This window comes from Tropicimonas omnivorans, from assembly GCF_031846565.1.
In the GTDB taxonomy this organism is placed as follows: Bacteria; Pseudomonadota; Alphaproteobacteria; order Rhodobacterales; family Rhodobacteraceae; genus Tropicimonas_B; species Tropicimonas_B omnivorans.
The window spans coordinates 618,058-730,457 of record NZ_JAVRHL010000003.1; the positions used below are offsets into that span (position 1 = coordinate 618,058).

Annotated in this window: 105 protein-coding genes and 1 tRNA gene (2 of these 106 only partly in view); 64 read left to right on the forward strand and 42 right to left on the reverse strand. The window is 67.9% G+C overall.

All coding sequences use genetic code 11. The features are described from left to right. Positions 1-748: the beginning of a catalase gene (locus RM543_RS13540; RefSeq protein ID WP_311692506.1), read on the reverse strand. 755 nt of this gene lie to the left of the window's left edge; only the first 748 of its 1,503 coding nucleotides appear in the window; its start codon is at positions 746-748; the stop codon falls past the left edge of the window. Positions 749-852: 104 nt separating this feature from the next. Here RM543_RS13540 and RM543_RS13545 point away from each other — a divergent pair, with 104 nt between their 5' ends. Then, positions 853-1,809, forward strand: a complete 957-nt coding sequence (locus RM543_RS13545) for a hydrogen peroxide-inducible genes activator (RefSeq protein WP_311692508.1) — start codon at positions 853-855, stop codon at positions 1,807-1,809. A gap of 29 nt (positions 1,810-1,838) precedes the next feature. On the opposite strand, the gene miaA is transcribed toward RM543_RS13545, so the two are convergent. Beyond that, complete coding sequence (miaA, locus tag RM543_RS13550) at positions 1,839-2,729, reverse strand: tRNA (adenosine(37)-N6)-dimethylallyltransferase MiaA (protein ID WP_311692510.1); 891 nt, start codon at positions 2,727-2,729, stop codon at positions 1,839-1,841. A gap of 66 nt (positions 2,730-2,795) precedes the next feature. Here miaA and pyrH point away from each other — a divergent pair, with 66 nt between their 5' ends. From pyrH to prmC, 16 genes are all read left to right on the forward strand, one after another. After that, positions 2,796-3,533 (forward strand): UMP kinase, encoded by a 738-nt coding sequence (pyrH, locus tag RM543_RS13555; protein ID WP_311692512.1) that lies wholly within the window; start codon positions 2,796-2,798, stop codon positions 3,531-3,533. 131 nt (positions 3,534-3,664) lie between these two features. Next, complete coding sequence (gene frr, locus RM543_RS13560) at positions 3,665-4,231, forward strand: ribosome recycling factor (protein ID WP_116083978.1); 567 nt, start codon at positions 3,665-3,667, stop codon at positions 4,229-4,231. Between the two features lie 53 nt (positions 4,232-4,284). Then, a complete protein-coding gene (uppS, locus tag RM543_RS13565) occupies positions 4,285-5,010 on the forward strand; it encodes a polyprenyl diphosphate synthase (protein ID WP_311692515.1) in 726 nt (241 codons plus the stop codon). Beyond that, on the forward strand, positions 5,003-5,809 hold the full coding sequence (locus RM543_RS13570) for a phosphatidate cytidylyltransferase (RefSeq protein ID WP_311692517.1): 807 nt from the start codon (positions 5,003-5,005) through the stop codon (positions 5,807-5,809). Before uppS ends, RM543_RS13570 begins: the two co-directional genes overlap by 8 nt. Continuing rightward, positions 5,806-6,984: a 1-deoxy-D-xylulose-5-phosphate reductoisomerase gene (gene dxr / locus RM543_RS13575; protein WP_311692519.1), complete on the forward strand. Its 1,179-nt coding sequence runs from the start codon at positions 5,806-5,808 to the stop codon at positions 6,982-6,984. The genes RM543_RS13570 and dxr overlap by 4 nt, the downstream gene beginning before the upstream one ends. A gap of 10 nt (positions 6,985-6,994) precedes the next feature. Beyond that, the gene (gene rseP, locus RM543_RS13580; RefSeq protein WP_311692521.1) at positions 6,995-8,353 is read left to right on the forward strand and encodes an RIP metalloprotease RseP; all 1,359 of its coding nucleotides are present in this window, start codon (positions 6,995-6,997) and stop codon (positions 8,351-8,353) included. A 124-nt stretch (positions 8,354-8,477) separates the two neighbouring features. Then, on the forward strand, positions 8,478-9,293 hold the full coding sequence (locus tag RM543_RS13585) for a glutamate racemase (protein WP_311692523.1): 816 nt from the start codon (positions 8,478-8,480) through the stop codon (positions 9,291-9,293). A gap of 65 nt (positions 9,294-9,358) precedes the next feature. Next, complete coding sequence (gene argC / locus RM543_RS13590; protein WP_311692525.1) at positions 9,359-10,387, forward strand: N-acetyl-gamma-glutamyl-phosphate reductase; 1,029 nt, start codon at positions 9,359-9,361, stop codon at positions 10,385-10,387. Between the two features lie 27 nt (positions 10,388-10,414). After that, positions 10,415-10,858 (forward strand): cytochrome c maturation protein CcmE, encoded by a 444-nt coding sequence (gene ccmE, locus RM543_RS13595; RefSeq protein WP_311692527.1) that lies wholly within the window; start codon positions 10,415-10,417, stop codon positions 10,856-10,858. A 120-nt stretch (positions 10,859-10,978) separates the two neighbouring features. After that, on the forward strand, positions 10,979-11,590 hold the full coding sequence (locus RM543_RS13600) for a holin-associated N-acetylmuramidase (RefSeq protein WP_311692529.1): 612 nt from the start codon (positions 10,979-10,981) through the stop codon (positions 11,588-11,590). Then, positions 11,581-12,132, forward strand: coding sequence for a holin family protein (locus RM543_RS13605; protein ID WP_311692531.1), 552 nt, complete (start codon positions 11,581-11,583; stop codon positions 12,130-12,132). Before RM543_RS13600 ends, RM543_RS13605 begins: the two co-directional genes overlap by 10 nt. Then, complete coding sequence (locus tag RM543_RS13610) at positions 12,129-12,338, forward strand: hemolysin XhlA family protein (RefSeq protein ID WP_311692533.1); 210 nt, start codon at positions 12,129-12,131, stop codon at positions 12,336-12,338. The genes RM543_RS13605 and RM543_RS13610 overlap by 4 nt, the downstream gene beginning before the upstream one ends. A 113-nt stretch (positions 12,339-12,451) precedes the next feature. Beyond that, positions 12,452-13,417: an agmatinase gene (gene speB / locus RM543_RS13615; RefSeq protein ID WP_311692535.1), complete on the forward strand. Its 966-nt coding sequence runs from the start codon at positions 12,452-12,454 to the stop codon at positions 13,415-13,417. 61 nt (positions 13,418-13,478) lie between these two features. After that, positions 13,479-13,931, forward strand: a complete 453-nt coding sequence (locus RM543_RS13620) for a DUF1499 domain-containing protein (RefSeq protein WP_311692537.1) — start codon at positions 13,479-13,481, stop codon at positions 13,929-13,931. A gap of 58 nt (positions 13,932-13,989) precedes the next feature. Further along, positions 13,990-15,045, forward strand: coding sequence for a peptide chain release factor 1 (gene prfA / locus RM543_RS13625; protein ID WP_311692539.1), 1,056 nt, complete (start codon positions 13,990-13,992; stop codon positions 15,043-15,045). Then, positions 15,042-15,866, forward strand: a complete 825-nt coding sequence (gene prmC / locus RM543_RS13630) for a peptide chain release factor N(5)-glutamine methyltransferase (protein WP_311692541.1) — start codon at positions 15,042-15,044, stop codon at positions 15,864-15,866. The genes prfA and prmC overlap by 4 nt, the downstream gene beginning before the upstream one ends. 135 nt (positions 15,867-16,001) lie before the next feature. On the opposite strand, the gene RM543_RS13635 is transcribed toward prmC, so the two are convergent. After that, positions 16,002-16,766 carry an invasion associated locus B family protein gene (locus tag RM543_RS13635; protein ID WP_311692543.1) on the reverse strand — a complete coding sequence of 255 codons (765 nt, stop codon included), beginning with the start codon at positions 16,764-16,766 and terminating at the stop codon, positions 16,002-16,004. Between the two features lie 544 nt (positions 16,767-17,310). Between RM543_RS13635 and RM543_RS13640 the strand changes: the two genes are divergently transcribed. Continuing rightward, a complete protein-coding gene (locus tag RM543_RS13640) occupies positions 17,311-18,846 on the forward strand; it encodes a helicase HerA-like domain-containing protein (protein ID WP_311692545.1) in 1,536 nt (511 codons plus the stop codon). 114 nt (positions 18,847-18,960) lie between these two features. On the opposite strand, the gene RM543_RS13645 is transcribed toward RM543_RS13640, so the two are convergent. Continuing rightward, entirely contained in the window at positions 18,961-19,527 is a 567-nt protein-coding gene (locus RM543_RS13645) for a lipid-binding SYLF domain-containing protein (protein WP_311692547.1), read from the reverse strand. 137 nt (positions 19,528-19,664) lie between these two features. Then, positions 19,665-20,666 carry a porphobilinogen synthase gene (hemB, locus tag RM543_RS13650; RefSeq protein WP_311693364.1) on the reverse strand — a complete coding sequence of 334 codons (1,002 nt, stop codon included), beginning with the start codon at positions 20,664-20,666 and terminating at the stop codon, positions 19,665-19,667. Between the two features lie 155 nt (positions 20,667-20,821). Here hemB and RM543_RS13655 point away from each other — a divergent pair, with 155 nt between their 5' ends. Further along, on the forward strand, positions 20,822-21,340 hold the full coding sequence (locus RM543_RS13655; protein ID WP_311692549.1) for a component of SufBCD complex: 519 nt from the start codon (positions 20,822-20,824) through the stop codon (positions 21,338-21,340). 61 nt (positions 21,341-21,401) lie between these two features. Beyond that, complete coding sequence (gene mfd, locus RM543_RS13660; protein ID WP_311692551.1) at positions 21,402-24,905, forward strand: transcription-repair coupling factor; 3,504 nt, start codon at positions 21,402-21,404, stop codon at positions 24,903-24,905. A gap of 138 nt (positions 24,906-25,043) precedes the next feature. Here the strand turns inward: mfd and mnmA are convergent, their stop codons facing one another. After that, positions 25,044-26,189 carry a tRNA 2-thiouridine(34) synthase MnmA gene (gene mnmA, locus RM543_RS13665; RefSeq protein WP_311692553.1) on the reverse strand — a complete coding sequence of 382 codons (1,146 nt, stop codon included), beginning with the start codon at positions 26,187-26,189 and terminating at the stop codon, positions 25,044-25,046. A gap of 144 nt (positions 26,190-26,333) precedes the next feature. Here mnmA and sciP point away from each other — a divergent pair, with 144 nt between their 5' ends. The 4 genes from sciP (at position 26,334) to trpE (ending at position 30,976) form a co-directional block, all read left to right on the forward strand. After that, positions 26,334-26,648: a CtrA inhibitor SciP gene (gene sciP / locus RM543_RS13670; protein ID WP_311692555.1), complete on the forward strand. Its 315-nt coding sequence runs from the start codon at positions 26,334-26,336 to the stop codon at positions 26,646-26,648. Between the two features lie 106 nt (positions 26,649-26,754). Then, on the forward strand, positions 26,755-27,471 hold the full coding sequence (gene ctrA, locus RM543_RS13675) for a response regulator transcription factor CtrA (RefSeq protein WP_311692557.1): 717 nt from the start codon (positions 26,755-26,757) through the stop codon (positions 27,469-27,471). A 146-nt stretch (positions 27,472-27,617) separates the two neighbouring features. After that, complete coding sequence (locus RM543_RS13680) at positions 27,618-29,459, forward strand: peptidylprolyl isomerase (RefSeq protein ID WP_311692559.1); 1,842 nt, start codon at positions 27,618-27,620, stop codon at positions 29,457-29,459. Beyond that, on the forward strand, positions 29,459-30,976 hold the full coding sequence (gene trpE / locus RM543_RS13685) for an anthranilate synthase component I (RefSeq protein WP_311692561.1): 1,518 nt from the start codon (positions 29,459-29,461) through the stop codon (positions 30,974-30,976). The genes RM543_RS13680 and trpE overlap by 1 nt, the downstream gene beginning before the upstream one ends. Positions 30,977-31,009: 33 nt before the next feature. On the opposite strand, the gene RM543_RS13690 is transcribed toward trpE, so the two are convergent. Beyond that, positions 31,010-31,333, reverse strand: a complete 324-nt coding sequence (locus RM543_RS13690; RefSeq protein ID WP_116083939.1) for a HesB/IscA family protein — start codon at positions 31,331-31,333, stop codon at positions 31,010-31,012. 73 nt (positions 31,334-31,406) lie between these two features. Between RM543_RS13690 and RM543_RS13695 the strand changes: the two genes are divergently transcribed. Both RM543_RS13695 and RM543_RS13700 read left to right on the forward strand, forming a co-directional pair. Beyond that, positions 31,407-32,546, forward strand: a complete 1,140-nt coding sequence (locus RM543_RS13695; protein ID WP_311692564.1) for a deoxyguanosinetriphosphate triphosphohydrolase — start codon at positions 31,407-31,409, stop codon at positions 32,544-32,546. 109 nt (positions 32,547-32,655) lie between these two features. Next, on the forward strand, positions 32,656-34,506 hold the full coding sequence (locus RM543_RS13700) for a cation:proton antiporter (RefSeq protein ID WP_311692566.1): 1,851 nt from the start codon (positions 32,656-32,658) through the stop codon (positions 34,504-34,506). A 136-nt stretch (positions 34,507-34,642) separates the two neighbouring features. Here RM543_RS13700 and mepK read toward each other — a convergent pair whose 3' ends face one another. Next, entirely contained in the window at positions 34,643-35,215 is a 573-nt protein-coding gene (mepK, locus tag RM543_RS13705) for a peptidoglycan L,D-endopeptidase MepK (RefSeq protein ID WP_311692568.1), read from the reverse strand. Between the two features lie 414 nt (positions 35,216-35,629). On the opposite strand from mepK, the gene RM543_RS13710 reads away from it, so the two are divergent. From RM543_RS13710 to RM543_RS13725, 4 genes are read left to right on the forward strand one after another with little or no spacing between them, the layout of a single operon-like run. Then, on the forward strand, positions 35,630-37,219 hold the full coding sequence (locus RM543_RS13710; protein WP_311692570.1) for a L,D-transpeptidase family protein: 1,590 nt from the start codon (positions 35,630-35,632) through the stop codon (positions 37,217-37,219). A gap of 31 nt (positions 37,220-37,250) precedes the next feature. Beyond that, on the forward strand, positions 37,251-38,339 hold the full coding sequence (gene lpxD / locus RM543_RS13715; RefSeq protein ID WP_311692572.1) for a UDP-3-O-(3-hydroxymyristoyl)glucosamine N-acyltransferase: 1,089 nt from the start codon (positions 37,251-37,253) through the stop codon (positions 38,337-38,339). A gap of 26 nt (positions 38,340-38,365) precedes the next feature. Further along, positions 38,366-38,635 (forward strand): acyl carrier protein, encoded by a 270-nt coding sequence (locus RM543_RS13720; RefSeq protein ID WP_311692574.1) that lies wholly within the window; start codon positions 38,366-38,368, stop codon positions 38,633-38,635. Between the two features lie 13 nt (positions 38,636-38,648). After that, complete coding sequence (locus RM543_RS13725; RefSeq protein ID WP_311692576.1) at positions 38,649-39,857, forward strand: beta-ketoacyl-[acyl-carrier-protein] synthase family protein; 1,209 nt, start codon at positions 38,649-38,651, stop codon at positions 39,855-39,857. A gap of 166 nt (positions 39,858-40,023) precedes the next feature. On the opposite strand, the gene RM543_RS13730 is transcribed toward RM543_RS13725, so the two are convergent. Further along, positions 40,024-41,391 (reverse strand): aminotransferase, encoded by a 1,368-nt coding sequence (locus RM543_RS13730; protein WP_311692578.1) that lies wholly within the window; start codon positions 41,389-41,391, stop codon positions 40,024-40,026. Positions 41,392-41,538: 147 nt separating this feature from the next. Here RM543_RS13730 and RM543_RS13735 point away from each other — a divergent pair, with 147 nt between their 5' ends. Beyond that, positions 41,539-42,597: a LysR family transcriptional regulator gene (locus RM543_RS13735; RefSeq protein WP_311692580.1), complete on the forward strand. Its 1,059-nt coding sequence runs from the start codon at positions 41,539-41,541 to the stop codon at positions 42,595-42,597. Here RM543_RS13735 and RM543_RS13740 read toward each other — a convergent pair. From RM543_RS13740 to RM543_RS13760, 5 genes are all read right to left on the reverse strand, one after another. Beyond that, positions 42,546-43,736, reverse strand: coding sequence for a DegT/DnrJ/EryC1/StrS family aminotransferase (locus RM543_RS13740; protein WP_311692582.1), 1,191 nt, complete (start codon positions 43,734-43,736; stop codon positions 42,546-42,548). The genes RM543_RS13735 and RM543_RS13740 overlap by 52 nt on opposite strands. Positions 43,737-43,984: 248 nt before the next feature. Then, positions 43,985-44,830, reverse strand: a complete 846-nt coding sequence (locus RM543_RS13745) for an arginyltransferase (protein ID WP_311692584.1) — start codon at positions 44,828-44,830, stop codon at positions 43,985-43,987. A 169-nt stretch (positions 44,831-44,999) separates the two neighbouring features. After that, positions 45,000-45,452 (reverse strand): RDD family protein, encoded by a 453-nt coding sequence (locus tag RM543_RS13750; RefSeq protein WP_311692586.1) that lies wholly within the window; start codon positions 45,450-45,452, stop codon positions 45,000-45,002. 82 nt (positions 45,453-45,534) lie between these two features. After that, entirely contained in the window at positions 45,535-45,981 is a 447-nt protein-coding gene (locus tag RM543_RS13755) for a DUF2852 domain-containing protein (protein ID WP_311692588.1), read from the reverse strand. 196 nt (positions 45,982-46,177) lie between these two features. Next, entirely contained in the window at positions 46,178-46,834 is a 657-nt protein-coding gene (locus RM543_RS13760) for a DUF1236 domain-containing protein (RefSeq protein WP_311692590.1), read from the reverse strand. A 272-nt stretch (positions 46,835-47,106) separates the two neighbouring features. Between RM543_RS13760 and RM543_RS13765 the strand changes: the two genes are divergently transcribed. Further along, entirely contained in the window at positions 47,107-49,911 is a 2,805-nt protein-coding gene (locus tag RM543_RS13765; RefSeq protein ID WP_311692592.1) for a bifunctional [glutamine synthetase] adenylyltransferase/[glutamine synthetase]-adenylyl-L-tyrosine phosphorylase, read from the forward strand. Next, on the forward strand, positions 49,904-50,173 hold the full coding sequence (locus RM543_RS13770) for a hypothetical protein (protein ID WP_311692594.1): 270 nt from the start codon (positions 49,904-49,906) through the stop codon (positions 50,171-50,173). The genes RM543_RS13765 and RM543_RS13770 overlap by 8 nt, the downstream gene beginning before the upstream one ends. Before the next feature lie 79 nt (positions 50,174-50,252). Here RM543_RS13770 and eda read toward each other — a convergent pair whose 3' ends face one another. Continuing rightward, positions 50,253-50,888: a bifunctional 4-hydroxy-2-oxoglutarate aldolase/2-dehydro-3-deoxy-phosphogluconate aldolase gene (gene eda / locus RM543_RS13775; protein WP_311692596.1), complete on the reverse strand. Its 636-nt coding sequence runs from the start codon at positions 50,886-50,888 to the stop codon at positions 50,253-50,255. Positions 50,889-51,141: 253 nt separating this feature from the next. Further along, positions 51,142-52,947 (reverse strand): phosphogluconate dehydratase, encoded by a 1,806-nt coding sequence (edd, locus tag RM543_RS13780; protein WP_311692598.1) that lies wholly within the window; start codon positions 52,945-52,947, stop codon positions 51,142-51,144. 500 nt (positions 52,948-53,447) lie between these two features. Here edd and RM543_RS13785 point away from each other — a divergent pair, with 500 nt between their 5' ends. Both RM543_RS13785 and RM543_RS13790 read left to right on the forward strand, forming a co-directional pair. Then, positions 53,448-54,689 (forward strand): RSP_2647 family RNA methyltransferase, encoded by a 1,242-nt coding sequence (locus RM543_RS13785; RefSeq protein WP_311692600.1) that lies wholly within the window; start codon positions 53,448-53,450, stop codon positions 54,687-54,689. After that, positions 54,686-55,228, forward strand: coding sequence for an RSP_2648 family PIN domain-containing protein (locus tag RM543_RS13790; RefSeq protein ID WP_311692602.1), 543 nt, complete (start codon positions 54,686-54,688; stop codon positions 55,226-55,228). Before RM543_RS13785 ends, RM543_RS13790 begins: the two co-directional genes overlap by 4 nt. Here the strand turns inward: RM543_RS13790 and RM543_RS13795 are convergent. Together RM543_RS13795 and RM543_RS13800 are read right to left on the reverse strand one after the other, a co-directional pair. Next, positions 55,225-55,914, reverse strand: a complete 690-nt coding sequence (locus RM543_RS13795; RefSeq protein WP_311692604.1) for a M48 family metallopeptidase — start codon at positions 55,912-55,914, stop codon at positions 55,225-55,227. The genes RM543_RS13790 and RM543_RS13795 overlap by 4 nt on opposite strands. Before the next feature lie 92 nt (positions 55,915-56,006). Further along, positions 56,007-56,777 (reverse strand): YdcF family protein, encoded by a 771-nt coding sequence (locus tag RM543_RS13800; protein ID WP_311692606.1) that lies wholly within the window; start codon positions 56,775-56,777, stop codon positions 56,007-56,009. A 154-nt stretch (positions 56,778-56,931) separates the two neighbouring features. Here RM543_RS13800 and RM543_RS13805 point away from each other — a divergent pair, with 154 nt between their 5' ends. After that, positions 56,932-57,687: a DsbA family protein gene (locus RM543_RS13805; protein WP_311692608.1), complete on the forward strand. Its 756-nt coding sequence runs from the start codon at positions 56,932-56,934 to the stop codon at positions 57,685-57,687. Between the two features lie 62 nt (positions 57,688-57,749). Next, positions 57,750-58,508: a MauE/DoxX family redox-associated membrane protein gene (locus tag RM543_RS13810; protein ID WP_311692610.1), complete on the forward strand. Its 759-nt coding sequence runs from the start codon at positions 57,750-57,752 to the stop codon at positions 58,506-58,508. On the opposite strand, the gene RM543_RS13815 is transcribed toward RM543_RS13810, so the two are convergent. Further along, positions 58,505-60,256 carry a GumC family protein gene (locus tag RM543_RS13815; protein WP_311692613.1) on the reverse strand — a complete coding sequence of 584 codons (1,752 nt, stop codon included), beginning with the start codon at positions 60,254-60,256 and terminating at the stop codon, positions 58,505-58,507. The genes RM543_RS13810 and RM543_RS13815 overlap by 4 nt on opposite strands. A 259-nt stretch (positions 60,257-60,515) precedes the next feature. On the opposite strand from RM543_RS13815, the gene RM543_RS13820 reads away from it, so the two are divergent. Genes RM543_RS13820 through RM543_RS13830 form a run of 3 tightly spaced genes read left to right on the forward strand, consistent with a single transcriptional unit; the run spans position 60,516 to position 64,602 of the window. After that, positions 60,516-62,531: an HAD-IIB family hydrolase gene (locus tag RM543_RS13820; protein WP_311692615.1), complete on the forward strand. Its 2,016-nt coding sequence runs from the start codon at positions 60,516-60,518 to the stop codon at positions 62,529-62,531. Then, entirely contained in the window at positions 62,528-63,661 is a 1,134-nt protein-coding gene (locus RM543_RS13825; RefSeq protein ID WP_311692617.1) for a glycosyltransferase, read from the forward strand. The genes RM543_RS13820 and RM543_RS13825 overlap by 4 nt, the downstream gene beginning before the upstream one ends. An 11-nt stretch (positions 63,662-63,672) precedes the next feature. Next, positions 63,673-64,602 (forward strand): glycosyltransferase family 2 protein, encoded by a 930-nt coding sequence (locus tag RM543_RS13830; RefSeq protein ID WP_311692619.1) that lies wholly within the window; start codon positions 63,673-63,675, stop codon positions 64,600-64,602. 4 nt (positions 64,603-64,606) lie between these two features. Here RM543_RS13830 and RM543_RS13835 read toward each other — a convergent pair whose 3' ends face one another. Together RM543_RS13835 and ihfA are read right to left on the reverse strand one after the other, a co-directional pair. Beyond that, positions 64,607-65,443: a MerR family transcriptional regulator gene (locus RM543_RS13835; RefSeq protein WP_311692621.1), complete on the reverse strand. Its 837-nt coding sequence runs from the start codon at positions 65,441-65,443 to the stop codon at positions 64,607-64,609. 10 nt (positions 65,444-65,453) lie between these two features. After that, positions 65,454-65,753 carry an integration host factor subunit alpha gene (gene ihfA / locus RM543_RS13840; RefSeq protein WP_311692624.1) on the reverse strand — a complete coding sequence of 100 codons (300 nt, stop codon included), beginning with the start codon at positions 65,751-65,753 and terminating at the stop codon, positions 65,454-65,456. A gap of 191 nt (positions 65,754-65,944) precedes the next feature. Here ihfA and RM543_RS13845 point away from each other — a divergent pair, with 191 nt between their 5' ends. The 3 genes from RM543_RS13845 to uvrA all read left to right on the forward strand — a co-directional run bounded on the left by RM543_RS13845 (position 65,945) and on the right by uvrA (position 70,963). Further along, the gene (locus RM543_RS13845) at positions 65,945-67,150 is read left to right on the forward strand and encodes an MFS transporter (protein WP_311692626.1); all 1,206 of its coding nucleotides are present in this window, start codon (positions 65,945-65,947) and stop codon (positions 67,148-67,150) included. Positions 67,151-67,244: 94 nt separating this feature from the next. Beyond that, positions 67,245-67,943, forward strand: coding sequence for an outer membrane protein (locus tag RM543_RS13850; RefSeq protein WP_311692628.1), 699 nt, complete (start codon positions 67,245-67,247; stop codon positions 67,941-67,943). A gap of 155 nt (positions 67,944-68,098) precedes the next feature. Then, on the forward strand, positions 68,099-70,963 hold the full coding sequence (uvrA, locus tag RM543_RS13855) for an excinuclease ABC subunit UvrA (protein WP_311692630.1): 2,865 nt from the start codon (positions 68,099-68,101) through the stop codon (positions 70,961-70,963). Between the two features lie 18 nt (positions 70,964-70,981). Here uvrA and RM543_RS13860 read toward each other — a convergent pair whose 3' ends face one another. The 4 genes from RM543_RS13860 to RM543_RS13875 form a co-directional block, all read right to left on the reverse strand. Next, the gene (locus RM543_RS13860; protein WP_311692632.1) at positions 70,982-71,341 is read right to left on the reverse strand and encodes a hypothetical protein; all 360 of its coding nucleotides are present in this window, start codon (positions 71,339-71,341) and stop codon (positions 70,982-70,984) included. Next, positions 71,338-71,871, reverse strand: a complete 534-nt coding sequence (locus tag RM543_RS13865; RefSeq protein ID WP_311692634.1) for a hypothetical protein — start codon at positions 71,869-71,871, stop codon at positions 71,338-71,340. The genes RM543_RS13860 and RM543_RS13865 overlap by 4 nt, the downstream gene beginning before the upstream one ends. Before the next feature lie 64 nt (positions 71,872-71,935). Further along, positions 71,936-72,514 (reverse strand): L,D-transpeptidase, encoded by a 579-nt coding sequence (locus RM543_RS13870; protein ID WP_311692636.1) that lies wholly within the window; start codon positions 72,512-72,514, stop codon positions 71,936-71,938. A 129-nt stretch (positions 72,515-72,643) separates the two neighbouring features. Beyond that, complete coding sequence (locus tag RM543_RS13875; protein ID WP_311692638.1) at positions 72,644-73,774, reverse strand: carboxylate-amine ligase; 1,131 nt, start codon at positions 73,772-73,774, stop codon at positions 72,644-72,646. Between the two features lie 101 nt (positions 73,775-73,875). Here RM543_RS13875 and RM543_RS13880 point away from each other — a divergent pair, with 101 nt between their 5' ends. Next, positions 73,876-74,790, forward strand: a complete 915-nt coding sequence (locus tag RM543_RS13880) for a glycosyltransferase family 2 protein (RefSeq protein WP_311692640.1) — start codon at positions 73,876-73,878, stop codon at positions 74,788-74,790. Between the two features lie 64 nt (positions 74,791-74,854). Here the strand turns inward: RM543_RS13880 and RM543_RS13885 are convergent, their stop codons facing one another. Both RM543_RS13885 and RM543_RS13890 read right to left on the reverse strand, forming a co-directional pair. Further along, positions 74,855-75,418: a peptidylprolyl isomerase gene (locus tag RM543_RS13885; protein ID WP_311692642.1), complete on the reverse strand. Its 564-nt coding sequence runs from the start codon at positions 75,416-75,418 to the stop codon at positions 74,855-74,857. After that, complete coding sequence (locus tag RM543_RS13890; protein ID WP_311692644.1) at positions 75,411-75,911, reverse strand: peptidylprolyl isomerase; 501 nt, start codon at positions 75,909-75,911, stop codon at positions 75,411-75,413. Before RM543_RS13890 ends, RM543_RS13885 begins: the two co-directional genes overlap by 8 nt. A gap of 156 nt (positions 75,912-76,067) precedes the next feature. Between RM543_RS13890 and RM543_RS13895 the strand changes: the two genes are divergently transcribed. Together RM543_RS13895 and RM543_RS13900 are read left to right on the forward strand one after the other, a co-directional pair. Further along, positions 76,068-77,246 carry a phosphoglycerate kinase gene (locus RM543_RS13895; RefSeq protein WP_311692646.1) on the forward strand — a complete coding sequence of 393 codons (1,179 nt, stop codon included), beginning with the start codon at positions 76,068-76,070 and terminating at the stop codon, positions 77,244-77,246. A 108-nt stretch (positions 77,247-77,354) separates the two neighbouring features. Then, positions 77,355-78,284 carry a class I fructose-bisphosphate aldolase gene (locus RM543_RS13900; protein WP_311692648.1) on the forward strand — a complete coding sequence of 310 codons (930 nt, stop codon included), beginning with the start codon at positions 77,355-77,357 and terminating at the stop codon, positions 78,282-78,284. Positions 78,285-78,386: 102 nt separating this feature from the next. Here the strand turns inward: RM543_RS13900 and xth are convergent, their stop codons facing one another. Then, positions 78,387-79,166, reverse strand: coding sequence for an exodeoxyribonuclease III (gene xth / locus RM543_RS13905; protein WP_311692650.1), 780 nt, complete (start codon positions 79,164-79,166; stop codon positions 78,387-78,389). A gap of 9 nt (positions 79,167-79,175) precedes the next feature. On the opposite strand from xth, the gene RM543_RS13910 reads away from it, so the two are divergent. After that, positions 79,176-79,487, forward strand: a complete 312-nt coding sequence (locus tag RM543_RS13910) for a hypothetical protein (protein ID WP_311692651.1) — start codon at positions 79,176-79,178, stop codon at positions 79,485-79,487. 84 nt (positions 79,488-79,571) lie between these two features. On the opposite strand, the gene gpt is transcribed toward RM543_RS13910, so the two are convergent. Together gpt and fabI are read right to left on the reverse strand one after the other, a co-directional pair. Next, positions 79,572-80,072 (reverse strand): xanthine phosphoribosyltransferase, encoded by a 501-nt coding sequence (gpt, locus tag RM543_RS13915; protein WP_311692653.1) that lies wholly within the window; start codon positions 80,070-80,072, stop codon positions 79,572-79,574. Between the two features lie 12 nt (positions 80,073-80,084). Next, positions 80,085-80,918: an enoyl-ACP reductase FabI gene (fabI, locus tag RM543_RS13920; RefSeq protein ID WP_311692655.1), complete on the reverse strand. Its 834-nt coding sequence runs from the start codon at positions 80,916-80,918 to the stop codon at positions 80,085-80,087. 194 nt (positions 80,919-81,112) lie between these two features. Between fabI and pdxH the strand changes: the two genes are divergently transcribed. The 8 genes from pdxH to coaD all read left to right on the forward strand — a co-directional run bounded on the left by pdxH (position 81,113) and on the right by coaD (position 90,036). Further along, positions 81,113-81,736, forward strand: coding sequence for a pyridoxamine 5'-phosphate oxidase (gene pdxH / locus RM543_RS13925; RefSeq protein WP_311692657.1), 624 nt, complete (start codon positions 81,113-81,115; stop codon positions 81,734-81,736). Between the two features lie 195 nt (positions 81,737-81,931). Beyond that, a complete protein-coding gene (locus RM543_RS13930; RefSeq protein WP_311692659.1) occupies positions 81,932-82,504 on the forward strand; it encodes a cold-shock protein in 573 nt (190 codons plus the stop codon). Next, positions 82,504-82,980, forward strand: coding sequence for a DUF192 domain-containing protein (locus RM543_RS13935; protein WP_311692661.1), 477 nt, complete (start codon positions 82,504-82,506; stop codon positions 82,978-82,980). The genes RM543_RS13930 and RM543_RS13935 overlap by 1 nt, the downstream gene beginning before the upstream one ends. 56 nt (positions 82,981-83,036) lie before the next feature. Then, positions 83,037-83,113 (forward strand) — tRNA-Pro (locus RM543_RS13940). Positions 83,114-83,759: 646 nt separating this feature from the next. Then, positions 83,760-87,407, forward strand: a complete 3,648-nt coding sequence (locus RM543_RS13945; protein ID WP_311692663.1) for a vitamin B12-dependent ribonucleotide reductase — start codon at positions 83,760-83,762, stop codon at positions 87,405-87,407. Positions 87,408-87,601: 194 nt separating this feature from the next. Beyond that, entirely contained in the window at positions 87,602-87,994 is a 393-nt protein-coding gene (locus tag RM543_RS13950; RefSeq protein ID WP_311692665.1) for a hypothetical protein, read from the forward strand. A gap of 102 nt (positions 87,995-88,096) precedes the next feature. Next, the gene (chrA, locus tag RM543_RS13955; protein ID WP_311692667.1) at positions 88,097-89,470 is read left to right on the forward strand and encodes a chromate efflux transporter; all 1,374 of its coding nucleotides are present in this window, start codon (positions 88,097-88,099) and stop codon (positions 89,468-89,470) included. Between the two features lie 71 nt (positions 89,471-89,541). Continuing rightward, a complete protein-coding gene (gene coaD, locus RM543_RS13960) occupies positions 89,542-90,036 on the forward strand; it encodes a pantetheine-phosphate adenylyltransferase (RefSeq protein ID WP_311692669.1) in 495 nt (164 codons plus the stop codon). Positions 90,037-90,326: 290 nt separating this feature from the next. On the opposite strand, the gene RM543_RS13965 is transcribed toward coaD, so the two are convergent. The 3 genes from RM543_RS13965 to RM543_RS13975 form a co-directional block, all read right to left on the reverse strand. Further along, complete coding sequence (locus RM543_RS13965) at positions 90,327-91,892, reverse strand: PRC-barrel domain-containing protein (protein WP_311692671.1); 1,566 nt, start codon at positions 91,890-91,892, stop codon at positions 90,327-90,329. A gap of 365 nt (positions 91,893-92,257) precedes the next feature. Beyond that, positions 92,258-93,259 carry a type I glyceraldehyde-3-phosphate dehydrogenase gene (gap, locus tag RM543_RS13970; RefSeq protein ID WP_311692674.1) on the reverse strand — a complete coding sequence of 334 codons (1,002 nt, stop codon included), beginning with the start codon at positions 93,257-93,259 and terminating at the stop codon, positions 92,258-92,260. A gap of 102 nt (positions 93,260-93,361) precedes the next feature. Continuing rightward, a complete protein-coding gene (locus RM543_RS13975; protein ID WP_311692676.1) occupies positions 93,362-93,502 on the reverse strand; it encodes a hypothetical protein in 141 nt (46 codons plus the stop codon). Positions 93,503-93,597: 95 nt separating this feature from the next. Between RM543_RS13975 and RM543_RS13980 the strand changes: the two genes are divergently transcribed. Further along, on the forward strand, positions 93,598-93,993 hold the full coding sequence (locus RM543_RS13980) for a DoxX family protein (RefSeq protein WP_311692678.1): 396 nt from the start codon (positions 93,598-93,600) through the stop codon (positions 93,991-93,993). 67 nt (positions 93,994-94,060) lie between these two features. Here the strand turns inward: RM543_RS13980 and tkt are convergent, their stop codons facing one another. Further along, positions 94,061-96,076 carry a transketolase gene (tkt, locus tag RM543_RS13985; protein WP_311692680.1) on the reverse strand — a complete coding sequence of 672 codons (2,016 nt, stop codon included), beginning with the start codon at positions 96,074-96,076 and terminating at the stop codon, positions 94,061-94,063. A gap of 244 nt (positions 96,077-96,320) precedes the next feature. Here tkt and RM543_RS13990 point away from each other — a divergent pair, with 244 nt between their 5' ends. Genes RM543_RS13990 through RM543_RS14000 form a run of 3 tightly spaced genes read left to right on the forward strand, consistent with a single transcriptional unit; the run spans position 96,321 to position 97,454 of the window. Beyond that, positions 96,321-96,767, forward strand: coding sequence for a hypothetical protein (locus tag RM543_RS13990; protein WP_311692682.1), 447 nt, complete (start codon positions 96,321-96,323; stop codon positions 96,765-96,767). Then, entirely contained in the window at positions 96,760-97,152 is a 393-nt protein-coding gene (locus RM543_RS13995) for a cell division protein ZapA (RefSeq protein ID WP_311692684.1), read from the forward strand. The genes RM543_RS13990 and RM543_RS13995 overlap by 8 nt, the downstream gene beginning before the upstream one ends. Then, positions 97,149-97,454 (forward strand): hypothetical protein, encoded by a 306-nt coding sequence (locus RM543_RS14000; protein ID WP_311692686.1) that lies wholly within the window; start codon positions 97,149-97,151, stop codon positions 97,452-97,454. The genes RM543_RS13995 and RM543_RS14000 overlap by 4 nt, the downstream gene beginning before the upstream one ends. 164 nt (positions 97,455-97,618) lie before the next feature. Here the strand turns inward: RM543_RS14000 and grxD are convergent, their stop codons facing one another. From grxD to RM543_RS14025, 5 genes are all read right to left on the reverse strand, one after another. Then, positions 97,619-97,993 (reverse strand): Grx4 family monothiol glutaredoxin, encoded by a 375-nt coding sequence (grxD, locus tag RM543_RS14005; protein ID WP_311692688.1) that lies wholly within the window; start codon positions 97,991-97,993, stop codon positions 97,619-97,621. 50 nt (positions 97,994-98,043) lie between these two features. Then, positions 98,044-98,286, reverse strand: a complete 243-nt coding sequence (locus RM543_RS14010; protein WP_116083830.1) for a BolA/IbaG family iron-sulfur metabolism protein — start codon at positions 98,284-98,286, stop codon at positions 98,044-98,046. An 89-nt stretch (positions 98,287-98,375) separates the two neighbouring features. Further along, complete coding sequence (locus RM543_RS14015) at positions 98,376-99,287, reverse strand: hypothetical protein (protein WP_311692691.1); 912 nt, start codon at positions 99,285-99,287, stop codon at positions 98,376-98,378. Next, a complete protein-coding gene (purL, locus tag RM543_RS14020) occupies positions 99,287-101,446 on the reverse strand; it encodes a phosphoribosylformylglycinamidine synthase subunit PurL (RefSeq protein ID WP_311692692.1) in 2,160 nt (719 codons plus the stop codon). Before purL ends, RM543_RS14015 begins: the two co-directional genes overlap by 1 nt. Positions 101,447-101,857: 411 nt before the next feature. Next, positions 101,858-102,757, reverse strand: a complete 900-nt coding sequence (locus RM543_RS14025) for a LysR family transcriptional regulator (protein ID WP_116083824.1) — start codon at positions 102,755-102,757, stop codon at positions 101,858-101,860. Positions 102,758-103,320: 563 nt separating this feature from the next. Between RM543_RS14025 and RM543_RS14030 the strand changes: the two genes are divergently transcribed. Genes RM543_RS14030 through tolA form a run of 4 tightly spaced genes read left to right on the forward strand, consistent with a single transcriptional unit; the run spans position 103,321 to position 106,118 of the window. After that, entirely contained in the window at positions 103,321-104,010 is a 690-nt protein-coding gene (locus RM543_RS14030; RefSeq protein WP_311692693.1) for a MotA/TolQ/ExbB proton channel family protein, read from the forward strand. Then, entirely contained in the window at positions 104,007-104,489 is a 483-nt protein-coding gene (locus tag RM543_RS14035; RefSeq protein WP_311692694.1) for an ExbD/TolR family protein, read from the forward strand. The genes RM543_RS14030 and RM543_RS14035 overlap by 4 nt, the downstream gene beginning before the upstream one ends. Next, positions 104,489-104,944 (forward strand): ExbD/TolR family protein, encoded by a 456-nt coding sequence (locus tag RM543_RS14040; protein WP_311692696.1) that lies wholly within the window; start codon positions 104,489-104,491, stop codon positions 104,942-104,944. Before RM543_RS14035 ends, RM543_RS14040 begins: the two co-directional genes overlap by 1 nt. Before the next feature lie 10 nt (positions 104,945-104,954). Then, positions 104,955-106,118 carry a cell envelope integrity protein TolA gene (gene tolA, locus RM543_RS14045; protein WP_311692698.1) on the forward strand — a complete coding sequence of 388 codons (1,164 nt, stop codon included), beginning with the start codon at positions 104,955-104,957 and terminating at the stop codon, positions 106,116-106,118. Between the two features lie 115 nt (positions 106,119-106,233). Here tolA and RM543_RS14050 read toward each other — a convergent pair whose 3' ends face one another. Then, positions 106,234-109,674, reverse strand: a complete 3,441-nt coding sequence (locus RM543_RS14050) for an indolepyruvate ferredoxin oxidoreductase family protein (RefSeq protein WP_311692700.1) — start codon at positions 109,672-109,674, stop codon at positions 106,234-106,236. Positions 109,675-109,819: 145 nt separating this feature from the next. On the opposite strand from RM543_RS14050, the gene RM543_RS14055 reads away from it, so the two are divergent. Next, positions 109,820-110,302 (forward strand): Lrp/AsnC family transcriptional regulator, encoded by a 483-nt coding sequence (locus RM543_RS14055; RefSeq protein ID WP_311692702.1) that lies wholly within the window; start codon positions 109,820-109,822, stop codon positions 110,300-110,302. A 43-nt stretch (positions 110,303-110,345) separates the two neighbouring features. On the opposite strand, the gene RM543_RS14060 is transcribed toward RM543_RS14055, so the two are convergent. Both RM543_RS14060 and RM543_RS14065 read right to left on the reverse strand, forming a co-directional pair. Then, positions 110,346-111,311: an amidohydrolase family protein gene (locus RM543_RS14060; RefSeq protein ID WP_311692704.1), complete on the reverse strand. Its 966-nt coding sequence runs from the start codon at positions 111,309-111,311 to the stop codon at positions 110,346-110,348. A 15-nt stretch (positions 111,312-111,326) separates the two neighbouring features. Further along, positions 111,327-112,400: the 3' portion of a M24 family metallopeptidase gene (locus RM543_RS14065; RefSeq protein ID WP_311692706.1), read on the reverse strand. The gene runs 96 nt beyond the window's last position; 1,074 of the gene's 1,170 nt are visible here — the last part of the coding sequence; the start codon falls outside the window, past its right edge — the gene reads right to left on this strand; its stop codon occupies positions 111,327-111,329.

Genomic DNA, 112,400 nt, shown 5'->3' on the forward strand with positions numbered 1-112,400 from the left:
CGTCGATCGCGTTGAAGAGATCTTCCTGGTAGCTCTCCCGGGTCTTGCCGATGAGCGCTTCCGCCTCCTCGTTGGTGTGGTGCTTGTGGCCCTGCTGGGTCTTGAAGTGGAACTTGACCCAAGTGCGCTCCCCCGCCTCGTTCCAGAGCGAGAAGGTGTGGGAGCCGTAGCCGTTCATGCGCATCGGGTTCACCGGGATGCCGCGGTCGGACATCAGGATCGTCACCTGGTGCACGCTCTCGGGCTGGCCGGCCCAGAAGTCGAACATCGCCTCCGGCGAGCGCAGGTTGGTCTTGGGATGGCGCTTCTGCGTGCGAATGAAGTCCGGGAACTTGTAGGAATCGCGGACGAAGAAGACGGGGGTGTTGTTCCCCACCATGTCCCAGTTGCCGTCCTCGGTATAGAACTTCAGCGAGAAGCCGCGGACGTCCCGCTCCGCATCGGCGGCGCCGCTTTCGCCGGCCACGGTAGACCAGCGGGACAGGACCTCGGTCTCGGTGCCCGGGCGGAACACCTTGGCGCAGGTGTACTTCGTGATGTCGTGGGTCACGCGGAACGTGCCCTGGGCGCCCCAGCCCTTGGCATGGACGACCCGCTCCGGGATGCGCTCGCGGTTCTGGTGGGCCAGCTTCTCGATCAGCTGGTAATCCTGAAGGAGGACCGGGCCGCGGGCGCCGGCGGTCTGGGTGGTGTCGTTCGAGACATACGGAGCGCCCGCAGTCGTTGTCAGGCGGGGTTTGTCGGCCATGCCGGATCTCCTGGCTGGATGGGAATGCGTCTTGCCTGAACGATGTGTGGTGTCGCTCCATAAAGGAAAATCGGAAATGCTATGCAGATACATAAGTGCGGCTTATGTTCGGGATCATGCGGATCACGGCCAGACATCTTCTCTACTTCGCCGCCCTCGCCGATGAGGGCAGCTTCGGCGCGGCGGCGCGCGCCGTCAGCATCAGCCAGCCCGCGCTCTCGATGCAGATCAGGGATCTCGAGGCGGCGCTCGGCGGCAAGCTGGTGGAGCGCATGCCGAGCGGCCTGAAGCTCACGCGGCTGGGGCGGGAGGTCCTGCCCAGGGCGCGCCGGGTCCTGGCGGAGATGGCGGAGATCGAGGCGCTGCCGCGGCGGGGGCAGGGGCTGTCGGGCCAGCTCAACATCGGCGTCATTCCGACGGTCGCGCCCTATATCCTGCCCGTCGCGCTGACGCGGCTGCGCGCGTCGGACCTGACGCTCGACATCCGCGTGCGCGAGGCCCAGACGAATGTGCTTCTGGACATTCTGGACAAGGGGCGGCTGGATGCGGCGCTCGTGGCCCTGCCTGTCTCCGGGGCCGATCTGGACGTGCGCCCGCTCTTCGAGGATCGCTTCCTGCTGGCCGGCAGCCGCGCCCGGATCGAGCGGCTCGCCGGGGAGGGGGGAGCGGTGGCGCCAAAGCCCGCCGAGCTCGATCCCGAGCAGCTTCTCCTTCTCGACGAGGGGCATTGCCTTGCCGACCAGGCGATCGCCGCCTGCGGCCTCGATCCGGGGCGGAGGCGTGTGGATCTCGGGGCGTCCTCCCTCGCGACGCTCTGCGGCCTCGTCGCTCAGGGGTTCGGCCTGACGCTGCTTCCCGAGATCGCGGTGATGTCCGAGACCGCGTCCGCCCCCGACATGGCCCTCCATCGCTTCGCCGCGCCGGAGCCCGGGCGCACGCTCGCGCTGGTGCGGCGGGCCGGGCAGGAGGGGGAGACGGACTGGTTCGAGGCGCTGGCCTCTCTCTTCGCCAATGCCGGCGAGACGTTGCTTGCCCGTGCGAGGACCGCCGTTCCGGCCTGATCGGTCCGGGGTTTTCCCGGCGCCGCAGCTCAAGGCAGATCGGCGCCCCGCACGGCCAGCCAGTCGCCCATGCGGCGGCGAAACCACGTCCGCTGGCGCTTGGCATATTGCCGGGTGGCGATGACGGCGCGGTCCCGCGCGGCCTCGAGCGTGATCTCGCCGCGCAGGTGGGAGACGAGCTCCGGCGCGCCGATGGCGCGGTCGCCGGGGCGGGCCGGGTCATAGCCGCCGAGATTGGCCCGCGCCTCCTCCAGCGCCCCGCCGTCCAGCATCGCATCGAAGCGCCGCGCGAGGCGCGGGTTCAGCCAGTCGGTCGGAGCGTCGACCACGATCCTCAGCGCCTCGCCGGACGGCAGGGGCGGGGCCGGCTGCTCCGCCTGCCATGCCGCAAGGCCGCGCCCCGTGGCGCGGAGCACCTCCCAGGCCCGTTGTACCCGAGCGCGGTTGGCCATGTCGGTCCTCGAACGGGTCTGCGCGTCGAGCCCCTCCGACAGCTCGGCGAGCGAGAGGCCGTCCGCTTCCGCCCGGACCTCCGCCGGCACCTCCGGCACAGGCGCCAGCCCCTCCGTGAGCGCCATGAAGTAAAGCCCCGTCCCTCCGGTGAAGATCGGCCGCATGCCGCCGCGGAGAAGCTCCTCCGCCTCCCGCAGCCAGTGTCCCGCCGAATAGGGCGCCTCCCGCGCCACATGTCCGTAGAGCGCATGGGGTACGCGGGCGAGGTCGCGAGGGCCCGGCCGCGCCGTCAGGACGCTCCAGTGGGCATAGACCTGCAGCGCGTCTGCATTGACGATGACGCCGCCTGCCTCTTCCGCGATCCGCAGCGCGAGGGCGGACTTGCCGCTCGCCGTCGGCCCAGCGATGAGGACGGGACGATCCGGAGGGAGGGCGGCAAGCGCACGGGTTAGGGCAGGGTCAGTCATCTGAGCGGTTGAAGCGGCGGAGCTTTCGGTGTTCAAGGGCCATCGCGGCAGAGCGAGGGATATTTCATGCAGGTCAGTGGCGAAACTCCGGCGAAACCCTCCTACTCACGCGTTCTGCTGAAGATCTCGGGCGAGGCGCTGATGGGCGACCAGGGCTACGGCCTGCATCCGCCGACAGTGCAGCGCATCGCCGCCGAGGTGAAGTCCGTCCACGACATGGGCGTCGAGATCTGCATGGTGATCGGCGGCGGCAACATCTTCCGCGGCCTCCAGGGCTCCGCCCAGGGGATGGAACGCACCACCGCCGACTACATGGGCATGCTCGCGACGGTGATGAACGCGCTGGCGATGCAATCCGCGCTCGAGGAGCTCGGCGTTTTCACCCGCGTCATCTCGGCGATCCCGATGGACCAGGTCTGCGAGCCGTACCTCCGCCGCCGCGCCGTGCGTCACCTCGAGAAGAAGCGGGTCTGCATCTTCGCCGCCGGCACCGGTAACCCCTACTTCACGACCGACACGGCGGCCACGCTGCGCGCCAACGAGATGGCCTGCGAGGCGATCTTCAAGGGCACCAAGGTCGACGGCGTCTATGACAGCGATCCGATGCTGAACCCCGATGCCAAGCGCTACGAGACGGTGAGCTACGACGATTGCCTCGCCAAGCACCTCAAGGTGATGGACGCCTCCGCCATCGCGCTGGCGCGCGACAACGATCTGCCAATCATCGTCTTCAGCCTCGACGAGCCAGGCGGTTTCCGCGGGATCCTCGCAGGGCAGGGCACCTATACCACCGTGAAGGACTGAGGCGGCGCACCGGGGGGGGGAGATCCGCCTTCGGTTAATCCTCCCTTAAGGCTTGCGGACCTATACATCCGTGCGTGCTCCCGGTAGAACCTCCGCGCACAAGACAGCATGTTTGCGAGGACGACGGTCATATGGCAGCGGAGTACGAAGAACCCGACATGGGCGACATCCAGCGCCGGATGGAGGGCGCGCTGACAGCGCTGAAGCACGAATTTCTTTCGCTCAGGACCGGACGCGCCTCCGCCTCGATGGTGGAGCCGGTGATGGTGGACGCTTACGGCACGTCCACCCCGATCAACCAGATCGGCACGGTGAACGTGCCCGAGTCGCGGATGATCGCGATCAACATCTGGGACAAGTCGCTGGTGTCCAAGGCGGAGAAGGCGATCCGCGAGAGCGGTCTCGGGATCAACCCGGTGGTCGATGGAACGATCATCCGCCTGCCCATCCCGGAGCTGAACGAGGAGCGCCGGAGGGAACTCACGAAGGTCGCCTCGCAATATGCCGAGCATGCCCGCGTCGCGGTGCGCAACGTGCGCCGGGACGGGATGGACGCCCTGAAAAAGGCAAAGTCCAACGGTATGCCCGAGGACGACCAGAAGATCTGGACGGACGAGATTCAGGCGGCCACCGACAAGGGCATCGCCGCAGTCGACGCCGCGCTCGAGCACAAGCAGGCGGAGATCATGCAGGTCTGAGGCTGTAGCTGGCCGCGCTGACGAGCAGGCGTGCGCAGGGGAGGAGACCGGTCATGTCCGGCAAGGAGAGATTCCAGATCGTACCCGAGCATGTCGCCATCATCATGGACGGCAACGGCCGCTGGGCGACGTCCCGCGGCCGTCCGCGCATCTTCGGCCATCAGGCCGGCGCGCGCCGCGTCAGCGAGATCGTCGAGGCCTGCCCGGATCTCGGCGTCCGCTATCTGACGATCTTCGCCTTCTCCACCGAGAACTGGAAGCGCACCCAGGCCGAAGTCACCGGCCTCATGACGCTGTTCCGCCGGTACATCACCAAGGAGGCGACGCGGCTCCTGACCAAGGGCGTCCGCGTGCGGTTCATCGGCGACCGGGTGCAACTCGATGCCAAGCTGGTCAAGCTGATGGACGATCTGGAAACCCTCACCAAGTCGAACGACCGGGTGCACCTCACCATCGCGCTGAACTACGGCGGACGGGACGAGGTCACGCGGGCGACGCAGCGCCTCGCCCACGAGGTCGCGGCGGGGCGGCTGAAGCCGGAGGATGTCGGCGCCGAGACGCTGGCGCGCTTCCTCGATACGTGGCTTCTGCCGGATCCTGACCTGGTGATCCGAACGAGCGGAGAGGCCCGCATTTCCAATTTCCTTCTCTGGCAGAGCGCCTACGCCGAATACGAGTTCGTCGATACGCTCTGGCCCGATTTCACGGCCGACTGCTTCGGCTCAGTGCTCGCAGGATACGGCTCGCGCGAACGCCGCTACGGAGCCGTTCGTGCCTGATCCGAGTGCTGCAGCGACGTCGCGCTGGAACGATCTGCGGGACCGGGCCGCCTCCTCCGCGGCGATGGTGGTGATCGGCATCTTCGCCGTGCATTTCGGCGGCGTATGGTTCCAGATGCTCACCGTCTTCGTCACGGCGATCCTGATGTGGGAACTGGCGCGGATGATCCGCCCCGAGTCGATCGTCTTCTCGATGATGCTCGCCGCCGGCACCGCCAGCATCCTGTCGGGCCTTCTGGGGACGCACGAGCAGTGGTTCCTCCTTCTGATCTTCCTGCCTGCGATCCTCGGCACGTTTGCCATGTCCCGCGAGCGGCTGACGTTCTTCTGCTTCGCGGTGATGATCGTCGCGGCGGGATGGGGCCTCGTCAGCTTTCGCGACGAGTACGGGGGAATCTGGCTCTACTGGCTGATCCTCGTGGTGATCGCGACCGACGTGCTCGGCTACTTTGCCGGGAAGTCCATCGGCGGGCCGAAATTCTGGCCGCGTGTCAGTCCCAAGAAGACATGGTCCGGCACCGCCGCTGGCTGGATCGGAGCGGGCCTCGTCGGTGCGCTCTTCCTGGTCTTCACCGATGCCGGGTGGGGCCTCGTCTGGGTGTCCATGCTGCTGTCGCTGGCCAGCCAGATGGGAGACATCGCCGAAAGCGCGCTCAAGCGGCGCATGGGGGTGAAGGACAGCTCGGCCCTGATTCCCGGTCATGGCGGCCTCTTCGACCGCTTCGACGGGCTCCTGGGCGCCGCCCTGTTCCTGCTCGTGATCGCCCTTTTCGTGGACATTCCCCGGGTCGATCTGTGAAGCGCGTCAGCATTCTGGGCTCCACCGGTTCGATCGGCCAATCGACGCTCTCGCTCATCGCGGGGCGGCCGGGAGAGTATGACGTCGTCGCGCTGACGGGCGGGCGGAACGTCGAGCTTCTGGCCCGCCAGGCGGCCGAGACGGGCGCGGCCATCGCGGTCACCTCGGAGCCTGACCTCCTCGACCAGCTCAGGGATGCACTCCCGGCGGGGATCGAGGCCGCGGCAGGGGCGGAGGCCATCGCGGAGGCGGCGGCCCGCCGGGCCGATTGGGTCATGTCCGCCATCGTCGGCGCCGCCGGTCTTGCGCCGGGCCTCGCCGCGATCGAGACGGGAACCACGCTGGCGCTTGCCAACAAGGAAACCCTCGTCGCCGCCGGTCCACTGGTCCTGTCCCGTGCCGCGGCATCGGGTGCTACCATCCTGCCCGTCGACAGCGAGCATTCGGCGATCTTCCAAGCTCTCCGGGGCGAGGATCCCGCCGCCGTCGAGCGGGTCATCATCACGGCATCCGGCGGTGCGCTCAGGGACTGGCCGATGGAGCGTCTGGCGGAGGCGACGCCGGAAGAGGCAGGGCGGCATCCGAACTGGGCGATGGGAAACCGGATCACGGTGGACAGCGCGTCCATGTTCAACAAGGCCCTGGAAGTCATAGAAGCGAAAGAGTTTTTCGGATTTTCACCGGATCGGATCGAGGTTCTGATCCATCACGAGAGTATCGTTCACGCCCTCGTCGGGTTCGTCGACGGCGGGGTGATGGCACATCTCGGGCCGCCGGACATGCGCCACGCCATCGGCCATGCGCTCGACTGGCCGGACCGCCGGGCGCTCCCCGTGGAGCGGCTCGATCTTGCGAAGATCGGCCAGCTGTCGTTCCGCCCTCCGGACGAGGCACGTTGGCCCGCGCTGCGTCTCGCCCGCGACGTCATGGCGCGCGGCGGGCTGACGGGGGCGGCGTTCAACGCGGCCAAGGAAGCCGCGCTCGATGCGTTTCTCGCGCGGCAGATGCGGTTCACCGACATGGCTCACATTGTCGAGACGGTGCTGGACGAGATGGACGCCAGCGGCGAAACCAGCGGCCGGGGAGACATCTCCCTCGGCGACGTCCTCGAAACCGACGCCGCCGCCCGTGCCAGAGCCCGGGGCGCTGCAACGCGCCTGAGCCAGACCGTCTGAGGAAAGTTTCATGGACCTGACCGCCCTCCTGCCGTCATTCGGTGGCATCGCCTGGACGGCCATCGCCTTCGTGCTGGCGCTGTCGATCATCGTCTTCGTCCACGAGTTCGGTCACTACATCGTCGGCCGCTGGAGCGGGATTCACGCGGACGTCTTCTCCATCGGGTTCGGACCAGTGCTCTTCGGCCGGACGGACAGGCGCGGCACGTATTGGCAGATCGCCGCGCTGCCCTTCGGCGGCTACGTCAAGTTCAAGGGCGACGCGGATCCGGCCTCCGTGACGCGAGCGCCGGAGCCCGCCCCCGGAGGCACGAACGAGCAACTGCTGCGGCAGGAGATGCGCAGCACGATGCACGGCGCGCCGCTCTGGGCCCGCGCCGCGACCGTCGCTGCCGGGCCGATCTTCAACTTCATCCTGTCGATCCTCGTCTTCGCCGCGGTGATCCTCTACCAGGGTACGCCGCGCGAACCGGCGACGATCCGTTCGCTGGTGCCGCTTCCCGCTGAGGTGCAGGGTCTGGAGGCTGGCGACGAGATCCTGTCCGTCGGCGGGCGGGACGTGTCCACCCTCGGAGGGATCTACGAGGTTGCGGCCGAGCTGGACACCGAAGGCGCGACAACGCCCTACACCGTGCGTAGGGACGGCGGGGAGACCGCGGTCGAGGGTCCGTTCCCGTTCCCGCCAGTCGTCTCCACCGTGCAGCCGCAATCGGCGGCCTGGGATGCGGGGCTGAAGCCGGGAGACGTGATCGTCTCCGCGGACGGCACGCCGATTTCCTCCTTCCGCGATCTGCAGGAGATCGTGACGGTGAGCGAAGGCGCCGAGCTGGAGCTCGGGATCTGGCGTGCCGGAGAGACCTTCACGGCGGCCCTTGCGCCGCGCTCCGTTGACATGCCCGTGGCCGGCGGCGCATTCGAGACGCGCTGGCTTCTGGGGCTGACCGGAAGCCTCGCCTTCGAGCCCGTGACCGTGACGCCGAGCCCGTTCACAGCCGTCGGGCAGGGCGCGGAGCAGACGCTCTTCATCGTCCGGTCCTCCCTGTCCGGTCTGTGGCACATGGTCACCGGCGCGATTTCCTCGTGCAACCTGCGCGGGCCGCTCGGGATCGCGGAGACGAGCGGCGCCGCGGCGAGCCAGGGGCCAAGCACGTTCATCTGGTTCATCGCGGTCCTCTCCACCGCCGTGGGTCTGCTGAACCTCTTCCCGATTCCCGTTCTCGATGGCGGCCACCTGGTGTTCTACGCCTACGAGGCCGTGGCGCGCCGCCCCCCCAGCGACCGGGCGCTTCGGGTCCTGATGGCGGGCGGTATGGCGCTGATGCTGGCGCTCATGATCTTCGCCCTGACCAACGACCTCTTCTGCCCCTGAGACCCTGAGACCCTGAGAGCCTGTGGCGGTGCCGGATGGACTTTCCGGCGCGCCGGGCCTATGCGCGGAGGCGCAGCGCCCGGCGCCATTCGGGAGCGCCCGGCAGGGACGAGGAGAGCGAAACATGGCCGTCGGTATCTTCGATAGCGGCCTTGGCGGGCTGACGGTTCTGGGCTCCGTGACGCGGGCGATGCCGGATCTGCCGGTGGTCTATCTCGGGGACAATGCGAATGCGCCCTACGGCACGCGCGACGCGGACGATATCTTTGCGCTCACCTGCCGGGGTGTGGAGCGCCTGTTCGAAGCCGGGTGCGACCTTGTCATCCTTGCCTGCAACACCGCTTCCGCCGCGGGCCTGCGGCGAATGCAGGAAAGCTGGGTTCCGGAGGGCAAGCGCGTCCTCGGCGTCTTCGTGCCCCTGATCGAGGCCCTGACCGAGCGACAATGGGGGGACAATTCGCCACCGCGCGAGGTCGGCGTGAACCATGTCGCGCTCTTCGCCACGCCCGCCACCGTCGCGTCCCGGGCCTTCCAGCGGGAGCTTGCCTTCCGCGCCATCGGCGTCGATGTCGAGGCGCAGGCTTGCGGCGGCGTGGTGGACGCGATTGAGGAGGGGGACATGATCCTGGCCGAGGCGCTCGTGCGCTCCCATGTCGACGCCCTGAAGCGCAAGATGCCGAAGCCCGGCGCCGCGGTTCTCGGCTGCACGCATTACCCGCTGGTGGAGCAGACCTTTGCCGAGGCGCTGGGGCCGGACGTCGCGGTCTATTCCCAGCCCGACCTCGTGGCGGCGAGCCTCAAGGACTACCTCGCGCGTCGGCCCGAGATGATCGGGCCGGGGCAGGAAAGCGCGTTCCTGACGACGGGCGATCCGTCCCGCGTCTCCTCCCGCGCGACCCAGTTCCTGCGCCGCCCGATCGCGTTCGACGCGGCGTTCTGACCGATTGCGGGGGTGCGCCCCCGCTTCCTACATATCCTTTCAAGATCACGCGGGAGCCTTGCCCCATGACCAAGTCCGTCGCCATCCTCGGAGCGTCCGGCTATACCGGCGCCGAACTCGTGCGCCTGCTCGCCGGCCACCCGGAGATCGAGATCGCCGCGCTCTCGGCGGAGCGCAAGGCGGGGCTCGAGATGGCGGCCGTCTTCCCGCATCTGCGCCACATGCAGCTGCCGAGGCTGGCGCGGATCGAGGAGATCGATTTCACGGGGATCGACCTTTGCTTCTGTGCGCTGCCCCATGCGACGAGCCAGGAGGTCATTTCGGGGCTGCCGCGGGATCTGAAGATCGTGGATCTCTCCGCCGATTTCCGCCTGCGCGATCCGGCAGCCTACGAGCGCTGGTACGGGCGGCCGCATAGCGCGCCGGAGATGCAGAAGGAGGCCGTCTACGGGCTGACCGAGTTCTACCGCGAGGAGATCCGGGCCGCACGGCTGGTGGCGGGAACGGGCTGCAACGCGGCGACGGGGCTCTACTCGCTGCTGCCGCCCCTGATGGCCCAGGCGATCGATCCGGACGAGATCATCCTCGATCTGAAATGCGGCGTGTCTGGCGCCGGCCGCGCGCTGAAGGAGAACCTCCTGCACGCGGAGCTGTCCGAGGGCTGGCAGCCTTACGCGGTGGGCGGCGCGCACCGGCACCTGGGGGAGTTCGACCAGGAATTGTCCAAGGCGGCGGGGCAGGAGGTCTCAGTCCAGTTCACACCGCACCTGATCCCCGGCAACCGCGGCATCCTCGCCAGCGTCTATGTCCGGGGCGAGGCGCGGGACATCCACGCGGCGATGACGGCCACCTACCGGGACGAGCCGTTCCTGACGGTCCTGCCGATGGGCGAGGTTCCCTCGACGCATCATGTCCGCGGCTCCAATCACGTTCATGTCGGTGTCGTGCAGGAGCGCCGCGGCGGGCGGGCGACGATCTACACCGTGCTCGACAACCTCGCGAAGGGCTCCTCGGGCCAAGCGCTTCAGAACGCCAACCTGATGCTCGGTCTCGAAGAAACGACCGGCCTCACCCTGGCGCCCGTTTTCCCCTAGACTGATCTCACGCCTGAAGAGGGCCCGATGCGCAGCCTGAAAAAGAAACGCCGGATCCAGATCATCCTCGTCGCTGTCCTCGCGCTGGTCAGTGCGACGGTGCTCATCGGTGTTGCGATGAAGGACGGCATCAACTTCTTCCGCCCGCCCTCGGAGGTTCTGGCCGCAGAGCCGGGTCCGGACGAGACGTTCCGAATCGGCGGGCTGGTGGAGGAGGGGACGCTCGTTTCGCTCCCCGACGGCTCCATAATGTTCAACGTGACGGACGGGGCAGGCTCCGTTCCGGTCACCTTCACCGGCGTTCCGCCCGACCTCTTCGCCGAGGGGCAGGGCATGATCGGCACCGGGCGTCTCGTCGCCGGCACGTTCGAGGCGAGCGAGATACTGGCTCGCCACGACGAGACCTACATGCCGGCCGAGGTCGTGGATGCTCTGAAGGATCAGGGCGTCTACCGCGAGCCCGAAAGCTGACCGCAGTCGGCGCTCCCGCCTCCTCCTCCGCGCCCGGACCGCACGCCCTGACCGCCGGGCGTTAACCCTTTTCTCCCCACCCTGTGACCGATCAGCAGGCCTGGTGAGGGAGAGACGGGCATGAGACGGATAGAGCAGATCGCCGAGGAGATCGTACGCCGGGAGGGCGGCTACGTGAACGATCCCGACGATCCGGGTGGGCCGACCAAGTACGGCGTCACGCTCGGCACGATGCAGCGTCTGAAGGACGACGTGACAGGGGACGGACGCGTGGATGCACAGGACGTGCAGCGCCTCGGCAAGGACCGGGCCGTCGAGATCTTCATCGAGCATTATTTCGCGCGTCCGCGGATCGCCGCGCTGCCGGAGCCGCTGCAGGCGACGGTCTTCGACATGTACGTCAATTCCGGGGCCAATGCGGTGCGGATCCTCCAGCGGCTCCTGTGCGACATGGGGCAGGCGGTTGCGGTGGACGGCGTGATCGGCCCCAAGACCATCGCCGCTGCCAAGGCCGCAGCCGCGGCGGCGCCTGATCACGTCGCGGATGCCTACGGGATCGCCCGGCGCAATTACTACTACGCGCTCGCGGATCGCCGCGCCTCCTCCCGCAAATACGCGCGCCGCAAGGATGGCGGGAAGGGCGGGTGGATCCGCCGTGCGGAGGAGTTCATCTCCCCGCGGTTCCATCTCTCCGAGGACGCGCATCGCGAGCGGGTGGCGTCATGGGGCTGATCGACGGACTTTTCTCGCTGCTCTTCTCGGGCGGCCGGAACGCCGTGAAGGAGACGGTCGAGGTCTTCCGGGAAAATGCCGAAGCGGGCGCTGCCCGCGATGCAGACCGGGCGGAGGCGGCGCTGGCGCAGTTCGCCGCCGAGTTCTCGGCTCCCCGGCAGAGCGTCTTCGATCGTGTCATCGACGGGCTGAACCGGCTGCCGCGGCCGGCCCTCGCCCTGGGCACGCTCGGCCTCTTCGTCTCGGCGATGGTGGACCCGGTCTGGTTCGCCGAACGAATGCAGGGAATCGCGCTCGTGCCGGAGCCGCTCTGGTGGCTGATGGGGGCCATCGTGTCGTTCTATTTCGGCGCCCGTCACCAGGCGAAGAGCCAGTCCTTCCAGCGCTCCATCGCGCAGACCGTGGCCCTCGCGCCGTCCGTTGTGCGCAACACCGCCGCGCTCAGGGCGCTCGGGGCCGGAGCGGGCGAGGAGGAGGTGGTGGACGGCGCCGGGGATGTGCCGTCCGCAAATCCCGCACTTGCCGAATGGAGGTCCAGATGACGGACTGCACCGGGTTTGGCGATGTGACGAGCCGTCTCGGACGGCTGGAGATGCATCGCGCGGTGGACGAAGTGCACCGCAAGAACGTGGAGCTGCGACTGGCGGCGATCGAAGACGTGCTCAAGTGGCTCGTCCGGCTCGTAATCGGTGCGCTGGTCCTCGGCATGATGGCCTTCGCCCTGAACGGCGGGCTCGTCGTCGCCTGAGGCTTGCCGCAAGCCCGCCCTTCCGAGCGGTTGTGCAAAGGCGGGCTTGCGGTGGGCGGCGGTTTGATGTCCCTGTGTGGCGCAAGGGCAAGGCCAGGACAGGAGGTATCGGGATGGCGCTCGAGGATGCGAAGACGCAGGTCGATCTGGCCTTTACCGCCGAGAACAGGCGCGGCCTTGCATTCGAGAATGCGTTCGGCGGCGCGCTGTCCTTTCTCCGGCGGCGATATTCCAAGGATCTGGACGGCGTCGACATCGCCGTGACGGGCGTTCCCTTCGACCAGGCGGTGACGAACCGGCCCGGCGCGCGCCTCGGGCCGAGGGCGATCCGCGAGGCCTCGACGCTCCAGCCGTTCGATCCGCCCTATGGCTGGGGCATCGATCCGCTATCGGACCTCGCCGTGGTGGATTACGGCGATCTGGCTTTCGACTACGCCCGCGTCTCCGACTTTCCGGACGCGCTGCAGGTCCATGCCGCCGGCATCGTCGGGGCGGGAGCGTCCATGATCACGCTCGGGGGGGACCATTCGATCTCCCTTCCGATCCTGAGGGCGCACGCGGAGGTTCACGGGCCACTGTCCCTCGTTCAGTTCGATGCGCATTCGGATACCTGGGCCGATGACGAGAGCGCCCGGATCGACCACGGCACGATGTTCTACAAGGGCATCAAGGAGGGCGTGATCGACGCGGGCTCCTCGGTCCAGGTCGGTATCCGGACGGTCAACACGGACACGATGGGCGTCGAGACGATCGATGCGCGCCGTGTTCACGAAGAGGGTGCGGCGCGCGTCGCGGAACGCATCCGTGACCGGGTCGGCGCACGGCCCGTCTATCTCTCCTTCGATATCGACGCGCTCGACCCGGCCTTCGCCCCTGGCACCGGCACACCGGTCTGGGGCGGGCTGGCCAGCTGGCAGGCCGCCGCGATCCTGCGGGATATCGCCGGCATCCATGTGATCGGAGGCGATATCGTCGAGGTCGCGCCGCCCTACGATCCCTCTGGGGCGACCGCCATTGCGGGCGCGCATGTCGCCATGGAGATCCTCTGCCTGATCGCCTGGAACAAACTCGGGCGCTGATGGATCGGAACGCCCACCGCGGCGTTGACCAGTTCACAACAACGTCAGGTCCCCTCCCGCCATGTCCTTACTGCGCCCCATCTCCACCGCATTCGCTGTCTTCGCGACATTCGGCTTCGCCTGGATCCGTCTCGCGCCGTCTTGCGAGAAGGATTGGCACGTCGATCCGAAGGACGCCGTGGCGGCTTCGGGGCGCTACGTCGTCGGGTCGCAAGGCCACGTGCCGCCGCTGCGCCTGTCCGGGACGCCGACGGAGATCCTGACCGATCTGGACCGGATCGCCATGTCCAGCCCGGACACGGAGCGCCTCGCCGGGAGCCCCGACGAAGGGCGGATCACCTATATCTCCCGCTCCAAGGTCTTCGGTTTCCCCGATTACACCACGGTCGCCGCCGAGAGCGGCGGTGACGGAACGTTGCTCTACGTCTTCGCGCGACTGCGGTTCGGGCGGGACGACATGGGCGTCAATCGCAGGCGGGTGCGGGCCTGGCTCGCCGAGCTGCAGAGAGACTGATCGGGCGCCGCGACGCCCCGGCTTGACGGGCGCCTCCCGATCCGTCAGCAGACCCGGCATGGTCCCTGAAGCACGACTGGAAGAAATCGAAGCGCGGTTCCAATTCGTGGAAGCGCGGCTCAACGCCGGAGCGGAGGCGGGCGACATTGCGCGCCTGTCTCGTGAATATGCCGACCTCAAGTGGATCACCGGGACCATCTCCGCGTGGCGGGACTTGCGGGACGGTATCGCCGAAGCCGAGGCGATGCTGAAGGACCCCGAGATGCGGGACCTCGCCGAGGAGGAGCTCGAGACGCTGCGCGCTGCGCTGCCCGAGGCGGAGCAGGCCCTGCGGGTGGCGCTCCTTCCAAGGGATGCGGCAGATGCGCGGCCGGCGATGATGGAGATCCGCCCCGGAACCGGAGGGGAGGAGGCGGCGCTCTTCGCCGGGACGCTTCTTCGGATGTACCGTCTTCATGCCGAGCGGCACGGCTGGACCTTCGAGATGATCGAGCACGCCGAGACCGAGCTCGGCGGCGTGAAGGAGGCCATCGTCAGGGTCGCGGGGGAGGGCGTCTTCGCGAGGCTCAAGTTCGAAAGCGGCGTCCACCGCGTGCAGCGCGTTCCGGAAACCGAAAGCGGCGGCCGGATCCATACTTCCGCGGCCACCGTGGCAGTGCTGCCGGAGGCGGAGGAGGTCGAGATAGACATCCCCGTCGGCGACATCCGCATCGACACGATGCGCGCAAGCGGCGCCGGCGGGCAGCACGTGAACACCACGGACAGCGCCGTCCGGATCACCCACCTGCCGACCGGCCTCGTCGTGACGTCGTCCGAGAAATCGCAGCACCAAAACCGTGCCGTCGCCATGGCTGTCCTGCGCGCCCGCCTTCTCGACCGGCAGCGCAGCGAAAGCGAAGGCGCCCGCGCGGCGGATCGCAAGGCGCAGGTCGGCTCAGGCGACCGATCCGAGCGCATCCGGACCTACAATTTCCCGCAAGGTCGCATGACGGATCACCGCATCAACCTGACGCTCTACCGGCTGGAGAGTGTGCTGAACGGGGATCTCGACGAGGTGACCGACGCGCTCGTGGCCGACGATCAGGCGCGCAAGCTGGCAGAGCTCGACACGTGACCTTCGCCGATGCCCAGATCAAGGCGGCCCGCGCGCTCCGCGAGGCCGGGATCGACGCCGCCGCCGGCGACGCCCGTCGCCTCGTCGCCTTCGCCGCGGGCGTCCGTCCCGAGGCGCTGATCGTCATGGGGCCGGACCCGTTCGACGCGTGGGACGGGCTTCAGGACCTCATCGCCGCGCGCATCGCCCGTCAGCCCGTGGCGCAGATCGTCGGCGAGCGCCTGTTCTGGGGCCGGTCCTTCCGCGTGACGCCGGACACCCTCGACCCGCGGCCCGAGACGGAAGAGATCGTCGCCGAGGCCCTCAAGGCGCCGTTTACCCGCATCCTCGATCTCGGCACCGGGACCGGCTGCCTCCTCTTGACGCTTCTTGCCGAACGGGGCGATGCGGAGGGCGTGGGCACGGACGTCTCGGATGCCGCGCTCGCCGTCGCGCGGGAGAATGCCAATCGGCTAGGGATCGGTCCCCGCGCGCGCCTCGCCCTCTGCGACTGGTTCGGGGCGGAGACCGGGCCATTCGACCTGATCGTCTCCAACCCGCCCTACATCCCCGCCGCCGAGATTGCCGGCCTCGCCCCAGAAGTGCGGGAGTGGGAACCGACGGGCGCTCTCACCGATGGCGGCGATGGCCTCGGCGCCTATCGCGCGATCGCGGAAGGCGCCGCGTCCCGCCTTGCTCCGGGCGGCCGCCTGATCGTCGAATGCGGGGCAGGGCAGGCGCGCGATGTCGCGGCGATCCTGGAAACCGGTGGCCTGACTCTCGAGACCATCCTGACCGACATGGACAACCGGGAGCGGGGCGCCGCCCTCCGGCTCGCCTGAGGAGCCGTCCTTTCGGGACGCGGGGCAAGCCGGCGTCTCCCGGCGAGCCGCTTCGGTGCCCGGTCTTCCAAAAGAAAAGCCCCCGCAGCTTTGTGCGGGGGCGATATCGTCATTCAGGTGCGGGCAGTCGCCGTCTCAGTTCGCGCCTTCGGCCTGCGCCGCCTGCAGTTCCTCGATCTCGGCGGCGTTCGCGAGGTTGGCCTCACGCACCATGGAAAAGCCGTCGGTGAAGCCGGACAGCGACACGTTGAGGTTCACTTCCTGATCGGGAGCGGAGGCCGGAACGATCCGCAGGTTGGCGGCAGCACCGCGGCGGAAGCTGTTCACTTCGGCCTCGGTAAAGCCCACGCGCGAGACGCACCCGGCCGGGACGCAGAACGTGAAGGGATAGCGGCGCGCCTGGCCGCTATCGACCGAGAGCGTTACCTGCTGGGTGAGCAACGTTTCCAGCGGCGTCACGATGGTCGCGCCGGCGACGGCCTGCTGACCGCCGGGAATGGAGACGATCTCGATCGTTGCGACGGAATTGCCGGCCCCATCCTGCAGGAGCTGGTGCAGCACGCAAGGGTCGGCGTCGAGCTGGGTGTTGACGCAGTGAACCTCCCAGTCGCCGGAGGCCTCGAGGATGTAGGTCTGGCCGAGTGCAGCGCCCTCGACCGAGGCGGCGGGTTCGGAGCGTCCGCCGGGGCCGGGCTGCGGCGCGGCCTGACCGGGGACGGGTTCGCCCATGTCGAGAGCTTCAGCGGCGGCCTGAGCGGGCGTCTGCTCACCATTCCCGGTTTCGCTGCCCTGTTCCGCGTCTGCCGCGGTCCCGGCGGTCTCACCGTCATCCTGAGCCAGAACCGGGCCGGCAAAGCCCAGCGTTGCGGCGAGCGCGAGAAGGGAGAGAGTGGTGTTCATTCTGGTCATCATAATGGTCTCGATATCCTCGGTACGTCTGCCGGTTTGAGGCGGCTTTTCCGACGAGCCGCTTACCACGGGCCGGGCGTGAAGTCAGGGGGCAAAGACTTGAGGAAGGGGAGGGCGAAAATGGAAAAGGGCCCCGAAGGACCCTTTCCCGGGGGAATTTCCCCCGCGCCATTCGGCGCTTTATTGCTGGTCTCCCTGTCGGACGGGCCGACTTGATGGGCGAACGCTATGCAGAATGATTCTATCCGTCAACTGCGTATTCCCCGAAGGCAGCCACAATCGGGCCCGGGACGGATTTGGGGAGCGGGTACGCCCGTTTGTCATTCGACGAAAGCGGAAAATCCGGCGAACCCTGCGACATTCCGCCACTTTTCCGGGCGCGATGAAAAAAAGGCCGCACCCGAAGGCGCGGCCCAGTCAGACAGGGAGGACGCCGCGGCCCCGAGACCGGGGCGCGACAGGGATCACTCTGGCCGATATGTGTTAAGATACTATTGTCGCGCGATGCGTGACCGCGAAAAGGGATTTCAGCGACATGGACGACCGGGGGACGATCTTCGTCGGCGGCGGAGGCGAGGGATACGGCTCGCCGCAATTTCTGGAGCTGAACAAGGCCAACCGCCACGGCCTGATCGCCGGCGCGACCGGCACGGGCAAGACCGTGACGCTCCAGATCCTCGCCGAAGGCTTCAGCGCGGCCGGCGTCCCCGTCTTCGTGTCGGACATCAAGGGCGATCTGTCGGGACTCGCCGCCGCTGGATCCGCCGAGGCGAAGCTCCACGATGCCTTTGCCGAGCGCGCCGCGACCATCGGCCTTGATCTTCAATACAGCGCCTTCCCGGTGACGTTCTGGGATCTCTTCGGCGAGAAGGGCCACCCGGTTCGCACCACGATCGCCGATATGGGGCCGCTTCTGCTGTCCCGCCTCCTCGATCTGTCCGAAGCGCAGGAGGGCGTCCTCAACGTAGCCTTCCGCGTGGCGGACGAGCAGGGACTGGCGCTGCTCGATCTGAAGGACCTGCAGGCGCTCCTGACCTGGACCGGTGAGCAGCGCAAGGAGCTGTCCCTGCGCTACGGCAACGTCTCCACCGCCTCCGTCGGCGCGATCCAGAGGGCCCTCCTGGTGCTGGAAAACGAGGGCGGTGACCGGCTCTTCGGCGAACCGGCGCTCGAGATCCGCGATTTGTTCAGGATCGGTGAGGACGGGGGGGGGCAGATCAACCTGCTCGCCGCGGACCGGCTCGTGAATTCCCCCCGGCTCTACGCCACGTTCCTCCTTTGGCTTTTGTCGGAGCTCTTCGAGATGCTGCCGGAGATCGGCGATCCGGACAAACCCCGGCTCGTCTTCTTCTTCGACGAGGCGCACCTTCTGTTCGACGATGCCCCGAAGGCGCTTCTGGACAAGGTGGAACAGGTCGCGCGGCTGATCCGCTCTAAGGGGGTCGGCGTCTATTTCTGCACCCAGAATCCGGCGGACGTGCCGGACGACGTGCTCGGGCAGCTCGGCAACCGCGTCCAGCATGCCCTCCGCGCCTTCACCGAGCGGGACCGCAGGGCATTGAATGCCGCCGCCGGGACCTATCGGGACAATCCCGGGCTCGATATCGCCGCCGCGATCTCGGAGGTCGGGACGGGGGAGGCGGTCACCTCCTTTCTCGCCGATAACGGGGAGCCCGGCATGGCAGAGCGGACCCTGATCCGTCCTCCGTCCTCCCGCCTCGGCCCCGTCGGGGAGGAAGAGCGCGACGCCCTCGTCGCGGCCTCTCCTTTTGCCGGGCGCTACGAGGCAGAGGTCGATCGCGAAAGCGCCTTCGAGATCCTGACGGAGCGCGCCGAGACGGCGAAAAAGCGCGCGATGGAGGCCGAGGATGCCGCAGAGGAGGAGCACGACTTCAACGCGGCCCGGCGGTATTCCGGGCCCGTCGTCGGACGGTCGGGGGAGGAGCGCAAGTCCACCCGGACGGACAGCATCGGCACCGCCTTTGCCAAGAGCTTCGCCCGCCAGCTCGGGACCCAGTCGAGCCGCATGATCGTGCGCGGTCTCCTCGGCGGCATCTTCCGCGGACGGTAGGCCGGAACGAGAAAGGGCGCGGCCCCTGCATCGGCCGCGCCCCGTTCGTCCATCCTTGCCTGGAAACACCCCGGGCGGGACGCAGCTCCGCCGCGCACCGGGCGCCCCTTCGGCTCAGGGGATGATGCGGTTGTACTTCGTGCCTTCCAGCGTCGCGCCGACGATCAGGCCGGACTGGCCGAAGATGATCGCGATCACCGGATCGAGGGAGGTCAGCGTCTCGGCGGAGATGTTGCCGCCGCGATCGTTCACCGCGTATTCGGCGTTCGCGCCGACCGACCAGCCCGGAGAGGTGCGGAAGGAGCGCAGCGCGTCGGTCGTCATGAAGTAGAGGACGTGCGCATATTGCTGGGCACCGATCTGGAAGCCGATGGAGGCTTCGACGGCGGCGTAGTAATCCACCGTCACGTTGTCGATCCTCAGTGCGCCGCGGCCATAGCCGCCGCCGATGCCGAAGCCCGCCTTGGTCACGAGCGGCATGTAGAGCGCGCCCATGGACTTGGCTTCGAGATCCCGGGTGCCCGGAAACTGGTTGTGCAGGTAGTTGCGCGTGGAATCGACGCGGGCGTCGATGCGTTGCCCGCCGCCCGACCCGACTGCGTTGCTGCAGCCGGCCAGCATAGTCGCGCTCGCCGCGGAGGCGATGAAAGCCCGTCGCGACGTGGGAATTGAATTGTTCATGATCACTGCCCCAAGTGGATCGACATGGTTGCCCTCGTCTCCGGCATCTCCGGCCGGTTGACCCCAGCCATAGCGCGGCGGGGGCACCAAGTCATCTGTATCTTGTGATAGGGCGCCTCATTTCAGCGGCCCCCCGCTTAAACCTCTTTTAGCCGGCGCGCGATGCGCGGGGCGAAATAGGTGAGGATCCCGTCGCATCCCGCCCGTTTGAAGGCAAGCAGGCTCTCGGCCATCGCCTTCTCGCCGTCGATCCAGCCGGCCCGCGCGGCGCCCTCGATCATCGCGTATTCGCCGGACACCTGGTAGGCGAAGGTCGGCACCGAGAAGCGCTCCCGGACCCGGCGGCAGAGGTCGAGATAGGGCATTCCGGGCTTCACCATCACCATGTCGGCACCCTCGGACAGGTCGCGGGCGACCATGCGCATCGCCTCGTCGCCGTTCGCCGGGTCGATCTGGTAGGTGGACTTGTCGCCCTTGAGGGCGCCGGACGCGCCGACGGCGTCCCGGAACGGCCCGTAGAAGGCGGAGGCCATCTTGGCCGCGTAGGACATGATCGAAAGGTGACCGTACCCGGCCTCCTCGAGCGCATGGCGCATGGCTCCGATCCGGCCGTCCATCATGTCCGAGGGGCCGAGGATGTCGGCGCCCGCCTCGGCCTGCACCAGCGCCATCCGGACCAGCGCCTCGACGGTTTCGTCGTTCAGCACCTCCCCGTTCTTCACGATGCCGTCATGGCCGTGCGCGTTGTAGGGATCGAGGGCGATATCGGTCATCACGGCCACCTCGGGCGCCGCCGCCTTCGCCGCCCGGATCGCGCTGCAGGTCAGGTTCTCGGGGTTCCAGGCCTCCTCGCACGCGGCGGTCTTCTTCTCGTCCTCGGTGTAGGGAAAGAGGCAGATCGCCGGGATCCCGAGCTCCGCCGCCTCGCGCGCGGCGTCCGCGATGCCCTCCACCGAGCGGCGGAAGACGCCGGGCATGGACGGGATCTCCTCCATCAGCTCCGCCGGCCCCTCGCGCACGAAGACCGGCCAGATCAGGTCGTCCGCCGTCAGGACGTTTTCGCGCACGAGACCGCGCAGGGCGGCGGAGCGTCGCAGGCGGCGCGGGCGGCCGATGGGGAAGGGGGCGGAGCTGTGCATGTCGAACCTCTCGAAGCCGCTGCGGGCGGGGCGGTACTCCCGGCGGCAGGTGCCACGGCGGGGCGTCCACCTCAAGTGTCCGGCATGGGTTTCGCTTCGCGGCGAGCAAGGCTAGGGTCCGCCGAACCGAGCAAGACAAGACAGAAGCGGGCGCTGTGCTCTCCTGGTACGAAACCGTCAGCGGACTCATCGACCTGCGGTCGTTCTCCAACCTGTGGTACTGGATCATGCTCGCCGTGGTCTGGTCCTCGGCCAGTCACTTCGTGCTCGGCGTTCCGTGGGACATGGTGCTCCGCGCCAAGAGGCAGGGCGGCGCGGCGGAGGAGGATCTGCACGACCTCGTTCGCGTGAACGTGAACCGCCTGCTTCATATCGCCGAGACCGCCGGGGCGGGGCTCCTTGCGATCGCCTGCTTCCTTCTGACGACGCTCACTCTCCTGGGCTTCGTCTACGGCATGGAATTTGCGCAGGCCGTCGATCTCCTGGCCGTTCCGCTTACCCTCGTCGCATGGCTCTCGATCCGCTGCGCGAGGGGCATCCGGAAGGCGGACGGCGCCGATCTCTACCGCCGGCTGCACCGCCACCGTCTTGTCACGCAAGGGATCGGGATGGCCGCGATCTTCGTCTCGGCCTTCTGGGGCATGGCCTACAATCTCGGTCTGCATCCGTTCTGAGGGGCACCGCGGTGCATTGGCGAGTTGACAATGCCGCCGGGGTGGATACCTGACCCGCCCTATGGCCTCCCCCGATCATATCACCGTCTCCGGCGCCCCCGAAGGGTTCGACGCACTTCTTCTGAAGCGCGAGATCGATGCCGGGCGCGCCGTCATCCACGTCGCCCGCGATGCCGCCCGGCTCGCGGCGATGCGCGCCGCGCTCGCCTTCTTCGCGCCGAACGTCGTCATCCTCGACTTTCCCGCCTGGGATTGTCTGCCCTACGACCGGGTCTCCCCGAACCCCGCCGTCTCCGCCACGCGCATGGCGACGCTGGCGGCGCTCGTCCAGGGAATGCCGGGGCCGTTCGTGCTGCTGACGACGCTCAACGCCGCCGCCCAGAGGGTGCCCGCGCGGGATGTCCTTCGGGAATCGTCCTTCACCGCCGACGTGGATCACCGGGTGGACGAGGAGGCGCTGCGCGGTTTCCTCGTGCGGATGGGGTTTTCCCAGGCGCCCACGGTGATGGAACCGGGCGATTACGCGATCCGCGGCGGCATCATCGACATCTATCCGCCGGGCGAGGGCGGCCCGGTGCGGCTCGACCTCTTCGGGGACACGCTCGACGGAGCCCGACGGTTCGATCCCGCGACCCAGCGCACGACCGAGAAGCTGACCCGCGTGGAACTCGCCCCCGTGTCCGAGGTAATCCTGGACGAGCCGGCGATCCGGCGGTTCCGGCAGGCCTACCGCAGCGAGTTCGGCGCCGCGGGCACGGACGATCCGCTCTACGAGGCGGTGTCGGCCGGGCGCAAACATGCCGGGATCGAGCATTGGCTGCCGTTCTTCCACGACCACCTGGAGACGCTGTTCGACTATCTTCCGGATGCGGCCGTGATGCTGGACGACCAGATGACGCCCGCGCACCTCTCGCGCTGGGAGCAGGTGGACGACGCCTATGACAGCCGCCGTGAGGCGATGAAGGTGAAGGATCGCGCCGGCGGCTCCGTCCCCTACAAGCCCGCGGCGCCGGAGCTTCTCTATCTCGACGAGGAGGCCTGGGGCGCGGCGCTGAAGCCGCACCGCCTCCTGCGCCTGTCTCCCCTGCCGCAGCCGACGGGGGCCGGCGTCACCGATGCGGGCGGCCGGATCGGGCGGAACTTCGCGCCCGAACGCCAGCAGGAAAAGCTGTCCCTCTTCGCGGCGCTCAAGGACCACGTGGAGGAGCGGCGCAAGCACGGGCCGGTCGTCATCGCCTCCTACTCGGAGGGCGCGCGGGACCGTTTGAAGGGCCTGATGGAGGACGAGGACCTCCAGGGCCTGTCCGAGATCGCCGACTGGCGGGATGTTCCCGATGCGAAGGGCGGGGTGCATCTCGCGATCTGGGCCCTTGAAGCGGGCTTCGAGGGGCCGGCGGGGGACCTGCGCGTCACCGTCGTCTCCGAGCAGGACGTCCTCGGCGATCGCCTGATCCGCCGGCCGAAGAAGAAGCGCCGGGCGGAGAATTTCCTCACCGAGGCGCAGAGCCTGAGCCCCGGAGACCTCATCGTCCATGTCGACCACGGCGTCGGGCGGTACATGGGGCTGGAAGTCGTGGAGGCGCTCGGGGCGGCGCACGAGATGATCCACCTCGAATACGCCGAGGGCGCGCGACTCTACCTGCCGGTGGAGAACATCGAGCTTCTGAGCCGCTACGGCCACGAGGAGGGCCTTCTCGACAAGCTCGGCGGCGGCGCGTGGCAGTCGAAGAAGGCGCGCCTCAGGGAGCGGGTCCGGAAGATCGCCGACCGTCTCATCCGGATCGCGGCGGAGCGGTTGCTGCGCAAGGCGCCGGTCCTGTCGCCGCCGGATCATGCCTGGGAGGAGTTCTCGGCACGCTTCCCGTATGACGAGACGGACGATCAGCTCTCCGCCATCGCGGACGTCCTGGAGGACCTGGAGGCCGGGCACCCGATGGACCGGCTGATCTGCGGCGACGTCGGCTTCGGCAAGACGGAGGTCGCCCTCCGCGCCGCGTTCGTCGCCGCCATGTCCGGCCGGCAGGTTGCCGTCATCGCACCGACCACGCTGCTGGCCCGGCAGCATGCCCGTGCCTTCACCGAAAGGTTCAAGGGCTTCCCGCTGAACGTCCGGCAGCTCTCCCGCTTCGTCAGCGCCAAGGAGGCGAGCGCGACCCGCAAGGGCATCCAGGACGGCACGGTGGATATCGTCGTCGGCACCCATGCGCTCCTGTCGAAGCAGGTGAAGTTCCGCGACCTCGGCCTTCTCGTGATCGACGAGGAGCAGCATTTCGGCGTGTCGCACAAGGAACGGCTGAAGGAGATGCGCTCGGACGTCCACGTCCTGACGCTCACCGCGACGCCGATCCCGCGCACGCTGCAACTCTCGCTCACCGGCGTGCGGGATTTGTCGATCATCGGCACGCCGCCCGTCGACCGCCTCGCGATCCGCACCTACGTTTCGGAGTTCGACGCCGTGACGGTGCGCGAGGCGCTCCTGCGTGAGCATTACCGCGGCGGCCAGAGTTTCTTCGTCGTCCCCCGGATCGCCGACCTTCCCGCGATGGAGGAGTTCCTGCGCGAACAGGTGCCGGAGATCTCCTTCGTCGTTGCCAATGGCCAGATGGCGGCAGGCGAGCTGGATGAGCGTATGAACGCGTTCTACGACGGCAAGTTCGATGTCCTCCTGGCGACGACCATCGTCGAGAGCGGCCTCGACATTCCGACCGCCAACACGATGATCATCCATCGCGCGGACATGTTCGGCCTGTCCCAGCTCTACCAGATCAGGGGCCGCGTCGGCCGGGCCAAGACGCGCGCCTACGCCTATCTGACGACCAAGCCGCGGGTGAAGCTGACCCAGTCCGCCGAGAAGCGCCTGCGGGTTCTCGGAAGCCTCGACAGCCTCGGGGCGGGCTTCACGCTCGCGAGCCAGGATCTCGACATCAGGGGCGCCGGCAACCTCATCGGTGAGGAGCAGTCGGGGCATATCCGCGAGGTCGGCTACGAGCTTTACCAGTCGATGCTGGAGGACGCGATCGCCAAGATCCGCTCCGGCGAACTCGAGGGACTGACGGATGCCGAGGAACAATGGGCGCCGCAGATCAACCTCGGCGTGCCGGTCCTGATCCCGGAGGCTTACGTCCCGGATCTCGACGTGCGCCTCGGCCTCTATCGTCGCCTCTCCGGCCTCGAGACCAAGGTGGAACTGGAAGGGTTCGCCGCCGAACTGATCGACCGCTTCGGCAAGCTGCCGAAGGAGGTGAACACGCTCCTGCTCGTCGTGCGGATCAAGGCCGAGTGCAAGAAGGCCGGCATCGCCAAGCTCGACGCCGGTCCCAAGGGCGTGACCGTCACCTTCCACAACGACAAGTTCGCCAATCCGCAGGGCCTCGTTGCGTTCGTACAGGCCCAGGATGGTCAGGCGAAGATCAAGGACAACAAGATCGTGGTCCGCCGCGACTGGGCCCGCGCCTCGGACAAGATCAAGGGCGCGTTCTCGATCGCCCAGGACCTTGCCGCAAAGGCGAAGCTGGCCGAGCAGAACAAGGGTGAGAAGGCGAAGGCGGGGCAGGGCTGCTCCTGATCCGCCGGCCGATGCGGGGGGCGTCACGTCACGCAGGCTCTCGCATGTGATGGATCGTCCCGGCCTTCACAGCAGGCGCCGCCCCGGAGCCGGGCCGTCCGGGGCGCGCCCTTGCCGTTATCGCGCGGGCGCGGCCGCTTACTTTCCGCGCCAGATCCAGCCGCCGCCGAAGACGCGTGTGCCGCCCGTTTCGTAGAAGACGCAGGCCTGACCCGGCGAGACGCCTTCCTCGGCCTGGACGAGCTCGACTTCGGCGGTATCGGGGCCCGTCGGTCGTAGGATGGCCTCCGCCGGCATCCGCGTGGAGCGCACGCGTACAGAGACCTCCCAGGCATCCCGCGACTCGAACGGCTCGTCGCCGAGCCAGTTGATCTCACGCACCGGGACCGTCCGGGTGGCCAGCGCCGATTTCGGCCCGACGACCACGCGACGCGCGTCCGGATCCAGCTTCACGACGTAGAGCGGATCGCTCAGACCGCCGATCCCGAGCCCGCGCCGCTGGCCGATCGTGTACCGGATGACGCCCTCATGGGATCCGACCACGCGGCCCTCCATGTCCACGATATCGCCCGGCTCGCCAGCGCCGGGGCGCAGCTTCTCGATGACGGAGGCGTAATCGCCGTTCGGAACGAAGCAGATGTCCTGACTGTCGGGCTTGTCCGCCACCGGCAGGCCATGCTTCGCGGCGAGGGCCCGCGTCTCCGCCTTGGAGACGAGCCCGCCGAGCGGGAAGCGCAGGTAGTCGAGCTGTTCCTGCTTGGTGGAGAACAGAAAGTAGGACTGGTCCCGCGCCGGGTCCGCGGCCATGTGCAGCTCCGCTTTCGCCGGGCCGTCTTCGCGGCGGATGTAGTGGCCCGTCGCCATGCAGTCGGCGTCCAAATCCTTCGCCGTCTCGAGCAGGTCCCGGAACTTCACACGCTCGTTGCAGCGGATGCAGGGCACAGGCGTCGCGCCGCCGAGATAGCTGTCGGCGAATTCGTCGATGACGGCCTCGCGGAAGCGGTTCTCGTAATCGAGGACGTAGTGCGGAAAGCCCATGCTCTCCGCCACGCGGCGGGCATCGTGGATGTCCCGCCCGGCACAGCAGGCGCCCTTCTTCGCAAGCGCCGCACCATGATCGTAGAGTTGGAGCGTCACGCCGACGACGTCGTAGCCCTCGGCTGCAAGCTCGGCCGCGACGACGGAGCTGTCCACGCCTCCCGACATCGCCACGACGACCCGCGTCTGCGAGGGCGGCTTGGCAAATCCGAGGGAATTCAGTCCGGTGGTCGTGTCCAGTGCCATGACGCGGTCCTCCAAAGGCCCGTGATGCGACGAGAAAGACGGCCGGCTACAGGAAAATTGTAGGCATCTCAAGGTCGCGCCGAAACCGGCCTTTAAGTCGCAAGAGGCATCTTCCGCTTCGCGAGAAGAATGGAGGTGCGTGCGATGTTTATCAAGAAGGTGGACGGCCCGAGGGCGGTGAAGCTCCCCGACGGAACGATGATGACGCGGGCCGATCTGCCCGAGACGGGCACGCGCCGGTGGGTGGCCAGCCGCAAGGCCGCCGTCGTGCGCGCGGTACGTCATGGCCTGATCACGGCCGAAGGCGCCTGCGAGCGCTACGGGCTGTCCGGGGAGGAGCTCGAGAGTTGGTCCCGCGCGGTCGAGACCCATGGCGAGGCTGCCCTAAGGACGACGGCGCTGAAACGCTACAGGGATCGCCGAACCGATCCGGAGCGAGAAGGAACTGGACAGCCCTGAATACAACCCTAAGGTGTAATCTCCTATCTTGAGTATGGTAACGGGCGATTAATCTTTTGGCGACATGGTTCCAGTCGTCGCCGGGGGAACAAATAGGGACGAACGTATGCGTATCCTGCTTATCGAAGACGATCCTGCCACCACGAAGAGCATCGAGATGATGCTGTTGCATGCCAACCTGAACGTCTACGCCACCGATCTCGGCGAGGAAGGCGTGGATCTTGCGAAGCTCTATGATTACGACCTGATCCTTCTCGATCTGAACCTGCCGGACATGACGGGCCATGACGTGCTGAAGAAGGTGCGCATGGCGCGGATCGACACGCCGATCCTGATCCTGTCCGGCATGGACGATACCGACAGCAAGCTGAGGGGCTTCGGCTTCGGGGCGGACGACTACATGGTGAAGCCCTTCCACAGGGATGAGCTCATCGCCCGCATTCACGCCATCGTGCGCCGCTCGAAGGGGCATTCGCAGTCGGTGATCCATACCGGCAAGATCTCGGTCAATCTGGATGCCAAGACCGTGGAGACGGACGGCAAGCCCGTCCACCTGACCGGCAAGGAATACCAGATGCTGGAGCTGCTCTCGCTCCGGAAGGGGACCACGCTCACGAAGGAGATGTTCCTCAACCATCTTTACGGCGGCATGGATGAGCCGGAGCTGAAGATCATCGACGTCTTCATCTGCAAGCTGCGCAAGAAGCTCGGGCAGGCGACCGGCGGCGAGAGCTACATCGAGACGGTCTGGGGTCGCGGCTACGTCCTGCGTGATCCCGAACCCGTTGCGCTTGCCCCGGATCCGATCGCGCTCCGCGCCTGATCGACGCCGCGGGATCAGGGATGTCCGCACCGTCATCCCGTACCGTCATCCCGCGGCGGCTCTCTTGTCTGCTTTAGTCCAGCCCTTGCTCCGCGCACGCGCCGCGCATAGACACGGACGGACTTCAAAGACAGCAGGAGCGGTCAATGGCCAAGGGCGCTGGCAAGCAGGTTGGAAATGTTCTCGTCTGGCTGGTGCTGATCGCGCTCGTGGTCGGTCTGGGCGGATATGGTGTGACCAATTTCGGCGGGAGCACCTCCTCCGTCGCCACGGTGGGGGACCGGGACATCAGCGCACAGGACTACGCGCGCAACCTCCGGCAATCGGTCCAGGCGCAGGGTCAGCAGCTGACGCTGGCCGAAGCCTCGCAGCGGGGCATCCCGGCCCAGGTTCAGGGCCGGCTCATCGCCAATGCCGCGCTCGACAACGAGGCGGACCGGATCGGCCTCTCGGTGGGTGACGAGCGGGTGGCCGATCAGATCGCGCAGATCGAGTCCTTCCAGGGCCTGGACGGCGATTTCAGCAGTGACGCCTATACCTTCGCCCTGCAGCAGACCGGCTTCACGACCTCCGAGTTCGAAGCCGACATCCGGGACGAGACCGCCCGCTCGATCCTGCAGGCCTCCGTTGCCGGCGGTGTCGATGCGCCTGCCCGGCTGATCGACGTCCTGATGCAGTTCTACGGCGAGCGACGCAGCTTCGAGTTCGCCCGCTATACGGCCGAGTCCCTGATCGAGCCGCTGCCGGAGCCGTCGGACGAGGAATTGCAGGCCTATTACGACGAGAACTCGGACGACTTCACCATTCCGGCGGCCAAGCTTGTGTCCTACGCGTGGCTGACCCCGGACATGCTCGCCCCGCAGATCGAGGTGGACGAGGACGCCCTCCGGCAAATCTACGACGAGCGCTCGGATGAGTTCACGCAGGCCGAACGGCGCCTCGTCGAACGTTTGATCTTCGATAACGAGGATCAGGCAAGCGAAGCCCGCGCGGCCATCGAGAACGGCGATCTGAGTTTCGAGGACGTGGTCGAGGGCCGCGGCCTTGGCATGGATGACGTCGATCTCGGCGATGTGGCCGAGAGCGATCTCGGCGCCGCCGGTGCCGAGGTATTCGCGCTGGAGGAGCCTGGCCTCGTCGGTCCGCTTCCCTCCCAGTTCGGCCCGGCGCTCTACCGGATGAACGGCATTCTCGCCGCGACGACCGTGACCTTCGAGGAGGCGCGGGACGATCTTGCGCGCGATCTGCGCCTCGAGCGCGCGCGCCGTCAGATCGAAGCGCTCGCGATCGACGCGGAGGACGCGCTCGCCGGCGGCGCCACCGTCGAGGACCTCGCCGCCGAGACGCCGCTCGAAGCGGGCCGCGGCGAGATCCGCGAGGGCTCTGAAGATCCGCTCGCGAGCTACACCGAGGTCCGCGAGGCCGCCCGGTCCCTCACCGCCGAGGATTACGCCAGCATAGACGTGCTCGAGGATGGCGGGATCTACGCGATGCGCCTCGACGAGGAGCTGCCGCCCCGCGTGCCGCCCCTGGCCGACGTGAAGCCCCAGGTCATTGCCGGGTGGGAGCGCGCCGCAACGCGGGATCTCCTGCGCGAGGAGGCGGAGCGGGCCGTGGCGCAGCTCGATGTCGGCGGTCAGTTCGGCGACGACGGCTCCGAGACCGGCTCGGCGGATCTCGTCACCCGCGATACCTTCATCGCCGACACCCCCGAGGCGATGATCGAGGCGGCGTTCGAGATGGAGGAGGGTGACACGCGCATCGTGGAGGGCGAGACGGACGTGTTCCTGCTGCGCGTGACCGCGATAGCGCCGCCAGCGGAGGACGACGAGCGGATGACCAACTTCCGCAACGCGCTCACGGCGCAAACGGCGCAGAGCCTCGCCGCGGACGTGTACCAGCTCTACGGCCGTGCGCTCACCGATTCTGCGGGCATCTCCTACAACGATGCCGCGATCAACGCCGTGAACTCTCAGCTTTTCCGCTGATGGCGAAGCTCTTCCCGGATCCCGCAACCTTCGCCGAAGGCTTTTCGGCGGGGCGGAACCAGGTCGTCTGGACGCGACTTGCGGCCGATCTCGACACGCCCGTCTCGCTGATGATGAAGCTGGCGTCGGAGAGGCCGGACAGCTTCGTGCTGGAATCCGTGACCGGCGGCGAGGTGCGCGGGCGGTATTCGATGATCGGAATGAAGCCCGATCTGGTCTGGCGCTGCGACGGGACGTCCGCCTCGATCAATCGCCAGGCCCGTTACGAGCGGGATGCCTTCGAGCCGGAGACGGCGGATCCCCTCACCTCGCTCCGCGCGCTTCTCGAGGAGAGCCGGATCGTCCTGCCAGCCGAGCTTCCGGCGGCCTCGGCCGGGCTGTTCGGCTATCTCGGCTATGACATGGTGCGCCTGGTCGAGCGCCTGCCGAACGTCAATCCGGACCCGATCGGAGTGCCCGACGCGCTGCTCATGCGGCCGTCCGTCGTAGCCGTCCTAGATGGCGTGAAGGGTGAGGTGATGGTCGTGGCGCCGGCCTGGGCCGGCTCCGGACTGAGCGCGAAGGCGGCCTATGCGCAGGCCGCGGAGCGGGTGACGGACGCGGTCCATGCCATCGAGAGCGGCATGGCAGGCGAGGCGCGGAGCCTCGGGGAAAGCGCTCGGGAGCCCGGGGCGCCGGTGTCCAATTTCACCCCGGAGGCCTACAAGGACGCGGTTCGCAAGGGCAGGGAGTACATCCGCTCCGGGGACATCTTCCAGGTCGTTCCCTCACAGCGCTGGACGCAGAGCTTCGAGCTGCCGCCCTTTGCGCTCTATCGCGCGCTGCGGCGGACGAACCCGTCGCCGTTCATGTTCTACTTCGATTTCGGCGGCTTCCACGTCGTCGGCGCGAGCCCCGAGATCCTGGTGCGCGTCCGGGAGGGCGAGGTCACGATCCGCCCCATCGCGGGGACGCGTCCACGCGGCGCGGACGAGGCGGAAGACCGGGCGCTCGAGGCCGATCTCCTGGGCGACGAGAAGGAGATGGCGGAGCACCTGATGCTGCTCGACCTGGGGCGCAACGATGTCGGCCGGGTCGCGAAGATCGGGACGGTGCGGCCGACGGAGGAGTTCCTCATCGAACGCTATTCCCACGTCATGCACATCGTTTCGAACGTGGTCGGCGAACTGTCGCAGGAGCATGACGCGCTGTCCGCGCTCCTCGCCGGCTTGCCCGCGGGAACGGTCTCGGGTGCGCCGAAGGTGCGGGCGATGGAAATCATCGACGAGCTCGAGCCCGAGAAACGCGGCATCTATGGCGGCGGCATCGGCTATTTCAGTTCGGACGGCGACATGGATTTTTGCATCGCCCTGCGCACGGCCGTCCTGAAGGATCGCAAGCTCTATATCCAGGCCGGCGGCGGGGTGGTGTGGGATAGCGATCCCGAGGCCGAATTCCAGGAAACCGTCAACAAGTCCCGCGCCATCCGCGCCGCGGCGGAGAATGCGGGCCGGTTCGCCGGGCGCGGTAACGGCTGACGCGCCCGGCGGTGCCCGGGCGCCCGGGCGCCGTTACATCGCGAAGGACGTGCCGCAGCCGCAACTGGACGTGGCGTTGGGGTTCTCCACGGTGAACCGTGCGCCGATCAATTCCTCGGTGAAGTCGATCACGGCGTTTTCGAGGAAGGGCAGGGACACCTCGTCCACCACTACCTTCTGGCCATCCTTTTCCAGCACCAAGTCCCCGTCGTCCGGCGAATCGAGGGTGATCTCGTACTGGAATCCGGAACAGCCGCCTCCTTCCACGGCCACGCGGAGGGCCTGCGGGGCCGCTGAGATCTCCGCGAGGCGGGCAAAGGTGCGGTCTGTGACCTTGGGCGGCAGGGTGAGTGACATATCTCGGGCTCCGTTCGCATTCCCGTAAGGCTTCGAATATATGGCGGGCGGGACAAGGCAACAAGGCAGGGACATGCTGCAGCCATACGCATCCCGTCCGGGCGACAGCCGCGGGCGGCTCCACGACGAAGGAGGGAGCGCGCATCGCTCCTGTTTCCAGAGAGATCGGGACCGGATCATCCATTCCAGCGCGTTCCGGCGGCTGAAACACAAGACCCAGGTCTTCGTCGAGCATGAGGGCGATCACTTCCGCACGCGGCTCACGCATTCGATCGAGGTCGCCCAGGTCGCGCGTACGATCGCCGGTGCGCTCGGTCTGAACGGGGAGCTGACCGAAGCGGTCGCCCTCGCTCACGATCTCGGTCACACGCCGTTCGGGCATACCGGGGAGGATGCGCTGGCGGCGCTCATGGCGCCCTATGGCGGTTTCGATCACAACGCGCAGGCGATCAGGATCGTGACCCGGCTCGAATGCCACTACGCGGAGTTCGACGGGCTGAACCTGACCTGGGAGACGCTGGAGGGGATCGCCAAGCACAACGGTCCCGTACTGCCCCCCTTGCCGATGGCGCTGGCCGAGTACGATGCGATTCATCCGCTCGAACTCGAGACCCATGCGAGCGCCGAGGCACAGGTTGCGGCGTTGTCCGATGATGTCGCCTACAACAACCACGACCTGCAGGACGGCCTCCGCGCCGGGCTGTTCACCGACGCCGAGCTGGCGGCCCTGCCGCTCGTCGCGCCGGCTTATGACGAGGTCGATTCGCGCTGGCCGGGGCTTCCCGTGGCGCGGCGGAGGAACGAGGCCCTGCGCCGGGTCTTCGGAATGATGGTGACGGACCTGATCGAGACCTCCCGCGCCCGTCTCGCCGAGGTGGATCCGCAAAGCGTGGTGGACGTGCGCCATGCGGGCCGCCCCGTGATCGTGTTCTCCGACGAGATGCGCGCCCGGATCGACGAGATCCGCGCCTTCCTCTTCACCCGGATGTACCGCGCGCCCTCCGTCATGCGCGAACGGGAGCGGGTGACGCGGGTGATCGAGGATCTTTTCCCGCGCTTCCTGGACGATCCCACGCTCCTGCCGATCGAATGGCGCGCGGGCCTTCGGGAGGGGGACACAGCCCCCGCGGCGCGGGCGCGCCTCGTCGCCGACTATATCGCGGGGATGACCGACCGTTTCGCCTTGCAGGAACACGAGCGGCAGGCGGGCTAGCGTCCCTCGGGGTCCGTCCGGCTGGCCATGGCCGGACGAACGCCCTGTATCGCACGGCCACTCTGCGCTAGGACGAATGGTCAGAAGACAGTCGCAGGATCGGGGCAGAATGCAGGGAACGTTATCAGAGGCGGCGATGGCGCCGATCATGGCCTTTGCCCTGGTGGGCGCGCTCGGGGTCGGAGCTCAGTGGATCGCGTGGCGCCTGCGCCTCCCGGCAATCGTGCTGATGCTGCTCGCCGGCCTGCTCATCGGGCCGGTCTTCGGCGTGTTCGACCCGGAGCGGGATATCGGGCCGCTGATGCAGCCCATGGTGGCCATCGCCGTCGCCATCATCCTCTTCGAGGGCGGTCTGACGCTGAACATCCATTCGCTGCGGGATGCTGCGCTCGGCGTCCGGCGGCTCGTCGTGATCGGCGCGCCGCTCGGATGGCTGCTCTCCGCGCTCGCGCTGCACTATGTCGCCGGCCTCGGCTGGGCGGCGGCCTCGGTCTTCGGCGGGATCATGATCGTGACGGGGCCGACCGTGATCGCGCCCCTTCTGCGGACGGCCCGACTTGCACGGCGCCCGGCGCAACTCCTGCAATGGGAAGCCATCGTCAACGATCCGATCGGCGCGCTCGCGGCCGTGCTCGCACTGGAACTGGTCGTCGTTCTCGACACGGCGGAGAGCTTCGGCGTGGCGGCATGGGACCTTGCCTTCGGCATCGGCGTGGCCTGCATCCTCGGGGCCATGACCGGCTGGATCCTCGCCTTCGCCTTCAAGCGCGGGTTCGTGCCCGAGTTCATGAAGGTCCCGGTGCTCTTCGCCTTCCTGCTCGTCGCCTTCGGATTGTCCGACTTCATCCTGCACGAAAGCGGCCTTCTGGCGGTGACGGTGATGGGCGTGGTGGTCGCGAATGCGAACCTCGCCAGCTACACAGAGATGCGGCGGTTCAAGGAGCATGCGACGATCCTGCTCGTCTCGGGTGTCTTCATCCTCCTGGCCGCGAATCTCGAATTTTCGGCCCTCGCGCTTCTGGACTGGCGTGCGGCGGCCCTGATCGCCGTGGTGATCTTCGTCGCGCGTCCGCTCACGGTCCTGGTGTCGCTGCTGAAGACACCGATCCCGATGAAGGAGAGGCTCCTCGTCGCCTTCACCGGTCCGCGGGGCGTGGTCCTGGTGGCGGTCGCGGGGCTCTTCGGCGAACGGCTGTCGGAGCTCGGATTCGAGGACGGCGCGCGGATCGGTCCGCTCGCCTTTGCCCTCGTCGCCGCGACCGTGGTGCTCCACGGCTTCACGTTGCGCCCCGTCGCGCGCTGGCTCGGGCTCGCTGGCGGCGAGACCGTGGGCGTCGCGCTGATCGGCGGCTCTGCCTTCTCCGTGGGGTTCGCCGAGGCGCTGAAGAAGGCGGACGTGCCGGTTCTCATTGCCGACCCGAACCGCGCCCGCCTGCGGGGCGCCCGCGCCGCTGGACTGCCGACCTTTTTCGGGGACATCCTCTCCGAAAGCGCCGAATACTCGGTCGAGATCGCCAGCTACGGCATCTGGATCGCGGCGACGGACAACGACGCCTACAACACCCTCGTCACCACCGACATGGGGCCAGAGCTGGGGCGGGAGTTCATCTTCCAGCTCCGCCGCGTGAAGCAGGAAAGCAGTCGCCACGCGCTTCCCGCGACGCTCGGGGGGCAGACCATCGCCGGGGGGCGGACCTATACCGAGGTCAACGCCCTGATCGCTGAGGGGTGGAGTTTCCGCGTCACGCGCCTGACGGAGGAATTCACGTTGGACGACTGGTCAGCCTATTATCCGGGCGGCATTCCCCTTGCCCGGATCATGCCGGGCGGCGATCTGCGGATCCTCACCGGGCCCGAGGACGAGTTCCGCTCGCCTGAGGGCACACGCCTCGTGGCGCTCGTGCCACCGGAGGAGGAGACGCCGCAGAACGATTCGGATACGTCCGAGGCGGCCGAGTAGACGCGGGAGCAGGGCGGGCCGATCCCGGGGCCGCCCTCGTCTCACTTGGTCCCATCGGATCCTGCCCTCCCGAAAACGAAAAACGCGCCCGGATGGGGCGCGTTTTTGAACGGATCGTGCTGAGGAGAGAGGCTGATCAGCCGCCCCAGGTCCGCACGCTGCCGCAATCCATGTGAACGAAGTTCGAGCCGTAATACTTGCCGACGCCGCCGGCGCGGCAGGCCTGCGCCGCTTTCGCGACCTGGTTCACCGAGCGCGTGTCGAGGCGGAGGTCCGCAGCTTGCGCCTTCATGTGCAGCGACTTGCTGGCAACGCCGCCGGAGCGGCTGGCGAGCATCGCGTTGGTGGCCGGAGAGCGGTAGCCGGAGAGCAGCATGTAGGGCTCGTTGCACTCGAGCAGGTTGTGAGTGGCGGCCATGATGTCCAGCGTGCGGAAATCGACGGCTTTCACCTCGTTGCGGCGCCAGTCGCGGAAGAAATGGTCGATCTCGACCTTGGCGTCTTTGATGTAGTCGCCCTCGATCCAGTAGATCGTGTCGAGCTTCTCGCCGGTCCGGCCGTTGTACATCTTCAGCCGCCGGATGTCCCCGGCGCCCCGTAGGAAGCCGAAGGCGTTCGAATAGGTAGGCGCCGATGCGACGGCCGTGGCGGCGAAGGCCGCAAGAAGACCGCGCCGCGAAAGGGCGCCCGATGTGCGTGAATCAGTCATGTTTCGCTTCTGTCCCGTTGCCTCGTGGGGGTCGCTCTATGGCGGCGACCTGTGTCCACTTATTCCCAGATGCAGGGGATTGATGCCACAGGATGGTTACCGCACCAATAACGGAATCGCGCGGGTTCCGTGAGCAGCTCGGCTTTCGGCAAGATTCTGCCAAGACGCTGACCTTAATTGATCGTTTTCAACGAATTGCAGCGAGTGAGCCCCCTGCGCCACATCCCCGGAGGGGGGTTGGAAAGCGGTTAAACCACTGTCACGTATTGGTAAAATGGGTAATTCACCCTGTTCCGCCTTCCGAAGTGACGTTTTCGCGAGCGCCGCGTGACTGGACACCGCTCTCCCCCCGGCAAAGATTGGCCCGAACTCACGCGCCCGCATCCCCGCGCGGCGCCGATCGGGATATCTTCGATGAACGCCGCACGACGGACCCTCTCCGCCATTTGCCTTGCCGCCGCCACCTTCGGCGCGCTTCCCGCCGAGGCCCAGATCTCCGCCTTCCGCCAGTCGGTCGCGGAACGCGCGCTTGGTGCCGATGCGGTGGGGGAGGCCTATCGCAAGCGGGATTACGCACCGATCTTCACCGGGCGCGAGGACGGGGCGCGGCGCCAGGCCCTGCTTTCGGCCCTTTCGAAGGCTGGTGCTCACGGCCTGCCGACGTCTCGCTACGATCCCGATGAGCTGATCGCCGCGTTCCGGTCGGTGAAGAGCGATCGCGACCGCGGCCGCGCCGAGATGATGGCGGCCCGCATGCTGGTCGATTTCGGGCGGGACATCTCGTCGGGTGCGCTCGAGCCGGGCAAGGTCGTCCCCGGTATCAAGCGCGAGATCGCGCGGCCCGACGCCGCCGAGATGCTCGAGGCCTTCGCTGCGACAGGCGATCCGGACGCGTTTCTCGCTGGCCTCGCTCCCCGGACCCCCGAATACACGCGCCTGATGGCCGAAGCGCAGCGCCTCGTCCGCCTCATCGCCTCGGGCGGTTGGGGGCCTGCGGTCGAGGGCGAGAAGCTCGAAGCGGGCCAGAGCGACGGCCGTGTCGTCGCCCTGCGCAATCGGCTGATCCGCATGGGATACCTGGAGCGGACCGCATCTCCGGAGTACGACGCGGCGCTCGTATCGGCCGTGCAGCAGTTCCAGCGGGACCACGGTATCGCGACGGACGGCGTGGCCGGACCCTCGACGCTGGCGGCACTCAACGTGTCCCCGGAGCAGCGGCTGGCGCAGGTCACGGTTGCCATGGAGCGAGAGCGCTGGCTGCCGCAGGATCGCGGAGAGCGGCACATCCTCGTCAACATCACCGACTTCACCGCGCGCATCCTCGATGACGGCAAGGTGACGTTCGAGACGCGCTCCGTCGTCGGCGCGAACAATTCCGACCGGCAGACGCCCGAATTCTCGGACGTGATGGACCACATGGTCATCAATCCGACGTGGTACATTCCGCGCTCCATCACGACGAAGGAATACCTTCCGATGATGAAGCGGAACCCCAACGCGGTCTCGCATCTGGATGTGGTGGACAGCCGTGGGCGGACCGTTCCGCGCAGCGCGATCAACTTCGCCGCCTACAGCCAGTCGAGTTTCCCGTTTTCCATGCGCCAGCCGCCGTCGCAGAACAATGCGCTTGGGCTCGTGAAGTTCATGTTCCCCAACAGGTACAACATCTATCTGCACGACACGCCCTCCAAGTCCCTGTTCGACCGTGAGAAACGGGCGTTCTCCCATGGCTGCGTGCGGCTCAGCGATCCGTTCGACTTCGCTTATGCACTTCTTGCGAAACAGAGCGACGATCCGAGGGGCCTGTTCCAGAGCCACCTGCGGACCGGTGCCGAAACGCGGGTCAACCTCGACGCGCCGGTGCCCGTGCACCTGATCTACCGCACAGCGGTCAGCCAGCCGAAGGGCCGGATGTCCTATCGCGGCGACGTGTACGGTCGTGACGCCGAGCTCTGGGAGGCCTTGCGCGCAGCCGGGGTGGAAGTGACGGCCGGGCGGGGTTAGGGATCGGCCCCGCGTCGCGAGAGGGGCTGACATGAGATACAGCATCGCCGAGATCGCCGCCGCCATCGGCGCCCGCGCCGAGGGCAGAACGGACCTTCGTGTTGATGGAGCGGCCGAGCCGCAGGCCGGGGCACCGGATCGTCTCGCGCTGGCGATGTCGCCGGCCTATGCCGAAAGCCTCGCGTCTGGAACGCGTGCGGCGATGCTTGCCGAGGGGCAGGACTGGCAGGCGCTGGGGCTGGAGGCCGCGATCCTCGTGCCGCGCCCGCGCTACGCCATGGCCGGCCTCACGCAGATGCTGGACGACGGCCCCGCAATCGCGCCCGGGGTGCATCCCAGCGCCGTCGTCGATGAGACCGCCGAGATTGCCGAGGGCGCCGCCATCGGGCCCTTCTGCGTCATCGGGCCGGGCGCCCGGATCGGCCCGAATGCGCGGCTCGGGGCGCATGTCTCAATTGGCGCGGAGGCCCGGATCGGGGCGGACGCGCTGATCCTGGACGGAGTGCGCATCGGCGCGCGGTGCCTCATCGGGGATCGGTTCGTCGCCCAGCCCGGCGCAGTCATCGGGGGGGACGGCTTTTCCTTCGTGACGCCGGAGCCCGGCGCGGTCGAGGCCGTTCGCGCCTCCTTGGGGGACCGGCAGGGCCGCGCCCAGTCCGCCTATGCCCGCATCCATTCCCTCGGCGCCGTCGTGATCGGGGACGACGTCGAGATCGGCGCGAATTCCTGCATCGACCGCGGCACCATCGCCGATACCGAGATCGGGTCCGGGACCAAGATCGACAACCTCGTGCAGGTCGGTCACAACGTCCGGGTCGGCTCGGATTGTCTCCTCTGCGGCCAGACCGGTATCGCCGGCTCGACGGTTCTGGGGGATCGCTGCGTGATGGGCGGCCAGGTCGGCATCACCGACCACCTGAAGATCGGGGATGACGTGATCGCCGGCGCCGGCACGCTTCTGCGCACCGATCAGGCGGCGGGGCGGGTGATGCTCGGCAATCCCGCGATGCGGATGGAGGCGTCCATCGAGAGCTACAAGGCCCTGCGCCGGTTGCCGCGGCTCTTCCGGGATGTCGCAGCACTCAAGGACAGTCTTTCAAAGCGCGGGCCGGGCAATTAAATGGGGCCGACCGGGAAAGGATACCCATGACGGACGACATCGAAACCAGGGTGGCGGAGATCATTGCCGAACAGGCCGTCCTCGAGCCGGGCGATGTCCGCATGGACATGACGCTCGAGGATCTGGGCATCGACAGCCTCGGCCTCGTCGAGAGTATCTTCGCGATCGAGGAGGCCTTCGATATCCAGGTCCCCTTCAATGCCAACGAGCCGCAGAACAGCGCCTTCGACATCTCCTCGGTGGCCTCCATCGTGGCGGCGGTCCGCCAGCTCGTCGCGCAGCAGCACCCGGCGTGATGGCAGCCCGTCCATGAAGCGCGTCGTCATCACGGGGGCCGGCACGATCAATGCCCTGGGCCAGGATGTCCCGTCGACCCTCTCCGCCATGGCCGAGGGGCGGTGCGGCATCGGTCCGATCAACGTGCGCGACGTGGAGCGCCTGAACGTGCGCATCGGCGGGCAGGTCACGGAGTACGACCCCGACGAGTACTTCAATCGCCAGCAGATCGCGCTCTACGATCGCTTCACCCAGTTCTCCCTCCTCGCGGCGCGGCAGGCCATCGGCCAGTCCGGCCTGACCTTCATCGGCGATCTGTCGATGGAAGCGGGGGTGGTCCTCGGCACGGCGGGCGGCGGCGTGAACACCTGGGACGAGAATTACCGCACCGTTTACGAGGAGGGGAAGAACCGCGTCCATCCCTTCGTGGTGCCGAAGCTGATGAACAATGCCGGCGCCTCGCATATCTCGATGGAGTACAACCTCCGCGGACCGACCTACACCGTCGCCACCGCCTGCTCCTCCTCCAATCACGCGATGGGGCAGGCCTTCCATCTTGTGCGGTCCGGCGCGTCGCGGGTGATGGTGACGGGCGGGTCCGAGGCGATGCTCTCCTTCGGCGGGATCAAGGCATGGGAGGGCCTCAGGGTCATGTCCCGCGACGCATGTCGCCCCTTCAGTGCCAATCGCAACGGGATGGTTCAGGGCGAAGGGGCGGCGATCTTCGTCTTCGAGGAAATGGAGCACGCCCGCGCCCGCGGCGCCGAGATCCTCGCCGAGGTCATCGGCTTCGCCATGACGTCGGATGCCACCGACATCGTCATGCCCTCCCGCAAGGGGGCGGCCCAGACGATCGCCGCCTGCCTGCGCGATGCCCGGATCAGCGGCGATGAGGTCGGCTACATCAATGCCCATGGCACCGGCACCTCGGCCAACGACAAGACCGAATGCGCCGCCGTTGCCGACACGTTTGGCCCTTACGCGGACAACCTGATGATCTCCTCCACCAAGTCGATGCACGGCCACGTCATCGGCGGCACAGGCGCGGTGGAGCTTTTGGCCTGCATCATGGCGCTCAAGGACGGAATCGTCGCGCCGACGATCGGCTACGAGGAGCCGGATCCCGAATGCGCCCTCGACGTGGTCCCGAACGAGGCGCGCGAGGCGAAGATCGATGTCGCGCTCTCCAACGCCTTCGCCTTCGGCGGCCTGAACGCCGTCCTCGCCCTTCGGAGCGCCTGACCCCTCGGGAATGTGGGGCCCACGCCGGTCGAGGGGGCACCGGGCGGAAGGATGAAACCGTGGCGTGACCGCCCGTTCATCTTTCCGGCAAGTACCCCGGGGGAGGCACCGGGAGGTGCCGGGGGCAGCGCCCCCCCTTATACCGTCCGCCTGAGCCCCCTGCCGCTCAGGCGACTTCGGCGAAGACCTTGTCGAGGGCGGTCGAGAGCTTGGCGCACATCTCGTCCATCTCCGCATCGGTCAGGGTGAAGGCCGGGCAAAGGACGATGGACTGGCCGAGCGGACGGCAGATCAGCCCCTCGTCGGTGCAGGCATTCGCGATCCGCTCACTGACCGAGAGCTCGGAGGGGAAGGGCGCCTTCGTGGCCTTGTCCGCCACGGCTTCGAGCGCCCACATGTACCCGATGCCGCGGAGCTCGCCGATATTGGGGCGATCCGCCACCTCTGCGAGCTTGGCTTCGAGCCGCGGTGCGCCCTCGCGCACCTTGTCGATAAGTCCGCCCTCCACGATCAGGTCGATTGCGGCAAGCGCGATGGCGCAGCCGACCGGGTGGCCGGAGGCGGTGAACCCGTGGGGGAATTCCTCGATCGCTTCGGCAGCGGCCTGCATGCGGTCGGCAAGCTCGGGGCCGAGGATCACGGCGCCCATGGGAAAGAAGCCCGCCGTCAGCGCCTTGGACGAGATGATCGCGTCCGGCACGACGCCGTAGGTGTCACAGCCCCAGATGGTGCCCGTGCGTCCGAAGCCGCAGATCACCTCGTCCGAGACAAGCGGGATGCCGTGGCGTTTCAGGATCGGCTGGATGGCCTGGAAGTAGCCCTCGGGCGGGGGCACGACGCCGCCGGCGCCGAGAACCGGTTCGGCGACGAAGGCGGCGATGGTGTCGGCGCCCTCGGCCGCGATGGTCTCCTCGAGCTCGCGCGCGAGACGCTGGGTGAACTCGGCCTCGCTCTCACCGGCCATTCCTTCCCGCCAGTAATGCGGACAGGTCAGGTGGACGAAGCCGGGCAGCGGCAGGCCGAACACCTCGTTGTAGGGTTTCCCCGTCATCGAGGCGGAAACGACCGTCACGCCGTGATATCCGTTCTTGCGCGTCAGGATCTTCTTGCGCTCGGGCTTGCCTTCGGCGCGGCCGAGGAACCACAGCATCTTCACCAGCGTGTCGTTCGCCTCGGAGCCGCTGTTGGTGTAGAAAACACGCCCGCGCTCGAAGGGGGCAAGCTCGATCAGGCGTTCGGAGAGCATCACCGTCTGGTCCGACATCCGCCCGAAGAAGGCGTGGTAGCCGGGGAAGCGGGCATAGGCGTCCTGCGCGGCGGAGATCAGGCCGGGATGGTCGAAGCCTGCCACCATGTTCCAGAGGCCGGAATTCGCGTCGAGGTAGCGGTTGCCCTCTGTATCGAAGACGTAGGGGCCTTCGCCGTGGGTCAGGACGATGCTGCCCCGGCGCTTCACGGTCGGAAAATCGGTGAAGCCGAAGAAGCTCACCGCCTCGGCGCGGGTGTCCCACCCGGTTGGTCTCTTGTCGTCCATGGCCCATGGTCTCCCTGACTGTGCCGCCACGCTAGCGCCGGTGCGCAGCGCCCGCAATCGGTGCCGCTGCGCCGCGACCGCCCTGCTTGACCCTGCCGGGGCGAGGGGCGACAGGACAAGGGGGACGTTCGGCGGGGAGGTGCGCCCATGGGCGGCGGTTCACAGAAGGGCAATGCGGACCACGGCGGACGGGATGCCGCCGGGCGGATCACGCTCTGGGGGATCGAGGTCTTCGCGGCGGTGGCCGAGGAGGGATCGCTGACCGCGGCCGCGCAGCGCCTCGGCACCAGCCCCTCGGGCGTCAGCCAGCAACTCGCCTCCCTCGAGGCCGCGATCGGCCAGCCCCTGATCGACCGGGCGCGACGCCCGGTCGCGGTGACGCCGGCGGGCGCGGCCTTTCGCCGGCGCGCTCAACGGATCCTGAACGAGGCGGCACAGGCGCGGGCCGAACTCGCCGTGCCGGGCCTCGCGCATCTGACGGATTTGCGGCTCGGGATGATCGAGGATCTCGAGGCGGAGGTGACGCCGCGGCTCCTGGCCGGCATCGCGGACGAGCTCACGCATTGCCAGTTCCTCCTGGAGACCGGCGCCTCCCATCGCCTCTTCGATCTTCTGGAATCGCGGGCGCTGGACGTGATCGTCGCCGCCGAAATGGGCGCGCCCGCGGACTGGATGGAGATGCACCCCCTGATCGAGGAGCCCTTCGTCGTTGCCGCGCCGAAGGGGAGCGTGCCCGACGGCGGTGACGCTTTGGCGGCTTTGAAGGCGCTTCCGCTCATCCTGTATACCCAGCGGCACCTGATGGGGCGGCAGATCGGCGCGCACCTGGCGCGGCAGAACCTGACGCTGGCGCATCGCTTCGAACTCGACAGCTACACGGCGATCATGGCGCTGGTCGCGGCCGGGGCGGGCTGGACGATCCTGACACCGCTCGGCCTGATGCGCACGCGCCGCTTCGCACCCGACGTGGACGTGCTGCCACTGCCGTTTCCGCCGCTGTCACGGCGGATCTCCCTCCATGCGCGGGCCGGGGTGTTGCAGGACATGCCGGAGCGCCTCGCCGCGCGGCTCCGGGGCCTGCTCGGCGATCTGATCGTGGCGCCGGCCCTGTCGCGGATGCCGTGGCTGGGCGAGGAGCTGCGGATCCTCGACGATCAGCCCGCCATGACCTCGCCGGCCGCGACGACGAGCGCCCGGGAGATATAGTCGAGCTCGGGATCGGTGAGCCGCGCCGGGAGCCGCACGTCGCAGGCGCGCATCAGCATCGCCCGCGTGCGGGGCATGTCCGGCACCTCGCCCGGGAGGAAGCGCCAGTTCCAGAAGGCGCGGGCATTGTCCTCGCTCAGGCCGAAGACCTGCACCGGCACGCCCTGCATCTTCGCGGCGGAGACGAAGGCGCGGACCTGCGCCTCCTCCATGCCGCGGAGGTTGAACTGGATCGAATCGGGCGCGCGTTTCTCCTGCGGAAGCGCGTCCGGGACGTGAAGCCACTCCGTCTCGTTGAGCACGGCGGCGACCCGGTCGTGCCCGGCGCGGCCCCGTGCCACCCGCCCTGCGACGAGGGGAAGCTGCGGGCGTATCACGGCGGCGGAGAGGTTGCCCATCCGCGTGTTGTAGAGCGGCAGGCGGTTCTGCCAGCGCGCGAAGGGCTCTTCGAGAACGTCATGCTTGCGCCAGTTCTGCTCGTAGGCGCCCGACATGATGACGGCCCGCGCGATCAGCTCGGGATCGTCGGTGACGAGGATGCCGCCTTCGCCGGCATTCACGAGCTTGTAGGACTGGAAGGAAAAGCAGCCGATCCGCCCGATCGTGCCGATGTTCCGGCCGGACCAGGTGGTGCCGAGAGAATGGGCGGCGTCCTCGATGACGGGCAGGCCGCGCGCCTCGGCGAGCTCCATGATGCGGTCCATGTCGGAGGTGTGACCGCGCATGTGGGAAATCAGGATCGCGTCCGCGCCATCGAGCCTGGCTTCGAAGTCCTCCAGGTCGATGCGGTAATTCTCGCCGACCTCGCAGAGCACGGGCACGCAGCCGGCGTGGACGACCGCGGACGGAACGGCGCCGAAGGTGAAGGCCGGGATCACGACGCGGGCACCCTCGGGCAGGTCGAGCGCCTTCAGCGACAGGAAGAGCGCGGCGGAGCAGGAGGAGACGGCGAGGGCGAAGCGGGCGCCCAGGAGAGCGGCGAATTCGCGCTCCAGAAGGGCCACCGGGGCATCCTGCGGCGCGGTGTAGCGAAACAGATCCCCCGAGGCGAGGAGGCGGGCAATCTCCGCTTCGGCCTCTGCCGGGATCGGCTCGGCATCGTAGACGTTCGGTGCGGCGACGGCGGTATGCTGGTTCAACTCGGATGCCCCTCGGCTCTTCTTTTCAGAAAAAGTTTATCCGATCTTCAGCCTTCCTGAAAATGAACTTTTTGCAATCCTTGGGGGAGGAGGGGCCCCCGGACCCGTGATCGGGGACGTTCGGAGGCGATACCTTCCGGAATGGGGCCGCGTCGAACGAAACAGGGTCCACCTGTCCGGGCTTGCCCCGTAAGTCCGAAGCGATGACGCTTCGGTTCACGCTCGGTACGGGTAGCCGCCGGGCCCGGTCAGCGGCGCGGCGCGGGGCGGCTTCCGGGGAGGGTGATGTTGGCGACCTGCTCGGCGATGGGATCGACGGAGAGAGGATGCGTCTCGCCGCTGTGCTGCGCGGGATCACCGATATCCTGCCAGCTGCCGTGCTTGTAGATCTCGAGCGCGTCGAAGCCGGCCTTGTAGCCCATCTTCGCGCTGCCGGGCACCCAGTAACCCAGGTAGATGTAAGGCAGGCCGGCGGCGCGGGCGATCTCGATATGGTCGAGGATGATGTAGGTGCCGAGGGATCGTGTCGCGAGAGCGGGGTCGTAGAAGCTGTAGACCATGCTCAGCCCGTCATCGAGCATGTCGGTCAGGCAGACGGCGGTCAGCGGATCCGCCGTGCCGCGGGGCTGATCGCCTTGCTGCATCCGATACTGCACGACGCGGCTGCGCACCGGCGTCTCCTCGATCATCGCCGCGAACTCGAAGATATCCATGTCCGCCATGCCGCCGTCGGCATGCCGGCTGTCGAGATAGGTGCGGAAGAGGGAGAACTGCTCCTCGGTCGCCCAGGGGGAGGCCGGGTCGCGCACGAGGTCCCCGTTGCGTTTCAGGGTCCTGCGCTGCGAGCGGGAGGGCTTGAAATCGTCCACCCGGATGCGGGCGGAGAGGCAGGCCATGCAGTCCGCACAGGAGGGGCGGTAGAGCACGTTCTGCGAGCGCCGAAAGCCCTGTTTCGACAGCGAGTCGTTGAGCTGTTCGGCCTGATCACCCTGCAGCGCGGTGAACAGCTTCCGCTCCATCCGGCCCTCGAGATAGGGGCAGGGCTGGGGGGCCGTCACGTAGAATTGCGGCGCGATGGGAAGCGTATGGCGCATGGGAGCGGGCGGCCCGGGCGAATGGTGCAGGAGAATTGGACGGTAGCGCAGCGATTCCGCTTCGCCAAGGGGGAGAAGGGGCGGCATTTTGCCGAAAATTTGAGCCCCGTGGGCGCGGTGCGGAGGGCGCGCCCCGGCAGCCAGCCCCCCCGTTGCCCGCGCCGCCGGATCAGCTGCGGTTCACCATCGCCGTGCCCAGAAGCATGTCCACCAGCGATTTGCCCCGTGGCGTGACGGCCATGGTGACAAGGGAGATCACCTGCGGAGAGACGAATGCGATGGACATGGCATAGAGCCCGGTATGCGCCCAGGCGTCGATGGACGAGAGCCGCGCGCCGTCCTTGTCCAGAAGTTCTATTCCCATGAGCCGCATGCCCGGCGTCGCGGAGGAGCGCATGATCGTCAGCCCGCGATAGGCGAAGGAAATCGTGAACCACAGGACGGGCAGGAAGAAGAGCCCGATGAACAGCGTCAGGACGGCGCCGAGCACCACGAGGACCGCGATCAAGGCGGTATCGACGATCCAGGCGATCAGACGCTTGAGCGGCACATCGGCATAGAATTCGGCTTCGTCTTCTGGATCCGGCAGGCCGGTCCTGCCCGGAAAAACGGTGCGGCTCATCATGGTCATTCTCGCGGGATGAAACGATGGACGGGAATGAGGCGGCGCCGGGGCGCCGCCTTCTGCGCCGAAGCTGGACCGGTCAGGCCCGCTCGGGAAGCTGTGCCTCGGTACCTTCGGCGCTGCTCTCACGCTCGCCGCTGGTCTTGGCACGCTCTTCCATGAACTGGTCGAACTCGGCCTTGTCGCGGGCCTCCCGCAGACGATCGAGGAAGGTCTCGAAGGACTGCCGCTCGTCCTCCAGCCGGCGCAGCGTCTCGTTGCGGTAGGCATCGAAGGCCGCGTTGCCGGTCGAGCCCGTCATGCCGGTTGCGAAGCGGGAGAACTCGGTGCGGGCGCCTCGGCCCGGGCATCCGGCAAAACGCTTGGTCAGCAGCATGTAACCGAGGACGGCAAGGCCGATCGGCCAGAACACGATGAAGCCGAGCACCATGACCGCGATCCACGCGCCCTTGCCGCGCTCGTCGAGCCAGGTTTGGCCGCGGAGGAACCAGTTCGGCCGGGGCATGGAAGCGGTGGTCGTGGTCATTTCGGTATCTCCCTCAGGATGATGTGAATTCGTTTTACATTATCCAAGATGGTGAGACCGGGGCCCTCCCGCAAGATGCAATGTGAATGCTTTTCACATAAATCGTGCAACGTGCTGCCGGATATAGAAAAACCCGCCCCCCGAAGGTCGGGAGGCAGGCCCTTGGGGTGCCATTGGCACCCTGGAGACGAGGCGATTAGCGGATGATGCGGACGATCCGGCGCTCGCCGTCCACGATCACGGGCTGGCCGTTCACGTAGACATACTGGAAGTCGGATTCGGGCACATCGTAGAGGTCGACGACGTCGGGGATGCCGGCGCCGACGACGACTTCACCGTCGAGCAGGACCGGATCGACCGGATTGTCGCTGACATAGGTCAGGACCTGCGGGCCGGGATCGGCAGCAGCGCCGAGCGCCGCTCCGGTAATCGCACCGCCAGCGACGGCACCGATGGGGCCACCGGCCAGCGCACCGATGGTCGCGCCGACGGTGGCGCCTGCGGTCGCCGATTGAGCGCGCGTATCCTGATACTCGATGGTCTCGACGGTCACCGTTTCAGGCTGCGTGCTGATCGCGACGGTCTCGGAGCCCACGGGGACGTTGAGATACTCGCCGTACGCCCAGCCGGTGGTGCCGTCATAGGAGACCTCGCACCAGTTGGCGGCCTCGACGCAGCCGTTGATGGCGACCGTGTCGTTGGCACCGATCACGCCCAGGACCTCGTAGTCGGGTCCGGGACCGGCGCGGAAATTGAGATCCGTGGTCGCGGTCGCGTCCACAGCCTGGGCGGATACGGCACCGGCTGCGAGAACCGCGGCGGTGGTCAGGGCAAGGGTCTTACGAAGGGACATGTTGGTCTCCTGTTGAACTGCTCTGGGAAACGAAAGGCTTGCGTCTTCCCTTGCCGCACCAAGCCGCCGCATCTGACCAAGGTTCCCGTCGAGAGAGCGGCTGCGAGCGGTGCGGGCCCTGCGGTCGGCGGGATGGCGCCGGACCCGGTGCGAACAGGCGACGCGTCGCCGAGGAGGTAAAGAGCGCGTGACCACGGTGAACTTCTCGAGGATCCGCCTCGCGCGCCCGAGCGCCATTGACTGGCACTGGCATGCCGGGCGATGTCCGCCCCATGAGCACAGATCGCCTGACCTTCACCCGCGCGCCGATCCCCTTCGACCCGAAGGCCGGGGAGGAGGCCGAACGCACCTTCGCCGATCTCGATCCGCAGGCGCGGGAGGTCCTTTCGGGTGCCGCCGGCTGCTCGCCCCACCTCCGCGGCCTGATGGGCAGCGAGGCGGACTGGCTGAGGACCGCTCTGGAGGCCCCCGAAGCGGCGCGTGACGCGCTCGTGACGTCCCCCGCCGACGTGATGAGCCCGAAAGAGGCGAGCGACGTCCTCAGACGGGACAAGCGCCGCATCTCCCTTCTCACCGGAATCGCCGATCTCGGCGGAGCCTGGAGCCTCGAGGAGGTGACCGGCGCTCTGACCGCGTTCGCGGATCGCTCGGTGCAGGACGCTCTCGCCGCCACCCTCGCCGGCGACCTCGCCCGCGGCAAGCTGCCGGGGCAGGGGGAGGAGGAGCTGCCGACCCTCGCCGGGATGGTGGTGATCGCGATGGGTAAGATGGGCGCGGCGGAGTTGAACTACTCTTCGGACATCGACCTCGTCTGCCTATTCGACCAATCCCTGTTCGAGCCGAAGGACTATGCCGCGGCCCGCGCCGTCTACGTCAAGGCGGTGCGGAACGGCATGGCGCTGCTTTCGGACCGGACGCGCGGGGGCTACGTGTGGCGCACGGATCTGCGCCTGAGGCCGGATGCCTCCGTGACCCCGGTCTGCCTCTCCATCGAGGCGGCCGAGCGCTACTACGAGAGCGTCGGTCGGACATGGGAGCGGGCGGCCCATATCAAGGCCCGCCCCTGTGCCGGCGCGATCGAGGCGGGCGAGACCTACCTGTCCCATCTCCGCCCGTTCGTGTGGCGCCGGCATCTCGACTTCGCCGCGATCCGGGACGCCCATGACATGCGCGTCGCCATCCGCGATCACAGGGGCCTGCACGATGCGGAGGGTCTCGACGGGCGCGACCTGAAGCTCGGGCCCGGCGGCATTCGGGAAATCGAGTTCTTCACCCAGACCCGTCAGCTCATCGCCGGTGGACGGGACAGCACGCTGCGCTCCCGCAAGACCCTGCCGGCCCTTGCCGCGCTGGCCTCCGCCGGCTGGATCGAGGACAAGGACGCCGCGGACCTCACGGATCATTACCGCCGTCTGCGGGAGCTGGAGCACCGCGTGCAGATGGTGGAGGACACCCGGACCCACTGCCTGCCCACCTCTGCGCCCGATTGGGACCGCATCGCGCGGATGTGCGGGGAGGGGGACACCTCGCGCTTCCGAGGCGGGCTCACGGCGCTTCTCGCGGATGTCGCGACCCGCACCGATCCGTTCTTCGCGCCGGGCCTGACCGGCGATGCGCTGCCCGGGCCGGCCGATGCCGGCCAGGAGGAGCCCGAACTCATCGCCCGGTGGCGGACCTATCCCGCCATGCGCTCCTCCCGCGCCACCGAGATCTTCGAGCGGCTGAAGCCGGATCTGCTTGGGCGTCTCGGCCGGGCCGCCGATCCCGGCGAGGCCCTGCGCGCCTTCGACGGTTTTCTTCGCGGACTTCCCGCAGGGGTCCAGATCTTCTCCCTGTTCGAGGCGAACCCGCAGCTTCGGGAACTGATCGTCGACATTGCCGCCACGGCGCCCGCGCTCGCCGAATACCTGTCCCGCAATTCCGCCGTGTTCGATGCCGTTCTCGGCGGCACGTTCTTCGAGCCCTGGCCGGAGCAGGACAGTCTGCGCCGGGACCTTTCGGATCTTCTCGCCGCATCGTCCGACCACGAGGACCGCCTCAACGCCGCCCGCAGGTGGATGAAGGAGCGGCACTTCCGCATCGGTGTGCATCACCTGCGCGGCCTCATCGACGCGGAGGAAGCGGGCCGTCTCTATGCCTCGCTTGCGGACGCCATCCTGGGCGCGCTCTTTCCCGTCGTGGTGGACGAGTTCGCACAGCGTCACGGCAGCCCGCCGGGCCGGGGCGTCACCGTTCTGGCGATGGGCGCGCTCGGAGCCGGCTGGTTGACGGCGCGATCCGATCTCGACCTGATCGTGATCTACGATGCCGATGGCGGCGAGATGTCGGACGGCCGCCGGCCGCTGCCGGCGCGCACCTACTATGCCCGTCTGACCCAGGCCCTGATCACTTCGTTGACGGCGCCGACCACCGAAGGCCGGCTCTACGAGGCCGACATGCGTCTGCGTCCCTCGGGGCGGCAGGGGCCGGTCGCGACATCCCTTCAGGCCTTCGAGACCTACCAGCAAAGCGAAGCCTGGACATGGGAGCACCTCGCCCTGACCCGCGCCCGCCCGGTGGCGAGCGCCGGGGAGGCGGGGGTCGCCGAGGGCGTCGCGGCGGTCAGGGACCGTCTGCTGGGCGAGCCGCGCCCGAAGGCCGACGTGCTGGCGGAGCTTGCGAAGCTGCGCGTCCGGATCGGAGAGGCCAAGAGCCAGCGCTCCGCCCTCGACGTCAAGCCGGGGCCGGGGGGGCTGCAGGACATCGAGCTTGCCGCTCAGGCCGCCGCCCTCATCTGCCCCGGCGCCGGGCCGCGTGACGCCGAGGGTCAACTGACCTCCGCCGAGGCCTGCGGCGCTCCGTTCGAGATCCCGCCCCTGCGCGATGCGCTTCGCCTGCAACGCCGGGTCCAGAGCGCCATCCGCCTCGTCAGTGGCGAGCCGCCCGAGCCGGGAACGCTTGCCGCGGGTCCGGCCGAACTCCTCCTCAGGGGCACGGGACACAAGAGCCTGGACGCCCTCGAGGCCGCGCTTGCAGACGCCCGCACCCGCGCCGCCGCCGCAATAGACGCCGCGCTCGAAGGATATGATGATGCGTAAAACCGGAGACTGGGCCGACCCCAAGCGCCTGATCGACGAAAGCTATCGGATCGACGGCATCACGACGGAGGAATGCCGGTCGATCTTCATGGACTGGGCGATTTCACTGCCCGCCGGCAGCGATCCCGCCGTGGCCATCGAGGCGCTGCTGGAGCGCCACGGGCAGGCGGGTCATCCGATGACGGACGTGCTGCGCGAAGGCCTGGCCGCGCCGCAGAAGACGGGCCGTCGCGGCGGCCCGGCCGCACGCCGCCGGCCCTGACGCCGGATGGACGACGTCGGCGTCGCCCGTTCGGCGACGGAGCAGCGTCCGTTGCTTCCCTGACGCGACGTGCGCGCGTTCAGAGCGACGCGGCTTCCCGCGCGATGGCCTCGATCCCGGCCCAGTCGCCGGACGCGAGCTTGTCCTTCGGCGCGACCCAGCTTCCGCCGACGCAGACGACGTTCGGCAGGGAGAGGTACTCCGCCGCATTCTGCACGCTCACCCCGCCCGTGGGGCAGAACCGCATTTGCGGCAGCGGCGAGGAGAACGCCTTCAGGGCCGGGGCCCCGCCTGACGTTCCGGCCGGGAAGAACTTCGCCATGGTGTAGCCGCGGTCCAGCAGGCGCATGATCTCGGAGGCTGTGACGACGCCAGGCAGGATCGGCAGATCGTTCGCCTCGGCCGCGTCCAGCACCGTTTCCGTCGCGCCCGGGGAGACACCGAAACGCGCCCCGGCCTTCTTCGCGGCTTCCACGTCGCGCGCGGTCAGGAGCGTGCCGGCCCCGACGACGCCACCCTCGACGTCCGACATCTCCCGGATCGCATCGAGCGCCGCCGGCGTCCTGAGCGTCACCTCGAGCGCCGGCAATCCGCCCGCGACGAGGGCCTTCGCCAGATCCCGGGCATGTCCGGCATCCTCGATCACGAGGACCGGCACAACGGGCGCGCGGCTGCAGAGGGCGAACGTGTGCTGGCTGATCTCTTCAGGCGTCATGGAAGGTCTCCGACTGTCTGGCGCGCGGCGGCCGTTCTTGCCTCCGGCGGGGGTATTTTAAGAAAGTTGAAACTGGAATCATGTTGACTGGGACCTGCGGTACAGGCTGGGGAGCCGATGACCGCGAAAGGTGAACGCACCTGCTCACGTCCCGAGGCGTGAGGAAGGGGCCGCCTCGAACGGGCGGCGCGCGCCTTCACCTTTGCGGGTCCGTTCCGGCGGGCCACCTCACGCGCGCAATCCGCCGCGGGCCTCACAGCAGGGCGCTCGCGCCCTCGGTGGACGGGCCGGCCTGGCGGCGGAAGGTCTCGAACAGTTCCCGGCCGAGGCCGAACCGGTTGCCGGACAGATCCGGCGTGACCGGCTCGCGCGCGTCAAAGTCGTCCTCGAGAACCGAGATCGACCCGGCGACCGCATCGACGCGCACCCTGTCACCGGTCCGGAGCCTGGCGATCGGGCCACCGGAGGCGCCTTCGGGCGAGAGGTGGATCGCCGCCGGCACCTTTCCCGACGCGCCGGACATCCGTCCGTCCGTGACGAGGGCAACCTTGAGGCCACGATCCTGCAGCACCGCCAGGACGGGCGTGAGGTTGTGCAGCTCGGGCATGCCATTCGCCTGGGGACCCTGGAAGCGCACGACGACAATGGTGTCCTCGGTGAACTCGCCGTTGCGGAACGCCTCCTTCACCTCGGCCTGGTCGTGGAAGATGCGTGCCTTGGCCTCGATCACGTGGCGCTCCGGCGCGACGGCGGAGACCTTCATCACGGCGCGGCCGAGGTTGCCCTCGAGTTGCCGCAGGCCACCGGTCTTCTGGAAGGGATCGGCGGCGGGGCGCAGGATCCTGTCGTTCTGGCTCGAGCCTGCGCCATCTTCCCAGACCAGCTCCCCGTCCTTCAGCTTGGGCTCCTGCGTGTAGGAGCCGAGCCCGTCGCCATGGACCGTGAGCGTGTCCTCGTGAAGCAGGCCCTCTTTCAGCAGATCGCCGATCATGAACCCCAGACCGCCGGCGGCGTGGAAATGGTTCACGTCCGCGAGGCCGTTGGGATAAACCTTGGCCATCATCGGCACGACCGCCGAGATGTCCGCGAAGTCCTCGATGTCGATGTGAATGCCAGCCGCCTTCGCCATCGCGGGGATGTGCAGGATGAGGTTGGTGGAGCCGCCGGTCGCCATCAGCCCGACGATCCCGTTCACGAAGGCGCGCTCGTCGAGGATTTCGCCTGCGGGGCGATATTCGTTGCCCTGCTGGGTGATCTCCAGCGCCCGCTTCGCCCCGGCGGCGGTCAGGGCGTCTCGCAAGGGGGTGCCGGGATTCACGAAGGAGGCGCCCGGCAGGTGCAGCCCCATGAACTCCATCAGCATCTGGTTGGAATTCGCGGTGCCGTAGAAGGTGCAGGTGCCGGGGCCGTGATAGCTCTTCATCTCGGCGTCCATCAGCGCGTCCCGGCCGACTTCGCCGGCGGCGAATTGCTGGCGGACCTTGGCCTTCTCGTCGTTCGGCAGGCCCGACAGCATCGGGCCGGCCGGCAGGAAGACGGCCGGGATATGCCCGAAGGCCCCGGCGGCGATGATGAGGCCGGGGACGATCTTGTCGCAGACGCCGAGGAAAACCGCGGCATCGTAGCAATTGTGCGAGAGGGAGACGGCGGCGGCCAGCGCGATCACGTCGCGGGAAAAGAGCGACAGCTCCATCCCGGTCTGGCCCTGCGTAACGCCGTCGCACATTGCCGGAACGCCGCCGGCGACCTGCGCCGTCGCGCCGGCGTCACGGGCGGCGGCCCGGATCAGCTCCGGGAAGCGCTCGAACGGCTGATGCGCCGAGAGCATGTCGTTGTAGGCGCTGACGATGCCGAGGTTCGGGACGTGGCCTCCGGCGAGGCGGTCCTTGTCCTCGCCCATGGCGGCATAGGCATGGGCCTGGTTGCCGCAGGTCAGGTGCGCGCGGGCGACGCCCTGGTCCGCCGCGGCATGGAGCCGGGCGAGATAGTCGGGCCGGCTGTCGCGGCTGCGCTCCCGGATGCGGTCGGTCACGCGGGCGATGGTCTCGTCGAGGGGCATTGGGGCTCTCCCTGCGGGCTGTCGACGGCGGACACATAGCCAGTTAGCGGTAACGGTGCAATCGTCGCGCCGGTCGGCGATGCCGGATCCTGATCAAACTCCCGAGCGGGAGATGCAAGGATCGCCGTGGCGCCGGGGTTCTATCGAGATGGGCGGATCCCGGACCCCCCGGGCGCAGGAGGCGCCGGGGGGGTGGCCTCACGACATCATCTGCCGCCTGATGCCGACGATTGCGGGATTTCCGGGCAGGACGACCGCTCGCCGTGCTACCTTCCCCTTGGGAAGAGGGAGACGAGGATGAGCGGACCCGTCAGACATGCGGCCTTGCGGACGATCCCCCTTGTTGCGGTTGCCCTTTCGGTCATAGCGGCCTGCGCCCCGCAACCGGCGACGCAAGGCCGTCCCGTGCTCACGTCACCGGCGCCGTGGTCCGTCGGTACGTATCGCTGAGCGACGTTCCCCCACTTCCCCGCGCGCGGCGCAGGTAGTAAGGCGCCTGCATGACAACGCCCGATAGCTCCCAAGACGACGCCACCGATCGCTCCGGCGCCCGCCCGACGATCCGCCTTCGCCCCAACACCGACGCGCGCGCCATTCGCCGCGGGATCCCGTGGGTCTTCTCGGACCAGATCGTGTCCGACCGGCGGACCCGCGCGCTTGCGCCGGGCGCCATCGTGCGGCTCGAGGATGCCGGGCGCCAGCCCATCGGCACGGTCGCCGCGACCACCGGCTCGCGCATCGTTGCGCGCCTTCTGGACGCCGACCCTGAGGCGGAAATCGACCGGGACTGGCTGAAGGGACGCCTGGTCGCCGCGCTCGACATGCGCGAGCGCCTCTTCGATGCGCCGTATTACCGGCTGGTCCATGCAGAGGCGGACGGCATGCCGGGCGTGGTCATCGACCGCTTCGGCGAGATTGCCGTGATCCAGCCGAACGCGGCCTGGGCCGAGGCGCGGGTGGGCGAGATCGCGGAGATCCTGACCGAGGTGGCGGGGCTTCGCGCGATCTACAAGAACGCGTCGGGCCGGGCGCGCGGGCTCGAGGGGCTGGACGATGTCTCGTCCATGCTGATCGGTCAGGCGCCGGACGGGCCGCTTCCCGTTCCGATGAACGGCGCGACCTATCTCGCGGACCTGACCGGCGGACAGAAGACCGGCCTGTTCTACGACCAGCGCCCGAACCATGCCTTCTGCGCGCGGCTTGCCGGGCAGGGCGGACGCGTGCTCGACGTGTTCGCCCATGTCGGCGGTTTTGCCCTGGCGGCCCTCGCGGCGGGGGCGGGCAGCGCCGTCGCGGTGGACGGCTCGGCACCGGCGCTGGAGCTGGCGATGGGCGGCGCCGAGGCGTCCGGTGTCTCAGGCCGTTTCGAGACGCGCCGCGAGGATGCGTTCGACGCGATGCAGGCGATGGGCGAGGCGGGCGAGCTTTTCGACCTCGTGGTCTGCGATCCACCAGCGTTCGCGCCGTCCAAGCCGGCCCTCGAGGCGGGCCTGCGGGCCTACGAGCGGGTCGCGCGGCTGTCGGCGTCGCTGGTAGAGCCCGGCGGATACCTGACCCTCTGCTCCTGCTCCCATGCCGCGGATCTGACCAAGTTCCGCTCCGCCTGCCTGCGGGGGATCGGCCGGGCGGGGCGGCGGGCGCAGCTGGTTCATACCGGCGGGGCCGGGCCCGATCACCCGCTGCACCCCTATCTTGCCGAAAGCGGCTATCTCAAGGCACTGGTCTTTCGGCTCCTGCCGTGACCAGGGCTCTCCTCGACGCCTGCGTCCTCTATCCCGCCGTGATGCGGGAGGTTCTCATTTCGGCCGCGAAGCGGGGTCTCTACCGGCCCCTGTGGTCCGCGAGGCTCCTCGAGGAATGGGCGCGGGCGGCGGCGAAGCGGGGCGCCGCCGAGGAAGCGATCGCACGGGGGGACGTGGCCCTTCTGCGCGCGGACTTCCCGGCCGCCGAGGCTCCGCCTGCGCCGGGCATCGAACAGCGGCTCTGGCTGCCGGATCCGGCGGATGTCCATGTCCTCGCCGTTGCCATCGCGAGCGGCGCCGACCTTCTGGTGACGATGAATGCCAAGGACTTCCCGCGTCACACACTGCGCGAGGAAGGGCTGGACCGGATCGACCCGGATGCGTTCCTGATGGACCTGTGGCTCAAGGATGCGGCCGGGATGGAAGCGGCGGTCGCTGATGTCGTCGGCCGGGCCGCGCGGATGGACGACGCGCCGCGCGATGCCCGGACGCTCCTGAAGAAGGCCCGGCTGCCGAGGCTCGCCAAGGCGATCGGTTAATCGTCCGGCAGCCAGCGCGCCTCCCGCGCCTCGATGGCCGCGACGCGCTCGGCGGTCTTGGGGTGGGACAACAGCCACGCGGGCTGCGATCCCGACCCGGAGCCGGTCAGTTTCTCGAGCTTGGCGAAGAGGGATTTCTGCGGGCCGGTTCCGATCCCCGACTTTACAAGCAGCGCCGAGGCGTAGGCGTCCGCCTCGTGCTCGTCCTGACGCGACAGCTTCGCGGCCAGAAGCGAGGTCAGGGCGCTGGCAATGGCCCAGCCGAGACCCGGCAGGAAGCGGTTCAGGATGCCGCCGAGTGTCATGCGGATCGCGTTCTGCCCGGAAAAGTCGATCATCCGGCGTCGCGAATGCCCCAGGGCGACGTGGCCGAGTTCGTGGGCGATGACGCTCGCCATCTCGTCCGCCGTGACCTTGCCGCTTCGGTACTGATCGAAGAAGCCCCGGGTAATGAAGATCCGGCCGTCCGGCGCGGCGAGGCCGTTCACCGGCGCGATCTCGTAGATGTTGACCCGGATCCTGTCGAGATCGAGCGCCCTTGCCATGCGATCGGTCAGCTCCTTGAGCTTCCGGTCCGCAAGCTCCGTGGATTTCTCGTCGAGCTCCTTCTTCGTCCGCCAGACCGAGAAGCGGTACATGACGAAGCCGTAGGCAAGAAGCAGCAGGAGCGGGGTAAGCTTGAACATCGCGCTGAATATGGGCTGCCGTCCGGGGGGCCACAAGCGCGGAAGGGGGCAGCGCGGATCAACTCGGCTTCATACCGCGGGCCCCTCCGGCGTCATCTGCCGAACAGGCTGTATCCCAGAAGGCCGACGCGCTCCCTCAGCCCGATCCGGAGAAGCTGCAGGGAGCTTGCCAGGTCCCAGCCCACGCTCAGCGTCCCCCCGGCGCGGAAGTCGACCGGATAGGGCACCATGGCGGGCCAGCCCGCCGCCTCGAAGCTGTTCACCGCGCGGCGCATGTGGAAGGCGGAGGTCACGAGAAGCCACGTCTCTCCCTCCTGCGGATCCACGACCTTGCGGGAGAGGCGGGCATTCTCGGCGGTGTTGCGGGAGGCGCCCTCGAGGACAAGCCGCTCTTCGGCGAGGCCGAGGGACAGCATCAGATCCCGCGCCGCGTCCGCTTCCGAGCCGCCGCGCCCGAAGAGATCGCCGCTGCCGCCGGTGAAGAGCACACGCGCCTCGGGGAACCGCCGGGACAGGGCGACGGCGGCGGTGATGCGATCCCCCGCCTCGTTCAGCTCGGGGCGCCCGGCCACGCGGGACGCATCGAGATCGATCCCGCCGCCGAGCACCACGATCCCGTCCACCTCTGAGATCCGGGGCTCCTGCGGATACATGTGTTCCAGTGGCCGGACGAGCGCCGCGCCGAGGGGGAGCACGGCCAATAGCACGATCGAGCAGAACAGGATCGAGGAGGACCAGATCGCCAGCCCCCGCCGCTCCAGCGCTATGCCGAGGACGGCGAGCAAGGCCAGCGCGGCCAGCCATGTCGACGGCGCGACGAGAAAGCCGACGATCTTCGCGGCTATGAAGAACAGCGTATCCATTGTCGGGACTTTTGCATCCGGCCGGGCGCGTTCAAGTGTGCCGCTGCGGCGCGGGGACCATGACGCCCTGCTTCACCTCGGCGTGGGGGCTATGGGCGCCGGCCCGCTCATGTCCTAGAAGGGGCGCAACGCGACAGACAACGAGGCCAACTGCATGAGACGTTCCACGACAGCCCCGATCCAAGCCGCCTGCGCCGCCGCGCTCCTGGCGTTTCCCCTCGCCGGAACGGCAAATGCGCATGAGGACCTGACGGAGGATCGCGTGCGCGAGCTGGTTCTCGAGACGATACGGCAGAACCCGCAGATCGTCATGGAAGCGGTCGCGATCCTCGAGGCGCAGCAATCCGCCGAGCAGGCCGAGCAGTCTCGGAATGCCCTCTCCGTCCAGCGCGAGGCGCTCGAAAGCGCCGAGAACGCGCCCGTCATCGGCAATCCGGACGGGGACGTCACGGTCGTCGAATTCTTCGACTACAACTGTCCCTATTGCCGCCGCGCAACGGCGGAGGTGAACGCGCTCCTCGAGGAGGATGACGACGTGCGTGTCGTCCTGCGCGAATGGCCGATCCTGAGCGAGGGCTCGGTCTTCGCCGCCCGCGCCGCGCTCGCGGCCCGCGAGCAGGGGCTCTACGAGGCGTTCCACAACGCCCTGATGACCATGGCCGGACGTGCCGACGAGCCGACCGTGATGCGCGTGGCCGAGGAGGTCGGGCTCGACACCGAGCAGCTGAGGGCAGACATGGAATCTCCCGAGGTTGACGCGCATATCCAGCAAAGCCTCGACCTCGCCCAGTCCATCGGCTTTTCCGGAACCCCCTCCTTCGTCATCGGCGAGGAGATGGCGCCGGGCTTCGTGGAGCGTGCTGCCCTCGCCGAGATGGTGGAGGCCGCCCGCGACGCCGACAGTCAGTGATGGAACCCTCCGGTGGCGGGAAGGCGTTTGGAAGAATGCCCGCCCAATACCGGAGGTTCTGAATGCCCGGCACTACCGCGAAGCGCGCTGTCCTCTACAGGATGGTGATGCCCGATCACCTCTGCCCCTTTGGCCTGAAGTCGAAGGCGCTCCTGGAACGGGAGGGATACGAGGTCGAGGACCATCACCTCACCACCCGCGAGGAGACCGACGCCTTCCAGGCCGAACATGGCGTGGAGACCACGCCGCAGACCTTCATCGAGGGTCGGCGGATCGGCGGCCACGACGATCTGCAACGGGAGTTCGGCAAGGAGGTGCCCGGCGACAAGGAGACCTCCTACCGTCCCGTTCTGACGATCTTCGCGGTCGCGGCCCTGATGGCCTTGGCGGTGAGCTACGCGGCCTACGGCACGATCTTCACCTTTCGCGCGCTCGAATGGGTCATCGCGATCTCGATGACCTTCCTCGCCATTCAGAAGCTGCAGGACGTCGAGAGCTTCTCCACGATGTTCCTGAACTACGACCTGCTTGCCCGCCGGTGGGTGCGGTATGGGTATCTCTATCCCTATGGCGAGGCGCTGGCCGGGCTTCTTATGATCGCCGGTGCGCTGACGTGGATCTCCGCCCCCATCGCGCTCTTCATCGGCACGATCGGTGCCGTCTCCGTGGTCAAAGCGGTCTACATCGACAAGCGGGAGCTGAAATGCGCCTGCGTCGGCGGTAACAGCAACGTCCCGCTCGGGTTCATCTCCCTCACCGAGAACGTGATGATGGTCCTCATGGGCCTCTGGATGCCGCTGCGGATGTGGGTGCTCGGCTAGGGACGAGAGGGCCTCGCGTCCAGGGGGCCGGGCAGGTCCGGCTCCGGCGCGGCGTAGGGCAGGCGGTGGCGTTTCCGGGCATTGAGGATTGCGACGCGCGCGGCGCCGGGGCGGGCATATTCCGCGATATCCGCGGCCGCCCGGCGCAGGTCCTGCGGACGCGTCACGGCATGGCGGGCCACGAGCACCACGGCGTCCGCCAGCGGGGCCATGTACCGCGCATCGACCACCGGCAGAAGCGGCGGCGAGTCGAGGATCAGCACATCCACCCAGCCCCGCGCCTCCTCCACCATGCGTTCGAACAGATCCGAGGCGACGAGCTTGTCCGTGGCGATGCCACTTCGGCCGGCCCCCAGGATCATCCCCGCGTCGGTCATGGGGTCGTCGACATAGTACTGGTCCAACATGTCCGAGCCGGTCTCATCGGTCAGGAACGCAACGAGCGAGGCGAAGCTGCGGATGCCGAGCTTGTCGTGGATGGTGGGCGCGCGCAGATCGCCATCGATCAGCATGGCGCGCTTACCGGCTTCGGCATAGGTGCGCGCAAGCGCCAGCGCGATGGTGGACTTGCCCTCGTCGGCGTCGCCCGAGGCGAGAAGGACGACCATCCCCTGCCTTTCCGGCCGCGTCTCCAAGTTCCATGATCGATCGAGCGCCGCGCGCAGCTTGCGCAGGCCTTCCGCGTAGGGCGAGAGAGGGGCGCGCACGACCATGTCTGCCGGCGAGAGCATCTCGGGTCCCGCGAGGTGGGGCAGGGTGGTCGGCACCGGACTGCCGGTGAGGCGGGCCAGCTGCTCTTCCGAGGTGATGCCGCCGAAATGGTACTCGGAGGCAAAGGCGATCCCCGAGCCCGCGGCGAGGGACGCCGCCACGGCAAGAGCGAGAATCATCATGCGGTCAGGTGCGCTTGGCACCGCGGGTGGCATCGCCCTGGAGACGATCCGCGCATTGGCGACCTGAAGGGTCACGTCCACCTCGAGATCCCTCAGCCGGGACATGAGGGACTGGTGCTGGGCCCGCGCGATGGCCGCGTTCTGCTGGAGGAGGAGGATCCGGCTCGACACGGGCGACGGCAGCGCGCCGGAGGACAGCTGCGCCTCCAGCATCGCCTGGGACATGTCCTCGCCGGCGCTTTGCACCACGAACCTGTCCAGCGCGGCTTCGGACGAGGCGACGCCGTCCTGCGCGGCTTTCATCTGGGCGCCGAGCACGTCCCGCGCCGTCTGGACGCGTGCCACCTTCGCGGCGACCTGTCGTTCGAGATAGGTCTCGGCATAGGCATTGGCGATGCGCGCCGCCTTGGCGGGGCTGTCCGCCGTGGCCGTGATCGCGATCAGATGGGTCAGGCCGCGGCGGCTGATCCGCCGGGACGACAGGATATCCTCTATCACGGCGCGATCGGGCCCCGTGCCCGCGAGGCGATCCCGAGTGCTGGCGGCTCCATCCGGTGACCCGCTCATGAGCCCGGCGCGGCGGGCGGCGGCGAGGGCCATTGCGTCCGAGCGGAGGATCTCGACCTCGCTCTCCACCCGCGCATTCTCGGACCCCGTGGTCACCGGCGCGTCGTCCAGCACGTCGCTGCCGGCGGGATCGACGATGAGAAGGCTGGTCGCCCTGTATTCCGGCTCCGCCAGAAGGAGATAGAGCACAGCGAGGCAGACCCCCGCCGCGAGCGTCGCTGCGATGAGGCGCGCCTGACGAACGAGGATACCAAGCCCCGCGTGCAACGTCAGATCCGTGTCTTGCATCGCCCTTCCATGCCCTGCGGGTGCGCCTGTGCGACGCGTGCCGACCACCATTCCGGGTCAAACGTTAAGATTCCCGTAACGGGCCAGGGTCGGGCGACGGGGCGGCTGCCGCCATCCACCCGGCATCCGTATGGCGGGGCAAACCAGTTTAACGAATACCCTCCCCCCCGGGGGGAAGGGGGGAACTGTCCCGCCGTAGAGGTCTTGTCGCTTCGACTGCCGCACCGGATGTTCGGAGATCACCCTAACGATGCACGTGATGCACATCGCCCTTGGAGGCTGCCTGAAGGCGCCGCCCGTGGAATACGGCCGTACCGCAGATACCGGCGGCCATATCGCCTATGTGCTGGGCGCTGCCCTCGCCGGGGCGGCCCGGCCGGGCGGTCGTTCAACCGTGATCACCCGCGCCATCGATGCGCCCGCGCTGGGCGCGATCTATGCCCGGCCGCGGGAGATCCTCGGGACGCGGGCGGAGATCGTCCGGCTGAAAACCGCAAACCGAGGCTATCTCACGAAGGAGGCCCTCGAGGCGGAGATTCCGTCCTTCACCGAGGCTCTCCTTGCCTATCTGGAGGCCTCCCCGAGGCCGGACGTGATCCACGCGCATTTCGCCGATGCCGCCGAGGCCGCCCTGGCGGCGCGGGACAGGTTCGGCATCCCGGTGATCTACACCGCTCATTCGCTCGCTGCGGACAAGCGCGTCGCGACGGGCTCCGGACAAGGGCTGGACGGCCGACTGGCGCGCGAGGCGCATGCCATCGCGGAGGCGGACGCGGTAATCGTTTCCTCGCGCGACGAGGCGGAGCGGCAGATCGGGCTCTATCCCGGTGCGCGGCTCGGCCGGGTCCACCGGGTCATGCCGGGCATCGTGCCGAACGAGGCGGGGACCGGGGAGATTGCCCGCGCTCGCGCGCTTCTCGCGCCGCACCTGAGGGATCTGGAGAAACCCCTCATCCTCGCCATCGCCCGGCCCGTCGCTAAGAAGAACCTGCCAGAGCTGGTGGAGATCTACGCCCGTATGCCGGGCCTCCGGGAGGTGGCAAACCTCGCCATTTTTGCCGGCCAGCGGGACGGCCCCGAGGACGGGCCCGAGGAGCAGCGCTCGGTGATCGGAGGGCTCATCGCGGCGGTCGAGCGACATGGTCTTGGCGGCTCCATCGCACTTCCCGAGCGCCACGACCCGGCGGATGTGCCGGGGCTCTATGCGCTGGCGGCATCCAGCGGCGGGATCTTTGCCAATCCGGCCGTCACCGAGCCTTTTGGCCTCACACTCCTCGAGGCCGCCGCGGCAGGGCTTCCCGTGGTCGCCACGAGCCATGGCGGTCCGCGCGATATCGTCGAGCTGCTCGGCCATGGCCGCATCGCCGATCCGCGCGACAGGGTAGCGTTCGGCGGTGCGATGCTGGAGCTGCTCAAGGACAGCGCGGGACGGACCGAGGCCGCCGGGAGGGGACGGCGCCGCTCCGCGCGCTGGAGCTGGGCGCATTACGCCGAACGCCATGCCGCGATCTGTGACGGCCTCCGGCGCGCGCCCCCGCCGCGCCCGGCGCCGACGGCCATGCTGATGAGCGATATCGACAACACGTTGACCGGCAGCCTGCCGGCCGCGACACGCTTCACCGACTGGGCAGGCCGTCGCGGCTCCACGCTCTTCGCCGTCGCCACCGGCCGCTCGCTGAGCGAGGCGCGGTTCGTGCTGGCCTCGTGGCGCCTTCCGGAGCCCGACCTCTTCGTCACCTCGGTCGGCTCCGAGATCTGGCTGCGGGATGCGAGCGGAACGCCGGTCCTCTCCACCGCCTTTGCCTCATCGATCACGGAGGGGTGGGAGCCGGACGCCGTCGAGGCGGCACTGTCGGACCTGCCTGGTCTCGTTCCGCAACCCGCCATCGAGGCCCGGGCCTGGAAGCGCAGCTATTTCGCGGAGCCGGGCGTGGTAAGCCATGTGCGCCGGCGACTGGCCGCGCGCGGCCTTTCGGCCCATGTCGTCCATTCCCACGGGAGGCTCCTCGATATCCTTCCGGAGCGGGCCGGCAAGGGCGCGGCGCTGCGCTGGGTCAGGGAGCATTTCGACATTCCGGAGCTCCTCTGCATCGCTGCCGGAGATTCGGGGAACGATTTGTGCCTCCTGGGCGCGGCGCGCTGCGGCATCGTCGTGGCGAACCACTCCGACGAGTTGAACGCGCTTCCTCCGCGTGACGAGCTCTTCCGCGCGGGGCGCCCCTACGCGGACGGCGTCCTCGAAGGGCTGGCGCGGTTCGGGCAGGTGGCGTCATGAAGCCGATCGGGATCTTCGTGCATCACCAGGGCAGGGGCCATGCGGAGCGGATCGCCGCGCTCGTGCGCGCACTGCCCCGCCCACGCCCCGTAACCATCTTCTGCGCGCGGGACGACATCTTCGGCGCCCTGCCGGACACGGCCCGGGTCAGATTGATTCCGTCGCTCTTCCAGGCGTCGGACGACCCCGTGCCGCCGGCGCTCAATGCCGTCAGGGTCCCGGACACGCTCCATTGTGCGCCGCTCGGCTGGCCCGGCATCAGGACCGCGACAGCGGCCATCACGTCCTGGTTCGCCGAGGCGGATCCCGCTCTGTTCGTCACCGACGTGTCCGCGGAACTCGCGCAACTGGCGCGCATATGCTCGGTGCCGCATGTCGCGGTCCTGCAGCACGGGGATCGCAGCGATCCCGGCCACATGGCGGCCTACGAAGGGGCCGCGGGCCTGCTCGCGCCGTTCCACGAAGATCTGGCGCAGCCGTTCTGGCCGGACTGGATGCGCGCCAGGACCTTCCACGCGCCCGGCATCGGCACTCCGGCCGCGGCGCCGACCCGCGAGGCGGCGCGCGCACGGCTCGGGGTAGGCGCGGAGCGCCTGACGCTGGTCCTGTCTGGCGGCGGCGGCTCCGGCGCCCCACTGGCCCCGATCTCGGTGGGCGCGCGCACGGATCCCGGCGCGAGATGGGTCACGCTCGGCCGGATCGCGCCGGACTGGCATGCGAGCGAGCCGCCGAACCTCGAACACATGGGGTGGGTCGAGACGGCGCCCGACTGGATCGCGGCGGCTGATCTCGTTATCTCCTCGGCCGGGAACACGACGTGTCACCAGGTCCTTCGCAGCGGCGTGCCCTGGATCGTCATCCCCGAATGGCGGTATTTCGACGAGCAGCGGGAGAAGGGCGCGGCGCTCGCGCGGGCCGGCGCCGCGCATGTCCTGACGGACTGGCCGTCCTCGGCCCAGTCGTGGACGGCAGCCCTGACCTCCTCCCGCGAGACCCACGATCCGGCCGCGCAGACGCGCCTCGTGCAGGACGGGGCGGACAAGCTGGCCGGCCGCTGGCTTCACGATCTCGCAGAGCGGCTCTGGGCGCTGGCAGACGCTCCCGCCGCCAATCCCATTTCAGCCCAATGATCGGAGTTTCCATGTCAGGCGTATCCGTCCTCACCATCGCCCGCGGCCGCGACGCGGCCTTGGCCAACGTCGTCCGTGGCCTCTGCCGTCAGACGGTCTTGCCGGACGAGCTCGTGATCGCACGGATGCAGGATGCGCCTTACGATCTGCCGGACGCGCCGTTCCCCATCCGGCAAATTCACGTTTCGGGAAAAGAGCTTCCGCTGGCTTCTGCACGTAACGCGGCCGCCCGCGCGGCGACGCGGGACAGCCTCGTCTTCCTCGATGCCGATTGCATTCCGGCACCTGATTTGGTCGAGGAATATCGTTCCGGGATAGAGGCTTGGGGCGGGATCCTCATGGGAGAGGTCATGTATCTTCCGTCGGGCGCGCTCGAAGGCGGTATCGACTACGCGGCATTCGACGCCGCCTCCGAAAAGCACTCCGACCGCCGCGGCCCGCCCGAGGACGGCATAGATATCTGCAACGATTACAGGTGCTTCTGGTCCCTGAACTTCGGTCTCTCGCGAGCGGCCTTCGAGCGGATCGGTGGCTTTGACGAGCGCTACTACGGCTATGGCGGCGAGGATACGGATTTCGGCAAGACCGCCGTCGTGGCGGGCCTTCCGATCGGCTGGCTGAAGGGCGGACGGGTCTATCACCAGTACCATGCCCACCACATGCCGCCGATCCATCATCTTCACGCCGTGGTTCGTAACGCTCTGAAATTCGAGGAGAAATGGGGGTACCGTACCATGGGCCACTGGCTCTACGCGTTCGGTCTCATGGGCCTTCTGGACGAAGACGAGAGCGGCGCGCTGCGGATCCTTCGCGAACCGAACGACGCGGACAGGGCGCTGAGCTCGCAGTCCGAGGGGATGCCCTACGTCAACACCGCCCGCGTCATCCGGGCGCTTCAGGCGATGAAGGAGACGGCGTCGCCCCGGATCGCCGCGGAGTGACGCGTCAGCCCATCCGCTCCCGCAGGCCGAGAAGCCGATCGCAGATCGGAAGGAGACGGTCCGGCGGGATGCGGCCGGGTTCGAGGTGGCGAAGGCCCTCGGCGAGCGTCATGTCCCGCGCGGGCAAAGGTGCGACGACGGGGCCATGATCCGCGCCGGCGTCGTCGGGCGGCGTCTCGCCCCGCGAGGCAAAAAGCGGTCCATCGCCCGGCGCGTCCGATGAGGGCGGTTCGGCGCGTTCCGCGACCCATGCCGAGGGAATATCGGTCTCTGTCGTAGCTTTAGTGCCCTCGTCCCCGTCAGCCTCATCACGGGCAGGCTCCGGGGGCGGCGCATCGAGCGCCTCGAGATCCGCCAGTTCCTGCGGCTCGGCAATGTCGTCCGGCTCGGCATCCGGATCGGGGAGCGCCTGGTCCATGACTGGTATGGGCCGCGCTTCGGCGTCCTCGGAGGTCCGGATCGTCGCGGCTTCGGGGGATGCGGCCGGTCCGGGATCGTTTGCCGGCACCTGCGCCGCGGTCGACTTGCGCGAGGTGCGACCCGATTTGCCAAGGGACGGCGCTTCGATCGGGCGGGAGCGGGCGGAGACGGCCTTGACGCCCTCCTCCTTCAGAAGCCGCTGCACGGCCTTCACGGTCATGCCTTCCTCGTAGAGAAGCTGACGAATCCCGTCGAGGAGTTCCATGTCCGAGCGGCGGTAATAGCGCCGGCCCCCCGCGCGCTTGGTGGGCCGGATCTGGGTGAACTGGCTTTCCCAGTAGCGCATGACGTGGCTGGCGACGCCAAGCCACTCGGCCACCTCTGAGATGTTGCGGAACGCGTCCGGCGATTTGGCAGACATCGCCCGGACCTTAAGACTTCTTGCCGGCCGCCACCCGCTCCTTCATCAGGTGCGACGGGCGGAAGGTCAGGACGCGGCGAGGCAGGATCGGAACTTCCTCGCCGGTCTTGGGATTGCGGCCGACGCGGGCGGCCTTGTCCCGGATCGAGAAGGTGCCGAAGGAGCTGATCTTTACCTGCTCCCCCTCGGCGAGCGCATCCGAGATGTGCCCGAGGACACTCTCGACAAGCTGAGAGGATTCGTTTCGGGACAGTCCGACTTCCCTGAAGACGGCCTCGCTGAGGTCCATCCGAGTCAATGTCTTGGTCATCTTAAATAGCATCCCCCTGGATTGGGAAAACCGTAGGCGAAGTTTCCGGGAGCGTCAATTCAGTCGTCAATTACAGGGGCTTGCGAGGCGGAGCGCCGCGGGAGGGCGCCCGGGGCGATTCCGGGGGCGCCGAAGCGGTGCGGCGCGGCAGGCCGATGACCCCGCCGCGCGGCTCGTATAAGGGCAGAGCCATGACCATGCGCACCGACATCCAGCCCGCCGGGGGACACACCCGGTGGGGCCTCGTCCTCGCCCTCTTTCTCACCGGGCTGCTGGCCGCCGGACAGTTCGCCAAGGTGGCCCTGACCATCGACGCCGCCCATGAGGTCTGGCCCGGGGCCGGGCGTGGCGTGGCCATAGCGATTTCCGTGGTCGGCATCGTCGGTATCCTGTTCGGCGTCATGGCGGGCGGGCTCGTGGCGCGGATCGGCGCACGGCGCGCCCTGGTCGGGGCGATGGCATTCGGCGGGGCGGTGTCGCTCCTGCAGGCGATGCTGCCGCCATTTGCTCTGTTTCTCTCAAGCCGGGCGCTCGAAGGGGCGTCTCATCTCGTGATCGTCGTCGCGGCGCCCACGTTGATGGCCGCAGCCGCCTCCGAGGGGATGCGGCCGGTGGTGATGGGGATCTGGGGGACGTTCTTCGGCGTCGGCTTCGCGCTGACCGCGACGATCGTGCCGGGGCTGATCGGCGCAGGCGGCCTGCCGCTTCTCTTCGCGCTGCACGGGGCAGGGCTGCTCGCGATGGCGGCGATCCTCTGGCCGCTGCTGCCGCGGAGCGGGCGGGGCGCGCCGGTGTCCCTTATAGATTACGTCGCGCAGCACCGGCTGACCTACAGCGACCCGCGCCGCCGGGCGCCGGCCTTCGGCTTCGTCTGCTACACGGCGAGCTACATTTCCCTCGTCACCTTCCTCGCGCCGCGGATCGGAGATGCCGCCACCGCAGTCCTGCCGCTGGTGTCCCTTGTCGGCACGCTTTCCGCCGGCGTGATGTGCAGGCGGGTCTCGCCGGCGCGTGTGGCGACGATCGGCTACGGTGCGTCGGCCGCGGCGCTTGTCGTGCTTCTCGCCGTGCCGGAAGAAGCGCGGTTCGCGGTCGCGGTGGTCCAGTTCATCTGCCTCGGTCTCGTGCCCGGCGCCTCGTTCGCCGATATCGCGGCGCTGAACGCGGCAGGGCCGGACCGGGCGCGGGCGACGGGCGCCATCGCTCAGTTCGGCAACATCGGCACGACGCTCGGCCCGCCGCTCTTCTCCCTTTTCGCCGCGAGCATCGGGGGGATCTGCGGGCTTGCGGCGGCGCTTTCGATCCTCGGCATGGTCGCGGTTCGCGCGGCTCATCGCGGGATCGGGCCGCTGCCAGCCGCCGCGCCGGCGGCCGAGGCGCGGCACGCGCAGGACTAGGGACACGTTAACCTTGCTGTAAGGTTTCCACGGACGATTCCTTAACCCCCTGTTAAGACTTCGCTGGGGGCGACAGGGTTACGGATTTATTGACATGACCGGCATATTCAGCGCGCGGGCGATCCGTGCGACCGTTCTTCTTTGCGCCATTTCCTGCGGATCGGGGGCGGCGGAAGCCCAGGACCAGACATGGGCGGGTCCCTATCTCGGCGTGCAGGTCGGCGGGGCCGAGGCGGGTGGTCTCGAGTTCGACGGCATCGTCGAGCCGGTCATGCAGACCATGCTGCGCCGTCGGACGGGGCCGGGCGCGCTGCAATTTCCGGCGCTTCTGGCCGGCGCCGAGATGTCGGGGCCCGAGATCGAGAACCATTCCCCGATCTACGGGTTCCACGCCGGATGGGATTGGCAGGCGGGGGCGCTCGTCTGGGGGGTCGAGCTGGCCGTCACCCGGACCGAGACCCGCATCTCGATCGGCGAGAACGGCCTGGAGATGGACCACGCGGCGCGGCTGATGGGGCGACTGGGTTACGATGCGGGCGAGGCGCTGGTCTATGTCGCGGCTGGCCCGGCACGGGCGAAATTCAGCGCCTACGGGGACATGATGGACGCGGCCTTCACGGATGACAGCTTTACCGCCACCGGCCTCGCGCTCGCCGCCGGGACCGAAGTGCGTCTCGGCGGGGGGTGGACGCTGGGCGGGGAACTCGTGCGCCATTCCTACGACGACTGGGACATGGCGGATGTCAGCGCCGAGCTCACGACCTTCTCGCTCAAGCTGACGCACAGGTTCTGAGGCACTCTTTCGTGAAAGAGGGGGCCGGCGACCTTTCGCCCGATCCCGAACTTCGTTAAAAAATCGTCTGCAGTTCTCCAAATGTTCTGGCCTGCGACTGGCGTGCTCCCATGCCGTGCCTATCTGGAGACTCACTGGATCCTCGGGGGTAGGCGATGGCAGAGATGAAATCGATCGAGGTGCGCGGCGCACGCGAGCACAACCTCAAGAACATCGACGTCGACATTCCGCGTGACCAGCTCGTGGTGATCACGGGGCTCTCGGGCTCCGGCAAGTCCTCGCTGGCATTCGACACGATCTACGCCGAAGGACAGCGGCGCTACGTCGAATCGCTATCGGCCTATGCGCGGCAGTTCCTCGACATGATGGAGAAGCCGGACGTCGACCACATCTCCGGCCTCTCTCCCGCGATCTCCATCGAGCAGAAGACCACATCGAAGAACCCGCGCTCCACCGTCGGCACGGTGACCGAGATCTACGATTACATGAGGCTGCTCTTCGCCCGCGCCGGGACGCCCTACAGCCCTGCCACCGGCCTGCCCATCGAGGCGCAGCAGGTGCAGGACATGGTCGATGCGGTGATGAAGATGGAGGAGGGGACGCGCGGCTACCTCCTCGCGCCGATGATTCGGGATCGCAAGGGCGAGTACCGCAAGGAGTTCCTCGAGCTGCGCAAGCAGGGCTTCCAGCGGGTCAAGGTCGACGGCGAGTTTCACGAGCTGGACGATCCGCCGAAACTGGACAAGAAGTTTCGCCACGATATCGACGTGGTCGTCGACCGGATCGTCGTTCGCGAGGGCCTGGAGACGCGGCTCGCGGACAGCTTCCGCACCGCGCTCGACCTCGCCGACGGCATCGCCGTGCTGGAGACGGCCCCCCGGGAGGGCGAGCCTGCGCGGATCACGTTCTCCGAGAATTTCGCCTGTCCGGTGTCCGGCTTCACAATCCCCGAAATCGAGCCTCGGCTCTTCTCCTTCAACGCGCCGTTCGGCGCCTGTCCCGATTGCGATGGCCTCGGCGTGGAGCTCTTCTTCGACGAGCGGCTCGTGGTTCCCGACGCGGCGCTGTCGCTGAAGGAGGGCGCCATCGCGCCGTGGCGCAAGGGCAAGTCCCCCTACTTCACGCAGACCATCGAGGCGATCGCGAAGCACTACGACTTCGACGCGAAGACGCCCTGGAAGGACCTGCCGGAGAACGTCCAGCAGGTCATCCTGCGCGGTTCCGGCAAGGAAGAGATCCTGTTCCGTTACGACGAGGGCGGGCGGGTGTACCAGGTATCGCGGCCCTTCGAGGGCGTGATCCGCAACATTGAGCGGCGCTACAAGGAAACCGATTCCAGCTGGGTGCGCGAGGAGTTCGAGCGCTACCAGAACAACCGGCCCTGTGGCACCTGCGACGGCTACCGCCTGCGCCCCGAAGCCCTCGCCGTGAAGATCGCTGACTTGCATGTCGGCCAGGTGGTGCAGATGTCCATCCGGCAGGCGGCGGACTGGTGCGAGACCGTGCCCGAGAGCCTGTCACCGCAGAAGAACGAGATCGCCCGCGCCATCCTGAAGGAGATCCGCGAGAGGCTCGGCTTCCTCAACAATGTCGGCCTCGAATACCTGACCCTCTCCCGCAATGCCGGTACGCTCTCCGGCGGCGAAAGCCAGCGGATCCGTCTCGCCTCGCAGATCGGCTCCGGCCTGACGGGGGTGCTCTATGTCCTCGACGAGCCGTCCATCGGCCTGCACCAGCGGGACAACGACCGTCTCCTGACCACGCTCAAGAACCTGCGGGATCAGGGCAACACGGTGATCGTCGTCGAGCACGACGAGGAAGCGATCCGCGAAGCCGACTATGTCTTCGACATCGGCCCAGGCGCCGGCGTTCACGGCGGTCAGGTCGTCGCGCACGGCACGCCGGCCGAGATCATCGACGATCCGAAGAGCGTCACCGGCGATTACCTGGCCGGGCGGCGGGAGATCGCCGTGCCGGCTGAGCGTCGCAAGGGGAAAGGCAAGGGCAAGGCGATCCGCGTGGTCAAGGCGGGCGGCAACAACCTGAAGGATGTCACCGTCGATTTCCCGCTCGGCAAGTTCGTCTGCGTTTCGGGCGTGTCCGGTGGCGGCAAGTCGACGCTGACCATTGAGACATTGTTCAAGACGGCCTCCATGAAACTCAACGGAGCCCGGCAGACGCCGGCTCCCTGCGAGACGATCAAGGGGCTGGAGCATCTCGACAAGGTCATCGATATCGACCAGCGGCCCATCGGCCGGACGCCGCGGTCGAACCCGGCGACCTATACCGGGGCCTTCACGCCGATCCGCGACTGGTTCGCCGGTCTGCCCGAGGCGAAGGCGCGGGGCTACAAGCCGGGCCGCTTCTCCTTCAACGTGAAGGGGGGACGCTGCGAGGCGTGCCAGGGCGACGGCGTCATCAAGATCGAGATGCACTTCCTGCCCGACGTCTACGTCACCTGCGAGACCTGCAACGGCGCCCGCTACAATCGCGAAACCCTGGAAATCCAGTTCAAGGGCAAGAGCATAGCCGACGTTCTCGACATGACGGTCGAGGATGCGCAGGAGTTCTTCCGAGCCGTTCCTTCGATCCGGGAGAAGATGGACGCGCTGATGCGCGTGGGGCTCGGTTACATCAAGGTCGGCCAGCAGGCGACGACCCTGTCAGGCGGCGAGGCGCAGCGCGTCAAGCTCTCCAAGGAGCTGGCCAAACGCTCCACCGGCCGCACGCTCTACATTCTCGACGAGCCGACGACGGGCCTGCATTTCGAGGACGTGAAGAAGCTCCTCGAAGTGCTTCATGAGCTGGTGGATCAGGGCAACACGGTCGTCGTGATCGAGCACAATCTCGATGTCATCAAGACGGCCGACTGGATCGTGGATATCGGTCCGGAGGGCGGCGACGGCGGCGGGCAGGTCGTGGCGACCGGAACGCCGGAGGATGTGGCGAAGGTCGAAGCAAGCCATACCGGCCACTACCTCGCGCCCATGCTGGTCCCCCGGAAGGTGGCGGCGGAGTAGATCCGCCGCCGGCCCATCTCAGTCGGTGAGGTCGGCCTCGCCGGCATTCGGAACGAGCGGGATGGCGTCCTCCACGGCGTCCTCGTCATCGATGACGAGCGTGTCGTCCTCGATGCTGTACTCGTCATCCATATCGGGCGTCTCGACGCCGAAATTCTCCGCGGTTCCGTCGGGGGCGAGATCGCCGGTACGGTCAACGACCTCTCCGGGATCTGCGGGGCGATCCTGCGGCGGGATGACGGAGCCCGTGTCCATCGAGCCGTCCGGAATCACGCATTCTTCGCCGGAGGGGACATAGCCCGGCGTGCAGTCCAGCGTCTGTTCCGTGGCGATCTGTGCGGAGGCTTGCGTGGCCGCGAGGGCCAGTGCGGCGCTCAAGGCTGCGCGCAGGGGCACGGCTCCGGATCCAGTCTGTCTCGTTCGCATCGGCATGTCGGCAACTCCTGTTCAGCTTCTTCGAGAAGCCGCATCACGCGTCCGGAGTTCCGTTCGATGAGGATCGTCTGTCCCTGGTACTCGGCCCAGACGCGACCGTCGTCAGGCGCCCTGAGGCCCCGACGCTCCAGCCCGTCGAGGATCGTGTAGCGCGTCGACGGGAGCTGATCGCCGACATGGATGCTGTCGAATGTGAGCGGGCCGGGGCGGATATCGTTCTGCGCCGGACCCGATTGCAGAACCCGCTCGCGGCTGCGGTCGAGGATCTGCTGCGTCGCATCGGAGCGGGACTGATGGTCCCGCAGGATTTCCCCGGCCTCAGGCGGAGAATTCGCGCAAGCCGTGGTGGTGCAGACGATGCCGGGCGCGCCGTCCACCACCTGCGCAAAGGCCGGCGTGATCAGGGCGGCGGATACGAGTGCGGCGGCCAGGAGGCCGCCGCGACGAGGGATATGCGATGTGACTGGTGCCATGCGGGCGAAACGGTGGGGCCCGCCGCTTCGTTCCACGGCCCCGGAGGCGTCGGATCGCCCCTGTTCAGACAAGGCGAACCTGGGTTCCGATAGGGCAGAGCTCGAACAGCTCGGCGATCTTCTCGTTGTAGAGGCCGATGCAGCCCGAGGAGGCCCGGCGCCCGATCTTGCGGGTGTCGTGCGTGCCATGGATCAGGTGGGCGGGCCAGCTGAGATACATGGCATGCGTGCCGAGCGGGTTGCCCGGGCCCGGGGGCATGTAGTCGGGAAGCGACGGGTCCCGCTCCTTCATCGATTCGGTCGGCGTCCAGTCCGGGCCGACCTTCTTGCGCACGACTTCGGTGTAACCGCGGCGGGTCAGCTCCTCGGTCATCGGCACGGAGGTCGGGTAGAGCCGATAATCGCTGCCGTCCGCATTCCAGTAGTGCAGGGCACGGCTGGTGATGTCCACGACGATGGAGGCCGCGCCGAGACTGTCGAAGTGGTCACGCCAGTCGACGGTGCGGAAGCTGGACGCGTTCCGCTGCGCTTCGCCGGAGCGATACTCGCCCGACGGCACCTGCGCGCTGACGAGCGCGGGGGCGGACAGGATGGGAAGGCTGCCGAGGCCGGCCAGCATCGTACGACGGGAGAAGCGGTTCATTGCACCTGCTCCAGAATTGGGACTGCTCAGGCTGGATCGGATACAGGTTTTCCAGCCGAATGCCAGTGTCTCGCACGCTCATGCGCAAAGGGACACGGACATGTGACGGCGCGGAACCGGCCCGGGGCCTCACAGATCTGCGGTGAACTCCTCCGAGAGGTGGGCAAGGACGGCACGCAAGGCCCCGGGCGTGTCAGCGCCCTCGGAGAGGGCCTTCGCGAAGACCGCGCGCTGGCGATCCGCGCCGTTGCCACGGGCCGAGATATCGAGAAGACCGTGCACCTCCTCGGTGCAGCCCAGTGCCTCGGCATCTTCCGCCACCAGTTCGACCAGTTCCGCCGCAAGGTCAGCGAACGGCACGATTTCCCCCCGCCCGTAGTCGATCAGCCCGCCGGACATCCCGTAGCGCGCCGCGCGCCACCGGTTTTCCGACAGAAGGACCGACTCGTAGATCCGCCAGCGCTGGTTCATTGCCGAGAGACGCCAGAGCATCCGGGCAAGACAGCGGAGGAGCGCCGCCAGTGTGACGGTATCGCTCAGGCGGGCGGGGATGTCGCAGATGCGGGTCTCGAGGGTGGGAAAGCCGGCCGAGGGACGCATGTCCCACCAGATGCGGGAGCCATCCTCGATCAGGCCGAGCTCGGTCAGAAGCCCGGTGATCCGGGAGAACTCGCTCCACGAGGCGAGCCGCGGCGGCAGGCCCGTCCGGGGCATGTTGTCGAACACGGTCAGCCGGTAGGAGGCCATGCCGGTGTCCTGTCCCTTCCAGAACGGCGAGGAGGCGGACATCGCGAGAAGATGCGGCAGGAAATAGGACAGCTGGTTCATGAGGTCGATCCGCATGTCCCTGTCCGGAATCCCGATATGGACGTGCATTCCGGAGATCAGCATCCGGCGCGCGGCGGCGGAATAGTCTTTTTCGAGGGCGGCGTAGCGTTCCTTCTCCGTCCGGGTCTGCGCCGTCCAGTCCGCCAGCGGGTGGGAGGAGGCGGCGACCGGGACGAGGCCATGCGCGCGGGCGCAGTCCGACACCCCGGATCGCAGGCGCGCAAGGTCGTCCCGCGCTTCCTGCACGGTCCGGCAGACGCGGGTGCCAACCTCGATCTGGCAGCGCAGGAATTCCCGGGTGACCTGTTGGCCGAGGGCGGCTTCGCAATCGGCGACGAGGTCGTCCGGGGCATCGACGAGATCGTATGTCTCGGGGTCGAGCAGGAGGTACTCCTCCTCGATGCCGATCGTGAGGTCGGGTTCGGCGGCCATCGGCTTCTCCTCCGCAAGGCGCATCCGCAAAGCGTCGCAGGGGCGAGCAAACCGCGCAAGGCCCGCTGGACAGGCGCCTCCCTTCGCGGCAGGCAGGGAGGATGAGCCGCATCGTCATCGCCGTGATCACCCGCGCCCGGTCCGAGGCGCTCCGCCGGAGCCTCTCCGCCCTCGCCGCACAGAACGTGCCGGAGGGCGCCGAGCTGACGCTTCTCGTGGTGGAGAATGGCGACGACGGGCTGGCGGCGGGCATCGCGGCCGAGGTCGCGCCGGAGGCGCGCGTGGTGGTCGAGCCGAGGCTTGGGATTCCCCATGCGCGCAACCGGGCGGTGGAGGAAGCGCTGTCGCTCGGCGCACAGTGGCTGGCTTTCGTGGACGATGACGAGGTGGCGCCGCCGGGCTGGATCTCGGCGCTGCGGGACGGCGCGGTCGCAGGCGGCCATGATCTGGCCGGCGGACCCGTGCGCCCCGTTCCGGGGGCGGATGCAGGACCGCGCGAGGCCGAGGTGGCCGCGTGGCTGGCGCGGCGGGCCGCCGTTCGGGATGCGCGGCGGGCGTCGGGGACCGGGCGTCTGGACCTGCCGACCAACAACTGGATCGTGCGCCTCGCGGCCCTGGAGCGCGCCGGTCTGCGGTTCGATGACAAGCTCCTGATGACGGGAGGCTCCGATACGGACCTGTCGCGGCGCGCGCAGGCCGCAGGGCTCAAGCTTGGATGGGTGCCCGCCGCGGAGTTGACGGACGAATGGCCGGCCTCGCGTCTCCGGGCCGGCTACATCTTCCGGCGTGCCCGGTCGCAGACCCTCGCCAAGGCAGCCCTGTCCCCGCGCAGGCGGAGCGCGCATCTGATGGCTGCGTTTCTCAGGGGGGCGGGAGGCGGCCTTCGGGTCCTTCTGTGGCCCCTGGCGAGGGGCCCGGCGCTCGACGGCGTCAGAAGCCTCGGGATCGCGGCAGGTCATGCGTCGGCGGCGTTCGGCGCCGAAAGCAGGCTCTACGAGACGACGGACGGACGCTAGGCGCCGAGCCCCGCCGTTCCCGTGGCAGCCCGCGGCAGGGTGGGGCCCCGCCGCGGGCGATGGGTCAGTCGGAGACGGTCACGCTTTCCATCCGGTCGGGGTCCGACACGGCGCCATTGCCGCCGGAGCCTCTGCGGATCGCGTCGACCACATCCATGCCCTCGATGACCTGGCCGACGACCGTGTACTGACCGTCGAGATGGCCCGCGGGGGCAAACATGATGAAGAACTGGCTGTTCGCCGAATCCGGGCTGGCCGACCGGGCCATGCCGACGGTGCCGCGCTCGAACGGCCGGTCCGAGAACTCGGCCGGAAGATCGGGCAGATCGGAGCCGCCGGTGCCGGCGCGGCCCGCTGGCGCATCCGGCCCGCCGAACTCGACATCGCCGGTCTGCGCCATGAAGCCGTCGATCACCCGGTGAAAGGCGATCCCGTCATAGGAACCGTCCTCGGCGAGGGTCGTGATCCGCTCGACATGCTGCGGCGCGACGTCCTCGAAGAGGTCGATCACCACGGTGCCCTGCGTCTCGCCCGCGACATCGATGACGAGGTTCGGGCCGGGGCCGTCCTCCTGGGCGAGAGCCGGCGCGGCGGCGAGCGCCAGGGTCAGTGCAAGAGCCTTACGCATCGGCGGCCACCTTCACGCTGATCATCCGGTCGGGGCTTGCGGGCGGCTCGCCGCGGGCGATCTTGTCCACATGCTCCATCCCCTCGATGACCCGGCCGTACACGGTGTACTGGCCGTTGAGGAAATGGTTGTCGCCGAAGTTGATGAAGAACTGGCTGTTGGCGCTGTCCGGGTTGGCCGAGCGCGCGGCGCCGAGCGTGCCGCGATCATGCGGCAGCTTGGAGAACTCCGCCGGCAGGTCCGGCTGGTCGGAGCCGCCGGTGCCGGCGCGGCGCAGATCGCCATCGGTGTGGCCGTGCTTCACGTCGCCGGTCTGGGCCATGAAGCCTTCGATGACGCGGTGGAAGACGACGCCGTCATAGGCGCCGGCGCGGGCCAGCTTCTTCATGCGCTCGGAATGCTTGGGCGCCACGTCCGGCATCAGCTCGATGACGACGGGGCCGTCTTTCAGCTCGATGATGACGGTGTTCTCGGGATCCTTGATGTCGGCCATGAGGCCCTCCTTTTAAGCTCTTGGGCCGGACCCTAACGGTGCTGGCGGTGCGGCGAAAGGGCGGGGCGGGGCAGGGTGGCCGCAAATCGCCGTGTGAACCTCGAACCGACTGCGGTAGAAGGAGGGCGACCGACAGAAGATGGAGAACGTGCCGGAATGGCCTGGAAGACGATCGACGACATGGATCTCGGCGGCAAGCGCGTCCTGATCCGGGTGGACATCAACGTACCCGTCGAGGACGGCCGCGTCACGGACGCGACCCGCATCGAGCGCATCGTGCCCACGATCAGGGACGTGATGGACAAGGGCGGCAAACCGATCCTCCTGGCGCATTTCGGCCGCCCCAAGGGCCGCGAGGTGCCGGAGATGTCGCTGGCGCAGATCGTGCCGGCGCTGGAAGAGAAGATCGGCGCCACCGTCCGCTTTGCCGCTAGCGGCTTCGCGGAGGCGGTGAGCGCCCTCGCGGCGGGCGAGGTACTGCTCCTAGAGAATGTCCGTTTCCATCCCGGTGAGGAGAAGAACGACAAGGGCTTCGCAAGCGAGCTGGCCGAACTCGGCGACGTCTTCATCAACGATGCCTTCTCCGCCGCTCACCGGGCCCATGCCTCAACCGAGGCCATCGCGCACCTGATGCCGTCTGCCGCCGGCCGCCTCATGGAAGCCGAGCTGAAGGCACTCGAGGCCGCCCTCGGCGATCCGAAACGGCCCGTCGCCGCGCTCGTCGGCGGCGCCAAGGTCTCGACCAAGCTCGACCTTCTGGAGAACCTCGTGTCCCGCGTCGATCACCTGGTCATCGGCGGCGGCATGGCGAACACCTTCCTCGTCGCGCAAGGCATCGAGGTCGGTGCCTCGCTCGCCGAGCGGGACATGGCCGAGACCGCCCGGCGGATCGTCGCCAAGGCCGAAAGCGCCGGCTGCACGATCCACCTTCCCGTCGACATCGTCATCGCGCAGGAGTTCAAGGCCGGTGCCGAGAGCCGCAGCGTGGACGTCGCCGACTGCCCCGAGGGCTGGATGATCCTCGATGCCGGAGAGCAGACGGTGGAGCGTCTCGTGGAGCTCTTCGGCGATTGCGCCACCCTGATCTGGAACGGTCCTTTGGGCGCGTTCGAGATCGAGCCGTTCGACAGGGCCACGAACGCGGCCGCCCGCGCCGTCGCCGACCGCTCGCGGGAGGGCAAGCTGACCTCGGTCGCGGGCGGTGGCGACACGGTCGCGGCGCTCAACAAGGCCGGCGTGGCGGAGGACTTCACGTACGTGTCCACCGCCGGCGGCGCGTTCCTGGAATGGATGGAAGGCAAGACCTTGCCGGGGGTCGCCGCGCTCGGGGGCTGAGGCGTCCAAATTCCTTATATGGCGGTCGTTTGCGCTAGCAGGGTTGTCTCGGGTTTGAGGCAACCCTACCCCTTGTCGCAGAGACAGAAGACACCCCGGAGGACCCCCATGAAAGCCACCCAGACCGTGCGCCGCATCCTGGCGAACTACGAAGGCGAGACGCCCGGCGTCAAAGCCCGCCTCTGCCAGATGCTGATGAACGGGCGCCTCGGCGGAACGGGAAAGATGGTGATCCTCCCCGTCGACCAGGGCTTCGAGCACGGGCCGGCAAGGTCCTTCGCGCCGAACCCGGCCGGTTACGACCCGCACTATCACTACAAACTCGCGATCGATGCCGGCCTCAACGCCTACGCGGCGCCGCTCGGGATGCTCGAAGCCGGCGCGGATACTTTCGCCGGGCAGATCCCGACCATTCTCAAGGCCAACTCCGCCAACTCGCTGATGTCCTCGACCGCGAGCAAGGACCAGGCCGTCACGGCCAGCGTCGACGACGCGCTCCGCCTCGGCTGCTCCGCCATCGGCTTCACGATCTACCCGGGGTCTGACGCGGCCTTCGGCATGTTCGAGGAGATCGTGGAGATGCGGAAGGAGGCCGCCGCCAAGGGCCTTGCCACCGTGATCTGGTCCTATCCCCGCGGCGAAGCGCTCGACAAGGATGGCGAGACCGCCATCGACATCGCCGCCTACGCCGCCCAGATCGCCGCCCTCGTCGGGGCGCATGTCATCAAGATCAAGCTGTCGACGGACCACCTGTCGCTCAAGGAAGCGAAGGCGGTCTACAAGGATGAGGAGATCGACATCGCAACCCAGGCGGCCCGCGTGAAGCACTGCATGCAGGCGAGCTTCGACGGTCGCCGCATCGTGGTGTTCTCTGGCGGCGCCAAGAAGGGCGCGGACGGCATCTACGACGACGCCCGCGCCATCCGGGACGGCGGCGGCAACGGCTCCATCATCGGGCGCAACACCTTCCAGCGCCCCCGCGAGGAAGCGCTCGAGATGCTCGGCAAGATCGTGGACATCTACAAGGGCAAGGCGTGAACGCCGCCTGACCCATCCGCAGGAAGAGACCGGCCGGAGGGGCCGGTCTTTTTTCTCAGGGCGCGTTCGGGTGAGGGCGATCAGGACCGGCCGGCGGGCGGCTCAGCCCTCGATATCCGCCCAGACCGGGACGTGATCGGAAGGTTTCTCGCGGCCCCGCACGGCGCTGTCGATGCCGGAGCCGATGAGGCGGTCCGCGGCCTGCGGCGTCAGAAGCAGGTGGTCGATGCGGATGCCGTCGTTTCGATCCCAGGACCCACGCTGGTAGTCCCAGAAGGAATAATGCCCGGGCCCGGCATTGCGTGCGCGAAAGGCGTCCGTCAGGCTGAGGTTCACCAACCGGCGGAAGGCGGCGCGGGTCTCGGGCAGGGCCAGCGCGTCGCGGCGCCAGTCGTCGGGCCGTGCGGCATCCTCGTCCTGCGGAATGACGTTGTAATCGCCAGCGATCACCGCCGCCTCCTCGCTCGCCAGAAGCGTCCGCACGCGGGCTTCCAGCCGCTCCATCCAGGCCAGCTTGTAGTCGTATTTCGGACCCGGCGCCGGATTTCCGTTCGGAAGGTAGAGGCCGCAGACCCTGAGCGGTGTATCTCCCCCCACGACCGCCTCGATCCAGCGGGATTGCTCGTCCTCCGGATCGCCGGGGAGACCGCGGGTGACGTCCTCGAGCGGCAGCTTCGACAGGATTGCGACCCCGTTGAAGCCCTTCTGCCCGTGAACCGCGACATTGTAGCCCCGGTCTTCGAAAGCTTCGGACGGAAAGCCCTCGTCCACCGACTTGATCTCCTGGAGGAGAGCAACGTCGGGTTCGGCTTCGTCGAGCCAGTCGGTCAGGGCGCCGATGCGCGCCTTGATGCCGTTGATGTTGAAGGTCGCGATACGCATGACGCCGCTATGCCCGAGCCCGCCTCGCTGGGCAAGCCGCCGCAGGACGCTACTTCACCGTCCATGACGGAGACTGCATACCGCCTGACCTTCACGCATACGCATCTCTATCCCGGCGCCACCGGCACCTTCGACGCGGATCCGCCGGAGAGCGCCGCCATTCTTGCGACGTTCTCGGACGGGGTCACGGTCGGGGGCTGGATCGAGGGCGATGTCCTGACGCTCGACGCGCACCGGACCGCGGCAGGGACGCCGATCGCGGAAAAGAGCTGGAGGGTGGAGCGCGAAGGAACGACCCTGCGCGTGATCCATCGCGCCTGACGCGCTCCCGCCGCCTTCACCTTTCCAGAGCAATACCCCCGCCGGAGGCGGAGGACGCATCGCGAAGCTGCGTCCGGCCCGACGTCAATCGGTGCCGCGGTAGGGCGGGACGTACTGCATCGCCATGTCCCACGGGAAGAAGATCCAGGTGTCCTGGCTGACTTCGGTGATGAAGGTCTGGACCTGCTCGCGCCCCTTCGGCTTGGCATAGACCGTGGCGCAATGGGCGCCCGGATAGAGCTTGCGGACGAGCTCCAGGGTCTTGCCACTGTCGACAAGGTCGTCGACGACGAGAATCCCCGTCCCGTCGCCCATCAGCTCGGCATCGGGGCTCTTCAGCACCCGGGCCTCCCGCTGGGACTGGTGATCGTAGGATTTCACCGAGATCGTATCGACGGTGCGGATGTCCAGCTCCCGCGCGACGATCATCGCCGGGGCCATGCCGCCGCGGGTGATCGCGACGACGGCCCGCCAGTGGCCGTTCTCAGGCCCGTGCCCGTCGAGCCGCCAGGCGAGGGCCCGGGAATCGCGGTGGATCTGGTCCCAGGAGACGTGGAAGCCCTTCTCATGCGGCAGACGGTCCATCCTCGGCGCTCCTCAGCCGTCCTTGGGCAGGGTCGCGCCGCTGCCGGTGGTGTCGATATCGGGCGCGTCCACCGCCTTCATGCCGATCGCGTGGTAGCCGCAATCGACGTGGTGGATCTCACCGGTCACGCCGGAGCCGAGATCGGACAGAAGGTAGAGCGCGGACTTGCCGACATCCGCCTGCGTCACGTTCCGGCGCAGGGGCGAATTCAGCTCGTTCCACTTCAGGATATAGCGGAAATCGCCGATGCCGGAGGCGGCCAGCGTCTTGATCGGGCCGGCCGAAATCGCATTCACGCGAATGTCCTTCCGGCCGAGATCGTCGGCGAGGTAGCGCACCGAGGCCTCGAGCGCGGCCTTGGCAACGCCCATGACGTTGTAGTGCGGCATGACCTTCTCGGCGCCGTAATAGGTCAGCGTCAGGCAGGACCCGCCCGTCGTCATCAGGGCTTCGGCGCGCTTCACGCAGGAGGTGAAGGAATAGACCGAGATGTCCATCGAGTTGCGGAAGTTCTCGCGGGAGGTGTCGACGTAGCGCCCGCGCAGCTCCGACTTGTCGGAAAAGCCGATGGCGTGGACGTAGAAGTCGATCCCGCCCCAGGCCTCTTCGACCTTGGCGAAGGCCGCATCGAGCGAGGCCTCGTCGGACACGTCGCAATCGGCGAGCACGGTGGAGCCGAGCTGCGCGGCGAGCGGCTCGACACGCTTCTTGAAGGCATCGCCCTGGTAGGTGAGCGCGATCTCAGCACCGGCATCGGCGCAGGCCTTCGCGATTCCCCACGCAATGGACTTGTCATTGGCGAGGCCCATGATGAGCCCGCGCTTGCCTTCCATCAGACCTGCCATAAGCTCATCCTTTTGGCTCTGTCGGTACGTCCCGCCCCTTTAGTCGATCCATCTGCCGGGTTTCAAGACTGCGGGTGCTCAGGGCCGGGCTGTTTTGGCAAACGAGCGCGGGCGCGAGGGAGGCTGGCGAAGCGGCGCCCGGCGCATTAGCTGAAGGGCGGAAGAGCTTTCTCCGGGCGAAAGGAATGGTCCCCATGGCGGACAGAAGCGGCAAATTCGCAGGCGACGACCCATTCGCCATCGCGCGGGCCTGGCTGAAGGAGGCGACCGAGAGCGAACCCAACGATCCCAACGCCATCGCGCTCGCCACCACGGATGCGGACGGCATGCCCGATGCGCGCATGGTCCTTCTGAAGGAGATCGAGGGGCAGGGGACGGACGGCGCCTTCGTGTTCTACACCAATTACGGCTCCGCCAAGGCTGAGCAGATCGACGCCACGGGAACCGCCGCATTCGTGATGCACTGGAAGAGCCTGCGCCGCCAGATCCGCGTGCGCGGCCATGTCGAGCGCGAGGATGGTGCGAAGGCGGATGAATATTACGCCAGTCGCTCCCTTCAATCCCGCCTTGGTGCCTGGGCCTCAGAGCAGAGCCAACCGCTCAAGTCCCGGACCGCTCTCATGGCGAAGGTCGCCGAGATCACCGCCTCCAAGGGCACGAATCCCGAGCGGCCGCCGTTCTGGGGCGGGTTCCGGATTAGGCCCGTTCAGATCGAGTTCTGGGCCGACGGCGCCTTCCGGCTGCACGATCGTTTCCGCTGGAGAGTAAACCCTGGGCAGGATGGCGCAGGCTGGGAGGTCATGCGTCTCAATCCGTGACGTCTTGCCCGCTCCATGAGCGATCGTTCGCTGCTTGACGTTAGCGTCCGCTTGCAAGCCCACATTTCGCCACGCAGGTATGCGACAGATATGAACCGCCTGTGTTTCTGGGCTGTTTTTTCTGTTGCCGGTCGTTGGGGCGATGGCGCGAGATTTTCGCGCCCGGATAGGAATGCAAAGGGCACGGACGCATTGATGGGCGAGACGCCGAAAGAGAACTTGGACCGTGACGCGCGGAAGGACGGCGCTGAACTCGAAGGCCGCGTGAAGTGGTTCGACCCCGGGAAGGGGTTTGGCTTCGTCGTCGCCGACGAGGGCGGAGCGGATATCCTGCTTCATGCCAACGTGCTGCGCATGTTCGGCCAGAGCTCCGTCGCGGACAGCAGCCGCGTCGTCATCCGCGTCCAGGAGACCGAGCGCGGCCGCCAGGCCGTCGAGGTTCTGGATATCACCGCCGATCTCGATCCCGAGGTGACCGGCGAGGATCGATCAGGTGCGCCCGTCGAGATCCAGCCGGGGCTTCCCCTCGAGCCGGCGCGTGTGAAATGGTTCGACAAGGCGAAGGGCTTCGGTTTCGCGAACGTCTTCGGCCGCCCGGAGGATGTCTTCATCCACATGGATGTACTGCGCCGGTCCGGCCTTGCCGATCTGCAGCCGGGCGAGGCGGTGGGACTGAGATCCGTCGATGGTCCGCGCGGCAAGATGGCCGTCGAGGTCGCGGCCTGGGAACGGGCCACAAGGGAAGAGCAGCAGGGAGAAGACGAGTGATGCGTGTGTTGGGTCTTGCGGCAGGGTTCGCCGCTCTGCTCGCCGGAGGGGGCGCCGCGTCCGCGCAGGTTGCCTGCAATCCGGCGCAGGTGCAGCTTCGCGGGGATTGGGGACAGGCGCGCTTCCGCGTCGATGTCGCCGACGATCCCGGGGAGCGGGCGAAGGGCCTGATGTTCGTGGAGGAGATGTCCCGCGGCAAGGGCATGCTGTTCATCTACGATGCGCCGCAGCGCGCCTCCTTCTGGATGAAGAACACGCTCATACCTCTCGATATGGTGTTCGTCGGCTCCGATGGCATCGTCACGCGGGTGCACGACAATGCCGTCCCGCATGACGAGACGCCGATCGATGGCGGCGAGGGGGTCTATGCCGTCCTCGAGATCAACGGTGGCCTCGCGGAGGCGCTCGGGATCGACGAAGGGTCCCAGATGCGCCACCCGGCCTTCGGCGACGAGGCCGCGTGGCCGTGCGAGTGACAAGCTCGATCCCGGGGCTTTCCAAGCGCGTCTCCCGGGCTTAGGAAGACCCCCGTCGGGGCGTGGCGCAGCCTGGTAGCGCGGCGGCTTTGGGTGCCGTAGGTCGGAGGTTCGAATCCTCTCGCCCCGACCATCTTTCGAAAGATGTCCCGATCCGCACGCGGCGCCCCCTCATCGGGCGCCGTTTCTCGTTGCGGCGCGTGGATGCCCCGGCGGGGGTATTTTCAGGAAATAGCTGAAAAGGCGGGCGCGAGCAGGATCACGCTTCCGCGCGCGATTCGGACGGTGGCGGGGCGCCCGACGGTGTGGCCCGGCTGCCCCGACTTTTCCACAGGCCCCGGTGCAGAAGTGTGGAGAACACCCCGAAAAAGCACGGCCGTCTAACCGGTTGCGGCGACGGCGCCTGCGCCGGCCCTCACCGTACGATCTGTGGCTGAATCGGGCGGGTCAGGTAAATTCCGGTCAAGTTCAAAAATCTGTTGAAGGCTTCACAAAGCCACGGCACCTTGTGCAAACCGGCTTGGGGCGCACTACATCTGGTGGGTGTTGGCCGCAAACAGCAGAGCCCTTCAAGCGGCGCCGAGACTGCGCCCGGCCGGCACGACGATCCGACGCGCGACAGCGCCGCTCCGACACCGGAGCGGAAGCCGCGCCCCCTCCAAGCCGAGGGCGGTGAGCGGCGGCGACCGCTCTTGCGCGAGACGGATCGGCGCGAACGGGCCGCCTCCGGGTCGGGGGACGGGCACAGGAACGAGGCAGGCAAGGATGGAGACAGGGCAATGAAGATCGAGCGGACATACACGGTGGCGGGCAAGGATGCCTATGACGGCATCGCCTTCACCACGACGGCGAGCGAGATCCGCAATCCCGACGGTACGGTGGTCTTCTCCCTGAAGGGCATCGACGTGCCCGCCTCCTGGAGCCAGGTGGCCGGCGACGTCATCGCCCAGAAGTATTTCCGCAAGGCCGGCGTCGCCGCCGCGCTGAAACCGGTCCGCGAAAAGGACGTGCCGGAATTCCTGTGGCGTCACGTGCCCGACGAGGCAGCCCTCGCAGAGATGCCCGAGGAGGAGCGGTTCGGCGGCGAGACCTCCGCACGGCAGGTGTTCGACCGGCTCGCCGGCGCATGGACCTACTGGGGCTGGAAGGGCGGCTACTTCACCTCCGAAGCCGATGCGCGCGCCTATTTCGACGAGATGCGCCACATGCTCGCGACGCAGCGCGGCGCGCCCAACTCCCCGCAATGGTTCAATACCGGGCTCCACTGGGCTTACGGGATCGACGGTCCGGGGCAGGGACATTTCTATGTCGACTACAAGTCCGGCAAGCTCACCCGCTCCAAGAGCGCCTACGAGCATCCGCAGCCCCATGCCTGCTTCATCCAGTCCGTGAAGGACGACCTCGTGAACGAGGGCGGGATCATGGACCTGTGGGTCCGCGAGGCCCGGCTCTTCAAGTACGGCTCCGGCACCGGCACCAACTTCTCCTCGCTCCGGGGGGAAGGGGAGCGTCTGTCCGGCGGTGGCAAGTCCTCCGGCCTCATGGGCTTCCTGAAGATCGGCGACCGGGCGGCGGGATCGATCAAATCGGGCGGCACCACGCGGCGCGCCGCGAAGATGGTGATCTGCGACGCCGACCACCCCGATATCGAGGACTTCATCAACTGGAAGGTCCGCGAGGAGCAGAAGGTGGCCTCCATCGTCGCCGGCTCGAAGATGCACGAAGCCCGGCTCAACGAGATCTTCGCCGCGATCCGCGAGTTCGACGGCACGGAGGAGGGCGCGACCGATCCGGCCGCGAACGCCGCGCTGAAGACCGCGATCCGCGCCGCCAAGCGCAACGCGATCCCCGAGACCTACATCAACCGCGTGCTGCAATATGCGCGGCAGGGCTACGCGAGCATCGAGTTTCCGACCTATGATACCGACTGGGACAGCGAGGCCTATGCCTCGGTCTCCGGTCAGAACTCCAACAACTCCGTCCGGGTCACCGATGCGTTCCTGAAGGCGGTCCGCGAGGATGCCGACTGGGAGCTCATCCGCCGCACCGACGGCACAGTCGCCAGGACGATCCGGGCGCGGGATCTGTGGGAGCAGATCGGCCATGCCGCATGGGCCTGCGCCGATCCCGGCATCCAGTTTCACGACACCGTCAACGCCTGGCACACCTGCCCCGAGGATGGCGAGATCCGCGGCTCGAACCCGTGCTCTGAATACATGTTCCTCGACGATACGGCCTGCAATCTGGCCTCGATGAACCTGCTGACCTTCCTCGACGGCGGCAGGTTCAAGGCCGAAGATTACATGCATGCCACGCGGCTCTGGACGCTGACGCTCGAGATCAGCGTGATGATGGCGCAGTTCCCTTCGAAGGAGATTGCGCAGCGCTCCTTCGATTTCCGGACGCTCGGCCTCGGCTATGCCAACATCGGCGGGCTCCTGATGAACCTCGGCTACGGCTACGACAGCGACGAGGGCCGGGCGATCTGCGGCGCGCTGACGGCGCTGATGACGGGCGTTTCCTACGCCACGTCCGCGGAGATCGCGGGCGAGCTCGGGCCGTTCCCGGGCCATGCGCGCAACGCCGATCACATGCTCCGGGTGATCCGCAATCACCGCCGCGCGGCGGAAGGCAGGAGCACCGGCTACGAGGGGCTGGAGGTCCTGCCGGTTCCGCTCGATCAGGAAAACTGCCCTCAGCGTGATCTCGTCGGCCTCGCCAGGGAGGCCTGGGTCGAGGCCGAGCGCCTGGGCACTGAACACGGCTTCCGCAACGCGCAGGTCTCCGTCATCGCGCCGACCGGCACGATCGGCCTCGTGATGGATTGCGACACGACGGGGATCGAACCGGACTTCGCGCTCGTGAAGTTCAAGAAGCTCGCCGGCGGCGGATACTTCAAGATCATCAACCGGTCGGTCCCGGCCGCGCTGAAGCATCTGAACTATTCCGAAAGCCAGATCGGCGAGATCGTCGCCTACGCGGTGGGCCATGGCTCACTCGGCAACGCGCCCGGCATCAATCACACCGCGCTTCTCGGGCATGGCTTCGGCAAGGCGGAACTGGCGAAGATCGAGGCGGCGCTTCCGTCCGCCTTCGACATCCGCTTCGTCTTCAACCAGTGGACCCTCGGCGCAGAGTTCTGCACCGATGTTCTCGGCATACCGGCGGGCAAGCTTTCCGATCCGTCCTTCGATCTTCTGCGGCATCTCGGGTTCACGAAGGCGCAGGTCGAGGCGGCGAACGACCACGTCTGCGGAACGATGACGCTGGAAGGCGCGCCCCACCTCGACCCTGCGCATTACCACATCTTCGATTGCGCCAATGCCTGCGGCAAGAAAGGCCGTCGGTATCTCTCCGTCGACAGCCACATCCACATGATGGCGGCGGCGCAGTCCTTCATCTCGGGCGCGATCTCCAAGACGATCAACATGCCCAACGATGCGACGATCGAGGATTGCCAGGCGGCCTACGAGCTGTCGTGGTCCCTCGGCACCAAGGCCAATGCGCTCTACCGCGACGGCTCCAAGCTGTCGCAGCCGCTGGCCTCCGCGCTCGTGGAGGATGACGACGAGGCGGCCGAGGTTCTGGAGACGGGCACGCCGGCGCAGAAGGCGCAGGTGCTGGCCGAGAAGGTGATCGAGAAGGTCGTCGTCAAGGAAATCGTCCGCTCCCACCGGGAGAAGATGCCCGAGCGCCGCAAGGGGTACACGCAGAAGGCCATCGTCGGCGGTCACAAGGTCTATCTCCGGACCGGCGAATACGGTGACGGCTCGCTCGGCGAAATCTTCATCGACATGCACAAGGAAGGCGCCGGGTTCCGGGCGATGATGAACAACTTCGCCATCGCGGTCTCCGTCGGTCTGCAATACGGCGTGCCGCTGGAGGAGTTCGTGGATGCGTTCACCTTCACCAAGTTCGAGCCGGCCGGCATGGTGCAGGGCAACGAGACGATCAAGAACGCGACCTCGATCCTCGACTACATCTTTCGCGAGCTGGCCGTCTCCTATCTCGACCGGACCGATCTGGCGCATGTCGCACCGCAGGGCGCGACGTTCGACGATATCGGCCGCGGCGAGGAGGAGGGGAAGCCGGGCAGGTCCAGCCCCTCGGAGAATGCCGCGTCCAAGTCCCTCGAAGTCCTCAAGCAGATCAGCTCCACCGGCTACCTGCGTAAGCGCCTTCCGCAGGACCTGATGGTGTTGCAGGGCGGGGCGGCGGCGGCCGCCCTCGCCACCGGGCTCGATATCGAGGGCGCGCTGGAGCCTGGCGCGGCGACGCCACAGCCGGCGCCCATCGACGCCAGCGCGAAGGCGCGGATGCAGGGTTACGAGGGCGAAGCCTGCGGCGAGTGCGGAAACTACACGCTTGTCCGCAACGGCACCTGCATGAAGTGCAACACCTGCGGCGGCACGTCCGGCTGCAGCTGAGCCGATCCGGCGGGCAGACGGCCACCGGGGGGGGGGGCGGGTACGCCCGCTCCCCGGCGGGCGGGCGGCGGGCGCGCGTCATGATGGTCAGACGTGTCCATCTTCGTCATGAATCACCATGTCGGGCGGACCCGAATCGCATCGCCGCGCATTGATATCTGTCGTGAGACAAATTCTTTTGTTGGAGCCTTTCCATGGAAGCTCGACTGATTGCCGCGCTGATCATGACCCCATTCGCGCTGGCCTTCATCTATGCCGGCATACATGAATTCATGCGCTACAAGTCCGAGGGCGGAACGACCTACGGGCTCGTCTACAACGACGAGACCGGGACGACGCACGTCACCGGGATCCCCGACGAGGCCGAGGCCTACGATCCAGACGATTACGACCCCAATAGCTACAACGATCCCGAAATCAGCTCCAGGACCGACGACGAGGAGCCGGACGCCGTCGACGAGGACGGCAACCTCATCGAGGTGGTGGAGATCGTCGAAAACGACCCCGAGGATCACGCGACCGCCGAGACCGCCGAGACCGAGACCAAGGACGAAGACAAGGACGGTGACGAGGTTCGCCGGTCCTGACGGCAGGTCCCCCGGGGCCGCCGCTCGCCCAGGGGCAGGCAACCCGGGCCCGTTCCGGTGGGCCGTCATCCTCTGTCACATATCTCCGGTACGATGTGCCGGATGAGTGAGACCAGCGGAAAACATGTGCATCCGGATCTGCGCGAGGCGTTTGCCGTCTGGGCCCGGATCGGCCTTCTGAGTTTCGGCGGGCCGGCGGGGCAGATCGCGCTCATGCACAGGATCGTCGTCGAGGAGAAGCGCTGGATCGGCGATGCGAGGTTTCTGCACGCCCTCAATTACTGCATGCTTCTGCCCGGCCCCGAGGCGCAGCAGCTTGCGACCTATATCGGATGGCTCGTTCACGGCGTTCGCGGCGGGGTGATCGCCGGCATCCTCTTCATCCTGCCGGGACTGATCACGGTAACGGGCCTGAGCATGATCTACGCCACGCTTGGCAACGTGGGGGTGGTCGAGGGTCTGTTCTTCGGGCTGAAGGCCGCCGTTCTCGCGATCGTCGTGCAGGCCGTATTGCGGATCGGGACGCGCGTTCTGGTTGGCGGCTGGACGACGGCCCTCGCACTCCTCGCCTTTCTCGCCATCTTCGTCTTCGGCATTCCGTTCCCGCTCGTCATCGCCGCGGCCGCCGTCATCGGACTGATCGCTGGCCGGCGCACTCCCGCGGCGTCCACCAAGGGAGTGGCAGGGCAAGCGGGATCCCGGACGGTGAGGGATGAGGAGACGCTTCTGGGGGCAGGGGCCGTCGCACCGGACCGGACCGGGCCGCTTCGAGGCGCCGCGATCTGTCTTGCGCTCTGGCTCCTGCCGGTGGCTGCGCTTTACGGGCTCTTCGGGGCAGACGATGTCTTCGCGCGGATCGCCGGGTTCTTCAGCACGATGGCGGTCGTGACCTTCGGCGGGGCCTATGCCGCGCTTGCCTATGTCGCGCAGGAGGCTGTGGAGGGGTTCGGCTGGCTGCAACCGGGGGAGATGCTGGACGGGCTCGGCCTTGCCGAGACGACGCCGGGACCGCTGATCCTCTTCACCCAGTTCGTCGGTTTCATGGGGGCGTATCGCGATCCCGGGACATTGCCTCCGCTCGTTGCCGGCACGCTCGGCGGCCTCCTGACCTCCTGGGTGACGTTTGCGCCCTGCTTCGCTTGGATCTTCCTTGGCGCGCCCTTCATCGAACGGCTCCGGCAGAACGCCGCCCTGACCTCGGCGCTCACCGGGATCACCGCCGCCGTCGTGGGCGTCATGGCCAACCTGGCGGTCTGGTTCGGGCTGCATGTGCTCTTCGGCGAGGTTCGAGCTGTCCGGGCCGGTGGGCTCGAGCTCGACTGGCCCGTGTGGACCACGCTCGATCCCGCCTCCGCGCTCCTCGTCGCGGCGGCGCTTGTCGCGGCGCTGCGCTTCAAGCTCGGCATCCTGCCGCTCCTGGGCGGCGCGGCCGGGGCCGGGCTGCTGCTCTGGGGAGCGGGGCTGACGGCTGCCTGATCCCGGCTAGCGTCTTGCAGCCCGGGCGCGTTCCATGCCATCAGATCGCGACGGAGCGAGGAGAAAACGTCATGCGGACAGCACTCTATCCGGGGACTTTCGACCCGCTGACGCTCGGCCATCTCGATATCATCGAGCGGGCCACAGCCCTCGTGGACAAGCTTGTGATCGGCGTTGCCGTGAACGCGGAGAAGGGTCCGCTCTTCTCCCTCGACGAGCGCGTTGCCATGATCGAAACCGAGACGGCCAGGCTCGTCGATACGCGCGGGTGCAGCATCGTCGTGCATCCCTTCGAGAACCTCCTGATCGACGCGGCGGCCGATGTCGGCGCCGGCGTCATCGTGCGGGGGCTGCGCGCCGTGGCGGATTTCGAGTACGAGTTCCAGATGGTCGGCATGAACCGCCAGCTAAACGATGCCATCGAGACGGTCTTCCTGATGGCGGAGGCGGAGCATCAGGCCATTGCCTCCAAACTGGTCAAGGAAATTGCCCGGCTAGGCGGGGACGTGTCGAAGTTCGTCACCCCGTCGGTCGCGGATCGCCTGACGGAAAAGCTCGCGCGTTAGCTCGCTTGAAGAGGATGGCCGCAGGTCGTCCCGCTGGCTTGTCCTGACTATGGCCCGAAAGCCGTAGCTGCCACGGCGCGCGATCGCCGTGAAATCATTCGAACAGGTGCAGTCGTGCGGCGGCAGGGTTGGCGTAAGCTGCTCCGAGGCGCTTGGCGAGGTGTGGCATGGGGTGCTCCCTCACGCGGGCCTGATCCGTGCATTTGCCGCAGAGTCCTGCTCTCGCAAAGAGAAAGCCCGCGGCGCAAACCGCGGGCTTCCCCAAGATCGTCAGTCTAGGACTGGATCGATTACTGGTTGAGCTCGATCTCGAAGTCGTTGCCCAGCTCGTTGCTGGCGTCATAGTCGACGTCGCCGGCTGCTTCGATCTGCTCTTCGGTCATCTCGGTCAGCTGCAGAGCGTCCGGGGTGAAGCGGACGTTGGACAGCGGGATCGCGACCTGCGAGCCACCGATGCCGAGGAAGCCGCCCTCTTCGAGGATCATCATGACTTCGCCGCCATTGTCGATGAAGGCTTCGGCGGAACCGAGGTCTTCACCAGCGGCACCGATCACGTCCATCGCGAGGAGATCGTTGACCGTGACGATGTTCGGCATCGCGCCGGCATCGGCTTCAGCCATGTTCTCGTCGGACATTTCGTTCGTCTCTTCGACGACCTCGGTCTCGACTTCGTTGGCGGCGCCTTCAGCGGCTGCTTCGACGTTCTCGGCACCGTCTTCGATGGCTTCGCCGGTGTCTTCGGCCATCTCTTCGGTTTCGACTTCGATGTTCTCGGCAGCGACTTCCGCGTCCGTCATCTCTTCTTCGGTGGTCATTTCACCGGCCGCGGCGACGGCTTCTTCGTCACCTTCCATGTCGGCGGAGGCGTCCTGCTGGGAGCGACGTTCGTCACGCTCTTCGGAGGTCTCGTACTGCACGTTGGCTTCGCCGGTGTTGACGATCTGGACCGTCGGCTGCTCGGCGAAGGTCACGCTGACCTGCGGCTCGTTGCCGGCATAGGATACCTGCGGAGCGGCACCGTCCTGAATGGTGACTTCGGCCGCGTCGTCGTTCTGCACGATTTCCACGGTCGGCTCGTAGGAGGTCACGCGGACATTGCCGTCGACCGAGGTGTTGCCTTCGCCTTCGACCACATCGGTGTCGGCATTGGCCATTTCGGTGTCGGCTTCTTCGTCAGCCTCGAGATCGAGGTCCACGGCCAGTTCCGGCTCACCCTGCGAAACGGACACGGTGGGCTCGCCCTGCTGAACTTCGACCTGCGGGTCGTCGGACGCGACTTCGACGGTCGGCTCATCGGTGCGGATGTAGACGGTCGGGGCCGGGATCTCGACGGAGACGATGATTTCCGGGATCTCGACGGAAATGTTCGGCTGCGGCTGCTCGATCTCGACTTCGCTGTTGCCCTCGGTGACCTGCACGCGGGACTGACCCGGACGCACGGTGACGTTCGGCGCGGGGCTGTCGACGGAAACCTGCGGCTCGGGGATCGTGACCTGGGCCTGACCCTCGACGGTCACTTCCTCGGACATCTCGACCTCTTCGGTCTCGGTGATCTCCTCGGAGTCCTCGACTTCGGCAGTGGCCGTGGCTTGCGCTTCGGCATCGAGCTCGGCGGATGCGGTGGTGCAGGCGTCTGCATCGTTGTCCTCGGCGAGGATGACGATGTCGTCGGCGGTGACCGTCTCGGAGTCGACGGGCAGCTCTTCATAGGCGACGATCAGCGCACGGCACTCGTCGGTAAGGTTGGCGATCTGCTCGTCGGACAGCTCTTGCTGCGCGAAGGCGGGCGAGAACGATGCGGCGCCGATGGCCGTAGCCGTACCGAGCATCTTCCAGGTGTTCGTGCGTGCGGTCATTATGACAGCTCCCATTATTTCGGTTCAGCCCCCTCAGGGACAGACACCGGCCAAACGGGGACAGGGCGAGAGAGTTCACCACGAATGCACATTCCGTCACAAGAACGTGCGCCAGATTGAAGCAGTTTACCTGCGACCCGATTTCCGAAGAACTGGCCGATAAAAGGCGGAACCGGATGCTCTTCCTCCGGTTGTGAATAATGCTTCGTTAACCAGGTGCGCTTACGGTGCCGCTCCTCGCGGCGCATCGGGGCCTTGCGGACAATTCTACCAATGCCGGATTTGAACGAAAAAGGCGCGAACCCCGGTCGGGATCCGCGCCTTTTCTGTGCTTCTTCGCCCCGTAGCAGGAGCGGGCGCCGGCTTCAGCCGAGCTTGCCCATGGCGACGGCCGTGTCGGCCATCCGGTTCGAGAAGCCCCATTCGTTATCGTACCACGTCAGGATGCGCACGAAGGTGCCGTCCATGACCTTGGTCTGGTCCATGTGGAAGATCGACGAGTGAGGGTCGTGGTTGAAGTCGGTGGAGACCAGCGGCTCGTCCGTATAGCCAAGGATCCCCTTCATCGGCCCGTCAGCAGCAGCGCGGATCGCGTCGTTGATTTCTTCCACCGAGGTCGCGCGAGAGGCTTCGAAGGTAAGGTCCACGACGGAGACATTCGGCGTCGGGACCCGGATCGCGACACCGTCGAGCTTGCCGTTGAGTTCCGGCAGGACGAGGCCGACGGCCTTTGCCGCGCCGGTGGAGGTCGGGATCATGCTCAGCGCCGCCGCGCGGCCGCGGTAGAGATCCTTGTGCATCGTATCCAGCGTCGGCTGGTCGCCGGTATACGAATGGATCGTGGTCATGAAGCCGCGGTTCAGGCCGACCGTGTCGTTCAGGATCTTCGCCACGGGGGAGAGGCAGTTCGTCGTGCAGGACGCGTTCGAGACGACCTTGTCCTCCGCGCCGAGCGTGGCGTGGTTCACGCCGTAGACGATGGTCTTGTCCGCACCGCTGGCGGGCGCCGAGACCAGCACCCGGCGGGAGCCGTTCTCGAGATGCGCCGCGGCCTTGTCGCGCGCGGTGAAGATGCCGGTGCATTCGAGCGCGACGTCGACGCCCTCCCATGGCAGGTCCTTGGGATCCCGGATGGAGGTGACCTTGATCGGGCCGGTGCCGACGTCGATCGTGTCGCCGTCCACCTTCACCTCGTTCGGGAACCGGCCGTGCACGCTGTCGTACCGGATCAGGTGGGCATTGGTCTCGACCGGCCCGAGATCGTTGATCGCCACGACCTCGATGTCGTCGCGGCCCCGCTCGACGATCCCGCGCAGCACGTTGCGGCCGATCCGACCGAACCCGTTGATGGCGACCTTGACACTCATCTTGCTTCTCCCGCTGTCGATGCCGGCGGAGCGAAGGATGCGCGCCGCCTCGTCGCCGGCGACCATGCCGTTTCGCGGGCCGAGGTCAAGCGCAGTGCCGCGTCAACGCCAGAACGCGGCCCATTCGATCAGCTTGAGGAGTTCCTTTCCGAGGAAGACGCACCAGCCCCAGCCGAAGATCAGATCGGCCGCGACGAAGAGGGCGATCAGGATGCCGAGGATCACGGCCAGACGATTGGTCACGGGCGGCGCGCCCCTGTATCAGGTGAGAGGACGGCCCCTGAATGACGCGCAGGTGCGCGCGCGACAAGGGCGGACCGCGCCGGAAGGAGACCAGAATGGCCGATCTCGCAACACTTCTCGGGCGCATCCTGATCGCGCTGCTCTTTCTCGGCGGCGGCGTTCAGAAGATCTCGGACCCGGAGCCCGCGCGCGCGCTCCTCGCCATGCGGGGACTGCCCGAAGCGCTTCTCTGGCCCGCGCTCGCATTCAATCTCGCGGCGGGGCTCGCGCTCACCTTGGGGTGGCGTACGGGGCCGGTCGCGGCACTCCTCGCCGCCTACTGCGCGGTCACGAGCTGGTTCCACTGGCAACCGGAGGATCCCTGGCAGATCACCATCTTCGTGAAGAACTGGGCCATCGCCGGCGGCTGCCTCGTTCTCGCCGCCCACGGCGCCGGACGCTTCGCGCTCGATGCGCGCAGCCCAAGGGGGCAGGGCGCGCGCCCCTCATAGGTCGTAACCAAAATTTCGTGGGGGCGCGCAGGCGATGCCGCGCGCCCCTGTCTTCGGGTCCGACTGATCAGAGCAGGGACTTGACCTTTTCGGCCGCGGCCTCGGCCGTGATGCCGAAATGGGCGTAGGCGTCGCCGGCCGGCGCCGAGACGCCGAAGCTCTCCATGCCGATGAAGCCGGCCTTCTGGCCGCGGCCGCGCTCGCCCGAGAGCCAGCGGTCCCAGCCCATCGGGCCGGCCGCCTCGATGGCGACGCGCACCGCGCCGCCCGGCAGGACGCGTTTGCGGTAGGCTTCGTCCTGCTCGGCGAAGAGGTCCATGCAGGGCATGGAGACGACCCGCGTCCCGATGCCCTCGGCCTGCAGCAGGTCCCGCGCCGCCATGGCAAGGGAGACCTCGGAGCCGGACGCCATCAGGATCGCCTGTCGCTTGCCCTCGGCTTCGGCGAGAACGTAGGCACCGCTCGCCGTCAGGTTCTTCTGCTTGTGCTCGAGACGGAGCGTGGGGAGCCCCTGGCGGGAGAGGGCGAGGACGGAGGGCGTCTCCATCCGGCCGAGCGCCAGTTCCCAGGCTTCCGCCGTCTCGACGCCGTCGCAGGGCCGGAACACATGCAGGTTCGGCGTCGCGCGCAGCATCGCGAGATGCTCGACGGGCTGGTGCGTCGGGCCGTCTTCGCCGAGGCCGATCGAATCGTGGGTCAGCACGTAGACCACCGGGATCCGCATCAGGGAGGCGAGCCGGATCGAGGGCCGGGCATAGTCGGCGAAGCACATGAACGTGCCGCCATAGGGCCGCAGGCCACCATGCAGCTTCAGGCCGGACATCGCGGCGCACATGCCGTGCTCGCGGATGCCGTAATGCATGTAGCGGCCCTTGCGGTTCTCCGGGGAGAAGATCCCGAGATCGGACGTCTGGGTGTTGTTGGAGCCGGTGAGGTCCGCCGATCCACCGAAGGTCTCGGGCATGATCGGATTGATCACCTCGAGCGCCATCTCGGACGCCTTGCGCGTGGCGACCTTGGGGGCTTCCTCGGTGATCTGCTTCTTGAGGGCGCGGATCGTGCCGGCGAGCTTCTTGGGGGCGTCGCCGGCCCAGGTGCGCTCGAATTCCGCCTTCTTGCGGTCCGACAGGGCGTCATAGGCCTCCTGCCACTCGGCCCGCGCCTGCGCGCCCTTGCGGCCGATGTCGCGCCACTCCTGCAGCAGCTCGTCCGGGATCTCGAACGGGCCGTAGCCCCAGCCATAGGCATCCTTGGTGTTCTGGACGACCTCGGGATCGGTCAGGGCGCCGTGACCCTTTGCGGTATCCTGCGCGGAGGAGCCGAGGGCGATATGCGTCTTGCATTCGATCAGCGTCGGGCGGTCGGAGGCCTTCGCGGCGGTGATCGCATGGTCGATGGAGACCGGATCGTGCCCGTCGCAGCCCATCACCTCCCAGCCGGACGCGGCGAAGCGCGCCTTCTGGTCCGTGCTGTCGGCAAGGGAGACCTCGCCGTCGATGGTGATCGCGTTGTCGTCGAAGAAGACGATGAGATTGCCGAGCTTCTGATGGCCCGCAAGCGCGATCGCCTCCTGGCTCACGCCCTCCATCAGGCAGCCGTCACCGGCGAAGACGTAGGTGTGGTGGTCGAAGATCTTGGAGCCCCAGACAGCGCGCAGATGCTCCTCGGCCATGGCGAAGCCGACGGAGGTCGCGATGCCCTGGCCGAGCGGCCCGGAGGTCGTCTCGATTCCCTTGGCATGGCCGTATTCGGGGTGGCCGGCGGTGATCGCCTCGAGCTGGCGGAAGTTCTTCACCTGCTCGAGCGTCATGTCCTCGTATCCGGTGAGGTACAGAAGCGCGTAGAGCAGCATCGAGCCGTGGCCGTTCGACACGATGAAGCGGTCGCGGTTCGGCCAGTCGGGGTTGGCCGCGTCGAACTTCATGTGCTTCTCGAACAAAACGGTCGCGATGTCGGCCATGCCGAGCGGCATGCCGGTATGGCCCGAATTGGCCGCGGCAACGGCGTCGAGCGCGAGCGCGCGGATCGCGGCCGCCTTGTTCCAGTGATCGGGATAGGCGGATCTGAGAACGTCGATCTCCACGGCGGGCGGTCCTTCCTGCGAGAAACTTGGGCCGCATGCCTTGCCGGCGCGGCCGCTTCGCGGTGTATCAGCGCCTCGGGATGCGTCAAGCCGATGAATGCCGTCCTGCGGGCGCAGGGGGCAGAGGGGGGCGCATTCCCCGGATGCGTTGGCTAAGATCGGCCAGAACCACCCCGGCGCCGATTCGGGGGCTTGCCGCCAGAAGCGGGCAGAGCGTATGGGCGCTGAAGATGAGGGAGCATGGATGACTGAAATCGAAGAGCTCGAACGGCGCCTGGCCGCCGCGCTCGACCGGATCGCCGCCGCCGCGGAGAGCGCGGATGCCGCGGGGGACGAGGACGAGCGGATCACCCCCGAGCGTCTCGCCGAGGCCGAGCAGGCGACCGAGATCGCCGCGTCCCGCGCCGCCGAGGCCGAGATCAAGTCGCGCGAGACTGCGCAGCGTGCCGAAGCCGCCGAGGCCGAGGCCGGCCGTCTGCGCGAGGCGCTGGATGCCGAGCAGACCGCCAACAGCCAGCTGCGCGATCACGCCGCCGAGCTGAAGGCGAGCAACGAGGAGCAGCTGGAGCGCCTGGCCGAACTGGAGCGGGCGGCGACGGAGGCGATCGAGGCGCGCGAACAGGACCGCGCCGAACTCGACGAGATCCTGGCCGCCCTCGAACCCCTGGTGAAGGAGCAGCTCGATGCCTGAGGTGAACATCACGATCGGCGGACGCGACTTCACCGTCGCCTGTCAGGAGGGCGAGGAACGCTTCCTGCACGCCGCGGCCCAGATGCTGGACCGCGAGGCAAGTACCCTCGTGGACCAGCTTGGCCGTGTGCCCGAGACCCGGATGCTGCTGATGGCCGGCCTCATGCTGGCCGATCGCACCGCCGCCCTCGAGGATCGCGCCAAGGCCGCCGAGGACAGCCTTGCGAGGCAGGAGCGCCTGATCGAGGAAATGCGCACCGCGCCCGCGCCGGAACCCCGCCGCGTGGAGGTGCCTGTGGTCCCTGAATCCGTGACGCAGCTGCTGTCCGAGATGGCTGCCCGCGCCGAAAGCGCCGCTGACCTGTTGGAGAAGAAAGCCGGATGAGCCTTGCCCTGCGCCTGACCGCCCCGATCGTCGCCCTCGCCGTACTCGGCGCCTGCGAGCCCGGAACGCTGGACCGGATCCTCGATCCGGAGGCTGCCGCGATGGCCGAGGCCCCGCCCGAGCAGCAGCTTCCGAAGCTCGTTTCCAGTGAGGCGGGCGTGACGCGCATGCGCTACCCCGGAGGCTGCGAGGTTCGCATCGGGACGGAGGGCATCGCGACCGGCCGCACCGCGGATTGCACACAGGATCAGGTTGCCCGCGCCATCATGGAAGCGCGGCTCGGAACGCCCGAGCCGGCGTGATCCCTGTGTCCTGACAGAAAACGGGGCGTCCGATCAGCCATCGGGCGCCCCGTTTCGTTCAATCCCGCGCGTGGGCACGTCGCTCGCTTTTCCCGCTCGCCACGCTCAGCGCACCCACCTCAAAGACGGACGCCCTGACCGTGTCGCAGCCGGCAGGGCGCGGCTCAGTCCTCCGCGTTAGCTTCGCGGATCTTCGCGGCGGCATCCTTGTCGTAGGCGACGCCATTCTGCTCGAACAGCTGGTCGAGTTCGCCCGACAGGGTCATCTCCGTGATGATGTCGCAGCCGCCGACGAACTCGCCCTTCACGTAGAGCTGCGGAATCGTCGGCCAGTCGGAATAATCCTTGATGCCCTGGCGGATCTCCTGGTCCTGCAGAACGTCCACATCGGCGTAATCCACGCCCATGTAATTCAGGACCCCGGCAACCCGGCTGGAGAAGCCGCATTGCGGCATCGTCTTGTTGCCCTTCATGAAGAGCACGACGGCGTTGGACGTCACGGTCTCTTTGATCTGGGATTCGGCGGTGGTGGTGGTCATCTGGATTTCGTCCTTCGCATTCATGTCAGGTAAGGCGGTGGCCCTCGGGATCAGGCCGGCGCCTTCGTCGTCAGGGCCAGGGCATGCAGCTCGCCGGCCGGCCCATCCATCTTGCCCTTCAGCGCAGCATAGACGGCGCGCTGCTGCTGGACGCGGTTCATGCCCCGGAAACTCTCGTCGACGACCTCTGCGGCGTAATGGTTGCCGTCGCCCCTGAGGTCCGTGATCGTGACGGTCGCCTCCGGGAAGGACGCCTTGATCAGGGCCTCCAGGTCATTCGCTTCCATTGCCATCGTCGTCTCCGCAGCCTGTCGGTGTTGGTTGTGTACAAGGTAGGGATCGCCCCGCGCGGGAGCAAGCGGATCGCCGAGATCGGACGCTTTCAGGGCGCGAGAACGGTGGTGCGGGGCAGGGCGGCGATCGCGTCAACGTCCTGCCGGTACGCCTCGGTGAGCCATTCGAGCGTCGCGGAGTTGAACGGCCTGAAGCCCGGCGCGTCAGGCCCGCGGGGATGCTGCCTCATCGCCCGCTCGAGCGCCCCCCGATCCCCTGGATCGCCGCCTGCCTCGAGGTGCCGCCGCACCGCCCCGATGGCGTCCGCCGACAGCCCCACGCGCTGGGGCTCCGGCGGCAGCGGGATCCTCGCGGCGGCGTTTTCTCCCAGGAGCCGATCCAGCACGACGGGCGCGATCTGCGGATAGTCCTCGAAACGCCACACCGTGAGGGGCGCCGGCGCCACCGCGTCCGACAGCGCTTTTGCCGTAGGCGACCAGCGAAGCCCGGTCGGGTCGATGCCGCCGAGCCAGCCCTCCCAGGTCCTGAGGGCCCCGTTCCGGATCGCCTCACCGTAGGCCGAAGGCAGGAAGGTGCCGAGGTCGCGAAGCGCCAGCCCGACCGAAATCTCCGATCTCGGGAACAGTTCCGCCGTCCGCGCTGTGCGGCCCGGCCCCCAGGGGTAGAACCGTCCGTCGTCGCTCCAGAGCATGCGCGGCTCGGTCGCGCCGAGGATGTTCTCGTCCATCACCACGAGCGTCTCTGGCGCGAAGCCGCACACCGCTCCCGCGGAGGCGACGGCGAGGTGCGTCAACTCCCGCCGCCAGCCGTAATCGCGGAGCAGGTAGCTCAGGGGAGCCAGGAAGCGTCTGACGTCATTCGGCTCGAGAACGCCGATGCCGAGCTCCCGGAGGACGTCTTTCTGCGCCGCGATGGCGCGCTGGAGATGGGTGGACGCCGTCTTGTGCGCTCCGACGAGGAGAAGGACGCGCTTCGGATGAACCGGAGCGGCCTTTGCCATCAGCCGAAGAGGTCCGCGAAGGCGCCGCGCCAGGCCGCGCGGAGCTCTGCCATCGGCGCCCGGCTGCCGCCCAGCGAGACGTCCGCGCCGCCGAGCGTTCCCACGGGCGCCAGTTCGACGCCCGCCTTTTCGGCGGCCGAAGCCAGCGCGCCTGCGTCCTCCGCCGAGGCCGCGATCAGGTAACGGGCCTGGTCTTCCCCGAAGAGCACGGCCAGCCCGTCCCCCTCGATCTCGGCGCCACAGCCCGCCGCTTCGGCCATCTCGAACGCGGCCAGCGCAAGGCCTCCGTCCGACAGGTCCGTACAGGCAGTCATCCGGGCGCCGTTCGCCCGGACGAACTCGCCGTGCCGCCGCTCGAGCTCGAGATCGACCGCAGGCGCATCGCCGTCCTCGCGGCCCCAGAGGTGCCACAGTAGCGCCGAGGCGCCGAGATGCGTCCCTTGCGGCCCCAGAAGGAGCAGGACGTCCCCCTCGGCCGCGCGCGCCCCGATCAGTTCGGCCTGATGCAGGGCGAGGCCCACCGCGCCGATGGTCGGCGTCGGCAGGATCGGCGCGCCGTCGGTCTCGTTGTAGAGACTGACATTGCCGGACACGATCGGCATGTCGAGCGCGGTGCAGGCCTCGCCGATCCCGGTCACGGCGCGCACGAACTGGCCCATGATCTCGGGTTTCTCGGGGTTGCCGAAATTGAGGTTGTCGGTGCAGGCGAGGGGGCGGGCGCCGGTCGCGCAGATGTTGCGATAGGCTTCGGCCACCGCCTGCCGCCCGCCCATCTGCGGATTGGCGCGGACGTAGCGGGGCGTCACGTCGGAGGTGAAGGCGAGCGCCTTGTCGGTCCCGTGCACCCGCACGATGCCGGAGCCAAGGCCCGGCGCGCGGACGGTGTCGGCCATCACCATGGTATCGTACTGTTCCCAGACCCAGGCCTTGTGGGCGTGGTCCGGGCTCGTGAGGAGCGCGCGGAGCGCCTCCACGGGATCGGCCTCTGGCACCGGCTCCAGCGCGGGAGCCGCGGCGGGCTCCGCGAAGGGCCGGTCGTATTCGGGCGCGGAGCCCGCGAGCGTTCCAAGCGGAAGGTCCGCCTTCACCTCGCCGCCATGGACCACGACGAACCGGTCCTCGGCGATGGTCTCGCCGACGACGGCGAAGTCGAGGTCCCACTTGTCGAAGACCGCCCGCGCCTCGGCCTCCTTCTCGGGCCGGAGCACCATGAGCATCCGCTCCTGGCTCTCGGACAGCATCATCTCGTAGGCGCTCATGGCCCGCTCGCGCACCGGCACGAGGTCAAGGTCGAGCCTGATGCCGAGGCCGCCCTTGTCGCCCATCTCGACGGCGGAACAGGTCAGGCCCGCGGCTCCCATGTCCTGGATCGAGATCACGGCGCCCGTCGCCATCAGCTCGAGGCAGGCCTCCATCAGCCGCTTCTCGGTGAACGGATCGCCGACCTGAACGGTCGGACGCTTCTCCTCGATGGTCTCGTCGAACTCGGCTGACGCCATGGTCGCCCCGCCGACGCCGTCGCGGCCCGTCTTTGCCCCGAGATACACCACCGGCATGCCGACGCCGGACGCCGCCGAGTAGAAGATCGCGTCCGCATCGGCCAGTCCGGCGGCGAAGGCGTTCACGAGACAGTTGCCGTCATAGGCCGGGTGGAACCGCACCTCGCCGCCAACGGTCGGCACGCCGAAGCAATTGCCGTAGCCGCCAACGCCCTCGACGACGCCGTGGACCAGCGAGCGCGTCCTCGGGTGGCCCGGCTGCCCGAAACTCAGGGAGTTCATCGCCGCGATAGGCCGCGCGCCCATGGTGAAGACGTCCCGCAGGATGCCGCCGACACCGGTCGCCGCGCCCTGGTATGGCTCGATGTAGGAGGGGTGGTTGTGGCTCTCCATCTTGAAGACCACGGTCTGTCCGTCTCCGATATCGACCACGCCAGCATTCTCGCCCGGCCCGCAGATCACCTGCGCCCCGCTCGTCGGCAATGTCCGCAGCCACTTCCTCGAGGACTTGTAGGAGCAGTGCTCGTTCCACATCGCCGAGAAGATGCCGAGTTCGGTGAAGGAGGGGACCCGCCCGATGATCTCCAGGATGCTCTGGTATTCCTCGGGCTTGAGCCCGTGGGCCGCGATGAGATCTTCGGTGATATCCGGCTCGCGCATGGTGGCCCCGTTCGCTGACTGTCGCCGGGCGCGTTCATAGAACCGGGGGCGCCCGAGGAAAAGCGAAACCCGCGCTCTTTTTCATGGGCATGAATACTGCCGGCGGAGACAATCCGGCCATCGGCCTCTCCGCGCGCCCCTCGCCCGAGGCCGCTGAAGAGGCTGTCGCCCCCAAAAAAAAAGGCCGAGACACAAGTCTCGGCCCAAGTCCAACAGGGAGGTACAGACAAACACTCCAGGAGCGCTCGTCCATGTTCATGGAAGTAGGGGGGGCATTGCGCGGGATCAACCCCGTTCGCGACGGCAGGAAACGGAGGTGGCAATCTGTTGCCGATGACGCACAGTCCTGCCCGTTTCGAGCGTTGTGCGCGCGGCTCCGCACGGGGCGCCATCGGCGAAGGCGCCGGCCCGTCAGGCCATGTCCTCGAGGCGCTGCCGCATCACCTGGATCTCGTCGACCACGAAGTCCCGGAAGGCGGAGATGCGCTTCGACTGCCGCAACTCCTCCGGATAGGCGAGGAAGACCGGCACCTCGTTGCTCTCCACCTCCGGCAGGACCCTGACGAGATGGGGCGCCGTCTCGGTCACGTAGTTCGGCAGCACGCCGATGCCGAGGTGGTTCAGAACCCCCTGGAGGGTGCCGAAGTAGTTGTTCACCGACAGCCGGGAGGGGATTTCGTGGCTGAGCAGATATTGCACCAGAGCCGCCCCGGCGGAGACCTGCGTCGCGTTCGGCGCCTGGTAGATGAGGCGGTGCTTTTCCAGTTCGCGCACGTCTTCGGGAGTGCCGAACTGCGCGAGGTAATCGGGCGTGGCGTAGAGCCGCATCCTCACGCTCATCAGGCGCTTGCGGATCAGGTCGGCCTGGCTCGGCTCCTTCATGCGGATCGCGACGTCCGCCTCGCGCATGGGAAGGTCGAGCACGCGCTCCTCGAGCATCAGGTCGATATTGAGCTGCGGATGCTCGTGGTAGAGGCGTGTCAGGCGCGGGGCGAGCCAGATCGTGCCGAAGCCCGTGGTGGCCGTCACGCGCAGCTCGCCGAAGACCTCCTCCTCGCTGTCCCGGATGCGGGCCGACGCCGCCTCGAGCCGCTTGGCCATGGAGCGCGTTGCATCGAACAGCAGCTCCCCCTGCTCGGTCAGGATCAGGCCGCGGGCATGGCGATGGAAGAGGGTGGTGTTCAGGCTTTCCTCGAGTGCCCGGATCTGGCGCGAGACGGCGGATTGGGAGAGGTGAAGCGAATCCCCGGCGCGGGTGAGGCTGCCCGCATCGGCCACCGCGTGAAAGATCCTCAGCCTGTCCCAGTCCATCTTGTCCTGCCCATATCGCTGCGGAGACGGTCCGCGCCCTGTCGCTTCCAAAGGTCGCTACCCCGGCCCACTGTCGGATATCAAACGCATTGTGCCGATCCCACGTCATTATTGCGGCCTCCTTGCGATTTAGTGTCCGCAATCGCGTCCTTCGTGCGGTTCTCCGCCTTGGGCTCACGGATCGGCGCTGTTTTCGCGGCAGGACGCGGCTGCACCCCGAAGTGCGGCGCGACTGGGTAACCGGCGCCGGCCGGGGCTAGCCCGAGGCGGTCTGCAGGTCCGTGGGGTATCGCCGGGGGCGTGGGAGGGCAGCGCATGACGGGAGGAAGTTGAAAGTTGACAAGATTACTATGTCATTCTAGGTCGCGCCCGACGAGCGGCGTGCCAGCCCGCCGGCGTGACGTCCGCGGCCGGTTGCAAGCCCGCGCCTTGCATTCGATCGTCCGGAGACCGGAAACGGCGACAGGCCTCTTGGCCCGGAGCAGGGCCGCGAGCCTTGCCCGTACATGTCGCCGCCCTGCGACCCCGGCGGTACGACCAACCCTGAGCGCGGAGCGCGACCCATGGACCTGACCGAACTTGTGACGTTTCTCCGCGGCGGCGGCGCCCGCGCCGTGGATTTCATGGACCAGGGGGGGCCGATCGTCTGGACCATCGGCGGCGTCTCCGTCCTGACCCTCGCGGTGATCATCTGGAAGGTGCTCCACCTCTTGCGCCTCGGCGCGTGGAGCGGCGGACGCCGGACGGAGCGGGCCGTGGCCGACTGGCGCGCTGGCCGGGATGCACAGGCGCTGGAGCGCGTGCTGAACCGCCGCTCCGCCCGGGCCCGGGTCGCGGCCACCGCCTTCGAAGCGCTCTCGCGCCCTGAATTCACGCCCGCCGACGCGGAGCGGGACATCGTCCGCGTCGCCCGCGGACGCCTCGCCGCCGCCCGCTCCGGCCTGAAGCTGCTGGAACTCATCGCGACCATCGCGCCGCTCCTTGGCCTTCTCGGCACTGTTGTCGGCATGATCGCGGCGTTCCAGGCGTTGCAGGAGGCCGGCTCCCGGGCCGATCCCGCGGCGCTCGCCGGTGGTATCTGGGAGGCGCTTCTGACCACCGCGGCGGGCATGGGCGTCGCGATCCCGGCGACGATGGCCGCGAGCTGGTTCGAGAGCCAGGTGGACCGCCTGCGCCGCGACATCGAGGATATCTGCGCCCGCATTCTTCTGCCGCGCAAGACGGATGCCGGCCTCAGGGTCGCCGCACAATGACGTTTTCGCTGGACGAGCCGCGGCGGCCGCGCAGGCCCAGTCTGACGCCGATGATCGACGTCGTCTTCCTGCTGCTCGTCTTCTTCATGCTCGCGTCCCGCTTCGGGCTCGACATGCATGTCCCCTTGCGGTTGTCGAGCGGGGAGGGGGAGGCGTATTCGGGCCCGCCCCGCCTCGTGGACATCCGTCCCGAAACGCTCAGCCTCAACGGTATCGCGATGGATCCCGAGGCGCTGATCGCCGAACTTGGCGAGATGACCGAGAGCGAAGCCGACACCATCGTCCTGCGCGCGCGGGACGGGGCCACGCTCCAGCATGTCGTCACCGCGATGGAGGAGCTGTCCGGAGCGGGCTTCACCTCCCTGACGCTCGTCGGCACCGGCGAGGCGCCGGCGGACGAGGGCCGGGCGGCACCGGGGGACAGCGCTCCGCGCGGCGCCTCGGAGCCGGGCGACGGTCAGGAGGGCGCAAGGCCATGATGCTGGACGACCCTGTTCGCGAGCCCGAGCGCGAGAGCATCATCCCGATGATCAACGTGGTGTTTCTCCTGCTGATCTTCTTCCTGATGACCGCCCAGATCGCGCCGCCCGAACCGTTCGACGTGACGCCGCCCGACTCCGCGTCGGACGAGCCCGCCGAAGCGCCCCTGACTCTCCATGTCGACGCCTCGGGACAGCTCGGATTCCAGGGCGCGACGGGCGAGGACGACGTCTTCGAGGCACTGACGGCCGAACGAGAGGCTATTTGCGAGGTATCGCCGGACGTGCGGGCGGAGGATGCCGCCGAGGCTGGCGCCGAAGATCCCTGCGCCGAGCCTCCCGTCCTGATGATCCGGGCCGATCTCGGTCTGCCGGGGGATCGTCTCGCCGCGCTCCTGCCGCGCATTGCCACAGCCGGGTTCTCGCGTGCCCAGATCGTCACGGCGCTGGAATGAGGCCTCTGCGATGAGCTTCGACAAGTTCGACATGATCGCCGCCGGGGCCGCCGCCCTTGCCATCCATGCCGCGGCCTTCGGCCTCCGGGAGCCTCGGGACGGCGCCCAGTCGGCCGGTGATGGTGGCAGCGCGCTGGTTTCCCTCGAAGCGTCGAGCGCATCCGTCGCCGCGATGGTCGAGGCCTGGGAGACGCCGCCCGATGTGTCCGAGCCCGCCCCGGTGACCGCGCCTCCGCCCCCGCCGCCCGACACGGCCGATGCCCCGCCGCCGCCGCGGATTTCCGAGAGCCGCCCGGCCAGCGCCGCGCCTCGGACCCCCACGGCGCCCGCACCCGAGACGATGGCCGCCCTCGCTCCGCCGCCGCCACCGCCCCCAGCGCCTCCGCCGCCCGAGACCGTCGCGCTGCCCACCGCCGAGGCGCCGGAGGATCCGCAGGACGAGGAGGAGCTGGAAGAGGCCGAGGTGGAAGCCCAGGCGGACGACGCGCCTGATGCAGCCGAACCCGAGGAGACGGACGAGGCCGAACCAGAACTGGCAGAGGACCCGCCGTCCGAGACCGATCCGGCCGAAGAACCCATGCAGCTGTCCGATGAAGCGCGGGAGCTCTTGGAGCGGGACGACATTTCGCCGCTCGCGCCGGCGCAGGTCGCCACGCGGCCGCGTGAAATGCCGGAGCGTCCCGATCCTCCGCCACCGCCGCCGGAGCCGAAACGCGCCGAGGCGCAGCCTCAGCCGCAGCGGCAAGAGCAGCAGCCCGCCGAGCCTGCGCGCCAGGCAAGCCGGTCCAGCGCGGCGAGCGCCGCCCAGCGCGCCTCGGGAAGCGGCGGCGGCCAGAATGCCGGGAGCAACCGGCAGTCCAGCGTCGCCACGCTGTCGAGTGCCCAGGTCGCGAACCTCAAGGCGCAATGGGGCGCGTCCATCCGGAACCGCGTGGAGCGGGGGAAACGATACCCGTCCGGCGCCCGCCGCGCGTCCGGGACCGCCGTCGTGCAACTCACGGTGACACGGGCCGGCGGCCTCGCCGGCGTGCGGCTCGTCCAGAGTTCCGGCAATGCCGCGATCGATCAGGCTGCGGTCCGGGCCGTCCAGCGCGCCGGCCGCTTCCCCGGAGCCCCGAGCCAGCTCCCCGGCAATGCGCACAGCTTCAACCTGCCGATCTCGTTCAGGGGGTAGGGGGCGATCCCGCTGAGTGCGGGGACACGGGGGGCCCGGGCTCCTGTCCCGGACCGGGCGGACCTACCGCCGCCCCGCACGAAGAGGAGCCGGGGGGGCGGCTCCTCTTCGCCTCTCAGAACCCCGTCGCTTCCAGCTCGGCGCGGGTCTGGGCCTCGATCTTCGCCGCGGCCTCTTCCTTGACAGGGCCGAAGCCCCGGACGTCGAGGACGAGGGCGGCGATGCGGGCCGCGTCGTCCCGGTTCGCGGCCGTGAGGCCGGCGGTCAGGCGGTCCAGCAAGGCGCGATACTCGTCGATCATGCCCCGTTCCATGCGGCGCTCGGCGGTGTAGCCGAACGGATCGAAGGGGGTGCCGCGCAGGGGCTTCATCCGTGCAAGAACCCTCTGCGCGCTCTTCATCCACGGACCGAAGGCCCGCTTGTAGGGGCGGCCCCTGGCATCCGTCCCGGTGGGCAGGAACGGCGGCGCCATGTGGTGCTTGATGGTGAAGTCGCCCTCGAAGCGGTCCGACAGGCTGTCGTAGAAGCCGGTCTGGGTATGCAGGCGTGCGACCTCGTACTCGTCCTTGTAGGACATCACCTTGAAGAGCCCCTTCATCGCGGCGTCTGTCAGGGGGCCGGGCGCGCCGGTGGCGTCGGTCTCCGCCCGTTCCACTTTCGCGACGTCCCTCGCGTAACGCTGCGCCCAGGCCTTGCCCTGATAATCCTCGAGGAAGGACGCACGGCGCGCGATCTTCTCCTCCAGCGTCTGCACCTCGGTCACGGGGATCGCGGCGATGCGCTCCACGGCGCCGCGGTCATGCACGACGACGCGGCCCCAGGCGAAGGCGGCCTTGTTGAGGTCCGGTTTCACGCCGTTGAGCTCGATGGCGCGGTAGAGGCTCTCGAGGCCGAGCGGAACCAGTCCCGCCTGCCAGGCCGCGCCGAGGATCATGACGTTGGCGAAGACGCTGTCGCCGAGAAGCGCTTCCGAAAGAGCGTTCGCGTCCAGCGTCTGAAGAGTGCCGGCTTCGACGGTCTCCCGGATGGCGGCGAGACGGGTCTCGGCGTTGAGGTCCGCGTCGCGGTTCTGCACCAGATCGCCGGTCGGCATGATGGCGGTGTTGATGACGGCGCGGGTCTCTCCCTTCCGGTAGGTCGTCGATGCCTTGGGAGAGGAGCTGACGACGAGGTCGCAGCCGATCAGGGCATCGGCGGAGCTTGGCTCGATTTTCACCTGATTGACCGCCGACTCGGCTTCGGCCATGCGGATGTAGGACAGGACCGGGCCGAACTTCTGCGCGAAGCCCATGAAGTCGAGAACCGAGGCGCCTTTCTGCTCGAGGTTCGCGGCCATGACGATGAGCTGGCCCACGGTGACGACGCCGGTGCCGCCGACGCCGGTGACGAGAATGTCCCAGGGGCGGGCGAGATCAGGCTGGGCGGGCTCCGGGAGTTTCGCGGCGAGCGCGTCCAGATGCGCAGGATCGGCCCCCTTGCCGCCCTTTTTCAGCGTTCCGCCCTCTACGGTGACGAAGCTGGGGCAGAAGCCGTTCAGGCAGGTGAAGTCCTTGTTGCAGCTGTTGAGGTTGATTTTCCGCTTGCGGCCGAACTCGGTCTCCAGCGGCTCCACACTCAGGCAGTTGGATTCGACCGAGCAATCGCCGCAGCCCTCGCAGACGAGCGGGTTGATGACGGCGAACTTCTTGGGGTCGACCATCTTGCCGCGCTTGCGCAGGCGGCGTTTCTCGGTGGCGCAGGTCTGCTGGTAGATGAGGATCGTCGTGCCCGGGATATCGCGCAGTTCCCGCTGCACGCGGTCCATCTCCCGCCGGTGATGGATCTCGATCCCGGCGGGGAAGTCCGAAGCCTTGAACTGCTGCGGCTCGTCCGAGACGATCACCACCTTCCGGGCCCCTTCGGCGACGACGGACTGGGCGACGGCCTGAACCGTGAGAGGGCCGTCCACGTCCTGCCCGCCGGTCATCGCGACGGCATCGTTGAAGAGGATCTTGTAGGTGATGTTGGTGCCCGCCGCGATGGCCTGCCGGATCGCCAGGGATCCTGAATGGTAGTAAGTTCCGTCGCCGAGGTTCTGGAAGATGTGGCGGTTGCCGTTGTACTTCGAGCGGGACACCCAGTTCACGCCCTCGCCCCCCATCTGGATCAGCGAAGTGGTGTCGCGGTTCATCCAGCTTGCCATGAAATGGCATCCGATCCCGGCGAGCGCCTGGCTGCCCTCGGGCACCTTCGTCGAGGTGTTGTGCGGGCAGCCCGAGCAGAAATAGGGCGTCCGCGTCGCCCCCTTCACATCGATCAGGGACGGTGGCGGCACGACCTCCTCGGCCTTCCCGGCGAGGTCCAGATCGGGAAAGTTGCGTTCCAGCCGCGCCGCGATGTGGCGGGCGAGCATGACGGGGCCGAGTTCCTGCGTCCACGGGATCAGGCGTTCGCCCGTCTCGTCCCGCTTGCCGACCATCCGCTCGGGCTTCCGGCCGGGGAAGTCGTAGAAATATTCCTTCAGCTGGCTTTCGATGATGCCGCGCTTCTCCTCCACGACGAGGAGTTCCCGCTTGCCTTGGGCGAATTCGAGGGCGCCGTCATGCTCCAGCGGCCAGACCATGCCGACCTTGTAGAGGTCGATCCCGATCTCCCTCGCGCGGGCCCGGTCGATGCCGAGAAGGCGCAGGGCCTCGAGAACGTCGAGATGGGACTTGCCGGTGGTGACGATGCCGAAGCTCGCCTCGGGGTGGTCCCACTCGACCCGATCGATGGGATTGGCGCGCGCGAAGGCAAGGACGGCGGCCTTCTTGTGCTCCAGCCGCGCCTCGATCTGCGGCCCCGGCAGGTCCGGCCAGCGGTAGTGCAGCCCGGTTTCGGGCGGCGTGAAGTCGGGTTCGGCGAAGACGCGGTCCTTCGGCAGATCGAAGGACATGCCCGACTCGACCGTCTCCGAGATCGCCTTGAAGCCGACCCACATTCCCGAGAACCGCGACAGCGCATAGCCCCATTCGGCGAAGGTCAGGAATTCGGCGACGTTGGCCGGATTGATCGTGGGCATGAAGAAGCTCATGAACGCCACGTCCGACTGGTGGGACATCGACGAGGAGACGCAGCCGTGATCGTCTCCGGCCACCACGAGCACCCCGCCATGGGGGGAAGAGCCGTAGGCGTTGCCGTGTTTGAGCGCATCGCCGGCGCGGTCGACCCCCGGCCCCTTGCCGTACCAGAGGCCGAAGACGCCATCGACGGTGCGGTCGGGATCGATCTCGACCTGCTGGGTGCCTATGATCTGCGTCGCGCCCAGCTCCTCGTTCACCGCCGGGATGAAATCGACGCCCGCCTCGCCCACGAGCTTGGCATTCTGGGAGACCTCCATGTCGATCCCGCCGACCGGGGAGCCGCGATAGCCGGAGATGAAGCCGCGGGTGTTCAAGCCTGCCTCGCGATCGCGCCGCGCCTGATCCAGTGCCATCCGCACGATGGCCTGCGTCCCGGTGAGGAAGACGCGGCCCTCGCGGCGGGTGTAGCGGTCCAGAAGCTCGTAATCCTTCAGGATCGGTGTCTGGTCGGTCATCGTGGCTCCTCCCCGGATCTGCTGTCGGTCCCTGGCGGGGCCGGTGGCTGACGGGAATGGTAGCCGGAATCGCTTGAAATTCGATTCCTCGTCTGTGCAGAAAAGACGCGAACACATCGGGCCCGTTTCGGCAGGAGCGTAAGTTTTGAAATCTGATTTCACGATCGGCCCTCTGGAGGCGCGGATCGCGTCTGCCCTGCAGAAGGATGCGTCGATCCCCGTCAGCGACCTCGCAGCGCAGGTGAACTCTTCCGCGGCCACGGTCTGGCGCCGGATCCGCGCGATGGAGGAGGCGGGCGTGCTGAGCGCACCCGTCCGCCTCGTCGATCCGTCGAAGGTCGGGCGCGGGATGGATGCGTTCTGCCAGGTCCGGATGAAGTCCCAGGACGCCGCCGCCCGGGCGGCCTTCCAGAAGGCAGTGGATGCCGAACCGTCCATCGTCGAGGTCTATTCGATCTCAGGCGACTGGGATTACCTCGTGCACCTCGTCGTGCGCGACATCGCGGATCTGGAAACGGTCCTGATGGAACGGATACACGAGCTCGATTGCGTCGCCAGCGCCTCGACCCTCTTCGTGCTGCGCCGCGTCAAGCACACCGCGGCGATCCCGGTGGACGAGCCAACCTGATGCAGGGCGCCCGTGCCGGGGCGCCCCGCTCGCGATCCCCGCCTCAGAGTTTCAGCAAGTCCAGGGCGTTGCCCCGGCAGATGGCGTCGCGCTGCTCGTCCGTGATCGCGGCGCCGTCGATCCAGTCGCCGGCCTCCTTCGCCTGCTCGAAGGGATAGTCGGCGCCGAACAGGATGCGACCGGCCCCGAGGCTCTCGATGGCGCAGTGCAGCGGGGCATCGGCGCAGACGCCCGACGTCGTGACCCATACATTGCGTTTGAAGTAATCCGACGGCTTGAGGTCCAGCCGCATCTCGCCCCGGTTCGACACCTCCCACCGGCTGTCGAGGCGCCAGATGAGGTAGGGCAGCGTCTCACCCATGTGACCGAGGACGAGGCGCGCGCCGGGGTAGCGGTCGAACGTCCCGGCGAAGATCAGACGCAGCGCGTGCGTCGCCGTCTCCACCGTCCAGGACCAGACCGGCCCCCAGAGTTCGTCGTGTCCATTGTACATGTCGGCGCGCTGGGGCGGATTGTTCGGGTGGATGTAGACCGGCACTTCAAGCTCCGAGACCCGTTCCCAGAAGGGCGCGTAGCTGTCGTCGTCGAGATATCTGCCGCCGGTCTGGCCGTTCACCATCGCGCCCTGCATGCCCAGGTCCCGAACCGCGCGCTCCAGCTCGTCCGCCGCGGCCGCCGGGTCCTGCATCGCCAGATGGGCAAAGCCTCCGTAACGATCCGGGCGCTGCGCGATCTGTTCGGCAAGATGATCGTTCACCTCGCGCGCCAGCCGAACGGCCGTCTCGGTCCGCGCCTCCGCCTGGACGCCGGGACCCGCGAGCGAAAGGATGGATTTCTCGATCCCCGCGCTGTCCATCGCCTCGAGGCGCCGGTCGCCGAAATCCTCCAGCGCGTCGCGGGCCTTGCCGAAGAGGGCCGGGCTGATATTGGGCGCGGTGGTCGCCCAGTAGTCGGTGAAGTCCGGGTGCAGGAAATGTTCTTCGAGAGCAATCTTGTTGATATGTGGCATGGCTCTGGCGGCTCCTTACAGCTCGAAAATTCTCTTGTCGGTCTTGTGCAGGCAGTCGCTGACGCCGGTTCCGGTCACGAGGTAGTTGTCGCAGATCACCGCGAAGACGCGCCCGTCGTCGTAGCCGGGATGGACCGCGAGCAGCATGTCCTTCGCCAGCGGCATCGTCTCGTCCCGCCTGATGAGCGGTCGCTCCACCATCTCGCAGCCCTGACCATGGGCATAGAGCCGGGTCTCTGGCGGCAATCCGCGAGCTTGCATCCACGCGTCATGCGCGGCGGCGATGCGGGCCGGGGCGACGCCGGGCGCCATGAGCGAAAGGGTGTGCTCCTGCGCGGCCCTGACGGAGTCGAACGCGGCGAGAAGATGATCGTCCGCGCGGCCGAGAACCATGGTGCGCGCGATCTCGAGGTAGATGCCGCCCGGCCCGCTCGTCTCGATGAGGAGGGACATGTGGTCCCCGTCGCGGAGTTCGCGCGTCTGGAAGGGGCGGCCGAGAAAGCGCGATGGCTCCCCCATGGGCGCCGAGAGGCCGAGATGGATCCCCTGGTCCGAGCCCAGCCTGCGCCCGACTGCTTCGGCATGGGCCGCGACATCCCTGTCGGTGACCCCGGGCCGGATGAAGTCGCAGACTTCCGCGAAGACCGCGTCCTGCATCGCCGCCGTCTGGCGGATGAGGTCGATCTCCTCGGCGCTCTTCGGGGCCTTGACGGCGTCCAGCGCATCGCTCGCATCCACTGTCTCGAACGTCGTCTCGAGCGCGCTCATCAACCCGTGGGGCAGGGCGCTGGGGCATAGGGTGCCGATGCGGCGCGCGCCTGCGTCCCCAAGGGCGGCAAGGATCAGCTCGGTGTCGTAATCGACGGTGTAATGAACCGAATGGAAGGACGGCGTGCCGAGAACGCGGGACACGCCGCGGGTCGCGGGATCCGCGGGGTCGGTGGTGCGGTCCGTACCGAAGGCGCCCATCTCGATCACGGCGGCTGGCCGGTCCCGGAAGAGGATGACGGTGCGCGGATACCCGTTGCCCGCCGGCAGATCCGTGAGCCAGCGGACGTAGCCGCCGATCCAGTCCTCGCGCGCCTGGCA

Bases quoted from the DNA above. Each gene is read 5' to 3' on its own strand.
- RM543_RS13545 (WP_311692508.1), top strand. From the start codon at position 853: ATGTTCGGGATCATGCGGATCACGGCCAGACATCTTCTCTACTTCGCC.
- miaA (WP_311692510.1), bottom strand. From the start codon at position 2,729: ATGACTGACCCTGCCCTAACCCGTGCGCTTGCCGCCCTCCCTCCGGAT.
- pyrH (WP_311692512.1), top strand. From the start codon at position 2,796: ATGCAGGTCAGTGGCGAAACTCCGGCGAAACCCTCCTACTCACGCGTT.
- frr (WP_116083978.1), top strand. From the start codon at position 3,665: ATGGCAGCGGAGTACGAAGAACCCGACATGGGCGACATCCAGCGCCGG.
- uppS (WP_311692515.1), top strand. From the start codon at position 4,285: ATGTCCGGCAAGGAGAGATTCCAGATCGTACCCGAGCATGTCGCCATC.
- rseP (WP_311692521.1), top strand. From the start codon at position 6,995: ATGGACCTGACCGCCCTCCTGCCGTCATTCGGTGGCATCGCCTGGACG.
- RM543_RS13585 (WP_311692523.1), top strand. From the start codon at position 8,478: ATGGCCGTCGGTATCTTCGATAGCGGCCTTGGCGGGCTGACGGTTCTG.
- argC (WP_311692525.1), top strand. From the start codon at position 9,359: ATGACCAAGTCCGTCGCCATCCTCGGAGCGTCCGGCTATACCGGCGCC.
- ccmE (WP_311692527.1), top strand. From the start codon at position 10,415: ATGCGCAGCCTGAAAAAGAAACGCCGGATCCAGATCATCCTCGTCGCT.
- RM543_RS13600 (WP_311692529.1), top strand. From the start codon at position 10,979: ATGAGACGGATAGAGCAGATCGCCGAGGAGATCGTACGCCGGGAGGGC.
- RM543_RS13605 (WP_311692531.1), top strand. From the start codon at position 11,581: ATGGGGCTGATCGACGGACTTTTCTCGCTGCTCTTCTCGGGCGGCCGG.
- RM543_RS13610 (WP_311692533.1), top strand. From the start codon at position 12,129: ATGACGGACTGCACCGGGTTTGGCGATGTGACGAGCCGTCTCGGACGG.
- speB (WP_311692535.1), top strand. From the start codon at position 12,452: ATGGCGCTCGAGGATGCGAAGACGCAGGTCGATCTGGCCTTTACCGCC.
- RM543_RS13620 (WP_311692537.1), top strand. From the start codon at position 13,479: ATGTCCTTACTGCGCCCCATCTCCACCGCATTCGCTGTCTTCGCGACA.
- prfA (WP_311692539.1), top strand. From the start codon at position 13,990: ATGGTCCCTGAAGCACGACTGGAAGAAATCGAAGCGCGGTTCCAATTC.
- RM543_RS13635 (WP_311692543.1), bottom strand. From the start codon at position 16,766: ATGAACACCACTCTCTCCCTTCTCGCGCTCGCCGCAACGCTGGGCTTT.
- RM543_RS13640 (WP_311692545.1), top strand. From the start codon at position 17,311: ATGGACGACCGGGGGACGATCTTCGTCGGCGGCGGAGGCGAGGGATAC.
- RM543_RS13645 (WP_311692547.1), bottom strand. From the start codon at position 19,527: ATGAACAATTCAATTCCCACGTCGCGACGGGCTTTCATCGCCTCCGCG.
- hemB (WP_311693364.1), bottom strand. From the start codon at position 20,666: ATGCACAGCTCCGCCCCCTTCCCCATCGGCCGCCCGCGCCGCCTGCGA.
- mfd (WP_311692551.1), top strand. From the start codon at position 21,402: ATGGCCTCCCCCGATCATATCACCGTCTCCGGCGCCCCCGAAGGGTTC.
- mnmA (WP_311692553.1), bottom strand. From the start codon at position 26,189: ATGGCACTGGACACGACCACCGGACTGAATTCCCTCGGATTTGCCAAG.
- sciP (WP_311692555.1), top strand. From the start codon at position 26,334: ATGTTTATCAAGAAGGTGGACGGCCCGAGGGCGGTGAAGCTCCCCGAC.
- ctrA (WP_311692557.1), top strand. From the start codon at position 26,755: ATGCGTATCCTGCTTATCGAAGACGATCCTGCCACCACGAAGAGCATC.
- RM543_RS13680 (WP_311692559.1), top strand. From the start codon at position 27,618: ATGGCCAAGGGCGCTGGCAAGCAGGTTGGAAATGTTCTCGTCTGGCTG.
- trpE (WP_311692561.1), top strand. From the start codon at position 29,459: ATGGCGAAGCTCTTCCCGGATCCCGCAACCTTCGCCGAAGGCTTTTCG.
- RM543_RS13690 (WP_116083939.1), bottom strand. From the start codon at position 31,333: ATGTCACTCACCCTGCCGCCCAAGGTCACAGACCGCACCTTTGCCCGC.
- RM543_RS13695 (WP_311692564.1), top strand. From the start codon at position 31,407: ATGCTGCAGCCATACGCATCCCGTCCGGGCGACAGCCGCGGGCGGCTC.
- RM543_RS13700 (WP_311692566.1), top strand. From the start codon at position 32,656: ATGCAGGGAACGTTATCAGAGGCGGCGATGGCGCCGATCATGGCCTTT.
- mepK (WP_311692568.1), bottom strand. From the start codon at position 35,215: ATGACTGATTCACGCACATCGGGCGCCCTTTCGCGGCGCGGTCTTCTT.
- RM543_RS13710 (WP_311692570.1), top strand. From the start codon at position 35,630: ATGAACGCCGCACGACGGACCCTCTCCGCCATTTGCCTTGCCGCCGCC.
- lpxD (WP_311692572.1), top strand. From the start codon at position 37,251: ATGAGATACAGCATCGCCGAGATCGCCGCCGCCATCGGCGCCCGCGCC.
- RM543_RS13720 (WP_311692574.1), top strand. From the start codon at position 38,366: ATGACGGACGACATCGAAACCAGGGTGGCGGAGATCATTGCCGAACAG.
- RM543_RS13725 (WP_311692576.1), top strand. From the start codon at position 38,649: ATGAAGCGCGTCGTCATCACGGGGGCCGGCACGATCAATGCCCTGGGC.
- RM543_RS13730 (WP_311692578.1), bottom strand. From the start codon at position 41,391: ATGGACGACAAGAGACCAACCGGGTGGGACACCCGCGCCGAGGCGGTG.
- RM543_RS13735 (WP_311692580.1), top strand. From the start codon at position 41,539: ATGGGCGGCGGTTCACAGAAGGGCAATGCGGACCACGGCGGACGGGAT.
- RM543_RS13745 (WP_311692584.1), bottom strand. From the start codon at position 44,830: ATGCGCCATACGCTTCCCATCGCGCCGCAATTCTACGTGACGGCCCCC.
- RM543_RS13750 (WP_311692586.1), bottom strand. From the start codon at position 45,452: ATGAGCCGCACCGTTTTTCCGGGCAGGACCGGCCTGCCGGATCCAGAA.
- RM543_RS13755 (WP_311692588.1), bottom strand. From the start codon at position 45,981: ATGACCACGACCACCGCTTCCATGCCCCGGCCGAACTGGTTCCTCCGC.
- RM543_RS13760 (WP_311692590.1), bottom strand. From the start codon at position 46,834: ATGTCCCTTCGTAAGACCCTTGCCCTGACCACCGCCGCGGTTCTCGCA.
- RM543_RS13765 (WP_311692592.1), top strand. From the start codon at position 47,107: ATGAGCACAGATCGCCTGACCTTCACCCGCGCGCCGATCCCCTTCGAC.
- RM543_RS13770 (WP_311692594.1), top strand. From the start codon at position 49,904: ATGCGTAAAACCGGAGACTGGGCCGACCCCAAGCGCCTGATCGACGAA.
- eda (WP_311692596.1), bottom strand. From the start codon at position 50,888: ATGACGCCTGAAGAGATCAGCCAGCACACGTTCGCCCTCTGCAGCCGC.
- edd (WP_311692598.1), bottom strand. From the start codon at position 52,947: ATGCCCCTCGACGAGACCATCGCCCGCGTGACCGACCGCATCCGGGAG.
- RM543_RS13785 (WP_311692600.1), top strand. From the start codon at position 53,448: ATGACAACGCCCGATAGCTCCCAAGACGACGCCACCGATCGCTCCGGC.
- RM543_RS13795 (WP_311692604.1), bottom strand. From the start codon at position 55,914: ATGTTCAAGCTTACCCCGCTCCTGCTGCTTCTTGCCTACGGCTTCGTC.
- RM543_RS13800 (WP_311692606.1), bottom strand. From the start codon at position 56,777: ATGGATACGCTGTTCTTCATAGCCGCGAAGATCGTCGGCTTTCTCGTC.
- RM543_RS13805 (WP_311692608.1), top strand. From the start codon at position 56,932: ATGAGACGTTCCACGACAGCCCCGATCCAAGCCGCCTGCGCCGCCGCG.
- RM543_RS13810 (WP_311692610.1), top strand. From the start codon at position 57,750: ATGCCCGGCACTACCGCGAAGCGCGCTGTCCTCTACAGGATGGTGATG.
- RM543_RS13815 (WP_311692613.1), bottom strand. From the start codon at position 60,256: ATGCAAGACACGGATCTGACGTTGCACGCGGGGCTTGGTATCCTCGTT.
- RM543_RS13820 (WP_311692615.1), top strand. From the start codon at position 60,516: ATGCACATCGCCCTTGGAGGCTGCCTGAAGGCGCCGCCCGTGGAATAC.
- RM543_RS13825 (WP_311692617.1), top strand. From the start codon at position 62,528: ATGAAGCCGATCGGGATCTTCGTGCATCACCAGGGCAGGGGCCATGCG.
- RM543_RS13830 (WP_311692619.1), top strand. From the start codon at position 63,673: ATGTCAGGCGTATCCGTCCTCACCATCGCCCGCGGCCGCGACGCGGCC.
- RM543_RS13835 (WP_311692621.1), bottom strand. From the start codon at position 65,443: ATGTCTGCCAAATCGCCGGACGCGTTCCGCAACATCTCAGAGGTGGCC.
- ihfA (WP_311692624.1), bottom strand. From the start codon at position 65,753: ATGACCAAGACATTGACTCGGATGGACCTCAGCGAGGCCGTCTTCAGG.
- RM543_RS13845 (WP_311692626.1), top strand. From the start codon at position 65,945: ATGACCATGCGCACCGACATCCAGCCCGCCGGGGGACACACCCGGTGG.
- RM543_RS13850 (WP_311692628.1), top strand. From the start codon at position 67,245: ATGACCGGCATATTCAGCGCGCGGGCGATCCGTGCGACCGTTCTTCTT.
- uvrA (WP_311692630.1), top strand. From the start codon at position 68,099: ATGGCAGAGATGAAATCGATCGAGGTGCGCGGCGCACGCGAGCACAAC.
- RM543_RS13865 (WP_311692634.1), bottom strand. From the start codon at position 71,871: ATGGCACCAGTCACATCGCATATCCCTCGTCGCGGCGGCCTCCTGGCC.
- RM543_RS13870 (WP_311692636.1), bottom strand. From the start codon at position 72,514: ATGAACCGCTTCTCCCGTCGTACGATGCTGGCCGGCCTCGGCAGCCTT.
- RM543_RS13875 (WP_311692638.1), bottom strand. From the start codon at position 73,774: ATGGCCGCCGAACCCGACCTCACGATCGGCATCGAGGAGGAGTACCTC.
- RM543_RS13880 (WP_311692640.1), top strand. From the start codon at position 73,876: ATGAGCCGCATCGTCATCGCCGTGATCACCCGCGCCCGGTCCGAGGCG.
- RM543_RS13885 (WP_311692642.1), bottom strand. From the start codon at position 75,418: ATGCGTAAGGCTCTTGCACTGACCCTGGCGCTCGCCGCCGCGCCGGCT.
- RM543_RS13890 (WP_311692644.1), bottom strand. From the start codon at position 75,911: ATGGCCGACATCAAGGATCCCGAGAACACCGTCATCATCGAGCTGAAA.
- RM543_RS13895 (WP_311692646.1), top strand. From the start codon at position 76,068: ATGGCCTGGAAGACGATCGACGACATGGATCTCGGCGGCAAGCGCGTC.
- RM543_RS13900 (WP_311692648.1), top strand. From the start codon at position 77,355: ATGAAAGCCACCCAGACCGTGCGCCGCATCCTGGCGAACTACGAAGGC.
- xth (WP_311692650.1), bottom strand. From the start codon at position 79,166: ATGCGTATCGCGACCTTCAACATCAACGGCATCAAGGCGCGCATCGGC.
- RM543_RS13910 (WP_311692651.1), top strand. From the start codon at position 79,176: ATGCCCGAGCCCGCCTCGCTGGGCAAGCCGCCGCAGGACGCTACTTCA.
- gpt (WP_311692653.1), bottom strand. From the start codon at position 80,072: ATGGACCGTCTGCCGCATGAGAAGGGCTTCCACGTCTCCTGGGACCAG.
- fabI (WP_311692655.1), bottom strand. From the start codon at position 80,918: ATGGCAGGTCTGATGGAAGGCAAGCGCGGGCTCATCATGGGCCTCGCC.
- pdxH (WP_311692657.1), top strand. From the start codon at position 81,113: ATGGCGGACAGAAGCGGCAAATTCGCAGGCGACGACCCATTCGCCATC.
- RM543_RS13930 (WP_311692659.1), top strand. From the start codon at position 81,932: ATGGGCGAGACGCCGAAAGAGAACTTGGACCGTGACGCGCGGAAGGAC.
- RM543_RS13935 (WP_311692661.1), top strand. From the start codon at position 82,504: ATGCGTGTGTTGGGTCTTGCGGCAGGGTTCGCCGCTCTGCTCGCCGGA.
- RM543_RS13945 (WP_311692663.1), top strand. From the start codon at position 83,760: ATGAAGATCGAGCGGACATACACGGTGGCGGGCAAGGATGCCTATGAC.
- RM543_RS13950 (WP_311692665.1), top strand. From the start codon at position 87,602: ATGGAAGCTCGACTGATTGCCGCGCTGATCATGACCCCATTCGCGCTG.
- chrA (WP_311692667.1), top strand. From the start codon at position 88,097: ATGAGTGAGACCAGCGGAAAACATGTGCATCCGGATCTGCGCGAGGCG.
- coaD (WP_311692669.1), top strand. From the start codon at position 89,542: ATGCGGACAGCACTCTATCCGGGGACTTTCGACCCGCTGACGCTCGGC.
- RM543_RS13965 (WP_311692671.1), bottom strand. From the start codon at position 91,892: ATGACCGCACGCACGAACACCTGGAAGATGCTCGGTACGGCTACGGCC.
- gap (WP_311692674.1), bottom strand. From the start codon at position 93,259: ATGAGTGTCAAGGTCGCCATCAACGGGTTCGGTCGGATCGGCCGCAAC.
- RM543_RS13980 (WP_311692678.1), top strand. From the start codon at position 93,598: ATGGCCGATCTCGCAACACTTCTCGGGCGCATCCTGATCGCGCTGCTC.
- RM543_RS13990 (WP_311692682.1), top strand. From the start codon at position 96,321: ATGACTGAAATCGAAGAGCTCGAACGGCGCCTGGCCGCCGCGCTCGAC.
- RM543_RS13995 (WP_311692684.1), top strand. From the start codon at position 96,760: ATGCCTGAGGTGAACATCACGATCGGCGGACGCGACTTCACCGTCGCC.
- RM543_RS14000 (WP_311692686.1), top strand. From the start codon at position 97,149: ATGAGCCTTGCCCTGCGCCTGACCGCCCCGATCGTCGCCCTCGCCGTA.
- grxD (WP_311692688.1), bottom strand. From the start codon at position 97,993: ATGACCACCACCACCGCCGAATCCCAGATCAAAGAGACCGTGACGTCC.
- RM543_RS14010 (WP_116083830.1), bottom strand. From the start codon at position 98,286: ATGGCAATGGAAGCGAATGACCTGGAGGCCCTGATCAAGGCGTCCTTC.
- RM543_RS14015 (WP_311692691.1), bottom strand. From the start codon at position 99,287: ATGGCAAAGGCCGCTCCGGTTCATCCGAAGCGCGTCCTTCTCCTCGTC.
- purL (WP_311692692.1), bottom strand. From the start codon at position 101,446: ATGCGCGAGCCGGATATCACCGAAGATCTCATCGCGGCCCACGGGCTC.
- RM543_RS14025 (WP_116083824.1), bottom strand. From the start codon at position 102,757: ATGGACTGGGACAGGCTGAGGATCTTTCACGCGGTGGCCGATGCGGGC.
- RM543_RS14030 (WP_311692693.1), top strand. From the start codon at position 103,321: ATGGACCTGACCGAACTTGTGACGTTTCTCCGCGGCGGCGGCGCCCGC.
- RM543_RS14035 (WP_311692694.1), top strand. From the start codon at position 104,007: ATGACGTTTTCGCTGGACGAGCCGCGGCGGCCGCGCAGGCCCAGTCTG.
- RM543_RS14040 (WP_311692696.1), top strand. From the start codon at position 104,489: ATGCTGGACGACCCTGTTCGCGAGCCCGAGCGCGAGAGCATCATCCCG.
- tolA (WP_311692698.1), top strand. From the start codon at position 104,955: ATGAGCTTCGACAAGTTCGACATGATCGCCGCCGGGGCCGCCGCCCTT.
- RM543_RS14050 (WP_311692700.1), bottom strand. From the start codon at position 109,674: ATGACCGACCAGACACCGATCCTGAAGGATTACGAGCTTCTGGACCGC.
- RM543_RS14060 (WP_311692704.1), bottom strand. From the start codon at position 111,311: ATGCCACATATCAACAAGATTGCTCTCGAAGAACATTTCCTGCACCCG.